Annotated in this window: 98 protein-coding genes, 2 tRNA genes, 3 rRNA genes and 2 other RNA genes (2 of these 105 only partly in view); 71 read left to right on the top strand and 34 right to left on the bottom strand. The window is 70.8% G+C overall.

Going from position 1 to position 115,343, the window contains the following annotated elements:
• The 3 genes in view from ACH54P_RS23585 to ACH54P_RS23575 are tightly spaced (at most 31 nt apart) and all read right to left on the bottom strand, a layout consistent with a single transcriptional unit that may run on beyond the window.
• On the bottom strand, positions 1-1,544 hold the 5' portion of the coding sequence (locus tag ACH54P_RS23585; RefSeq protein ID WP_489916162.1) for an AAA family ATPase. The gene continues 1,237 nt to the left of window position 1, outside the view; 1,544 of the gene's 2,781 nt are visible here — the first part of the coding sequence; the start codon lies at positions 1,542-1,544; the stop codon falls past the left edge of the window.
• Positions 1,545-1,575: 31 nt separating this feature from the next.
• Positions 1,576-2,031, bottom strand: a complete 456-nt coding sequence (locus ACH54P_RS23580; RefSeq protein WP_489916160.1) for a hypothetical protein — start codon at positions 2,029-2,031, stop codon at positions 1,576-1,578.
• A complete protein-coding gene (locus tag ACH54P_RS23575) occupies positions 2,028-2,606 on the bottom strand; it encodes a sigma-70 family RNA polymerase sigma factor (RefSeq protein ID WP_489916158.1) in 579 nt (192 codons plus the stop codon). Before ACH54P_RS23575 ends, ACH54P_RS23580 begins: the two co-directional genes overlap by 4 nt.
• A gap of 247 nt (positions 2,607-2,853) precedes the next feature.
• Between ACH54P_RS23575 and ACH54P_RS23570 the strand changes: the two genes are divergently transcribed.
• From ACH54P_RS23570 to ACH54P_RS23510, 13 genes are all read left to right on the top strand, one after another.
• Positions 2,854-3,522: a DUF4142 domain-containing protein gene (locus tag ACH54P_RS23570; protein ID WP_489916156.1), complete on the top strand. Its 669-nt coding sequence runs from the start codon at positions 2,854-2,856 to the stop codon at positions 3,520-3,522.
• Between the two features lie 8 nt (positions 3,523-3,530).
• A complete protein-coding gene (locus ACH54P_RS23565; RefSeq protein ID WP_489916154.1) occupies positions 3,531-4,343 on the top strand; it encodes a 4Fe-4S domain-containing protein in 813 nt (270 codons plus the stop codon).
• On the top strand, positions 4,340-5,575 hold the full coding sequence (locus tag ACH54P_RS23560) for an NAD(P)/FAD-dependent oxidoreductase (RefSeq protein WP_489916152.1): 1,236 nt from the start codon (positions 4,340-4,342) through the stop codon (positions 5,573-5,575). Before ACH54P_RS23565 ends, ACH54P_RS23560 begins: the two co-directional genes overlap by 4 nt.
• Before the next feature lie 19 nt (positions 5,576-5,594).
• Positions 5,595-5,990: RNase P RNA component class A (rnpB, locus tag ACH54P_RS23555), an RNA gene on the top strand.
• A 157-nt stretch (positions 5,991-6,147) separates the two neighbouring features.
• Positions 6,148-7,002, top strand: coding sequence for an SCO6745 family protein (locus ACH54P_RS23550; RefSeq protein ID WP_489916150.1), 855 nt, complete (start codon positions 6,148-6,150; stop codon positions 7,000-7,002).
• A 183-nt stretch (positions 7,003-7,185) separates the two neighbouring features.
• Positions 7,186-7,350: a hypothetical protein gene (locus ACH54P_RS23545; RefSeq protein ID WP_489916148.1), complete on the top strand. Its 165-nt coding sequence runs from the start codon at positions 7,186-7,188 to the stop codon at positions 7,348-7,350.
• A 512-nt stretch (positions 7,351-7,862) separates the two neighbouring features.
• Positions 7,863-8,129 (top strand): hypothetical protein, encoded by a 267-nt coding sequence (locus tag ACH54P_RS23540; protein ID WP_005166545.1) that lies wholly within the window; start codon positions 7,863-7,865, stop codon positions 8,127-8,129.
• Positions 8,130-8,141: 12 nt separating this feature from the next.
• Positions 8,142-8,675 carry a hypothetical protein gene (locus ACH54P_RS23535; RefSeq protein WP_489916146.1) on the top strand — a complete coding sequence of 178 codons (534 nt, stop codon included), beginning with the start codon at positions 8,142-8,144 and terminating at the stop codon, positions 8,673-8,675.
• 3 nt (positions 8,676-8,678) lie between these two features.
• Positions 8,679-11,645, top strand: a complete 2,967-nt coding sequence (locus ACH54P_RS23530) for an ATP-binding protein (RefSeq protein ID WP_489916144.1) — start codon at positions 8,679-8,681, stop codon at positions 11,643-11,645.
• Positions 11,642-13,729 (top strand): magnesium transporter, encoded by a 2,088-nt coding sequence (locus ACH54P_RS23525; RefSeq protein WP_489916142.1) that lies wholly within the window; start codon positions 11,642-11,644, stop codon positions 13,727-13,729. Before ACH54P_RS23530 ends, ACH54P_RS23525 begins: the two co-directional genes overlap by 4 nt.
• Positions 13,730-13,732: 3 nt before the next feature.
• Complete coding sequence (locus tag ACH54P_RS23520) at positions 13,733-14,332, top strand: hypothetical protein (protein ID WP_489916140.1); 600 nt, start codon at positions 13,733-13,735, stop codon at positions 14,330-14,332.
• 17 nt (positions 14,333-14,349) lie between these two features.
• Positions 14,350-15,336, top strand: a complete 987-nt coding sequence (locus ACH54P_RS23515; protein ID WP_489916596.1) for a C40 family peptidase — start codon at positions 14,350-14,352, stop codon at positions 15,334-15,336.
• Positions 15,337-18,048: 2,712 nt separating this feature from the next.
• Positions 18,049-18,246, top strand: a complete 198-nt coding sequence (locus ACH54P_RS23510; RefSeq protein ID WP_489916138.1) for a hypothetical protein — start codon at positions 18,049-18,051, stop codon at positions 18,244-18,246.
• Here the strand turns inward: ACH54P_RS23510 and ACH54P_RS23505 are convergent.
• Positions 18,243-19,187 carry an ATP-binding protein gene (locus ACH54P_RS23505; RefSeq protein WP_489916137.1) on the bottom strand — a complete coding sequence of 315 codons (945 nt, stop codon included), beginning with the start codon at positions 19,185-19,187 and terminating at the stop codon, positions 18,243-18,245. The two genes, ACH54P_RS23510 and ACH54P_RS23505, sit on opposite strands and share 4 nt — an antisense overlap.
• A 131-nt stretch (positions 19,188-19,318) precedes the next feature.
• Between ACH54P_RS23505 and ACH54P_RS23500 the strand changes: the two genes are divergently transcribed.
• Both ACH54P_RS23500 and ACH54P_RS23495 read left to right on the top strand, forming a co-directional pair.
• Positions 19,319-20,725 carry an RNB domain-containing ribonuclease gene (locus ACH54P_RS23500; protein ID WP_489916594.1) on the top strand — a complete coding sequence of 469 codons (1,407 nt, stop codon included), beginning with the start codon at positions 19,319-19,321 and terminating at the stop codon, positions 20,723-20,725.
• The gene (locus ACH54P_RS23495) at positions 20,722-21,501 is read left to right on the top strand and encodes a helical backbone metal receptor (protein ID WP_489916135.1); all 780 of its coding nucleotides are present in this window, start codon (positions 20,722-20,724) and stop codon (positions 21,499-21,501) included. The genes ACH54P_RS23500 and ACH54P_RS23495 overlap by 4 nt, the downstream gene beginning before the upstream one ends.
• Positions 21,502-21,558: 57 nt before the next feature.
• On the opposite strand, the gene ACH54P_RS23490 is transcribed toward ACH54P_RS23495, so the two are convergent.
• The gene (locus ACH54P_RS23490) at positions 21,559-22,986 is read right to left on the bottom strand and encodes an aldehyde dehydrogenase family protein (protein ID WP_489916133.1); all 1,428 of its coding nucleotides are present in this window, start codon (positions 22,984-22,986) and stop codon (positions 21,559-21,561) included.
• Positions 22,983-24,338 (bottom strand): 4-aminobutyrate--2-oxoglutarate transaminase, encoded by a 1,356-nt coding sequence (gabT, locus tag ACH54P_RS23485; RefSeq protein WP_489916131.1) that lies wholly within the window; start codon positions 24,336-24,338, stop codon positions 22,983-22,985. The genes ACH54P_RS23490 and gabT overlap by 4 nt, the downstream gene beginning before the upstream one ends.
• Positions 24,339-24,444: 106 nt before the next feature.
• Between gabT and ACH54P_RS23480 the strand changes: the two genes are divergently transcribed.
• Positions 24,445-25,899: a PucR family transcriptional regulator gene (locus tag ACH54P_RS23480; RefSeq protein ID WP_489916129.1), complete on the top strand. Its 1,455-nt coding sequence runs from the start codon at positions 24,445-24,447 to the stop codon at positions 25,897-25,899.
• Here ACH54P_RS23480 and ACH54P_RS23475 read toward each other — a convergent pair.
• A complete protein-coding gene (locus ACH54P_RS23475) occupies positions 25,896-26,603 on the bottom strand; it encodes a cache domain-containing protein (RefSeq protein WP_489916127.1) in 708 nt (235 codons plus the stop codon). The two genes, ACH54P_RS23480 and ACH54P_RS23475, sit on opposite strands and share 4 nt — an antisense overlap.
• Positions 26,604-26,637: 34 nt before the next feature.
• Entirely contained in the window at positions 26,638-27,375 is a 738-nt protein-coding gene (locus tag ACH54P_RS23470) for a FadR/GntR family transcriptional regulator (RefSeq protein ID WP_489916125.1), read from the bottom strand.
• 112 nt (positions 27,376-27,487) lie between these two features.
• On the opposite strand from ACH54P_RS23470, the gene ACH54P_RS23465 reads away from it, so the two are divergent.
• The 5 genes from ACH54P_RS23465 to ACH54P_RS23445 are packed head-to-tail and all read left to right on the top strand — an operon-like array spanning position 27,488 to position 32,915.
• Complete coding sequence (locus ACH54P_RS23465) at positions 27,488-28,909, top strand: gamma-aminobutyraldehyde dehydrogenase (protein WP_489916123.1); 1,422 nt, start codon at positions 27,488-27,490, stop codon at positions 28,907-28,909.
• An 8-nt stretch (positions 28,910-28,917) separates the two neighbouring features.
• Positions 28,918-30,045, top strand: coding sequence for an ABC transporter ATP-binding protein (locus ACH54P_RS23460; RefSeq protein ID WP_489916121.1), 1,128 nt, complete (start codon positions 28,918-28,920; stop codon positions 30,043-30,045).
• 17 nt (positions 30,046-30,062) lie between these two features.
• On the top strand, positions 30,063-31,265 hold the full coding sequence (locus ACH54P_RS23455; protein ID WP_489916119.1) for an ABC transporter substrate-binding protein: 1,203 nt from the start codon (positions 30,063-30,065) through the stop codon (positions 31,263-31,265).
• A 1-nt stretch (position 31,266) separates the two neighbouring features.
• The gene (locus ACH54P_RS23450; RefSeq protein ID WP_489916117.1) at positions 31,267-32,106 is read left to right on the top strand and encodes an ABC transporter permease; all 840 of its coding nucleotides are present in this window, start codon (positions 31,267-31,269) and stop codon (positions 32,104-32,106) included.
• An 11-nt stretch (positions 32,107-32,117) separates the two neighbouring features.
• Positions 32,118-32,915 (top strand): ABC transporter permease, encoded by a 798-nt coding sequence (locus ACH54P_RS23445; protein ID WP_489916115.1) that lies wholly within the window; start codon positions 32,118-32,120, stop codon positions 32,913-32,915.
• Here the strand turns inward: ACH54P_RS23445 and ACH54P_RS23440 are convergent.
• Positions 32,912-33,679, bottom strand: coding sequence for an SDR family NAD(P)-dependent oxidoreductase (locus ACH54P_RS23440; protein WP_489916113.1), 768 nt, complete (start codon positions 33,677-33,679; stop codon positions 32,912-32,914). The genes ACH54P_RS23445 and ACH54P_RS23440 overlap by 4 nt on opposite strands.
• A gap of 72 nt (positions 33,680-33,751) precedes the next feature.
• On the opposite strand from ACH54P_RS23440, the gene ACH54P_RS23435 reads away from it, so the two are divergent.
• Positions 33,752-34,306: a TetR/AcrR family transcriptional regulator gene (locus ACH54P_RS23435; RefSeq protein ID WP_489916111.1), complete on the top strand. Its 555-nt coding sequence runs from the start codon at positions 33,752-33,754 to the stop codon at positions 34,304-34,306.
• Here the strand turns inward: ACH54P_RS23435 and pip are convergent.
• Positions 34,292-35,236: a prolyl aminopeptidase gene (gene pip, locus ACH54P_RS23430; RefSeq protein ID WP_489916109.1), complete on the bottom strand. Its 945-nt coding sequence runs from the start codon at positions 35,234-35,236 to the stop codon at positions 34,292-34,294. The two genes, ACH54P_RS23435 and pip, sit on opposite strands and share 15 nt — an antisense overlap.
• 483 nt (positions 35,237-35,719) lie before the next feature.
• Here pip and ACH54P_RS23425 point away from each other — a divergent pair, with 483 nt between their 5' ends.
• Both ACH54P_RS23425 and ACH54P_RS23420 read left to right on the top strand, forming a co-directional pair.
• Positions 35,720-36,646 carry an undecaprenyl-diphosphate phosphatase gene (locus ACH54P_RS23425; protein ID WP_489916107.1) on the top strand — a complete coding sequence of 309 codons (927 nt, stop codon included), beginning with the start codon at positions 35,720-35,722 and terminating at the stop codon, positions 36,644-36,646.
• 1 nt (position 36,647) lies between these two features.
• Positions 36,648-37,505 carry a cytochrome c oxidase assembly protein gene (locus ACH54P_RS23420; protein ID WP_489916105.1) on the top strand — a complete coding sequence of 286 codons (858 nt, stop codon included), beginning with the start codon at positions 36,648-36,650 and terminating at the stop codon, positions 37,503-37,505.
• Positions 37,506-37,510: 5 nt separating this feature from the next.
• Here the strand turns inward: ACH54P_RS23420 and panB are convergent, their stop codons facing one another.
• Complete coding sequence (panB, locus tag ACH54P_RS23415) at positions 37,511-38,386, bottom strand: 3-methyl-2-oxobutanoate hydroxymethyltransferase (protein ID WP_489916103.1); 876 nt, start codon at positions 38,384-38,386, stop codon at positions 37,511-37,513.
• Positions 38,387-38,623: 237 nt separating this feature from the next.
• On the opposite strand from panB, the gene lysX reads away from it, so the two are divergent.
• The 3 genes from lysX to ACH54P_RS23400 all read left to right on the top strand — a co-directional run bounded on the left by lysX (position 38,624) and on the right by ACH54P_RS23400 (position 43,246).
• Complete coding sequence (gene lysX / locus ACH54P_RS23410; protein WP_489916101.1) at positions 38,624-41,947, top strand: bifunctional lysylphosphatidylglycerol synthetase/lysine--tRNA ligase LysX; 3,324 nt, start codon at positions 38,624-38,626, stop codon at positions 41,945-41,947.
• Between the two features lie 64 nt (positions 41,948-42,011).
• Positions 42,012-42,584 carry a hypothetical protein gene (locus ACH54P_RS23405; protein WP_489916099.1) on the top strand — a complete coding sequence of 191 codons (573 nt, stop codon included), beginning with the start codon at positions 42,012-42,014 and terminating at the stop codon, positions 42,582-42,584.
• A gap of 71 nt (positions 42,585-42,655) precedes the next feature.
• On the top strand, positions 42,656-43,246 hold the full coding sequence (locus ACH54P_RS23400; protein WP_489916097.1) for a DinB family protein: 591 nt from the start codon (positions 42,656-42,658) through the stop codon (positions 43,244-43,246).
• Positions 43,247-43,367: 121 nt separating this feature from the next.
• Here the strand turns inward: ACH54P_RS23400 and ACH54P_RS23395 are convergent, their stop codons facing one another.
• Entirely contained in the window at positions 43,368-43,901 is a 534-nt protein-coding gene (locus ACH54P_RS23395; RefSeq protein ID WP_489916095.1) for a methylated-DNA--[protein]-cysteine S-methyltransferase, read from the bottom strand.
• Positions 43,902-44,001: 100 nt separating this feature from the next.
• On the opposite strand from ACH54P_RS23395, the gene ACH54P_RS23390 reads away from it, so the two are divergent.
• On the top strand, positions 44,002-45,333 hold the full coding sequence (locus ACH54P_RS23390) for a S8 family peptidase (protein WP_489916093.1): 1,332 nt from the start codon (positions 44,002-44,004) through the stop codon (positions 45,331-45,333).
• Positions 45,334-45,340: 7 nt separating this feature from the next.
• Positions 45,341-45,955 carry a VOC family protein gene (locus ACH54P_RS23385; protein ID WP_489916091.1) on the top strand — a complete coding sequence of 205 codons (615 nt, stop codon included), beginning with the start codon at positions 45,341-45,343 and terminating at the stop codon, positions 45,953-45,955.
• Here ACH54P_RS23385 and ACH54P_RS23380 read toward each other — a convergent pair.
• From ACH54P_RS23380 to secA2, 3 genes are all read right to left on the bottom strand, one after another.
• Positions 45,952-47,673 (bottom strand): NAD+ synthase, encoded by a 1,722-nt coding sequence (locus ACH54P_RS23380; protein WP_489916089.1) that lies wholly within the window; start codon positions 47,671-47,673, stop codon positions 45,952-45,954. The genes ACH54P_RS23385 and ACH54P_RS23380 overlap by 4 nt on opposite strands.
• Before the next feature lie 59 nt (positions 47,674-47,732).
• The gene (locus ACH54P_RS23375) at positions 47,733-48,284 is read right to left on the bottom strand and encodes an RNA ligase 1 family protein (RefSeq protein WP_489916087.1); all 552 of its coding nucleotides are present in this window, start codon (positions 48,282-48,284) and stop codon (positions 47,733-47,735) included.
• Positions 48,285-48,359: 75 nt separating this feature from the next.
• Positions 48,360-50,699: an accessory Sec system translocase SecA2 gene (gene secA2, locus ACH54P_RS23370; RefSeq protein ID WP_489916085.1), complete on the bottom strand. Its 2,340-nt coding sequence runs from the start codon at positions 50,697-50,699 to the stop codon at positions 48,360-48,362.
• 155 nt (positions 50,700-50,854) lie between these two features.
• On the opposite strand from secA2, the gene ACH54P_RS23365 reads away from it, so the two are divergent.
• On the top strand, positions 50,855-52,417 hold the full coding sequence (locus ACH54P_RS23365; protein ID WP_489916083.1) for an alpha/beta hydrolase: 1,563 nt from the start codon (positions 50,855-50,857) through the stop codon (positions 52,415-52,417).
• Here the strand turns inward: ACH54P_RS23365 and ACH54P_RS23360 are convergent, their stop codons facing one another.
• Positions 52,418-53,044, bottom strand: coding sequence for an LppX_LprAFG lipoprotein (locus tag ACH54P_RS23360; protein WP_489916081.1), 627 nt, complete (start codon positions 53,042-53,044; stop codon positions 52,418-52,420).
• A gap of 87 nt (positions 53,045-53,131) precedes the next feature.
• On the opposite strand from ACH54P_RS23360, the gene ACH54P_RS23355 reads away from it, so the two are divergent.
• From ACH54P_RS23355 to rrf, 6 genes are all read left to right on the top strand, one after another.
• Complete coding sequence (locus ACH54P_RS23355; protein ID WP_489916079.1) at positions 53,132-54,412, top strand: MFS transporter; 1,281 nt, start codon at positions 53,132-53,134, stop codon at positions 54,410-54,412.
• 74 nt (positions 54,413-54,486) lie between these two features.
• Positions 54,487-55,830, top strand: coding sequence for a type I glutamate--ammonia ligase (gene glnA, locus ACH54P_RS23350; RefSeq protein ID WP_489916077.1), 1,344 nt, complete (start codon positions 54,487-54,489; stop codon positions 55,828-55,830).
• Complete coding sequence (locus ACH54P_RS23345) at positions 55,830-57,395, top strand: amidase (protein WP_489916075.1); 1,566 nt, start codon at positions 55,830-55,832, stop codon at positions 57,393-57,395. The genes glnA (ACH54P_RS23350) and ACH54P_RS23345 overlap by 1 nt, the downstream gene beginning before the upstream one ends.
• Before the next feature lie 428 nt (positions 57,396-57,823).
• Positions 57,824-59,344 (top strand): 16S ribosomal RNA (locus ACH54P_RS23340).
• A gap of 307 nt (positions 59,345-59,651) precedes the next feature.
• Positions 59,652-62,775, top strand: a 23S ribosomal RNA gene (locus tag ACH54P_RS23335).
• A 66-nt stretch (positions 62,776-62,841) separates the two neighbouring features.
• Positions 62,842-62,958, top strand: a 5S ribosomal RNA gene (gene rrf, locus ACH54P_RS23330).
• Together the 16S, 23S and 5S rRNA genes form the textbook arrangement of a ribosomal RNA operon.
• Positions 62,959-63,322: 364 nt before the next feature.
• On the opposite strand, the gene ACH54P_RS23325 is transcribed toward rrf, so the two are convergent.
• Positions 63,323-63,775 carry an Lrp/AsnC family transcriptional regulator gene (locus ACH54P_RS23325; protein ID WP_489916073.1) on the bottom strand — a complete coding sequence of 151 codons (453 nt, stop codon included), beginning with the start codon at positions 63,773-63,775 and terminating at the stop codon, positions 63,323-63,325.
• 111 nt (positions 63,776-63,886) lie between these two features.
• On the opposite strand from ACH54P_RS23325, the gene ACH54P_RS23320 reads away from it, so the two are divergent.
• From ACH54P_RS23320 to ACH54P_RS23300, 5 genes are all read left to right on the top strand, one after another.
• Positions 63,887-64,315 (top strand): rhodanese-like domain-containing protein, encoded by a 429-nt coding sequence (locus ACH54P_RS23320; protein WP_489916071.1) that lies wholly within the window; start codon positions 63,887-63,889, stop codon positions 64,313-64,315.
• 19 nt (positions 64,316-64,334) lie between these two features.
• Positions 64,335-65,084 carry a type 1 glutamine amidotransferase gene (locus tag ACH54P_RS23315; protein WP_489916069.1) on the top strand — a complete coding sequence of 250 codons (750 nt, stop codon included), beginning with the start codon at positions 64,335-64,337 and terminating at the stop codon, positions 65,082-65,084.
• A 95-nt stretch (positions 65,085-65,179) separates the two neighbouring features.
• Positions 65,180-66,313: an inorganic phosphate transporter gene (locus ACH54P_RS23310; RefSeq protein WP_489916067.1), complete on the top strand. Its 1,134-nt coding sequence runs from the start codon at positions 65,180-65,182 to the stop codon at positions 66,311-66,313.
• Positions 66,314-66,342: 29 nt separating this feature from the next.
• A complete protein-coding gene (locus ACH54P_RS23305; RefSeq protein ID WP_489916065.1) occupies positions 66,343-69,318 on the top strand; it encodes a bifunctional [glutamine synthetase] adenylyltransferase/[glutamine synthetase]-adenylyl-L-tyrosine phosphorylase in 2,976 nt (991 codons plus the stop codon).
• A gap of 22 nt (positions 69,319-69,340) precedes the next feature.
• Complete coding sequence (locus ACH54P_RS23300) at positions 69,341-69,778, top strand: acyl-CoA thioesterase (RefSeq protein WP_489916063.1); 438 nt, start codon at positions 69,341-69,343, stop codon at positions 69,776-69,778.
• 42 nt (positions 69,779-69,820) lie between these two features.
• Here the strand turns inward: ACH54P_RS23300 and ACH54P_RS23295 are convergent, their stop codons facing one another.
• Positions 69,821-70,300, bottom strand: coding sequence for an ArsI/CadI family heavy metal resistance metalloenzyme (locus ACH54P_RS23295; protein WP_489916061.1), 480 nt, complete (start codon positions 70,298-70,300; stop codon positions 69,821-69,823).
• A 70-nt stretch (positions 70,301-70,370) separates the two neighbouring features.
• Here ACH54P_RS23295 and ACH54P_RS23290 point away from each other — a divergent pair, with 70 nt between their 5' ends.
• From ACH54P_RS23290 to ACH54P_RS23280, 3 genes are read left to right on the top strand one after another with little or no spacing between them, the layout of a single operon-like run.
• Positions 70,371-70,733 carry a metalloregulator ArsR/SmtB family transcription factor gene (locus tag ACH54P_RS23290; protein ID WP_489916059.1) on the top strand — a complete coding sequence of 121 codons (363 nt, stop codon included), beginning with the start codon at positions 70,371-70,373 and terminating at the stop codon, positions 70,731-70,733.
• 55 nt (positions 70,734-70,788) lie between these two features.
• Positions 70,789-71,121 (top strand): ArsR/SmtB family transcription factor, encoded by a 333-nt coding sequence (locus ACH54P_RS23285; protein ID WP_489916058.1) that lies wholly within the window; start codon positions 70,789-70,791, stop codon positions 71,119-71,121.
• Positions 71,118-72,305: a GNAT family N-acetyltransferase gene (locus ACH54P_RS23280; RefSeq protein ID WP_489916056.1), complete on the top strand. Its 1,188-nt coding sequence runs from the start codon at positions 71,118-71,120 to the stop codon at positions 72,303-72,305. Before ACH54P_RS23285 ends, ACH54P_RS23280 begins: the two co-directional genes overlap by 4 nt.
• A gap of 69 nt (positions 72,306-72,374) precedes the next feature.
• On the opposite strand, the gene glnA (ACH54P_RS23275) is transcribed toward ACH54P_RS23280, so the two are convergent.
• The gene (gene glnA, locus ACH54P_RS23275) at positions 72,375-73,799 is read right to left on the bottom strand and encodes a type I glutamate--ammonia ligase (RefSeq protein ID WP_489916054.1); all 1,425 of its coding nucleotides are present in this window, start codon (positions 73,797-73,799) and stop codon (positions 72,375-72,377) included.
• Positions 73,800-74,068: 269 nt separating this feature from the next.
• On the opposite strand from glnA (ACH54P_RS23275), the gene ACH54P_RS23270 reads away from it, so the two are divergent.
• Complete coding sequence (locus ACH54P_RS23270) at positions 74,069-74,458, top strand: RDD family protein (protein WP_489916592.1); 390 nt, start codon at positions 74,069-74,071, stop codon at positions 74,456-74,458.
• Between the two features lie 60 nt (positions 74,459-74,518).
• Here the strand turns inward: ACH54P_RS23270 and ACH54P_RS23265 are convergent, their stop codons facing one another.
• Complete coding sequence (locus ACH54P_RS23265) at positions 74,519-75,247, bottom strand: DUF4191 domain-containing protein (RefSeq protein ID WP_489916052.1); 729 nt, start codon at positions 75,245-75,247, stop codon at positions 74,519-74,521.
• A 65-nt stretch (positions 75,248-75,312) separates the two neighbouring features.
• Here ACH54P_RS23265 and ACH54P_RS23260 point away from each other — a divergent pair, with 65 nt between their 5' ends.
• The 6 genes from ACH54P_RS23260 to ACH54P_RS23235 all read left to right on the top strand — a co-directional run bounded on the left by ACH54P_RS23260 (position 75,313) and on the right by ACH54P_RS23235 (position 80,152).
• A complete protein-coding gene (locus tag ACH54P_RS23260) occupies positions 75,313-77,397 on the top strand; it encodes an ATP-dependent DNA helicase UvrD2 (protein WP_489916050.1) in 2,085 nt (694 codons plus the stop codon).
• A 412-nt stretch (positions 77,398-77,809) separates the two neighbouring features.
• Positions 77,810-78,070: a hypothetical protein gene (locus tag ACH54P_RS23255; RefSeq protein WP_489916048.1), complete on the top strand. Its 261-nt coding sequence runs from the start codon at positions 77,810-77,812 to the stop codon at positions 78,068-78,070.
• 150 nt (positions 78,071-78,220) lie between these two features.
• On the top strand, positions 78,221-78,574 hold the full coding sequence (locus tag ACH54P_RS23250) for a WhiB family transcriptional regulator (protein WP_489916046.1): 354 nt from the start codon (positions 78,221-78,223) through the stop codon (positions 78,572-78,574).
• On the top strand, positions 78,571-78,825 hold the full coding sequence (locus tag ACH54P_RS23245; RefSeq protein WP_489916045.1) for a hypothetical protein: 255 nt from the start codon (positions 78,571-78,573) through the stop codon (positions 78,823-78,825). The genes ACH54P_RS23250 and ACH54P_RS23245 overlap by 4 nt, the downstream gene beginning before the upstream one ends.
• 272 nt (positions 78,826-79,097) lie before the next feature.
• Positions 79,098-79,970 (top strand): class I SAM-dependent methyltransferase, encoded by an 873-nt coding sequence (locus tag ACH54P_RS23240; RefSeq protein WP_489916043.1) that lies wholly within the window; start codon positions 79,098-79,100, stop codon positions 79,968-79,970.
• Entirely contained in the window at positions 79,967-80,152 is a 186-nt protein-coding gene (locus ACH54P_RS23235; protein WP_489916041.1) for a hypothetical protein, read from the top strand. The genes ACH54P_RS23240 and ACH54P_RS23235 overlap by 4 nt, the downstream gene beginning before the upstream one ends.
• Positions 80,153-80,242: 90 nt before the next feature.
• Here ACH54P_RS23235 and ACH54P_RS23230 read toward each other — a convergent pair whose 3' ends face one another.
• The 3 genes from ACH54P_RS23230 to ACH54P_RS23220 form a co-directional block, all read right to left on the bottom strand.
• Positions 80,243-81,130 (bottom strand): hypothetical protein, encoded by an 888-nt coding sequence (locus ACH54P_RS23230; protein WP_489916590.1) that lies wholly within the window; start codon positions 81,128-81,130, stop codon positions 80,243-80,245.
• A 162-nt stretch (positions 81,131-81,292) separates the two neighbouring features.
• Positions 81,293-82,633 (bottom strand): ABC1 kinase family protein, encoded by a 1,341-nt coding sequence (locus tag ACH54P_RS23225; protein ID WP_489916039.1) that lies wholly within the window; start codon positions 82,631-82,633, stop codon positions 81,293-81,295.
• A 60-nt stretch (positions 82,634-82,693) separates the two neighbouring features.
• Positions 82,694-83,740 carry a ThiF family adenylyltransferase gene (locus ACH54P_RS23220; RefSeq protein WP_489916037.1) on the bottom strand — a complete coding sequence of 349 codons (1,047 nt, stop codon included), beginning with the start codon at positions 83,738-83,740 and terminating at the stop codon, positions 82,694-82,696.
• A gap of 230 nt (positions 83,741-83,970) precedes the next feature.
• On the opposite strand from ACH54P_RS23220, the gene ACH54P_RS23215 reads away from it, so the two are divergent.
• Positions 83,971-84,480, top strand: a complete 510-nt coding sequence (locus ACH54P_RS23215) for a M48 metallopeptidase family protein (protein WP_489916035.1) — start codon at positions 83,971-83,973, stop codon at positions 84,478-84,480.
• A gap of 404 nt (positions 84,481-84,884) precedes the next feature.
• Here ACH54P_RS23215 and ACH54P_RS23210 read toward each other — a convergent pair whose 3' ends face one another.
• Positions 84,885-86,261 carry a zinc-dependent metalloprotease gene (locus tag ACH54P_RS23210; RefSeq protein WP_489916033.1) on the bottom strand — a complete coding sequence of 459 codons (1,377 nt, stop codon included), beginning with the start codon at positions 86,259-86,261 and terminating at the stop codon, positions 84,885-84,887.
• A 203-nt stretch (positions 86,262-86,464) separates the two neighbouring features.
• On the opposite strand from ACH54P_RS23210, the gene ACH54P_RS23205 reads away from it, so the two are divergent.
• A complete protein-coding gene (locus ACH54P_RS23205; protein ID WP_489916588.1) occupies positions 86,465-87,469 on the top strand; it encodes a YlbL family protein in 1,005 nt (334 codons plus the stop codon).
• Here the strand turns inward: ACH54P_RS23205 and ACH54P_RS23200 are convergent.
• Positions 87,466-88,008, bottom strand: coding sequence for a PPA1309 family protein (locus tag ACH54P_RS23200; RefSeq protein WP_489916031.1), 543 nt, complete (start codon positions 88,006-88,008; stop codon positions 87,466-87,468). The two genes, ACH54P_RS23205 and ACH54P_RS23200, sit on opposite strands and share 4 nt — an antisense overlap.
• 149 nt (positions 88,009-88,157) lie before the next feature.
• On the opposite strand from ACH54P_RS23200, the gene ACH54P_RS23195 reads away from it, so the two are divergent.
• Both ACH54P_RS23195 and ACH54P_RS23190 read left to right on the top strand, forming a co-directional pair.
• Positions 88,158-91,163 carry a UPF0182 family protein gene (locus ACH54P_RS23195; protein WP_489916029.1) on the top strand — a complete coding sequence of 1,002 codons (3,006 nt, stop codon included), beginning with the start codon at positions 88,158-88,160 and terminating at the stop codon, positions 91,161-91,163.
• Between the two features lie 67 nt (positions 91,164-91,230).
• Positions 91,231-91,304: transfer RNA gene (locus ACH54P_RS23190), tRNA-Met, on the top strand.
• Positions 91,305-91,433: 129 nt separating this feature from the next.
• On the opposite strand, the gene ACH54P_RS23185 is transcribed toward ACH54P_RS23190, so the two are convergent.
• Positions 91,434-92,855 carry an FAD-dependent monooxygenase gene (locus ACH54P_RS23185; protein ID WP_489916027.1) on the bottom strand — a complete coding sequence of 474 codons (1,422 nt, stop codon included), beginning with the start codon at positions 92,853-92,855 and terminating at the stop codon, positions 91,434-91,436.
• A 94-nt stretch (positions 92,856-92,949) separates the two neighbouring features.
• Here ACH54P_RS23185 and ACH54P_RS23180 point away from each other — a divergent pair, with 94 nt between their 5' ends.
• The 8 genes from ACH54P_RS23180 (at position 92,950) to ACH54P_RS23145 (ending at position 98,903) form a co-directional block, all read left to right on the top strand.
• A complete protein-coding gene (locus ACH54P_RS23180; RefSeq protein ID WP_489916025.1) occupies positions 92,950-93,534 on the top strand; it encodes a TetR/AcrR family transcriptional regulator C-terminal domain-containing protein in 585 nt (194 codons plus the stop codon).
• A gap of 78 nt (positions 93,535-93,612) precedes the next feature.
• Positions 93,613-93,689 (top strand) — tRNA-Met (locus ACH54P_RS23175).
• A 380-nt stretch (positions 93,690-94,069) separates the two neighbouring features.
• Positions 94,070-94,570 (top strand): PadR family transcriptional regulator, encoded by a 501-nt coding sequence (locus tag ACH54P_RS23170; protein WP_489916023.1) that lies wholly within the window; start codon positions 94,070-94,072, stop codon positions 94,568-94,570.
• Between the two features lie 63 nt (positions 94,571-94,633).
• The gene (gene prfB, locus ACH54P_RS23165; RefSeq protein ID WP_489916021.1) at positions 94,634-95,734 is read left to right on the top strand and encodes a peptide chain release factor 2; all 1,101 of its coding nucleotides are present in this window, start codon (positions 94,634-94,636) and stop codon (positions 95,732-95,734) included.
• A gap of 114 nt (positions 95,735-95,848) precedes the next feature.
• A complete protein-coding gene (ftsE, locus tag ACH54P_RS23160; protein WP_364277016.1) occupies positions 95,849-96,538 on the top strand; it encodes a cell division ATP-binding protein FtsE in 690 nt (229 codons plus the stop codon).
• A 46-nt stretch (positions 96,539-96,584) separates the two neighbouring features.
• Positions 96,585-97,478 (top strand): permease-like cell division protein FtsX, encoded by an 894-nt coding sequence (gene ftsX, locus ACH54P_RS23155; RefSeq protein WP_489916018.1) that lies wholly within the window; start codon positions 96,585-96,587, stop codon positions 97,476-97,478.
• A gap of 46 nt (positions 97,479-97,524) precedes the next feature.
• On the top strand, positions 97,525-98,007 hold the full coding sequence (smpB, locus tag ACH54P_RS23150; RefSeq protein WP_043776590.1) for an SsrA-binding protein SmpB: 483 nt from the start codon (positions 97,525-97,527) through the stop codon (positions 98,005-98,007).
• Complete coding sequence (locus ACH54P_RS23145) at positions 98,004-98,903, top strand: amidohydrolase family protein (protein ID WP_489916016.1); 900 nt, start codon at positions 98,004-98,006, stop codon at positions 98,901-98,903. Before smpB ends, ACH54P_RS23145 begins: the two co-directional genes overlap by 4 nt.
• On the opposite strand, the gene ACH54P_RS23140 is transcribed toward ACH54P_RS23145, so the two are convergent.
• From ACH54P_RS23140 to ACH54P_RS23120, 5 genes are all read right to left on the bottom strand, one after another.
• Complete coding sequence (locus ACH54P_RS23140; RefSeq protein WP_489916014.1) at positions 98,893-100,227, bottom strand: acyltransferase family protein; 1,335 nt, start codon at positions 100,225-100,227, stop codon at positions 98,893-98,895. The two genes, ACH54P_RS23145 and ACH54P_RS23140, sit on opposite strands and share 11 nt — an antisense overlap.
• A 93-nt stretch (positions 100,228-100,320) precedes the next feature.
• A complete protein-coding gene (locus ACH54P_RS23135) occupies positions 100,321-100,545 on the bottom strand; it encodes a DUF8847 domain-containing protein (RefSeq protein WP_489916012.1) in 225 nt (74 codons plus the stop codon).
• 174 nt (positions 100,546-100,719) lie between these two features.
• Positions 100,720-101,361: a response regulator transcription factor gene (locus ACH54P_RS23130; protein WP_489916010.1), complete on the bottom strand. Its 642-nt coding sequence runs from the start codon at positions 101,359-101,361 to the stop codon at positions 100,720-100,722.
• Positions 101,362-101,400: 39 nt separating this feature from the next.
• Positions 101,401-102,531 (bottom strand): sensor histidine kinase, encoded by a 1,131-nt coding sequence (locus ACH54P_RS23125; protein WP_489916008.1) that lies wholly within the window; start codon positions 102,529-102,531, stop codon positions 101,401-101,403.
• Positions 102,528-103,202, bottom strand: coding sequence for a sensor domain-containing protein (locus tag ACH54P_RS23120; protein WP_489916006.1), 675 nt, complete (start codon positions 103,200-103,202; stop codon positions 102,528-102,530). The genes ACH54P_RS23125 and ACH54P_RS23120 overlap by 4 nt, the downstream gene beginning before the upstream one ends.
• Before the next feature lie 151 nt (positions 103,203-103,353).
• Here ACH54P_RS23120 and ssrA point away from each other — a divergent pair.
• Positions 103,354-103,722, top strand: a transfer-messenger RNA (tmRNA) gene (gene ssrA / locus ACH54P_RS23115).
• Positions 103,723-104,383: 661 nt separating this feature from the next.
• The gene (locus tag ACH54P_RS23110; protein ID WP_489916004.1) at positions 104,384-104,599 is read left to right on the top strand and encodes a hypothetical protein; all 216 of its coding nucleotides are present in this window, start codon (positions 104,384-104,386) and stop codon (positions 104,597-104,599) included.
• A gap of 3 nt (positions 104,600-104,602) precedes the next feature.
• Here ACH54P_RS23110 and ACH54P_RS23105 read toward each other — a convergent pair whose 3' ends face one another.
• From ACH54P_RS23105 to ACH54P_RS23095, 3 genes are all read right to left on the bottom strand, one after another.
• On the bottom strand, positions 104,603-105,841 hold the full coding sequence (locus ACH54P_RS23105) for a GGDEF domain-containing protein (RefSeq protein WP_489916586.1): 1,239 nt from the start codon (positions 105,839-105,841) through the stop codon (positions 104,603-104,605).
• 139 nt (positions 105,842-105,980) lie between these two features.
• The gene (locus tag ACH54P_RS23100) at positions 105,981-107,207 is read right to left on the bottom strand and encodes an MFS transporter (RefSeq protein ID WP_489916002.1); all 1,227 of its coding nucleotides are present in this window, start codon (positions 107,205-107,207) and stop codon (positions 105,981-105,983) included.
• Between the two features lie 128 nt (positions 107,208-107,335).
• Complete coding sequence (locus ACH54P_RS23095) at positions 107,336-108,118, bottom strand: IclR family transcriptional regulator (RefSeq protein ID WP_489916000.1); 783 nt, start codon at positions 108,116-108,118, stop codon at positions 107,336-107,338.
• 82 nt (positions 108,119-108,200) lie between these two features.
• Here ACH54P_RS23095 and hutH point away from each other — a divergent pair, with 82 nt between their 5' ends.
• The 6 genes from hutH to ACH54P_RS23065 all read left to right on the top strand — a co-directional run.
• Complete coding sequence (gene hutH / locus ACH54P_RS23090) at positions 108,201-109,727, top strand: histidine ammonia-lyase (RefSeq protein ID WP_489915998.1); 1,527 nt, start codon at positions 108,201-108,203, stop codon at positions 109,725-109,727.
• On the top strand, positions 109,727-111,379 hold the full coding sequence (gene hutU / locus ACH54P_RS23085) for a urocanate hydratase (RefSeq protein WP_489915996.1): 1,653 nt from the start codon (positions 109,727-109,729) through the stop codon (positions 111,377-111,379). The genes hutH and hutU overlap by 1 nt, the downstream gene beginning before the upstream one ends.
• Complete coding sequence (locus ACH54P_RS23080) at positions 111,376-112,572, top strand: allantoate amidohydrolase (protein WP_489915994.1); 1,197 nt, start codon at positions 111,376-111,378, stop codon at positions 112,570-112,572. The genes hutU and ACH54P_RS23080 overlap by 4 nt, the downstream gene beginning before the upstream one ends.
• Entirely contained in the window at positions 112,569-113,858 is a 1,290-nt protein-coding gene (locus tag ACH54P_RS23075; protein ID WP_489915992.1) for a formimidoylglutamate deiminase, read from the top strand. Before ACH54P_RS23080 ends, ACH54P_RS23075 begins: the two co-directional genes overlap by 4 nt.
• On the top strand, positions 113,846-114,991 hold the full coding sequence (gene hutI / locus ACH54P_RS23070) for an imidazolonepropionase (protein WP_489915990.1): 1,146 nt from the start codon (positions 113,846-113,848) through the stop codon (positions 114,989-114,991). The genes ACH54P_RS23075 and hutI overlap by 13 nt, the downstream gene beginning before the upstream one ends.
• A gap of 115 nt (positions 114,992-115,106) precedes the next feature.
• On the top strand, positions 115,107-115,343 hold the beginning of the coding sequence (locus tag ACH54P_RS23065) for an FAD-dependent oxidoreductase (RefSeq protein WP_489915988.1). Its footprint extends 915 nt past the window's final position; the window shows 237 of its 1,152 coding nt (coding positions 1-237); its start codon is at positions 115,107-115,109; the stop codon falls past the right edge of the window.

Below are 115,343 nucleotides of genomic sequence, written 5' to 3'. Positions count from 1 at the left end.
TGCTCCTCGAAGTCGCGGAACTCCGGGGGCGGCCCGAGCCGGCTGCCGGCCTCGGCGAGGTAGGTGACGCACAGCAGCGGCCACACCGCGTCCGGCCCGCCGGCGTCGAGCCGGGCGGCGATCTGCCCGGCCGCGCTGATCGCGAGCCGGGCGTCCTGGCCACCGCAGAGCGACAGCAGCATCGCGGTGGCGATGAACGCGGCGGTCTCGCGGTTGCCGATCGTGTCGACGGCCTCCCGCACCCGCTTCGCCGCGGCGGGCGGGTCGACCTGGAACTCCGCGTGGGCGAGCTGCAGCAGCACGGCGACCCGGCGCCCGGACGTCAGCCGCTCCTCCAGCGCCCGCCGAAGGTGCCGCGCGGCCAGCTCGGGCCGTCCGGAGAACACGGCGTTGCGCGCGCTCAGCCGCAGCACGTCCACGCCCCAGGGGATCCGGATCGACGTCGCTTCCAGCAGGTGCGCGGCGATGCGCTCGGCCGGCGCGCCCGTCTCCGACAGCAGCTTCGCCGCCCGCGCGTGGTTGACCGCCCGCGTGGTCTGCGGCATGTCCTTCAGCAGCGAGTTGCGGACGAACGAGTACGTCAGCGTCGGCTGGTTGCTGTTGTTGAGCACGTGCAGCCGGACCATGGTGTCGATCGCCTGCAGGGCGTCCAGCTCGTCGACGCCGGAGAGCTGGGCCAGCAGGTCGAAGCCGGCGTCCTCGCCGAGGATCGCGGCCGCGTGCAGGATGGCCGGCGCGTGCGGGAACTCCTGCATCCGCGTGTGGAGCACCTGCCCGATCAGCGACGAGCCGAGCTCGTGCGGGTCCGCGCCGGGCAGCAGCCGCGGCCGCAGCGCCTGCAGCAGGTACGGGTTGCCGCCGGTCGCCTCGCGGCAGGCGGAGGCGAGCTCGCCGGGCGCGAGGCCGAGGATCTCCGCCGCGGCCGCGTCGCCGAGGCCGTTCAGCGTGATCGACGCCGGCGTGCAGCCCGCCATCTCCAGCAGGGCCACCTCGCGGTGCGGGGGGTGCCCGGTCAGCGACGTCAGGACGATCAGCACCGGCAGGTCGAGCACGCGGTTGCGGAGGTAGGCCAGGCACCGCATGGACCAGGCGTCGGCGAGGTGGACGTTGTCGACGCCGACGAACAGCGGGCCCCGCCCGGCCGCGTCGCGGACGATCCGGAAGAAGAGGTCGAGCGCTTCGCTCTCGCCGGCCGGTCCGCACAGCTCGGCGGCAGGCGGCCGCGGCGAGCCGGAGTCGTCCAGCGCGTCGGCCAGCTGGCGGACGAGCCCGCCGGGCAGGTGGCTCTCCAGCCGCGACCCGGTGGCGATCGCGACGGTGAAACCCGCGTCGGCGGCGAGCGCCGCGGTGGTGCGCAGCGTGGCGCTCTTGCCCATGCCGAACTCGCCGACCAGCACCGCGCTGGCGGCCGTGCCACCGAGGGCGAGGGGGAAAAGGCTGGTCAGACGGTTGAGCTCGGGCTCGCGGCCGGGGAGCCGCGGGGCGGGACGCTTCGGTACCGAAGCCCCGCTGACGGGGTGCTCGGGATTTACTTCGGTATCCACCGTAAGGACTTTCATGTTGGGTTGGGGCAGACTACTGGAAACCGGCCCACCAGGGGAGATCCCGCGGAGCGTGGCCGGTACCGGCCACGACCTGAGCAGGGGAGACGATGACCGCAGCCGATGCGAACCGGATCCTCGCGGTGGCCGGCCGGGCCGCGCACAGGGCCGTCACGGCCACTCCGAGCACGAGCAGCAGGAGCGGACCGGTCGCCGACTTCCGGCGGCGCGCCGCGCCGGCGACGGGCGGCGGGTAGCTGGGCCGCGCCGCGCCGGACGACGGCCGGCCGAAGGCTTCGGACGCTGCGGTTTCGCCGACCGCGAGGTGGCCGAGCCGGACCGCCTGCTCGAGCGCTCCGACCACCGGCCGGAACCCCTCGACCAGCTCCCGGCAGCGGACGCAGCCGGGCAGGTGCGCTTCGAACTCTTCCGGATCGTCCAGGACGCCGAGCCCGTAGGCCGCGGCGTCGGTGTGGTGCCGCCCCCTCATCGCACCGCTACTTCCCCGAGCGCCTTCCGCAATTGCCGCATCGCCGTGTACAACCGCGATTTCACGGTTCCCTCGGGAATTCCCAGAATTGTCGCTGCCTGCCGGACGGTGTTTCCGGCGAGGTAGGTCTCGTAGATGACGGACTGATATTTCTCGTCCAGTTCCACCAATGCCTGAGTAATCGTTAGTGCGGCTAACGAACTGTCCGCGCGATCGGCGGACTCGGCGTTTTCGGGGATCTCCAGAGCGACCTCCTGCGGGCGGACCCGGCGATTTCTCCAGCCGTCGATGACGATCCGGCGGGCGACCGTGAGCAGCCAGCCCCGCAGCATTCCGGGCTCGCGTTCGAGCGAGCCGGAGTGCTGCCAGGCGCGGATCATGGTCTCCTGCACCACATCCTCGGTCCACTGCCGGTCGTAATGGGTCAGTGCCAGTACCTGGCTGAACAGGGTGGCGCGGAAGTCCTTGTACAGCAACGGGACGAGGTCGTCCGCCCGGTCGGGGCCGACGTCGACCGCGGTGGCTGACGGGGCGTAGCCGACGGGGCTGTGGCTTGCTCTGCCCGGTGCTTCCATAAAGCTCGCAACCTCACCTGACTGGCGGACCGTGGGGCCATCGGAGCGTAGCGCAAAAGGACTTAATAGGCCATATGCATTAGTTCCCATTACCAATTAGCGGCGCTCGTGCCGGCATCGAGCGAGGGCCGGTTCAAAATGTGTCTTGTGATGCACGTCACAGTCACTAAAAGGTGACGACGAGAACCGGATCACACCTTCCCCGCGTAACTCCCGGTGAGGACTCCTTCGCGAAGGGACAACGGGGATGCCGCTCCGATTCGTGGCGCTGCTGGCCGCCACGACCGCGCTCGTGCTCGGCTGCGTTCTCCCGGCTTCCGCCGGCGAACTGCAGCAGACCGACCGCACCCTGCTGACGCGGCTGAAACAGCACACGCTGTGGGCCGTGCCGTCGAGCAGGCTCGCCGCCGAGCGGGCCACCAACCGGCGCGTCCGAGCGGTCGCCGGCCGGATCGCCGACGACCAGGCCCGCCTCGACGTCGCCCTGCGCGCCGTCGCCGACCGGCTCGCGGTCACCCTCCCGGGGGAGCCCACCGGTCAGGAACGCGACTGGGCGGGCGAAATCGCCGCGGACTCCGGCGACGAGTTCGACCGCGCCTACGTCAACCGGCTCCGCGCCGAGTACGGCACCCTCTTCGGGCTCGCCTCCGACGTCCGCGCGGGCACCCGCGACGACGACGTCCGCGCCTTCGCCCAGACCGCCGTCGACACCTCCCTCGGGCACCTGACGCTCCTCGAGAGCACCGGGCTCGCCGAGACCACGTCCCTGCTCGTCTCCGCCACCGAGGACGACACCCTCGGCGGCGGCGACTACGCACTCGGCGCCGTTTTCGTGGCCCTCGCCGCCGCAGCCACGTTCGGCCTGCTCCGCCTGCTCGGGACCCCCGGCAGGACCTCGCCGCGCACCCGGAGGTAAGCCGCCCCATGTCCCCCTCAGCCGCGCTGGTCCCGCTGTCGCCCCACGACACCGGGATCGCCGAGGTCGCCGCGCTGTCCGGCCGCCTCACCTACCTCTGCATGTGCCTCACCCTGTGCTGGGGCGTCCTCGCCGCCACCGGCTGGGTCCGCCGGTTCAGCGGCCAGGACGCGCTGCGCACCGGGCACGTCCTGCTCGCCGCGTTCACCCTCGCCACCGGGGCCCTGCACGGGCTGACGTTCCTCTTCCTCGAAGACGACCCGTTCGGCGTCACCGACCTGCTCCTCCCGTTCTACGACGGCAACCCGCGCCACGCGCTCGGCATCGCGGGCCTCGAGCTCGTCATCGCCGTCTCCGTCACCGCCGGTCTGCGCCGCGGCGCCCGCGAAGGCCGCTGGCTCCGCTTCCACCAGGTCGGCTACCTGGCCATCGGCCTGCTCGCCGTGCACGCCTGGCTCGGCGCCGTCGCGAGCGGGCACCTGGCCGTGGTCTGGCTCGCCGGGATCACGCTGCTCGTCCCGCCGGTGCTGCTGTCGGTCCTGCGGGTGCTGCCGGCCCCGCTCCTCGCCCGCGCCGGGCTGGTCGCGGCGCCGCCCGACGGCGACGGCCCGGAGCCCGCGGAGCTGCGGGTCGACGTCGACAGCCACCGCTGCCACGCCTACGGCGTCTGCCAGTCCGAGGCGCCCCAGGTGTTCCAGCTCGGCCAGGACGGTCAGCTCGAGTACGAGAAACGCCCCGAAGCCGGGGAAGTCCCGAACGTCCGCGCCGCCGCCCGCGCCTGCCCCATGCGAGCCATCCACCTGTTGGGAGCCACCCGATGAGCGAACGCATCGTCATCGCCGGAGCCGGCCTCGCCGGCCTGCGCGCCGCCGAACGGCTGCGCGAGCTCGGGTTCGACGGCGAAGTCGTCGTCCTCGGCGCCGAACCCGGGATCGCCTACCACCGCCCCGCGCTGTCCAAGCAGCTCCTCACCGGCGCGGTCAGCCGCGCCGACACCCAGCTCGCCGACCCCCTCGAAGTCGACGCCGAATGGCGCTTCGACACCCCGGTGACGGCGGTGTCGCCCAACCGGCAGGTCGTCCACCTCCGCGACGAGGAGCTCCGCTACGACGGCCTGGTGATCGCCACCGGCGTCGAACCCCGCCGCATGCCCGGCGCCCCGCACGGCCACCCGCGGGTCGTCGTCGTCCGCACGCTCTCCGACACGACGGCCCTCCAGCGCGCCCTCGCCACCAGCCCCGGCCCGGTCGCCGTCATCGGCGACGGCTTCATCGGCTGCGAAGTCGCCTCCAGCCTCCGCGAGATGAACCGCGACGTCGTCCTCTTCGGCCGCGCGCGACCCCTGCTGTCCGACGTCCTCGGCGCCGACATCGGCGACTGGCTCACCGCGCTGCACACCGCCCGCGGCGTCCACCTCGAACTCGGCACCACCATCCGCCGCTGGCGCCCCGCGCCCTCGTCCGTCGGCCTCGAGTTCGCCGACGGCCGCGCGATCGACGTCGCCTGCGTCGTCGTCGCCGTCGGGAGCGTCCCGGCCGTCTCCTGGCTGCGCGGGGCCAAGCTGCCCCTCGACGACGGCGTCCTCTGCGGACCCACCTGCCACGTCGTCGGCTCGTCCACGATCGTCGCGGCCGGCGACGTCGCCCGCTGGCCCAACCTCCGCTACGACACCACAGCCCAGCGCGACGAGCACTGGCTCAACGCCGTCGAGATGAGCCGCGCGGCCGCCGAGAACCTCCTCACCGGCCCCCAGGGTTCCCCGGCCTACACGCCGGTGCCGCGGTACTGGTCCGAACAACACGGCGTCCGCATCCAGGTCGCCGGCCGTCCCGGGCTGGCGACCGACACCGTCCTCCTCGAATCACCGGTCCCCGGCACCCGCCCGATCACCGGCTTCGTCCGCCACGGCGGCCTCGTCGGGCTCATCGGCCTCGACAGCCCCGCCGCCGTCCTCCACTGGACCGCCGAACTCGCCCGCCAGCACCCCGCGCCCGCCGAGTCCCCGCCCGAAGTCCCGGCCCGCCACCACAGCGGGGCGGTGGCCGGGTACTGAGCTACCATCCACCCGCGGACGAGCTGGCAGGGCGGTCGCGAGCCGGGGCGACCCGGTCCGAGGAAAGTCCGGACTCCGCAGGGCAGGGTGGTTGCTAACGGCAACCCGGGGCGACCCGCGGGAAAGTGCCACAGAAAGCAGACCGCCCCGGTCTCCGGACCGGGGTAAGGGTGAAACGGTGGTGTAAGAGACCACCAGCATCCCGGGCGACCGGGATGGCTAGGTAAACCCCACCCGGAGCAAGGCCAAGAGGGAGCTCACGAGCTCCTGCGCAGGCGTTCGAGGACGGCCCGTCCGAGTCTGCGGGTAGGCCGCTGGAGCCTGCCGGCAACGGCAGGCCGAGATGGATGACCGCCGCCCCGCGAGCCGCAAGGCGACCGGGGAACAGGATCCGGCTTACATGCCAGCTCGTCCGCCTTCACCCGTGTCCCGCGGGACACCGCGCGTGACTGCAGGGGCATCAGGCGTGGTTGACGGGGCATCAGCGTGATGCCCGCTGGATCACGCGTGAAGCCCGTCGGCTTGCCTCTTCCGTGGTTCCCCAAGGGGTTACTCGGTAGTAGGGTGCCCGCATGGCGGGTGACGAGAAGCGGTTCAAGTCGGCTTTCGATTCCTTGCACGCCCTCGCGTACTTCGCGCCCGAGGTCGACCAGGCCCTCACCGGGATCGGGTTGCGGCCCGGGCGGATGCCGTACTTCGCCGGGCGGTCCGCGGCGATGGGGGCCGTCGGGCCCGAGGTCGTCGCCGCCACCTTCTACAACTTCAACCCCGAGGTCGTCGCCAGGGTCATCCCGCGCGCCTGGACCCTCGCGACCCCCGAGCAGGTCCTCGACGCGCGGCTCGAGGGCGTCGACAAGGCCCTGACCCGCCTGCTCGGCGACCACGTCAAGGGCGACGATGTCGCCGAGGCCGCCGAACTCGCCCGCGAAGCGTCCGCCGGGTGCACCGGCGAAGGGCGGCCGCTCTACGCAGCGCACGCCGGGCTCGACTGGCCGGGCGAACCCCACCTCGTCCTCTGGCACGCCATCACGCTGCTGCGCGAGTACCGCGGCGACGGGCACATCGCCGCCCTCGTGCTCAACGGCCTCAGCGGCATCGAAGCGCTCGTCACCCACCTCGCCACCGGCAACGGCTTCGTGGCCGACGCCGCCAAGCTCACCCGCGGCTGGAGCGACGAGCAGTGGACCGCCGCCCACGCCGGGCTCCGGGACCGCGGTCTCCTCGACGACGGCGACGCGCTCACCGAAGAGGGCGCCGCCGTCCGCGACCGGGTCGAGATCGCCACCGAGCTCGCCGCGCGGGGCCCGTGGGAGCACCTGGGGCCGGAGAAGACGGCCCGGCTCGAAGAGCTGTGCCGCGGGCTCAGCGCCCGCGTCGTCGAAGCCGGCGCGTACCCCGCCGGAGTGTTCGCCCAGGGGCGCCCCTGAGGACCAAGATCACGCTATGTAGTGAAAAGCCGGGCACTCGAGATCAACATACGTCTCGAGCAGCGGTAATGCTGATTCCTGGCGAGGAAGTCACGGGCTTTGGGGCGAGCTCGTCGGCGCACTGAGAAGTTCGGGTGGCCGTAGTTGGCTCCATAGAGTCCTTGTCGTGATGGCTCGTCGGGGGTGTTCATTCACCTGCTGAGCAGTAAGACCCTGTTCCGGCGGGCCATCGTCGCCGTGGGTCTCCCCGGGGCGTTCGAGCTCATCACGGTCGGCCTGTTGCTCTGGCTCGTCGACCTTCACGACCTTGTCGAGCTGCTCGCGATGAGCCCGAGAGTCGGTCGCTGAGGTGACCCCCGTTGGCCCGGCCGTCGCCACGGTCGGCCGGCCCCATCATCTTTGCTCTCGAAAAGTCGATCACGCTATGTAGTGAAAATGTTGTTAAGTTCTGAGCGCTATGTGACGGACAGCGCGGCCCCTCAAGATCGACATGGCCGCCGACCGGCCGGAGAGCGTCACAGAGCGGACTCGCGCGACAGGGCCGATCGTGTCATGTCACACTGTTCCAGGCCGCACAACGGCGCGAGGGCAAGCACACACAGTGAGCAAATCCCGGGCATTGGGGTGAGTTCGTCAGCACACTGAGAAGTATGGGTGGCCGGGCTTTAACCCGAGGACCCTTGCCGCGATGATGGTGGGCGTGGAGTTTTCGTGTGCCTGGTGCACCACACCGGTTGACAAGCCAGCCGGCATTTACGCAGCGCGCTTTGACCACTACCCCTCGTAGCCCCCATGATGTTGTTCGAAGCACCGCCTGAGCCAGAACCGCGCGGCCCCCACCGCGCACCGGGAGTATCGCGATGATGACCTTGACCACCCTCGACACGCTGGCCGCCGGCGAGCTGGGCACGGGAAACGTGCGCACCTGGCTGATCGACAACATCATCCCCCTGGTGCTGCTCGCCGTAGCCCTCCTCCTGCTGTGGCTGGGTGGCGGCAAGGGCGACAACGCCGGTGTCATGCGACGGCTGGCCGGCGTGGTCATCGCCCTCGCCATCATCGGGCTCGCGGTCAGCGGCGCCGGCGTCAACGTGGGCCAGTGGATCGCCGGCCTGTTCACCGGCTGAGGCGGGGGCCGCGTGCGCATCAGGACTGATGACGAGGTCTACCGGGTCGACGCCGTGTGGCTCGGCCCGCCGAAAGCGACTTTTCCCTGGAGGGCCCGGTACGTCGCCTGGCTGATCGGCATCCCGGCGTTCTTCGTCGTCCTCGGCATCGAACGCTGGGCGGGGTGGAGCTTCGGGTTCTTTTCGACGGCGTGGGCGTTCGTCGCCACCATCGCGATCACCCGGCTGCTCACGGCCAAGATCAGCCACGAGCGCCCGCTCGGCACCGTGGTCACGATGGCGGGCCGCGAGCTCAACACCCCGAGAGAGCGGACCACGGGCACCGGCGGCGCGGTCAGCGCCAGCCGCGTCCGGGTGCGGGCGACCCGCCCGTTGCCGAAGCACCGCCGGCGGCGGCAGTACCGGCACCACGGCGCGCCGCCGGGTGCCGGCTCCGCGCACGCCCCCACCACCGCCTCGGCGGAGGCGCTCCGCGCCCCCGCGTTGGTCCAGGGAACACCACGAGCGCGCCGGAGCCGCAGCAGTGCGGCTCGGGCCGGGAGGTAGTCGTTGTTCGGTCGCGGCGGTAGCCGAGGAAAACGGGGTCGGGACGCACGCTCGGGCGCATGGCAGCCGCCCGAGCAGGTCCGCGCGTCGCGCAACGGCTCGGGGAACAAGGCGCGCCTGCCCGGCGAGCAGGCCATCCCCGCCTACACCCCGTCGATCGCGGTGCGAAGCATCGACGGGCACCTGGTCCGCACCGGCGTCGAGGTCTACGCCTGGTACCGGCTCGCGCCGCAGCGCTGGTCGTTCCGCTCGGACTCGCAGCGCCGCGACCTCATCGCGGCCATCGCCGGCCAGTACGCCGAGCTGCAGGGCCGCTGGCTGCACCTGCGCGTGACGAACCGGCCGTACCCGATCCGGATGTGGGCCGAGGCGCACGTCTACAACGCCCACGGCCGTCCCCAGGACGTCCCGGGCGCGCTGTCGTTCGACGACTACCTGATCGGCGAGCAGCAGCAGCTGATGGGCCGCTCGATGGCCGAAAAAGAGGTCTACCTGGGCGTCCAGGTGCAGACCCGGCGGATGGTCGACCGCGCGGTCGAGCGGGCCGCGCCGGTCCTGCGCAAGATCCTCCCCGAAGCCGTCGACGCCGAGCTGACCGCGCTGGACTCCGAGGTCGAGCACCTCGACCAGGTCATCGGCAGCGCCGGGCTGGAAGGCCGTCCGGTGCACGCCGAAGAAATGTCCTGGCTGATGCACCGCTCGTGCTCGCTGGGCCTGCCCGCGCCGCGGAACATGCCCGCCGTGCCGGGCGCGGCCTGGGAGCCGGAAGACCTGGCCAGCTTCACCGACGCCGCCGACTACTACGCCGATCCGTACGCGCCTACCGTGACCGTCCGCGGCCGCACGGGGTCCAACGCCGGCGTCTCGCGGCACCTCGCGATCCTCACCGTCGGCCAGATGCACGGCCTGCAGATCCCAGAGGTCGACGACCCGTGGATCCAGCACGCCGACCGGCTGCCCGCCGCGGTCGAGGTGTCCGCGCGGATCTACGTCCGGCGGCCCGAAGAGGTCGCCAACGAGCTGCAGCGCCAGATGAACAAGGTGCGCTCGCAGGTCAAGCACTACACCGACGAGCACGAGCTGGAACCGCCGCAGTCGCTGTCGCGGCAGGCCGGGCGGGTGCTGGAGATCGACGACGAGATGACGTCGGGCTTCACGGCGCTCGCCACCCGTGTGCGGTCCTGGTGGCGGCTGGCGGTGTCCGGGCCGACCGAGCGCGACGCGCTGCGCCTGGCCCAGCAGCTGCTCGACCTCTACAAGCCGAAGATCGCCATCGAGCACCCCGAAGCCCAGTACGCGATGGCCAGGGAGTTCATCCCCGGCGAACCGCTGGCCTCGGCGGCGTACATGCGCCGCGGTTCGGTGGTCTGGGCCTCCTCGGCGGTGCCGACGGCGACCGCGGAGGTCGGCGACCGCCGCGGCATCCTGCTCGGCGAGACGTGCACGGCGACGCGGCGCCCGGTGGCCTGGGACCCGTGGATGGCCCAGGAGATCCGCGACGGCTCCGGCCTGACGGCCATGGTGGCGGGCCTGGGTGGTGGTAAGTCGTTCCTCGGCGGCGGCATCGTCTACAAGACGCTGCGGGCCGGGGCGAACTGGACGATCCTCGACCCGTCCGGCCCGCTGTCGCGGCTGTGCGACCTGCCGGAGCTGCGGCCGTACGCGCGGCCGATCAACCTGCTCAACGCCCAGCCCGGCATCCTCAACCCGTACCGGGTGGTCGCCGAGCCGCTGATCGAGCACTTCATGGACGAGGACGACCCCGAGCGTTCCTGGCGCCGCGAGAAGGCCCTCGCGGGCGCGACGCGACGACGTCTCGTCCTCGACGTCCTGACCGGTGTCCTGCCGTACGAGGTCTCGCGGATGGCCCAGACGCGGATCGTGCTGCTGCGCGCGGTCCGCGCCGTCGGCGGCCGGTTCGACGCCGACCCCGGCCAGGTGATCGACGCGCTGCGCCGGGATTCGAGCGAGCACCACGAGCACGCCGTCGTCGTCGCGGACTTCCTCGACGAGATGCGCGAGCGGATGGCGCTGCTCATCCCGGAGACCGACGCGGACCCGTACGCGGAGACCCGCGACGACCGGCTGACGGTCCTGACGATGGCGGGGCTGACCCTGCCGAAGGACGGCGTCCCGCGCGAGTACTGGACGGACGCGGAGTCCCTCGGCGTCGAGATGCTGAACCTGGCGGCGTGGCTGACCCAGCGGTCGGTGTACGAGAAGCCGAAGGAGCTGCGCAAGGGCGTCTGGATCGACGAGGCGTTCTTCCTGTCCGAGGTGCCGACCGGGCGCGTCCTGATGAACCGCTTCGCGCGTGACTCGCGGAAGTGGAACGTCCGGGTGCTGCTGTCGTCCCAGATCCCGGCGGACTTCCTGAAGATCCAGGGTTTCGTGGCCCTGCTGGACTCGGTGTTCGTCGGTCGTCTCGACGACGACGACGCCCAGGCCGACGCCCTGCGGCTGTTGAAGGTGCCGGTGGGCGTGGGGTACGAGCAGGTTGTCGCGGCCCTGGGCCGCCGTCCCGGCGCCCAGCGCGGCCTGGAGCGGGACGTGGAGCCCCGCCAGTTCATCTTCGGCGACGGCGCGGGCGGCGTGGAGCGCATCCGCGTCGACTTCTCGGGACCGCACCTGGAGCACCTGCGCGCGGTCATGGACACGACGCCGGGGTCGAAGGACGCCGCGAAGCCGCGTCCGGGCAACGAGCTGGCCCTGCCGAAGACGGACGAGAAGAAGCCGTACGTGGCCGTCCCACCCGAGGACGACATCGAGCTGGAGCAGGACTTCGAGCTGGCGGCGGAACTGGAGGTCGGCCTGGCCGACGAGAACCTCCTGGGAGCCCCGGATCCACTGGCGTCCGAGACGGGCGAAGTCGAGGGCGGCGTCCAGCCGGCCAACGGCCATGGCGGGCAGCAACAGCAGGAACACGCACGAACGGGCGGAAAGGGCGGCACCGGCCGGGACGCCGCATGAACACCGTGCTGACGCTGGCGGTCCTGCTGACGTTGGCCGCGGGGTGGCACTCGCTCAAGCGGCGGATCAAGGAAGGTCCGCGGCCGGGGCGGCGCACGCCGGGGCGCAAGGCGACGATGGTCGCCGTCATGCTCGTGCTCGGTCTGCAGGCGATCGCGACCGCACCGGCGGCGAGCGCCGCGACCTGTGGTGAGGCGCCGAACCCCGAACGCCCGGGTGCGGGCATGGTCGGCGCGATCGACCCCGCCGAAGGCCACGGCGAGGCGGGCAGCGCGTACGTCGACTACAGCTACGCCGGGTTCGTCTGGAACACCTTCGAGACGAACTGCACCGCGCTGAACCTGACCCCGGCGGGCTCGACGCTCGACACCTGGGGCGGCAACCAGCTGTTCAACCTGGGCAAGAACATCGTCGGTGCGACGAACTCGCTGCACTACACCGTGCTCGAGGGCGGGCTGCTCAATCCGTTGTACAGCGCGGTGAAGTCCGGCGCGGAAAAGGTTTACAACAACATCTACGCCCAGCTGTTCGGGCTGGTCGCGCTGGTCATGTCGATCATGCTGTTCCGCAACATCTGGCGCGGTGACCTCGCCGCGGTCAGCAAACGGGCGTTGTATGCGCTGGCGGGCGTCTGGCTCGCCGCGTCGTCGCTGGCGATGCTGCGGTACTTCGACCCGATCGACAAGGCGATCGTCCAGACCACCACGAACATCCAGGCCGGGTTCGTCGACGAGTCCGACAACCGCGTCATCCGGCACGTGCTGCCGACCAGCCTGCACAACGAAATCGTCTACAAGAACTGGCTGCGCGGGGAGTTCGGCTCGCCGACCGCCCCGCAGGCCGACCAGTACGGTCGTCCGCTGCTCGACGCGCAGGCGTTCACGTGGGCCCAGCTGCGCAACGGCGACGACGGCAACCAGTCCGTCATCGACGGCAAGAAGAACTCCTACAAGGACATCTCCACCAAGCTCGGCCCCGCCACCGGCTACTTCACCGGCGAGGCCGGCGGCCGCACCGGGGCCGGGTTCCTCTCGCTCGGCCAAGCCCTCGTCTACTCGCTCTTCCAGCTCCTGGCCAAGGCGTCCGTCCTGCTCGCGCAGGTGCTCATCCGCCTGTTCGCGCTCACCGCGCCGCTGATCGGGCTCATCGCCCTGCTGCACCCGGAGATCCTGCGCCGCGTGCTCAAGGTCGCCGGCGGCGTCGCGTTCAACCTCGTCGTGCTCTCGGTGCTCGCCGGGGTGCACGCGCTGCTGCTGCAGGCCATCTTCGACGCCGGCAACTCGCTGAACATGCTCACGCAGATGGTCCTCGCCGGGCTCATCACCGTGCTGCTGTTCATGGTCGGGCGCCCCGTGCGGCGGCTGTGGCAGATGGTCGAGATGTCGGTCAGCATGGTCGGCGCCGCGGTGCCGTCGCCGGGCGGCGGGATCTTCTCCCGCTTCCGGCGCAACCGCAACGGCCCGACCCCGCAGGACGAGTTCTGGCAGAACGTCCGCGACACCGACGACGTCGTCGACGGCGAGCAGCGCGGGCCGATGGGCGCGACCGTCGGCGGCGGCCGGTTCCGGCCCGAAGCCACGATCTTCGCCAACGCCCAGCGCCTCGACAACGGCTCCAGCGCCTCCCGCCCGGCGGCCGCCTGGTCCGGCGCGTGGCCCGGGGCCGTTGGCGGCGGCGGCTCCGCGGGCGCGCTGCCCGCGGGCGGACGTCCCGGCTCCCCGGTGTTCGGCCAGTACAACCCGGCCAACGGCGACCCCGGCGACTACGTCGTCGTCGGCGCCGGCGGCCGTCCGACGATCCGGGGCGAGGAGAGCCGGCGCGTCGACACCTCCCCGGTGGCCGACCGGCGCTGGAGCGACGAGCCCGAGCCCGTCGTCGTGCCTTCGCACCTGCGCGCGTCCGAAGCGGACTTCAACGGCTACCAGCCGCAGGACGCGCCGCGGGCGCCGGGCGTGCGGGCGCAGCCGCGCCGCGTCGACCCCGAAGTCGTCGCGGGCAAGCCGGTCTTCGTGCTGTACCGGCCGTCGCGGGGCATCGAAGTCCGCGAGGAACCGCGTGACACCGACCAAGTGATGGGGCGGTGACCGATGCCGATCCGCACCAACCGCGGCCGCGCCGCGGTCTACCGCCGCCTGTGGGGCTGGCCGCTGCGCTCGCCCCGGCACCTGATGGGGACGCTGGTGTTCCTGGCGATCCTGGTCACCGCGCTCGGCATCGTGCTGCCCAAGGTGGTCGGCAAGCCGGAAGCCAAGGCGACGCCGCCGACCGGGTCCACCACGTCCGCCCACTCGACCGCGCCCGGCGTCGCCGCGCCGGTGCCGACGTCGAACCTGCCGACGCGCCTCTCCGCGCCGCTGGCGACCCCGACGTCGGCGGCGCCGAACGCCGACGCGGTCCGCGTCGCGAAGGAGTGGGCCGCGGCCTGGGTGAACCACCCCGCGGGCATCACCTCCGAGCAGTGGCTGGCGAAGCTGAAGCCGTACACCACCGAGGAGTACCTGCCGGTGATGTCGTCGGTGGACCCGGCGAACATCCCGGCGACGAAGGTCACCGGTGAGCCGGTGGTCGGCACGTCCTACACCAGCTCGGTGCAGCTGACGATCCCGACCGACGGCCCGAAGCTGAGCATCACGGTGGTGAGCACCAACGCCGGCTGGCGGGTCGCCGACTACGACCAGGCGAGCTGACCGTGCGGCGGCTGGGGTTGTGGCTGGGCCTGATCGTGTTCGTCGCGATCGGCGCGCTGGTCGTGACCGCGGTCGCCGCGAAGGTCGTCATCGACAACCAGCAGGCGCAGGCCAGGAGCGTGTCCCTGACCAGCTGCGACGCCTCGGTCGGGCCGACCCAGCCCGGCCAGGGGGAGCGCGGCACGGTCGACGCGTCCAAGCTGGACGACGAGCAGCGCGGGATCGTCGCGCTGATCATCTCGATCGGCAAGCAGCGGTCGCTCGCGCCGCGCGCCTGGCAGGTCGCGATCCAGGCCGGGATGACCGAGTCCGGGCTGCACAACCTGACCTACGGCGACCGCGACTCCCAGGGCATCTTCCAGATGCGCCCGTCGATGGGCTGGGGCTCGGTGGCCGAGGTCACGAACCCGCAGTACGCGATCAACAAGTTCTTCGACGTGCTGCTCGCGGTGCCGGACTGGGAGAACAAGCGGCCCGGTGACGCCGCGCAGGCCGTCGAGCGCTCCGGCTTCCCGGACCGCTACCACAAGTGGGAGCCGATGGCGGCGACGCTGGTGGAGAACGTCGGCCAGGTCGCCGACGTCGTCGCCTGCGGGACCGGCCTGGGCCAGCTGCTGCCGCCGAGCCAGGCCGCCGCGCAGGCGATCAGTTTCGCTCTGGGCGAGCAGGGGAAACCGTACGTGTGGGGCGCCACAGGCCCGAACTCGTACGACTGTTCGGGGCTGATGCTGCGGGCGTACGAGTCGGCGGGGATCATCCTGCCGCGCGTCTCCCGCGACCAGTACCACGCGGGGGCGATGCTGCCCGTGCGCGAGGCGCAGCCCGGTGACCTGCTGTTCCTCGCCAACAACCCGGCGGATCCGAACACGATCCACCACGTGATGATGTACCTGGGCGACGGCAAGGTCGTCGAGGCGCAGCAGACCGGTGTCCCGGTGCACACACGGGCGTTCTCGTTCGATGAGGCCGAAGTGGTCCCGCAGGCGGTCCGCCCCGGCGTTTAGCATGGGTGTTCGGCCGATTCACCCGACGTCGCGGCGCTTCCCCGAGCAGGTGGCCGCGTACTGGCAGAGGATGAGCACGTGGGACGCAAATTCGGCAGGCGAGGCAAGCCCGGTGCGGGCGAGCCACGGGACCCGGCGGCGCTGTTCGGCGCGCCCCAGCCGCCCCGGCAGTCGGCTCGTCCCGCGTCCAGCACCCCGCTCGCCGACCAGCTGAACCAGGGTTACCCGGGGGTGGACGCGGGGTACGTCGTGCTGCCGCGGTCCCTGGCTGAGGGGATGTCGCTGCCGTGGCAGCAGCAGATGGCGGCGCTGCTGGCCCAGTTCCACGCGCAGAACGCGGCGTTGGCGTGGCCGATCTACCGCGTGGTCCCGTCGCGCTACGAGAAGCTGGCGGACCTCGACGAGGAACAGCTCGCGGAGGCGGGCTACCTGGTTGAGATGGACGTCGACGGCGAGATGGTCTACCGCGAGCGGAGCGGCCGCAAGGTCGAGGATCCCCTGAACACGACGGTGCTGGTGTCCTGCCTGGACCCGATCCCCAAGCCGGCGTCCCGTCCTGCGCCGCCGCCTCCCGGAGCGGCGCCTGGGCAGGCACCGGCACCGATGAACATCGGCCCGGCGCCGGTGTGGCGGACGGTGCCGCATCCGCCTGCTTCCGGTGGGTATGAGGAGCCGAGGTGGGGGCGTCCGGAGGAAGCTGCTCCGCCGGTGAGCCCGCCTCGGGCGCAGGCTGTGCCACCGGAGGAGGCTGTTTCGCCGCCGTGGGCTCGCCCGGACTCGGCTCCGGTCGCGCACGCGGCTGCGGAACCGGTCACCTCACCGGCCGCCGAGCCGACCGGCCCGGAGTGGTCAGTGGCGGCCGAATCAGACTTGCCGGGCCCGGTGAAGACACCGCAGTCCGCGGCACGCCATGCAGCTCCGGAGGCCGAGGTACGTCCGGAGGCGGGGCTTCCTTCTGCGGGTATTGAGCCGGCTGCGTCTGACGAGCACGCCCCGGAGGATCAGCCGATAGCTCCGCCCGCAGCGGAGGTTCCTGAGCCGGAGCCCACGGTTCGGCCGGATCCAGCGCCCCCGGCGGCCGAAGCCGCAGCAGTTCGGCCAGAGGCGCCTGCCGCCGAGGCCGGACCGGAATCGTCGGTCATGGAGCCGTCTCGTTCGGAATCCTTGGCTGCGGAACAGCCACAGTCGCCCGCTCAGTCGGAGAGTTCCGCCACGGAGTTTCGTTCGGCCCGCCCGGAAGCATCGGAGCCCGAGGGCCAGACGGAGACGACGCCCAAACCAGACGGGCCGGGGGCCGAGCCTGAGCGACCGGCCGCGGACCAACAGGAGGCCCCGGCCGAAGCCACGCAGGCAAGGGAACCTGAAGAACCCGACTCCGAGGCGGCCAAGCCAGCCACCCACGCACCGCAAGAGACCGAGGCGGCCCCACCTGCGCCATCGGCTGCGGCCACACCGGCACCAGCCATCCACGCGCCGGAGGAGCCCGAGGCGGCTTCACCTGCGCCTTGGGAAGCACCCCGGCCTGAGGCGGCCGCACCGGCGCCGGCCGAACAGAAGCCGATCCACTCTGTTGCGCCTGATTTCCGGCCTGGGCCGCCCACTGCGCCGCAGCCTTCTGCTGCCGCTCCGCAGCCGGCGGTGGCGCCCGGTGTTGTGCAGCCGCCTGCTGGTTCGCAGGCTGTGCCGGATTCCGGTCCGCAGCATCAGCCATCGGGTGTGCCGCAGCCGGCTTCTCCGCAGATCCAGCCGCCGGCTGCCGGGGCCAATCTGCCCAGGCCTCCGTGGGGGCCCGCAGGTCTCCCGGTTCCTGGCACGGGCCCGACTTCCGGGTTCAGCCCGACTCCGCCGCAGCAGGGAACCGGCTCGGCGCAGGGCCCGGTTCCCGAACCCAGCCCGGCGCACGGCGGCGGGCAGGCTTTCGGTTCCGGCTTCGGGCAGACTCCCGGCGCTGGTCCGGAACAGGGCGCCGGATCAGCACCCGGTACTGGTCCGACTTCCGGCTTCAGCCCAGCCCCCGGCGCGGGTCCCACACCTGGCCCGGTCCCGGGCACCAACCCGGCTCCGGGCTCCGGCGCGTTCCCGGGCACGAGTCAGGCCACAGGCTCCAATTCGGGGCAGAGCCCAGCCCCCCACACCGGACCGCTCCCCCCACCAGCCCGACACCTGCCGCTGGTCCGATCCCAGCATCCGGCCCGGTCCCGGGTCCGAATCCGAGTCAGAGCCCAGCGCCGGGCACCATCCCGGTCCCGGGCGCCAATCCGGCCCTCGGCAGCAGTCCGCTTCCGGGCACCGCCCAGGTCCCCAGCCACAGCCCGCTTCCGGGCACCAACCCAGCCCCCCGAACCACCCCGGCCAAGCCCGTCTTCCCGGGCCCGGAGTCCACCCCCCAGCCCTTCCCCACCCGCCACGCCGCTCCCGCGCGGCCCGTCTTCCCCGGCCCCGGGACCATGCCGCCCGTCCCGTCGGCCCCCAACGCCCGCCCGGTCTTCCCCGGCCCGGACACGCCGCTCCCGCAACCCTCGAACCCGCGCGAAGCCGACACCCCGCCCCGGGGCACCCCTCGCGGCTGGTTCGACGAGTACGCCGACCAGCAGGCCGCTGCTCCTCCTGAGACCGAAGAACCCCAGGACTTCGGCCCCACGGGGCAGCCGACCGAAATCCCCTATCGGTACAAGCGCTGACAGCCGGGCCTGCGGATGCGAACCTAAGACCATGTCCAAAGACCCGAACCCGGACCCGGGGTGGTACTACAACACCCGCACCCACGAGGTCGAGCACCTCGAACGCAGCCGCAGCGTCGACCTGCTCGGGCCGTACCCGGACGAGGCCACCGCACGGCGGGCCCTCGACATCGCCAAGGAACGCACCCGGCAGGCCGACGCCGCCGACGCTGCCTGGAACGACGACTAGACCGTCAGCCGCGGGCTCAGCACGAACTCCGGATCCACCTGCGCCACGAGGTCGGCGCCGGCCCAGGCCCGCGCGTTGCGCAGGTGGAACTCGACGGCTTGACGCTGGTAGCGCGCCCAGTCGCGCTGCTCCGCGTCGACCGTGGCCTGCATCGAGGCCAGCGTCTCGAGGTTGCGCGGCTCGAGCTCGGCGATCGGCCGGGCCGCGCCGCGCTCCGCCGCGCGGACGTGCCGTGACGCCGACAGCCAGCCCAGCAGGGCCTCGCCGACCTGGTCCTGCAGGAACTCGACGTCTTCGGCGTCGGTGACCTTGTTGCCGACGACCACCAGCCGCACGCCGTAGTCGCGGGCGTAGTCCGCGTACTGCCGGTACACGCCCACGCTGCGGACCGTCGGCTCGCACACCAGGAACGTCACGTCGAACCGCGTGAACAACCCCGAAGCGAACGCGTCGGCGCCCGCGGTCATGTCCATCACGACGTATTCGCCGTCGACGTCGACCAGGTGGTTCAGCAGCAGCTCCGCGGCGCCCACCTTCGAGTGGTAGCACTTGACGCCGAGGTCGTCCTCGTCGAACTGCCCGGTGACGCCGAGCCGCACACCGCCGAGCTGCCGGAAGCACGCGTCGAAGACCGGGTTGTCCTCGAACGGCCTGACCAGGCGCGAACCGCGCCCCGGCGGCGTCGTCTTGATCATCGACGCGGCGTCGGGGATCCGCGGGTTGTCGCCGCGCAGGTAGTCCTTGATCAGCGCCATGTTGTCGCCGAGCGTCGGCCACGCGAGCGCTTCCTCCTCGGTCGCGCCGAGCGCCACCGCGAGGTGCTGGTTGATGTCGGCGTCGATGGCCAGCACCGGTTTCCCGGTGTCGGCGAGGTACGCGACGAACAGCGACGACAGCGTGGTCTTGCCGCTGCCGCCCTTGCCGACGAACGCGATCTTCACTCCTGGAGGTCCCTTCTGGCAATGAAGACGGTTTTCATTATTGCGCAGCCCAACGTACACCCGACCGGCCCGCGCCCGATCGGGCGATCATCGGGCCCCGCTGGGGTTAGGGTTGGGGGGTGCCTCCCCTCGTGATCAGGACACACTCGGCGGGCGGGGACTTCGGCCCCCTGCGTGCCGAGTTTTCGCTGCCGGAGTCGTTCGGGCCCGAGGTGCTGGCCGAGGCGGAGGCGGCGGTCCTCGACCCGCTGGCGTCCGCGGGGCCGCGGGAGGACGCGACGGACCTGCCCCTGGTCACCATCGACCCGCCCGGCGCGAAGGACCTCGACCAGGCGATGGTCGTCGAGCGGACCGCGCACGGCTTCCGCGTGCACTACGCGATCGCCGACCTGGCCGCGTTCGTCCCGCCCGGCGGCGCGCTCGACCGCGAGTCGCGCCGGCGCGGGCAGACGCTCTACCTGCCCGACGGGAACGTCCCACTGCACCCGCCGGTGCTGTCCGAAGGGGCGGCGAGCCTGCTGCCCGGCGAAATCCGGCCCGCGGTGCTCTGGACCATCGAGACCGACGAAGCGGGTGAGCCGACCGCGACCCGGGTGCGCCGCGCGCTGGTCCGGTCCACCGAGCAGTTCGACTACGAGACCGTGCAGGCCGCGCTCGACGCCGGCCACCCGCACCCGTCGGTCGCCGCGCTGCCCGAGCTGGGACGCCGGCGTCGCGAACTGGCCGTGCTGCGCGGCGCCGTCGAACTGCAGCTGCCGGAGCAGGAGATCAGCGGCGACCCGGACGGCGGCTGGGTGCTCGCGCGCCGCCCGCGCACCGCCGTCGACGCCTGGAACGCCGAAATCTCGCTGCTCACCGGGATGGCCGCGGCGCGGATCATGATCGACGCGCGCGTCGGCGTCCTGCGCACGCTGCCCGACCCGGAACCCGAGGCCGTCGACTGGCTGCGCCGGTCGGCCGACGCGCTGGGCATCGCCTGGGCGCCGGGCGCGACCGTCTCGGAGTTCCTGTCCCGGCTGGACCCCGGGCAGCCCGCGTCGATGGCGCTCTACGCCGACACGACGCGGCTGCTGCGCGGCGCCGGCTACACCGCGTTCGACGGCGACCTGCCCGCGCTCACCACGCACGCGGGCATCGGCGGCGCGTATGCGCACGTCACGGCGCCGATCCGGCGGCTGGTCGACCGGTTCGCCACGGAGATCTGCCTCGCCGTCTCGGCCGGCCGCGAGGTCCCGGAGTGGGTGCGGGCGGCGCTGGCGGACGTCCCGGAGCGGATGAGCGCGTCGGACACCCTCGCCGCGAAGGTCGAGCGCGCGTGCATCGACCAGGTGGAGGCGTGGGTGCTGGCCGAGCACGTCGGCGGCGAGTTCAGCGCGGTCGTGCTGCGGGCGGACGAGAACAAGGCGGAGATCCTCGTCGAAGACCCGACGGTGATGGCGAAGTGCGCGGGGGAGAAGCTGACCGCGGGGGAGCGGATCGGGGTCCGGCTGACCGCGGTCGACGTCGAGAAGCGGAAGGTGTCGTTCGAACGCGCATGAGGACTGCGGAACTGGTCGACGACCTCGGGGAGACGGTGCCGATCGAGGGACCGGCCTCGCGGGTCGTCTCGCTGGTGCCTTCGCTCACCGAAGCGGTCGAGGTGAGCGCGCCCGGACGGCTCGCGGGCGCCACCGACTACTGCACGCATCCGTCCGCTCTGGACGTTCCGCGCGTGGGCGGGTCGAAGTACCCGAAGCTGGACCGCGTGCTCGACCTGGCGCCCGACCTCGTGCTGGCCAACTCGGAGGAGAACCGCCCGGAGGACGTGGAACGCCTGCGCGCCAACGGGATCCCGGTGTGGGTGATGGCCGCGGCGGCGTCCGTGCCGGCCGCGCTGGGCTCGCTGCGGCGGATCCTCACGCAGGCGTACGAGCTGGAGGAGCCGGGCTGGCTGGTCGAAGCCGAGGAGGTCTGGCGCGAGGTCCGGCCGGTGCGGTTCCACGCGGTGGTCCCGGTGTGGCGCAAGCCGTGGATCGTCCTGGGCCGCGACACGTTCGCGGGCGACGTCCTGCGCCGGGCCGGGGTGGCGAACGTGTACGCCGGTGACCGCGAGCGCTACCCGCGCCCGGATGTGGAGGAGCTGCGGGCGCACCTGAGCGCGGACGCGGACCTGCTGGTGCTGCCGGACGAGCCGTACCTGTTCACCGAGGACGACGGCCCGGACCACTTCCCGGACGCGCGGTACGTGCTGGTGTCGGGACGGCACCTCACCTGGTACGGGCCTTCGCTGGTCGACGCCCACGCCGCGCTGACGGAGGCGTTGGCCGGGCTGTGAAGCCGAAGCCGGCCCGGCCCCGGCAGCACGCCGGGACCGGGCCAGGAGCCAGCGGTTTCAGAGCGTCAAGCCGGTCAGGACCGTTACCCGTTCCTCCGTGAAGTCCGCCATCGCCGACGCCGGACCTTCTCGGCCCACTCCCGAGTCCTTCACCCCGCCGTACGGCATCTGGTCGGCGCGGAAGCTCGGCACGTCTCCCACCAGCACCCCGCCGACCTGCAGTGCCGCCGACACCTCGAACGCCGTCGGGAGGTCGCGGGTGAACACGCCCGCCTGGAGGCCGAAGCGGGACGCGTTGATGCGCGCGACCCCCTCGGCAACCGACGGCACCCGGATCAGCGAGACCACCGGGCCGAAGACCTCCTCGGCCATCACCGACGCGTCCTCCGGCACGTCCGCCAGCACCGTCGGCTCGACCGTGGCCCCCGACTGCCCGCCGCCCGTCAGCAGGCGGGCGCCGGACGAAACCGCCGAGGAGATCCACGACGAGACCCGGGCCGCAGCGTCGGTGTTGATCAGCGGCCCGACGTCCACGCCCTCGGCACGCGGGTCGCCCGTGCGCAGCGCCTTGACCTGCTCGAGGACCTTCTCGGCCAGAGCGTCGTAGACGTCGGTGTGCGCATAGACCCGCTGCACCGAGATGCACGACTGCCCCGCCTGGTACATCGCGAACGTCGCGATCCGCTGCGCCGCGAAGTCGAGGTCCGTCCAATCCGGACAGACGAGCACCGCGCCGTTGCCGCCCAGCTCCAGCGCCACGTGCTTGCGCGGCACGCGGTCGCGGATGGCCCAGCCGACCGGGACCGAGCCGGTGAACGACACCACCGGCAGCCGCGGGTCCTCGACCAGCCGCGACGACGTCTCGTTGTCCACCGGCAGGATCGACCACGAGCCCGCCGGGAGGTCCGTCGAAGCCAGGATCTCGCCGAGCAGCAGCGCCGTCAGCGGCGTCGCGGGCGCGGGCTTGAGCACGATCGGCGCGCCGACCGCGATCGCCGGGGCCACCTTGTGCGCCACCAGGTTCAGCGGGAAGTTGAACGGCGTGATGCCCAGCACCGGCCCGCGCGGGACCCGCCGGACCAGCGCCAACCTGCCGGTGCCGCCCGGGTCGGTGTCGAGCCGCTGCAGTTCGCCGGAGAAGCGGCGGGCCTCCTCGGCGGCCCAGCGGAACGTCGACACCGCGCGGCCGACCTCGCCGCGCGCCCACTTCAGCGGCTTGCCCGACTCCGCCGTGATCAGCGAAGCGATCTCCTCGGACCGCTCACCCAGGGCCCGGGACACGTGGTCCAACGCCCCGGCGCGGACGTGCGCGGGCAGCGTCGCGAACTCCTCGCGGACGTCGTGCGCGGCCTGCACCGCGGCCTCGACGTCGGCAGGAGACGGGACGTAGTGGGATCCCGCGGAAGAGCCGTCGTAGGAGTGACGGACAGTGTTCGTCGCACCGCCGGTCACCGGCTTTCCGGCGACCCAGAAGGGGAAAGTCACGAGCGGGCCTCCGTGCGGACAGCGTGCTCGAGGACCGAGAGGCCCTCGTCGAGCAGGTCGTTGGACAGGGACAGCGGCGGCAGCAGCCGGACGACGTTGCCGTAGGTGCCGCAGGTCAGCACCACCACACCGGCCCGGTGGCAGGCCGCCGCGACGCGCTTGGTGAGGTCGGCGTCGGGCTCCGAAGTACCGGGACGCACGAACTCCGCCGCCAGCATGGCGCCGCGCCCGCGGACGTCACCGATCACGCCGGTCTCGGCAGCCAGCTCCCGCAGCCGCGGCAGGACCACGCCCTCGATGCGTTTCGCCGACGCGGCCAGGTTCTCCGACTTCATCGTCTCGATCGACCCCAAAGCGGCGGCGCACGCGATCGGGTTGCCGCCGTACGTGCCGCCGAGGCCGCCCGGCGGGACGGCGTCGAGCAGCTCCGCCCGGCCGGTGACGGCGGACAGCGGCAGGCCGCCCGCGATGCCCTTGGCCGTCGCGATGAGGTCCGGGACGACGTCCTCGTCGCAGGAGGCGAACCAGGAGCCGGTGCGGCAGAAGCCCGTCTGGACCTCGTCGGCGACGAAGACGACGCCGTTTTCCCGGCACCAGGAAGAAATCGCGGGCAGGAAGCCGCGCGCGGGCTCGATGAAGCCGCCCTCGCCCTGGATCGGCTCCAGCACGACGGCCGCGACCTGGTCACCGCCGATCTGCTTCTCGATCCGGTCGATCGCCAGCGCGGCCGCCTCGGGCCCGGAGAGACCGTCGCGGAACGGGTACGAGCCCGGCACGCGGTAGACCTCGGGCGCGAACGGGCCGAAGCCGTGCTTGTAGGGCACCGACTTCGCGGTCATGCCCATCGTGAGGTTGGTGCGGCCGTGGTAGGCGTGGTCGAACACGACGACGGCCTGGCGCCCGGTCGCCACCCGGGCGATCTTCACGGCGTTCTCGACGGCTTCGGCGCCGGAGTTGAACAGCACCGACTTCTTCGCGTGGTCGCCCGGCGTCAGCTCGGCCAGCGCTTCGCAGACCTCGACGTAACCCTCGTACGGCGTGACCATGAAACAGGTGTGGGTGAACCAGCACGCCTGCTTGCGGACGCGGTCGACGACCGCGGGCGCGGAGTGCCCGACGTTGGTCACCGCGATGCCGGAGCCGAAGTCGATCAGGACGTTGCCGTCGGCGTCGGTGAGCAGGCCGCCGCTGGCGGAGGTGACGTAGACGGGCAGCACCGAGCTGACCCCGGCGGCGACCGCGTCGAGGCGGCGCTGCTGCAGCTCGCGCGAGGCGGGGCCGGGGATCTCGGTGTGCAGCCTGCGCTGCCGGGGCGCCGGGGCCTGCGGCTCGGCGGTGGTGCTTGCGGTCACGGCGTGCTCCTGCGGACGCGGGTGGGCGGACGTCCTCAGGATGAGTCCGCGGGCGGTGGCCGTCAGCTGGCCTTTCCGTACAAGAAGGCGCGTAGAATTGGCCGTTATGGCACTCACGCTGGGCGCACTGGCCGCCGACCGCCCGCTCGGGCTGCGGGTGCTGACCGGTGACGACCTCCTGGACCGGCCCATCGGCTGGGTGCACCCGACCGAACTGACCGACCCGCAGGCGTTCCTCGAAGGCGGCGAGCTGCTGCTCACGACCGGCCTGGCCCTGGACGAAGAGACGTCGCCGGACTACGTGCGCCGGCTGGTCGCCGCCGGCGTCGCGGGCCTCGGTTTCGGCGTCGGGTTGAGCCACGACGACGTCCCGCGCGCTCTGGTGGAAACGGCGGCCGAGGTCGGCCTGCCGGTGCTGGAGGTGCCGCGCGAGACGCCGTTCATCGCGATCACCCGCGCGGTCTCGCGGGCGGTGGCGGCCGACGAGTACGCCACGACGGTCCGGATCGGCCGCGCCCAGCAGGAGCTGACCCGCACGGCGGTCGGCAAGGGCGGGCCGGCCGGTGTACTGCGGAAGCTGGCGAAGCTGGTCGACGGCTGGGTGCTGCTCTTCGAACGCGCCACGGTCACGGAAGCGGCTCCGGCGAGCGCACGCGCGTACGGCGCTTCACTGCGCGAAGAGCTGGAGCGGCTTCGCACCGGCACGCGGGTTCTCGTGCTCGACGGTGAGGAAGTCGTGCTGCAGACCCTCGACACCGGCACCCGCCGGGTGCTCGCGGTGGGGACCGCGGCGCCGCTCGACACCGCGGGACGGCACATCGTCAACACGGCGGTGTCGGTGCTTTCCCTGGCGCTGGAACAGGATCGCGCGCAGGCGGCGGCCCGGCAGGCGTTGCGGGACGGGCTGCTGGAGCTGCTCGCCGGCGGGCAGGCCGAGCTGGCGCTGCGGGTGCTGGCCGAGGCGGGCGGCGAGCCGCCGCGGGCGCCGTGGTCGGTGCTGGTGTTCGCGGGCGCGCCCGCCGCTCGGCGCAAGCTGCTCGGCGTGCTGGAGAGCGAGCCGGTGTTCGCCGCCCGGCGCGGGTCGTCGGTGGTCGTGGTCGGCGGGGACGACGTGACCGGCACGGTGGCCGAGGCGGCGTTGCGCGTCGGCGGCCTGCACGGCGGGGTGGCCGGCCCGGTGTCCCCACCGGACTTCCCGGCCGGCCTGGAGCAGGCGGAGCTGGCGGCCCGGGCCGCGGAGGCGGAGGACAAGATCCTGGTGTCGGCGGCGGAGCACACCGGCCGGGGCCTGCTCGCCCTCATCGAGCCCGCGGTGGCGCAGGCGTTCGCCCGCGGCCTGCTGAACCCGTTGCGCGAGCACGACGAGACGGGCCGCGGCGACCTGGAGACGTCACTGCGCTGCTGGCTGGAACACCACGGCCACTGGGACGTCGCGGCCGCCCGCCTCGGCGTCCACCGCCACACGCTGCGGAACCGGATCAAGAAGGCCGAAGAGCTGCTGGGCCGCGACCTCGGCTCACCCGGGGTGCGCGCGGAACTGTGGGTGGCGCTGCAGGCCTAGCTCACCAGCACGATCGGGGAGTCACCGCAGCGGCGCAGGCCCGGCTCCGGCTCCGCGCCCGACAACCACCAGGCCGGGACGTCGACCTCCCGCACCAGCGATCCCGTCGGCTGGCGGACGCTGTTGGACACGATCACCCGCCCCTGCGCGTTCAGCAACGCGGCCCCGCGGCCCAGCGAACGCAACCGCGGACGCACCGCCCGCTCGAACTCGCGCACGTAGACGTCGGCGCCGACCACGCCCGCGAAGGAACCGCCACGGGACACCGGGATCGTGAACGTCAGCGTGTACTCGTCGGTGCAGAGGTAGTCGACGTACGGGCCGTTGATGTGCCGCCGCCCGGTGTCGCGGGGGACCGTGAACCACGACTGGCGCGTGTAGTCGAGGAAGTTCTCGCTGCCCGGGTCGAGACTGATGAACAGCTGCGACGGCGGCTCGCCCGCGGAGCAGGTCCACCACTCGAAGCCGAACTCCGAGTCCGTGAGCACGCGGGGTGCGCTGACGAAGCCCGCGCCGATGATCAGGCCGCCGAGGGCCTCGGTGACCTGGGGCCGGATCCGGTGCAGCGCCGCCGCGGCCGGGGACTCGGCCAGTACCGATTCGGCGGCCGTCAGCAGCGGCTTGAGCCGCTCGAAAACCCCCTCCACCAACGCCGAAACCTGTTCGACAACCTCGTCGCCGGCCAGCGTGCGGGTGTCGTTCACGGTTCTCACCTCGATGCGCGGAGTGGGGCGAAGCTTACGGGGCGAGCAGGCCGAGGTGCACGTCCGCGAGCCGATCGAGCGCGCCGAGGACGTGCTCCTCGGTGAGTTTGCGGGCCAGTTCGCCGTCGGCCGCGTCGATCGCGGCCGTGATCGCCGCGTGCTCTTCGTGCGGGTGCGTCTCGTGCGGGCCGAGCGGCAGCCACAGCAGCCCGCCGAGCTCGCTCTGCAGGTGGACCTCTTCGTGGGTGAGCCGCGGCGACTGCGCGGCCGCCGCGACCTCCAGGTGGAACTGCCGCTCCGCCCGCGTGAAGTCGATGCCGTGCGCCGTCCGGAGGTCGTCGGTCGCCAGCCGCAGCCGGGCGACGTCCTCGGGGGAGCTGCGTTCGGCGGCGAGCTTCGCGGCGGCTCCGGCGATCGCGAGGTAGTGGTCGCCGACGTCGCGCAGGTCGGACAGCGACACCTCGCTCAGCCGTGCCCGCCACGCGTCCGACGGTGGGTTGGCCGGCGCGCGGACGAAGCTGCCGCCGCTGCGCCCGCGCCGCGTCTCGACGAGGCCCTGCTGCCGCAACGCCACGAGCGCTTCCCGGACCGTCACGGTCGAGACGCCGAACTGCGCGGCCAGGTCGGCTTCGCTGGGCAGCTGCTCCTCGTCCGCGAGCAGGCCGAGCGTGATGGCGTCGACCAGCCGCGCGGCTACCGCTTCCGCCCGCCCGACCTGGCCGAGCGGCGCGAACATGGCTGACCGCGCGCTGTGCGACAGGCCCTTGCGCATCGTCACCCTTCGGCCGTCGGACTACCCGTTCGCACCAATCTTGCCTCATCCCCTTGTCCTATTACATATGGACTTATATGTTTTGGCTCCCGCCAGCACCGAGGGAGTCACCGTGCAGGAGCTGAAGCACTACGTCGGCGGCGCGTACGTCGAATCCAAGTCGGGCCGGACGGCGGAGATCGCCGACCCGGTCACCGGGCGCCCCTACTGCACCGCGCCGATCGCCGGACCCGAAGACGTCGACAACGCTTTGCAGGTCGCCGCGACCGCCTTCGAGACCTGGCGCGCGACGACGCCCGCCCAGCGCCAGCTCGCGCTGCTCAAGCTCGCCGACGCCCTGGAAGCCCGCGCCGACGAGGTCGTCCGCGCCGAGTCCGCGAACACCGGGAAGCCGATCGCGCTCACGATGGCCGAAGAGATCCCGATGGTCCTCGACCAGGTGCGGTTCTTCGCCGGGGCCGCCCGGGTGCTCGAAGGCCGGGCCGCGGGCGAGTACCTCGAAGGCCACACGTCGTTCGTGCGCCGCGAGCCCGTCGGCGTCTGCGCGCAGGTCACGCCGTGGAACTACCCGCTGCTCATGGCCATCTGGAAGATCGCGCCCGCGCTTGCCGCCGGCAACACGGTCGTGCTCAAGCCGTCCGACACGACCCCGGCGTCGACGCTGCTGCTCGCCGAGATCGCCGGCGAGTTCCTGCCGCCGGGGGTGTTCAACGTGATCTGCGGCGACCGCGACACCGGCCGCGCCCTGGTGGAGCACGACATCCCGGCGATGGTGTCGATCACCGGCTCGGTCCGGGCCGGGATCGAGGTGGCTCGCAGTGCGGCGAACGACGTCAAGCGCGTCCACCTCGAGCTCGGCGGCAAGGCCCCGGTCATCGTCTTCGGCGACGCCGACCTCGAAGCCGCCGCCGAAGCCATCGCTGTCGCCGGGTACTTCAACGCGGGCCAGGACTGCACCGCCGCCACCCGGGTGCTGGTCGCCGACGAGGTCCACGACACCTTCGTCGCCGCCCTCACCCGGCAGGCCGAGGCCACCAAGACCGGCCGGCCGGACGACGAAGACGTCGCGTACGGCCCGCTCAACAACGCCTCGCAGCTGGAGAAGGTGGCCGGGTTCGTCGATCGGCTGCCCGGCCACGCGACCGTCCACTGTGGAGGACACCGGGCCGGCGACGAGGGCTACTTCTACGAGGCCACCGTCGTCTCCGGCGTCCGCCAGGACGACGAGATCAGCCAGAACGAGATCTTCGGCCCGGTCATCACCGTGCAGCGGATCTCCGGCGAGGCCGAGGCCCTCGCCGCCGCGAACGCCGTGCAGTACGGCCTCGCCTCGTCGGTCTGGACCCGCGACCACCAGCGCGCGATGCGCGTCGCCGCGAAGCTCGACTTCGGCTGCGTCTGGATCAACACCCACATCCCCCTGGTCGCCGAGATGCCGCACGGCGGGTTCAAGAAGTCCGGCTACGGCAAGGACCTCTCGCTGTACGGCCTCGAGGACTACACCCGCGTCAAGCACGTGATGAGCGCACTGTGAGGCTGGCGATGCCCAACCAAGCACCGGCGACGGCGCCGGAGGACACCGCACCGGCCGAACCGGCGGGGCCCGCGATCCGGCTTTCCGGGCTGCGCAAGCACTTCGGCGACGTCCACGCGGTCGACGGCGTCGACCTCGACATCCCGCCCGGCGAGTTCTTCTCCATGCTCGGCCCGTCCGGCTCCGGCAAGACGACGGTGCTGCGCATGATCGCCGGGTTCGAGCTGCCCACCGGGGGCACGATCGAGCTGGACGGCCGGGACGTGAGTCACCTCCCGCCGTTCGAGCGCGACGTCAACACGGTCTTCCAGGACTACGCGCTGTTCCCGCACATGACCGTGCAGCAGAACGTCGAGTACGGCCTGCGCGTCAAGCGCGTCCCGAAGCGGCAACGCCGGGAGCGCGCCCTCGAGGCGCTGAAGACCGTGCGGCTGGAGGACTACGGCTCGCGCAAGCCCGCCCAGCTCTCCGGCGGCCAGCGCCAGCGCGTCGCGCTCGCCCGCGCGCTGGTCAACCGGCCCAAGGTGCTGCTGCTCGACGAACCCCTGGGCGCGCTCGACCTCAAGCTGCGGCAGGCCATGCAGCTGGAGCTCAAGCAGATCCAGCGCGACGTCGGGATCACGTTCGTCTTCGTCACCCACGACCAGGACGAGGCGCTCACCATGAGCGACCGCATCGCGGTGTTCAACGACGGGAAGATCGAGCAGGTCGGGCCGCCGGAAGAGGTCTACGAACGCCCTGCCAGCGCGTTCGTCGCCGGGTTCGTCGGCACGTCGAACCTCCTGGGCGGGCGCGGCGCCGAGAGCGTCATCGGCCGGCCGGGCCTGTACAGCATCCGGCCGGAAAAGATCCGCATCGACGGCGAGCTGTCCGAGCCCGCCGCGGTCGGGTTCACCAGCGCGACCGGCACGGTCACCGACGTCGTCTACGCCGGCGCGACCGTGCGGTACGCCGTCGCGCTCGACGCCGGCGGCCAGCTTTCGGTCGTCCGGCAGAACACGGACTCCGCCGCCTTCGCGGATGGGCGCGTCCGGCTCAGCTGGCGCGACGAACACAGCTTCCAGGTCAGTGATGTCCGGGGCTTCGCCCCGGGGCCGGGGGCTCCGCCACCCGGAGCCCCCGAAAGGCGCCAGTAGTTCTCAGAAGGGTTGCCATGAAGAACAGGAAGACGCGGCTGGCCGGGCTCCTCGGCGCAAGCCTGCTGTTGGCTGCATGTGGCACGTCGGGTTCGAACTCCGCCGCGCCGCCCGGCGCGCAGGGGTTCACCCCGCCGAAGCTGGAAGCGCTCAAGGCGCTCGGCCAGCCGGAGGGCCGGCTGAACGTGCTCGCCTGGCCGGGGTACGCGGAGAACGGCGCCAACGACCCGAAGGTCAACTGGGTCACGCCGTTCGAGCAGCAGACCGGGTGCAAGGTCAACGTCAAGCCGTTCGGCACGTCCGACGAGGCCGTGACGCTGATGAAGACCGGCCAGTACGACGTCGTGTCGGCGTCGGGGGACGCGTCGCTGCGGCTGGTCGCCTCCGGGGACGCCGAGCCGGTGAACACCGCGCTGGTGCCCAACTACGCCGACGTCCAGCCGTTCCTCAAGGACAAGTCGTGGAACAGCGTCGGCGGCGTCGCCTACGGCATCCCGCACGGCTGGGGCGCGAACCTGCTCACCTGGCGCACCGACAAGGTGACGCCGGCGCCGGGTTCGTGGTCGGTGATGTTCGACGCGAACTCGCCGTACAAGGGCAAGGTGATCGCCTACGACTCGCCGATCTACATTGCCGACGCCGCGCTGTACCTGATGGCGCACCAGCCGGACCTGGGCATCAAGAACCCGTACGCCCTCGACGACAAGCAGTTCACCGCGGCGGTGAACCTGCTCAAGCAGCAGCGGCCGCTGGTCGGCGAGTACTGGTCGGACTACCTCAAGGAGTCGCAGGCGCTGAAGAACGGCGACGCCGTCGTCGGGACCGCCTGGCAGGTCACGGTCAACCTGACGAAGGGCGAGGGCGCGCCGCTCGAGTCCGCCGTGCCGAGCGAGGGCGCGACCGGGTGGTCCGACACGTGGATGGTCGCGGCGAAGTCACCGCACAAGACGTGCGCGTACAAGTGGCTCGACTACATCGTCAGCCCGAAGGTCAACGCCCAGGTCGCCGAGTACTTCGGCGAGGCGCCGGCGAACACGAAGGCGTGCGCGGAGATGACGGACAAGACGCTCTGCGACTCCTACCACGCCAACGACGCGGCGTACGCGGCGAAGATCGCCTACTGGACCACGCCGATCGCGCAGTGCCTCGACGGCCGCACGGACGTCAAGTGCAAGGACTACGGCGAGTGGACCCGCGCCTGGACCGAGATCAAGGGCTGACATGACCGCGGTCTCGGCCTTCTTCTACCGGAAGCCCAAGCTGCGCTTGGGCTTCCTCCTCTCGGCCCCGCTGCTCTGGCTCGGCCTGGCCTACCTGGGCGCGCTCGCCGCGCTGTTCGTCACGGCGTTCTGGCACACCGACGCGTTCACCGGCCAGGTCGTCGTCGAGTGGTCGCTGGACAACTTCAAGACGTTGTTCAGCGACGCGGTCTACCGCACGATCACCTTCCGCACGGTCGGGATCGCGGCGCTGGTGACGGTGATCGACGCCGTCATCGCGTTCCCGATGGCGTTCGCGATGGCCAAGCTGGCTTCCCCGCGGGCCCAGCGGATCCTGGTGATCGCCGTGATGACGCCGCTGTGGGCGAGCTACCTCGTGAAGGCTTACGCGTGGCGGTCGATGCTGTCCGGCAACGGCGCCCTGAACCGGCTTTCCCCCGGTTACGGCGTCACGGCGACGATCATCACGCTGTCCTACTTGTGGCTGCCGTACATGATCCTGCCGATCTACGCGGGCCTCGACCGGCTGCCGGACTCCCTGGTGGACGCTTCGGGCGACCTCGGCGCCCGGTCGTTCCGGACGTTCCGCTCGGTGATCCTGCCGCTGACGTTCCCGGCGATCGTGGCCGGTTCGATCTTCACGTTCTCGCTGTCCCTGGGCGACTACATCGCCGTGAAGATCGTCGGCGGCACGTCGCAGATGCTCGGCAACGTCGTCTACGACAACATCGGCGCCGCCAACAACCTGCCGTTCGCGGCGACGGTGGCGACCGTGCCCGTGGTGATCATGCTGGTCTACCTGGCCGCGGTGCGCCGCACCGGCGCGCTGGACAACCTCTAGGGAGCCTCCTCGTGCGGACGTCTCGGGTGCTGCTGTGGACGGCGCTGGGCCTCGGTCTCGCGGTGATCTACTTCCCGCTGGTGGTGGTGCTGCTCAACTCGTTCAACGCGGACACGACGTTCGGCTGGCCGCCGTCGCGGTTCACCTTGGAGTGGTGGAGCCGTGCGGCGTCGAACGAAGGGGCGTTGAACGCGCTCTGGACGAGCGTGCGGGCGGGCTTGGCGGCGACGGCGATCGCGCTGGTGCTCGGCACGATGGCGGCGTTCGCGTTGCAGCGCTACCGGTTCTTCGGGCGCAACCCGGTGTCGCTGCTGATCATCCTGCCGATCGCGCTGCCCGGGATCGTCACGGGCATCGCGCTGAACAACGCGTTCCGGACGATCCTGGGCATCGACCTCGGCCTCCTGACGGCGATCATCGCGCACGCGACGTTCTGCATCGTGGTGGTGTTCAACAACGTCGTCGCGCGGCTGCGCCGGATGGGCGGAAACCTGGAGGAGGCGTCGATGGACCTCGGCGCGACGGGCTTCACGACGTTCCGGCTGGTGACGTTCCCGATGCTGCGCTCGGCGCTGCTGGCCGGCGGGCTGCTGGCGTTCGCGCTGTCGTTCGACGAGATCATCGTGACGACGTTCACCCTGGGCACGGGCATGGAGACGCTGCCGATCTGGATCTACAACAACCTGTTCCGGCCCAACCAGGCGCCGATCGTCAACGTGGTGGCGGCGGTGCTGATCGTGCTGTCGACGGTCCCGGTGTACCTGGCCCAGCGCCTGTCCGGCGACACGGCTTCGGGCGGCCGCCTCTAGTGCGCCGAGCGGACCGTGCCGCCGTCGACGCGGATCGTCGCGCCGCTCACGTAGTCCGCCGCCGGGCTCACCAGGTACCCCACCGCCGCCGCGATCTCCTCCGGGCGGCCGAAGCGCCCGACGTCGTTGGGCACGAAGTCACGGGCGGCGTTGCGCTCGATGTCCGCCCACTCGGTTCCCCAGCCGTGCTCGGGAGCGATCGAGGTGAGCAGCTCGCGGACGGCGTCGACCAGGATCGCGCCGGGGGCGACCACGTTCGACGTCACGCCCGTGCCGGCGAGGTCGCGGGCCAGCGAGACCGCGAGGTTGTGCCGCGCGGCGAGCGTCGCGGTGTAGTGCGGCAGCTCCGCCGTCGGCTGGATCGCCAGGCCGCCGCCGATCTGGATCACCCGGCCCCAGCCCCGCGCGCGCATCCCCGGTACGAGCCGGTGGATCATCCGGACCGCCGAGACGACGTTCGCCTGGTAGCTCGACGTCCAGGCCTCCGGCGTCGCTTCGCGCCACGACAGGTGGTCGTACGAGCCCGCGTTGTTCACCAGGACGTCGACATCGCCGGCCGCGGCAACCACGGCGTCCGCGCCCGCGTCGGTCGACAAATCGCCGATCGCGACCCCGGCCGCGCCGATCGCCGCCGCCACCTTCTCCGTCCGGGCCGCGTCCCGGCCGTGGACGACCACCGCCGCGCCTTCCGCCGCCAGCAACCGTGCGATCGCCTCGCCGAGGCCGGCGCTGGAGCCGGTGACCAGGGCCCGCTTACCGGTCAATCGAAGATCCATCGAAGACTCTCCCGATGTCTACAGTCGTATACTTACGACCTGAAGTCTACACTCGTAGACATGAGGACCCGCAATGCCGCCGCGACCCGCGAAGCGATCCTGGAGTCCGCGCTCGAGGCGTTCACCCGAGCCGGGTACGACGGCGTCGGCGTGCGCGAGATCGCCCAGGCCGCCGGCGTCACGGCGATGCTCGTGAACCGCTACTTCGGCTCGAAGGAAGGGCTGTTCGCCGAGGTCGTCGACGCGGCGATGGCCGAGCGCACGGTGCTCACGCGCGACTCGGCGACCCTCGCCGCCGACGTCGCCGCGGCGCTGGTGGACCGGACCGCCCCGGGCGCCGAACGGCTCGACCCGTTCCTGCTGGTGCTGCGTTCGGCGGCCAACCCGCGCGCCGCCGAGCTCCTGCGCGCCGGCATCGAGCGGCACGTCGAGAAGCACCTGACCGATGTGCTGCCCGGCCGGGCGGGCACCGAGGGACCGGCGCTGGTCCTGTCGGTGATCGCCGGGTTCTGGCTGATGCGCACGCTCATCGGCAGCACCGAGCTGGCTCGCGCCGACGAAGGAGTGTTGCGGCGCAAGCTCGAGAAGGTGTTCGCGGTCCTACTCGCGGAATGAGTCCGTCGCCGCGCGCAACGCGGCCAGCACGCCCGGATCGGTCACCGCGTGCCCGGCGCCTTCCAGCAGCTTCAGCTCCGACCCCGGCCAGGCCCGGTGCAGCTCGTACGCCGTGACGGGCGGGCAGACCGCGTCGTACCGGCCCTGGACGATCACGCCCGGGATGCCCGCGAGCTTGCCCGCGTCGCGGATCAGCTGGCCGTCGTCGAGCCAGGCGCCGTGGCCGAAGTAGTGGACCGCGAGCCGCGCGAAGGTGAGGGCGAACGCCGGTTCGGCGTACTGGCGGACGAACGACTCCTGTGGCTGCACCGAAACCGTCGCGCCTTCCCACGTGCTCCACGCGACCGCCGCGCGGTTGCGGACCTCTTCGGAAGGGTTGTCGAGCAACGTGGCGTACGCCGCCAGGGGGTCGGCCCGCAGGGAAACCGGGATCGGGGCGAGGAAAGCCTCCCACTCGCGCGGGAACAGGTTGGCCGCGCCACCGCGGTAGATCCAGTCCAGTTCGCTCTGCCGGACGGTGAACACGCCCCGCAGGATGATCTCGCTGACCCGGGACGGGTGCGTCTCGGCGTAGGCGAGGGCCAGCGTCGCGCCCCACGACCCGCCGAAGAGCTGCCAGCGCTCGATGCCGAGCCGCTGGCGCAGGGCCTCCATGTCGGCGACCAGGTGCCACAGCGTGTTGGCCGTGAGGTCCTCGGCGCCCGGCGTCGACTGCCCGGACCCGCGCTGGTCGAACAGGACGATCCGGTACGCCGCGGGGTCGAAGTGCCGCCGCGCCATCGGCGCGATGCCGCTGCCGGGACCGCCGTGCAGCACCACGACCGGCTTCCCCTCGGGGTTGCCGGCCTCCTGGCACCGGATCCGGTGCCCGTCGCCGACGTCGAGGAATCCTTCGGCCCGCGGGGGAATCGGCGGGTAGAGCTCGTCCATGCCCGACACTCTGCCGGATCGGTCCCGGCCGCCGTGGTCCTGGCCGCCGTTCCGGCACCCGCCGCCAGGGCCGGAACGGCGGCCAAGAAAGGTGGGAGCCCGCCCCCGCCGCCGGGCTGAGCGGGCTCCCGGTCCGTGACGCGTCAGCGGCCGCCGGCCGCGTTCGCGCAGTCCTCCGGTGTGAAGGGGAAGGCCCGGATCCGGGTGCCCCGGACGCCGCTGCCGCCGGGGTGGTCACGACAGCAGGCAACCCGCTCACGCATTCCGTCCTCCTCGTCGAGGGTTCGAAGCTTCGTCGTGGCGGCGACGGGCTAAACGCTAAGCCACGATCCGAACACCAGTCAAGAACATGATTGATGTTCATGGATGTGAACGTCCGCTGTGAGGACGCTGAGCGCGCTCGTCCCCCTTGCCCGTGGCTAACGAATGAGCCGGTAGCTTCCGTGTCGGGTATGCGACGGTGTTTTCGAAAAGGGGTACGGAATGTCCACGGTGACCTATTTCGAGGCGATTGTCGTCGGCGCCTTGCAAGGGGTGTCGGAATTGTTTCCGGTGTCCAGTCTCGGCCACAGCATCCTGCTGCCCGCCTGGCTCGGCGGGCAGTGGCAGCAGGACCTGAGCATCGGCAAGGGTTCGCCGTCCCTCGCGGTGCTCGTCGCGATGCACGTCGCCACCGCGCTCGCGCTCGTGCTGTTCTTCCGGAAGGACTGGGCGCGGATCATCGGCGGGCTCTGGACGTCGATCCGCCACCGCGAGGTCCGCACCCCCGACCAGCGGCTCGCCTGGCTGCTGGTGCTCGCCACCATCCCGGTCGGGCTGGCCGGCCTGCTCTTCGAAAGCCTGCTGCGCGACTACCTCGGCAAGCCGGTGCCCGCGGCGATCTTCCTCGCGCTCAACGGCGGAGTCCTTTACGCGGCGGAGAAATTTTCCCGGCGGAAGCCGGACCAGGAACCGGACACTGTGGACTTTTCCGCCGAGGACACGCTGGTCATGCGCGCGGTCACCGTCGAGGAGGCGACCGACGTCCGGCTGGCGAAGCTGCGCGTCGGCGAGGCGGTGCTCATCGGCGCCGCGCAGATCCTCGCGCTGCTGCCGGGCATCAGCCGGTCGGGCATCACGATGGTCGCCGGGCTGCGCCGCGGGCTGGGGCACGAGGACGCCGCGCGGTTCGCGTTCCTGCTCGCCACGCCGGTGATCCTCGCCGCGGGCGTGCTCAAGCTGCCGACGCTGTTCGCCCCGGAAAACCACGCATCGCTCGGCCCGGCGTTGGTCGGGAGCCTGATCGCCGGGGTCGCTTCGTACATTTCCGTCCGATTCCTCACCGGCTACTTCGAAACGCGCACTCTGACCCCGTTCGCCGTTTACTGCGTGGTCGCCGGAATCGGCAGCCTGATCTTCTTCGCGGTCTGACGTGGTGCTGACGGCCGACGTCCCGGCGATCCTGGTCGTGCTCGTCCTCGGCGTGCTCTACGTCCGCGCGGCGCGCGGGCGGGACTGGCCGCCGGGCCGCACGACGGCCTTCCTCGCCGGCCTCGCGACGATCCTGCTCGTCACCTGCTCGCCGCTGGCCGTCTACGACACGACGTTCTTCTGGGTCCGGGCGGTCCAGACGATCACGCTGCTGATGATCACCCCGCTGCTCCTCGCCATGGGCTCGCCCGTCCGGCTGCTGCTCGACACCGTCCCGGCCCGGTGGGCGCGGCGGCACGGCCGCGGCCCGCTGGCCCGCGCGCTGACGTTCCCGCCGGTCGTCACGCTGGCGCTGGTCGTGCCGGTGCTGGTGCTCTACCTGACCCCGCTCTACGACCTCGTGCTGCGGTCGCCGTTCGCCGACGGCCTGGTCCGGGTGGTGCTCGTGCTGGCCGGCTTCACGTACTTCTGGACCCGGCTCGGCCTCGACCCGACCCCGCGGCGCGACCCGCACCTGGTGTCGGTGTGGATCGCGTTCACGGAGGTCGTCTTCGACGGCGCGCTCGGCCTGGTCCTGTGGCTGGGCCCGCTGCTCGCGCCCGCGCACTACGCGGCCGCACACCCGGGCCGGGGACCCGACCCCCGCACCGACCAGATCATCGGCGCCGGCGTGCTGTGGATCGGCGGGGACGTCGCCGGGCTGCCCTTCATCGCCGCCCTGTTCGTCCGCTGGGCCCGCGACGACGAGCGGCGCGCGAAGCAGCTCGACGTCCAACTGGACGCGGAAGCCGCTTCGGCGCCGCCCGGTCTGTGGTGGGAGCAGGACCCGGCGCTCGCGGAGCGGTTCAAGCGCCGGTGAGCCGCCTAGTCGTGGAAAGCGTGTTCCGGCGCCGGGAACTCCCCGCGCCGGACGTCCTCCGCGAACGCCGTCGCCGCGTCCTGCAGGACCGTCGCGACGTCGGCGTAGCGCTTGACGAACCGCGGCGCCTTGCCGCGCCGCAGCCCGGCCATGTCCTGCCAGACGAGCACCTGCGCGTCGCAGTCGGGCCCGGCGCCGATGCCGACCGTCGGGATCTTCAGCTCCGCCGTGACGCGCTTCGCGGCTTCGGCGGGCACCATCTCCATCACCACCGCGAACGCCCCGGCCTCCTGCAGCGCCAGCGCGTCGGCGAGCAGCACGTCCGCCGCTTCGCCGCGCCCCTGCACCCGGTAGCCGCCGAGGTTGTGTTCACTCTGCGGGGTGAACCCGATGTGACCCATCACCGGCACGCCCGCCGACGTCAGCGCCTCGACGTGCGCGGCGAACCGCCGCCCGCCTTCGAGCTTCACAGCGTGCGCGCGGCCCTCCTTCATGAACCGCACCGACGTCTCCAGCGCCTGCTGCGGCGAGAGCTGGTAGGAGCCGAAGGGCAGGTCGGCGACCACCAGGGCCCGCTTGACCGACCGGGTGACCGCCCGGACCAGCGGCAGCAGCTCGTCGACCGTCACCGGCAGCGAGGTGTCGTAGCCGAAGACGTTGTTGGCCGCGGAGTCGCCGACGAGCAGCACGGGGATCCCGGCCTCGTCGAACAGCGCGGCGGTGTACATGTCGTACGCGGTGAGCATGGGCCACGGTTCGCCGCGTTCCTTGAGCTCGCGCAGGTGGTGGACGCGGACCTTCCGGCCCGAAGCCGGCTTGGGCGCGGATCCGGTGCCGTAGGGGGCTGTTTCTTCAGGCCCGTTCGCGGTGGCAGCAGACATCGTCGTCGACCGTCCTTCCCTCGAGGCCTCGGTGAGGTCCCCGGGTCGTGGAGCAGGGGCGTCTCAAAGCGTGACACGCTCCCGGAGGAGCCCCAACCTCGTGCGACCAGCTTCACACCCTCGAGGACGAGGGGTCGTCAGCCTTCAGGTTGATGCCCGGGGACAACCAACCTGTGTTCACTGACGTCAAGAAGAGGCATGACCACCGACCGGCCGCGAAAGGCGACGAGAACAACGATGGGAAACCTCGCGAGCACGCGTGCGCGCGTTCCCGCCTGGAAGGCGAAGGCGGGCGGCATCGTCGCGACCGTCGTCCAGCTGGCCGCCGTGTTCTCGGTGCTCCTGCTGTTCACGAACGGCGCGCACGGGCGCTTCCTCAACGGCATCGACATGGCCTTCTCCAGCCTGAGCGTGCCGACCAGCGCGAGCCTGGTCATGGTGCTGCTCCTGGTGGTGCTGGGCGGCGCGCTGCGCCGCCGCAAGAAGGCGGCGCTGTACACGCTGGTGCTGTTCCAGGTCGGCGGCCTGCTGCTCACCCTGGCCCTCCAGGCGACCCTGCTGTGGTCGCCCGAGCTGCTGTCGCTCGGGTCGAAGCAGGTGCGGCACATCCCCGTCCAGCTGTGGGCCCTCACCGTGGCCGACGTGCTGTCGATCGGGCTGATCGTGTTCCTGCTCGTGCTGCGCCCGGCCTTCCCGGCCCGGCTCGCGCCGAGCGCCTGGCGCGACGGCCTGACCATGCTGTTCGGCGGGTTCGCCCTGGTCATCTTGGTCGGCTGGGGGCTGGCGGAGGCGTTCCCCGGGCACCTCGGCGACACCTGGGAGCGCTTCGCCTGGGTCGTCAACCACGCGACGGGTGAGAACCTGGCGCTGCGCCGGATCGGCGTCGGCGAGGGGCCGGGCTGGCTGGACGTCCTCATCGACCTCAGCGCCACCGCGGTCGTCACGGCGTCGCTGTACATGCTCTTCCGCGGCGTGCGCAGCCGCCGTCTGCGGACGGACGGCGAAGAGCTTCGCGTGCGCGAGCTGCTCGCCCAGTACGGCGAGGACGACTCCCTCGGCTACTTCGCCACCCGGCGCGACAAGAGCGTCGTCTTCTCGCCGAACGGCCGCGCGGCGGTGACCTACCGCGTCCTCGGCGGCACGAGCGTCGCCAGCGCCGACCCGGTCGGCGACCCCGAGGCGTGGCCGGACGCGGTCCGCGCGTGGCTCGACGAGACGCGCACCTACGGCTGGACCCCCGGCGTGCTCGGGGCGAGCGAACGCGGCGCGAAGGCGTACACCGATGCCGGCCTGCGCGCGCTGGAAATCGGGGACGAGGCGGTGCTCGACGTCCGTGAGTTCAGCCTCGCCGGGCCCGAGCGGCGTTCGGTGCGCCAGGCTGTCAAGCGGATCGAGCGCGCCGGCTACACCTCGCGGGTCCGCCGGCACGGCGAGATCCCCGACGACGAGATGACCGAGCTGCTCGCCCGGGCGCAGGCCTGGCGCGGCGCGGAGACCGAACGCGGGTTCTCGATGGCGCTGGGCAGGCTCGGCGACCCGAGCGACGGCCGCAGCGTGATGGTCGAGGCCTACGACGCCCGCGGCGAGCTGCGCGGGCTGCTGTCGTTCGTCCCGTGGGGGCGGCGCGGGCTTTCGCTGGACCTCATGCGCCGCGACCGCGACGCCGAGAACGGCCTCAACGAGTACATGATCGCCGAGGTTGTCGCGGCCGCGCAGCACCTCGGCGCGCAGCGGATCTCGCTCAACTTCGCGATGTTCCGCGCGGTGTTCTCCGAGGGCGAGCGGATCGGGGCGGGCCCGGTGCTGCGGGCCTGGCGCGGGATCCTGAGCGTCGCGTCGAGGTTCTTCCAGCTGGAGTCGCTGTACCGGTCCAACGCCAAGTACGGGCCGGAGTGGGAGCCGCGGTTCCTCTGCTACAAGTCGGCGCGCCGGCTGCCGCGCGTCGGCATCGTCGCGGGGGCGCTCGAAGGGTTCGTCCCGACGGGCCGGTCGCGGTCGCTGCGGCTGGAGACGGTCAGCGAGGGCTTCGTCGCGCGCGTCAAGGAGATCGAAGACACGGCGGCGGTCCCGGCGGCGAAGGCGGTGCGGCGGCCCGAGCAGGTCCGCGTCCGCATCGCGAAGCTCGACAAGCTGCGCGAAGCCGGCATCGACCCGTACCCGGTCGGGTTCCGCCGCGACGACCACATCGGCGACGTCGTCCGGAAGTTCGGCGGCCTCGCCCCGGACACCGCCACCGGGCACCGGGTGCGGATCGCCGGGCGCGTGCTGGCCATGCGCGTCCTCGGCGGGCTCTGCTTCGCGCGCGTCAAGGACTTCAGCGGCGAGATCCAGCTGATGCTCGAAGCCGGCGAGCTGGACCTCACCCGCTGGCGGACCGGCGTCGACCTCGGCGACCACGTCGGGGTCAGCGGCCAGGTCGTGACGTCGAAGCGGGGCGAGCTCTCGGTGCTCGTCGACGAGTGGACGGTCACCGCGAAGTGCCTGCACCCGTTGCCGGACAAGCGGAAGGGCCTCACCGACCCGGAGACGCGGGTGCGGCAGCGCTACCTCGACCTCGCCGTCAACCCGGACTCGGCCAACATGCTCCGGCTGCGGTCCACAGTGGTCCGCGCGGTGCGCGACCGGCTGCACCACGCCGACTACCTCGAAGTCGAGACGCCGATGCTGCAGACGGTGCACGGCGGCGCCAACGCCCGCCCGTTCGTCACGCACATCAACGCCTACGACATGCGGATGTACCTGCGGATCGCGCCCGAGCTGTACCTCAAGCGGCTGTGCGTCGCCGGCGTCGAGCGCGTCTTCGAGCTCAACCGCAACTTCCGCAACGAAGGCGTCGACGCGACCCACAACCCCGAGTTCACGATGCTCGAGGCGTACCAGGCGTACGCGGACTACGACACGATGAGGACGCTGACGCGCGAGCTCGTCCAGCACGCGGCCGAAGCGGCGTACGGCGCCCAGGTCGTCCGAAGGCCGGACGCCGACGGGAAGCTCGTCGAGTACGACATCTCCGGGGACTGGCCGGTGGTCCCGGTGCACGAAGCCGTTTCGGCGGTGTTCGGGGAGCAGGTCGACTCGGGCACCTCGGTGGCCGAGCTTCGCCGGCTTTGCTTCGCCGCGGGCGTGCCGGTGGGGGAGGACCCGAGCCACGGCGACCTCGTCCTCAAGGCGTTCGAGCACCTCGTCGAGGGCGCGACCGTGCTGCCGACGTTCTACACGGACTACCCGACCGACGTCTCGCCGCTGACCCGGCAGCACCGCTCCGACCCGCGGCTCGCCGAGCGCTGGGACCTCATCGCGTTCGGCTCCGAGGTCGGCACGGCCTACACCGAGCTGACCGACCCGATCGAGCAGCGGCGGCGCCTGGAGGCGCAGTCCCTGCGTGCGGCCAGCGGCGACGTCGAGGCGATGGAGCTGGACGAGGACTTCCTGCTCGCCCTGGAGCACGGCATGCCGCCCACCGGCGGGCTCGGCCTGGGCGTCGACCGGCTGCTGATGATGCTCACCGGTGCGTCCATCCGCCAGACGGTCCTTTTCCCCTTCGTCCGTCCGCAGGCATAACGACTCGGTCGACCCGGTCACGGCGACACGGCCGAGGCGCGGGGGGTCGCTTACTGTGAGCCTCGTGCGCACGGCTCGAATCGCCTCGGCTCTCCTGATGGGGGTGGCCGTCCTCGCGTATTCCGGCTGGGTGCTGGAGTTCTTCCTGCCCACGGGCGTTTCGCCGGTGCACGACCCGGTCGACGCGCTGCTGGCCGGCCCGCCGGTGTTCCGGGTCCTGCTCGCCGTGTCGGGGGTCGCGTTCGTGCTGGCCGGGCCGCCGCTGCACCGGCTGGGGCCGGTCCAGTGGTCGGCGCGGCTCAGCTCGATCTCGGTGAGCGCCTTCGGCCTGGTCGTGCTGCTCCAGGCCGCCTACCCCGAGCGCAGCCACCTGATCTCGTCGCTGCTCAGCGTCGTCCTCACGGTCGGGGTGATCAGCCTCGCGCTGTGGTGGCCGCCGGGCTGGCGGGCGCTCGCCGTCGCCGGTCTCGTGCTGGTGATGGCGACCTGGCTGGCCGTCGTGCTCGCCCGGCAGCTGGACACCGCCGAGGGCGTCTTCACGCGGCTCCAGCTGGTGGTGCGCGCGGTGCTGTTCGGCATGGGCGGCGCGTACGCGTTCATCAAGCCGGCCCCCCGTCACGCGCATCGGGGCGGCTGAGCGGATTCGCGCCCGAATTGTCGGTGCCGGATGGGACGATCACGGCAGTGTCCCTGGAGGAGAGGATCGACATGGCGGGAAACGTGCCCCCGGTGGCCGACGAGCGTGACGGGCTGCTGCGGTTCCTGGAGCAGCAGCGGTACGTGCTCAGGCTGGCCGCACACGGGCTGACGGACGAGCAGGCGAGACTCACGCCGACGAACAGCACGCTGTCGGTGGGCGGGCTGATCAAGCACGTCGCCAGCACCGAGGACGGCTGGCTCGACACCGTGCTGCAGCTGCCCCAGAAGCCGTTCGAGCAGAGCATGGCGGAGTACGCGTCGGCGTACCGGCTGGGCCCGGACGAGACCCTGGCGGGCGTCCTGGCCCGCTACGACGAGGTGGCGGCGCGGACGGCCGACGTCATCGCGCGGATCGACGACCTCGGCCGCCCGGTCCCGGTGCCCAAGGGCGTCCCGTGGTTCCCGCCGGACGTCGAGGCCTGGTCGGTCCGCTGGGTGCTGCTGCACCTGATCCAGGAAACGGCCCGCCACGCGGGCCACGCGGACATCATCCGCGAGCACATCGACGGCGGCACGGCCATGCCCCTGATGGCGGCCGCCGAGGGCTGGCCGGAGACCCCGTGGATCAAGCCCTGGACCCCGGAGTCCCAACCAGCCTGACCCGGCTTCGGTTCGCGGCCGCCCGCCGCGAGTCGACCCGCCAATCACGCGTGATGCCCTTCCAAGCACACGGGATGCCTCGCCAATCACGCGTGATGCCTGTCCAAGCACACCTCGGGGCTCAGAACAGCGTCTGCTCGTCGGCCAGCGCGCCCTCGATCACCAGCATCCGGCGCTTCGTCCCGACGCCACCCCGTGCCGAGAATCCGCCGTCCTTGCCGCCGGCCGCGAGGACCCGGTGGCACGGCACGATGATCGGGAACGGGTTGTGCCCCATGGCCTGCCCGACGGCCTGCGCCGAACCCGGCTGCCCGAGGCGGTGGGCGATGTCGCCGTAGGTCAGGGTCCGGCCGGGCGGGATCGTCCGCGCGATCTCGTACGCGCGGCGGTGGAACTCGGGCACCCCCGAAAGGTCCAGCTCGACCGAGGCCAGATCGGGACGCGCGCCGGCCAGCAGCGCGACGATCCCGTCGACGGCGGCGCGCACCGGCGGTGGCGGCGTCCCTTCGACGGCGTCCGGGAACCGCCGGACCAGCCAGGCGCGGGTGCGCGCGGCGCTGCCCTCGGGCAGCGACGTCCCGACGACGACGTCCCCGCGCCACGCGAGCCCGCACACGCCGATCGCCGTGTCGAACACCGTGAAGCCCGTTGTCATCCCGCCAGCCTACGACCGAAGAGGGGTACCGCCGCCGAGAATGATCGCTAAGTTCGGTTTGGGCGGATTCGGAGGAGGACGCGTGCGGCGGTTGATCCTGGTGACCACACTCTTGCTCGGCTTGATCGCCACCCCCGCGGCCGCGGATCCGCTGGTGCTGCCGCACGTCGTCGTCACGCACGCCGGCCCGGCGCACACGTGGTGGGCCGAGCGGGCGGTCGAACGGGCCGGCGGCACCGTCGTCGCGAGTTACCCGCAGATCGGCGTAGTCGTCGCGTACACGGCGAAGGACGACTTCGCTGCGAAGGTGCGACGCACACCCGGAATCGACGCCGTCGGCGCAACGCGCACCGCGAAGATCCCGAAGGAGTTCTTCGCGCCCCGCAAGGACGTCCGCTACACCGGTCCCGGCTCACCGAACTCCGGGCTGGTCCCGCCGGAGGGGACGGCTTGGGACGTCTCGGCCCTGCACCTCCCCGAAGCGCACGAAGTCACCGAAGGCAGCAAACGCACGGTCGTCGGCGTGCTCGACGTCGGCGTCGACGACACCCACCCCGAACTCACCGGCGCCTTCGACGCCAAGGACTCGGTCTCCTGCCTGTCGGGCTGGGCGGACCGGAGCCCCGGCGCCTGGCGGCCGACGCTCGACGGCCACGGCACGCACGTCGCGGGCACGATCGCCGCGGCCCGCAACGGAACCGGCGCCGTCGGGGTCGCGCCCGGCACGAGGATCGCCGCCGTGAAGCTGGCCGAGCTCGACGACACCGAGACCGCCGAAAGCATGGTCTGCGGATTCGTCTGGGCCGCCGAGCACGGCTTCGCCGTCACCAACAACAGCTACCGCTCGATCCCGTGGCGCTACAACTGCGACGACCAGCCCGACCAGGCCGCGGCGAAGCTCGCCGTCGGCCGGGCGGTCGCGTACGCCCAGCGCCGGAACGTCCTCGTGGTCGCGTCCGCCGGCAACGCCGGGATCAACCTCGACACGCGTTCGGTCGACCGCGAGAGCCCGGCGGACAGCACCCCGGTGGAGCGCCGGATCGACCCGACCTGCACCCGGCTGCCGCACGAGCTGCCCGGCGTCGTCGGCACCGGCGCGCTCGACGAGAAGCTGCTCAAGGCGAGCTTCTCCAACTACTCGGCGTCCCGGATCAGCGTCGCCGCGCCCGGCGCGCGCGTCTGGTCGACCTGGCCGAACGGCGAATACCGGTCGGCGAGCGGGACGTCGATGGCCGCGCCGCACGCGAGCGGCGTCGCCGCGTTGATCGCGAGCGAGCACCCGAACTGGGGTGCCGAGCGGATCAAGCGTGCCCTCTACGAGACGGCGACGCCGTTGCCGTGCCCCGACACCACTTGCCAGCCGACAACCGCAGGCACGACCTACTACGGCCACGGAATGGTCGATGCGGCGACCGCGGTCGGCGCGGGATGATGACGCGGTGCTCGATCACCTCGTCTACGCCGGACCGGACCTCGCCGACGCCGTCGCCCGCGTCACCGCCCTCACCGGGGTGACGCCCGCGCCCGGCGGCCGCCACGTCGGCCTCGGCACCGCCAACCACCTCGCCGACCTCGGCGCGGGCATGTACCTGGAGGTGATCGGCCCGGACCCGGACCAGCCCGAACCGGAAGGGCCGCGGCCGTTCGGCATCGACGAGCTGACCGAGCCCGCGCTGGTGGCGTGGGCGGTCCGCACGACCGACCTCGACGCGACGGTCGCGGCGGCCCGCGCCCACGGCTTCGACCCGGGCGACCCGATCGAGATGTCCCGCGAAACCGGCGACGGCGAAACCCTGCGCTGGCGGCTGACCCCGCCGAGCGCGCCCGGGGCGCTGACGCCGTTCCTCATCGACTGGGGCACCACCCCGCACCCCACGACGCGCGGCCTGCCGTCCCTGCCGCTGCTGATGGTGACCGGCACCCACCCGGACCCGGACTCGGTCCTCGCGGTGACGGACGCGCTGGGCCTGGAACTGCTGGTCCGCCGCGCCGACCGGGCCGGCCTGACCGCCGCCCTGCGGACGCCGGAAGGCCGTCAGGTCGCGTTGAGCTAGGCCTTGCCCTCGCGCCACAGGTTGGTCATCGGGAGCCGCCGGTCGCGGCCGAACGCCTTGAACGTGATCTTCGTGCCCGGCGGGTACTGGCGCCGCTTGTACTCGGCCTTGTCGACCATCCGCACCACGCGGTCGATGGTCTCCGGTTCGAACCCCGCCTCGACCAGGTCGGCGTAGCCGCGGTCGCCCTCGACGTAGTCGTCGAGGATGTCGTCGAGCAGCGCGTAGTCCGGGAGCGAGTCGGAGTCCATCTGGCCCGGCCGCAGCTCCGCCGACGGCGGCTTCGAAATCGAGTTCTCCGGGATCGGCGGGGTCTCGCCGCGCTGGGCCGCGATGTCGTTGCGCCAGCGGGCCAGCTGCCACACGTGCGTCTTGAAGACGTCCTTGATCGGGGCGAAGGCACCGACCGCGTCGCCGTAGATCGTGGAGTACCCGACGGCGAGCTCGGTCTTGTTGCCCGTGGCCAGTACCAGGTGACCGTCCAGGTTGGACAGTGCCATGAGGAGCATGCCGCGCGTCCGCGCCTGGATGTTCTCCTCCGCCAGGCCCGTCAGCGAAAGCTGCTCGACGTACACGCGGACCATGTCTTCGACCGGCTCGACCCGGTAGTGCGCCCCGATCCGCCGCGCCAGGTCGGCGGCGTCGTCCTTCGAGTGGCCGGACGAGTACTGCGACGGCATCGAGACGCCGTAGACGTTGTCGCCGCCCAGCGCGTCCGCGGCCAAAGCCGCGCACACCGCCGAGTCGATGCCGCCGGAGAACCCGAAGGTCACCGACGTGAAGCCGTTCTTGTGCACGTAGTCCCGCAGCCCGATCACGAGTGCCGACCACACCTCGGCCTCGTCCGACAGCGGTTCGCTGATGACCGGCTCGGCCGTCGGCTCGTACGCGGGCAGCGGCTCCTCGCTGAGCACGCGGCGCCGGACGTGCAGGCCCTCGAGCTCGCCGTCGCCGGCGTGCCCGCCCGCGGCGAGGTCCATGTCCAGCACGAGCAGGTGCTCGACGAACTGCGGCGCCCGCGCGACCACCGTGCCGTCCGCGGTGACGACCAGCGAGTCGCCGTCGAAGACGAGGTCGTCCTGGCCGCCGATCTGGTTGGTGTAGACGAGCGGCGCGCCCGCCTCGGCGGCGCGCCGGGCGATGAGCGGCAGCCGCTGCTCGTCCTTGGACCGCTCGTACGGCGACGCGTTCGGCGCCACGACGAGGTCGACCCCGGCCCGGCCGAGCGCCGAGATCGGGCCGCCGTCCTGCCAGATGTCCTCGCAGATGACCATGCCGATGTCGAGCCCGTGGAACCGGACGACGTCGAGCGTGGTGCCCGGCTTGAACCAGCGGTGCTCGTCGAACACGCCGTAGTTGGGCAGGTGGTGCTTGAACTGCCGCGCGACAACCTCGCCGCGGTAGAGCGCCGCCGCCGCGTCGCGCGGGCCGGCCTCGTCGAGGTCGAGGTAGCCGATGTAGGTCAGCACGTCGCCGCAGCCGGCTTCGTCCAGGCGGCGCGCCAGCGACTCGACGCCCTGCCGGGAGGCGGCGGCGAACGTCTTGCGCAGCGAAAGGTCCTCGACGGGGTAGCCGGTCAGGGACATCTCGGGGAAGACGACCACGTGAGCGCCGGCCTCGGCGGCCCGGCGGGTCCAGGAGACGTGCAGGTCGGCGTTGCCGTCGAGGTCGCCGACGGTGGGGTTGACCTGGGCGAGCGCGATGCGCAGTTGCGGCATGCCGCCATTCTGGCGCACGGCCACCCGCCCGGCCGAGCGAATGTGGGCGAAATGCCACGCTAGGTCGACGCGACCGCGTCCCGGTGCTTGAGCTTCGCCATCCGCCCGTCCCGGTGGTGCCAGACGATGCCCTCGAACTCCGGGTGCGCGAGCAGCCACGCCATCAGCCCGTCGAAGTCGCGCGGGACGCCGGCGAACTCCTGCGCCGTCGCGTGCGGGACCAGCCGGTGCGCGCCGAGCTGCTCCGGATCGCCGTTGACCTTCGGCCCGCACAGTTCGTAGGTGCCGGGCGCCGCGCCGAAAAGCCGCTCCTGCGCCTCTTCGAAGAACTTCGCGAACGCCGACTGCCCGACCGGCTCCCAGCCCACGGTCTTCCCGGTTTCGGGGTCGGTCTGCACGGCTTCGAACCCGTCCGGCGCGGTCTTGCCCGCCTTGACCTCGCGCCGCGCCCACCAGGTCCCGGACTCGTCGAGCCGGACGCACGTGCCGTCGTACTTGCGGGTGGGCACGCCCTCGCCGTCGAGCACCCACTGGCACGCGGGGTGCACTTCGCGCGTGACACGCCGAAGGTCTTCGGGGTCGCGCCGGAACAGCGTCGGGATCTTCCGCATGTCCCCATCCTCCCGGGCGCCACAACCGAAAAACCCCCGCCCGGCGAACCGGACGGGGGCTCCTCGCGAAGAAGGCTACTTCCGCTTGATCATGCTCCGGACCTTCTTGATGGTCTGCTCGAAGTCGGAGTCGAACGGGTTGTCGTGCACCAGGTAGGTCCACGTCGTGTTCGCCCGCCGCACGCCGGCGTCGCCGAGGTCGATGCCCTCGTCGGTCAGCTCCGCCTCTTCGAGGGTCTTCGCCGCCCGCGAGTTCGCCTCGCCGATGATCTTGTGGAACTCCGGGATCGCCGCGCGGTGGAACTCGTCGAGCGGCGTCTCCCGCGCCAGCGCCCGCAGGTGGATGCTCTCGCGGACGTCGGTCAGGTACGCCAGGTGGTCGGACCAGAGCTGGTCGATGTGGAACAGCAGCACCTCGCGGCACATCTGCTCCAGCTTCTCCTGGTCGTCGAGCTTCTCCTTCAGCTCGGCGAACTTCTCCGGGTGCGCCTTCTCCAGCTGCTCCGCCGCGTACCCGGTGCGAAGCACCTTGTCGCGGTGGGCCAGCAGGTCGCCGCGCTGCCGCTCGATCAGCCGCGTGTAGCGCCAGGTGTTGCGGTGGATCTCCAGGTCGACGCCCTCGGCGACGCGCTGGGCGTGGTTGAGCTGCCGCAGCGCCGCCGGGTCGGTGATCTCGCCGGTCTCTTCGTCGTCGGTGATGCCCTCGGGCACGTCCGGCGCGTTCGACAGCACGAGCTCGTCGTTGAGGCTGGCGAAGAAGATCGCGCTGCCCGGGTCGCCCTGGCGGCCGGAGCGGCCGCGCAGCTGCCCGTCGAGCCGGCTCGACGGGTACCGCGCGGTGCCGATGACGTGCAGGCCGCCGAGCTCGACGACCTCGTCGCGGTCGGCGCCGTCGGTGCCGCCCAGCCGGATGTCGGTACCGCGGCCCGCCATCTGCGTGGACACGGTGACCGCGCCCTTCTTGCCGGCCTCGGCGATGATCGCGGCCTCTTCGGCGTCGTTGCGCGCGTTGAGCACGACGCACTCGAGGTCGACCTTCGCGAGCTTCTCGGCCAGCTCTTCGGACTCGGCGACGTCCTGGGTGCCGACGAGGATCGGCCGCCCGGTCTCGTGCACCGTGCGGATCTCCTCCTCGATCGCCCGCAGCTTCTGCGACGGCGACGCGAAGATCCGGTCCTCGAGGTCCTCACGGATGTTCGGGGTGTTCGGCGGGATGACCGCGACCTCGAGCTCGTAGAACTCCCGCAGCTGCTCGGCGACGGCGACCGCGGTGCCGGTCATGCCCGCGACCTCGGGGTAGCGCGCGAGCAGCGCCTGGACGGTGATCGAGTCCAGGATCTCGCCGCGGTCGGTCGCGGTGACCTGCTCCTTGGCTTCGACGGCCGCCTGGAGGCCGTCCGGCCAGCGCTGCAGCTCGGCGACGCGGCCGCGGGCGGCGTTGATGAGCTGCACCTTGCCGTCGCGGACCAGGTAGTCGACGTCGCGGGTGAGCAGCGCGTGCGCGTGCAGCGCGACGTTCACCGCGGGCAGCCGGTCCGAGGCCGTCTCGCCGTAGAGGTCGTCGACCTCCAGGCCGAGCGACTTCGCGACGACGGACGCACCGGCGTCGGTCAGCCAGGCGTTGCGGCCTTCGCTGTCGGTCTCGTAGTGCAGACCCAGCCGCAGCCGCCGGACGACCTTCGCGACCTCTTCGTCGGCGTCGGTGTGGTCGATCGAGCCGGCCATCACCAGCGGGACGCGGGCCTCGTCGACCAGCACCGAGTCCGCCTCGTCGACGATCGCGACCTCGGGGGCGGGCTGGACCAGGTCGTCCACGTGGGTGACCAGCCGGTCGCGCAGGACGTCGAAGCCGATCTCGGCGACGGCGCCGTACGTGACGTCCTTGGCGTAGGCCTCGCGGCGCTCTTCGCGGGAGTGCGACGGCTCGACCCAGCCGACCGACACGCCGAGCAGGGCGTAGACCGGCCCCATCCACTCGGCGTCGCGTCGTGCCAGGTAGTCGTTGACCGTGACGACGTGAACGCGCTTTCCGCGCAGCGCGTACCCGGCCGCGGCCAGGGCGCCCGCGAGCGTCTTGCCCTCACCGGTCTCCATCTGCACGACGTGCTTGGTGAGCAGGCCCATCGTGCCCAGCACCTGCACGTCGAACGCGCGCTCGCCCAGTGCCCGCCGGGCGGCCTCGCGGCCCAGCGCGCACACCTCGATCAGCTGGTCGTCGCCGAACGCGGTGTCCTTCAGCGTCTCGCGAAGCTTGCCCGCCCGCTCGGTCAGCTCCTCGTCGGAGAGCTTCTCGAGCTCGGGTTCGAGCTTCTCGACCGCGGGCAGCAGTGCTTCGTAGCGGGTCAGCTCGACGCTGCCCGGCCGCTGGATGATCCGGCGGAGCCTCTTGCCCACCCGGCTGATCAGTGCTGCCACCCCTGGTCTCCCGTTCTCTCTCGCTCGACCGGCCTCCACCACCCAACGCGACGGTGGTGCGTTCGAGTTCCGCGGCCGGATGGGACGATCCAACCGTGTTCCCTCATCCCAGCGCCAGGTCCCGCGCCCGCCGGATCACCGCAATTGCGACATCCGTGCTGTTCGCGGCCTCGCTGACCGCGTGCACGTCCACCGGCAAGACCGCGCCGCCCGCGCCGACGACCGAATCGCACCCGCCGTCCGGGCCGGTGCCCGCCGGGCTGGAGCGGTTCTACGGCCAGAGCCTGAGCTGGGCCGACTGCGCACCTTACGCGACGTCGGAGGACGCGAGGTCGGCCTTCCAGGCGAAAGACGTCCAGTGCGCCCGGCTGACCGTGCCGCTGGACTACGCCAAGCCGGCGGGGGACACGGTCACGCTGGGCCTGCTCCGGCACAAGGCGTCGGACGAGGGCTCCCGCATCGGGTCGCTCGTGGTCAACCCGGGCGGCCCCGGCGCCTCCGGCATGGTCGCGGCGGCCGGGCTGGTCAAGCCCGTCACGAGCACCGGCCTGGGCAAACGCTTCGACCTGGTCGGGTTCGACCCGCGGGGGATCGGCGCGAGCCAGCCGGCCATCCACTGCCTCACCGACTCCGAGCGGGACGCCGACCGCGCCGACGACAGCGAGACCGACGGCTCGCCGCAGGGCGTGCTCAAGCAGGAAACGCAGGAGAAGGACTTCGCCGCGAAGTGCGCCCAGCGCACCGAGGACGGCACCGGGATGCTCGCCAACGTCGGCACGCGGGACGTCGTGAAGGACCTGGACGTCCTCCGCTCGGTGCTCGGCGACGAAAAGCTCACCTATCTGGGCTACTCCTACGGCACCCGGATCGGGTCGGCCTACGCCGAGGCGTTCCCGAAGAACGTGCGCGCGATGGTGCTCGACGGCGCCGTCGACCCGGAGCAGGACGCGGTCGAGTCCCTGGTCGCGCAGGGCCAGGGCTTCGGGACGGCGTTCACGAAGTTCGCCGAATCGTGTGCCACCCAGCAGGATTGCGCGCTCGGCTCGAACCCCGCCGGCGCGGTCAAGGCGTTCCAGGACCTGGTCCGGCCGCTGATCGACTTCCCGGTGGCGGTCGGCGACGGCCGCAAGCTCTCGTACGAGGACGCGACCACCGGCGTCATCCAGGCGCTCTACCAGGAGAGCCTCTGGGACACCCTGAACTCGGGCCTCAACGAGCTGAAGCAGCAGCGCGGCGCGACGCTGGAGAAGCTCGCCGACATCTACAACGAGCGCGACTCCGACGGCCGCTACGGCACCACGCAGGACGCCTTCACGGCGATCCGCTGCGTCGACGACCCGCGCGTCACCGACCCGAACGTCATCCTCAAGGCGCAGGAGGAGTACGTGAAGGTGGCGCCGTTCCTCGACGACGGCCGGCCGGCTTCGGCGGCCCGCGACGCCTGCGCGTTCTGGCCGGTGCCGAACACGTCCGAGCCGCACGTGCCGAACGTCGAAGGCCTGGCGAAGACGCTGGTCATCTCGACAACCAACGACCCGGCGACGCCGTACCAGGCCGGGGTCAACCTCGCGAGGGGCCTGAAGGGCGCCCTGCTCACCTTCGAGGGCACCCAGCACACGGTGTTCCTGCAGGGCGTGAAGTGCGTGGACCAGGCGGGCACGGACTACCTGCTCGACGGCACGGTCCCGCCGGACGGGACGCGGTGCTCGGGGCAGTAGCTAGGCCTGCTCGGTCAGCGACAGCTCGATCATCACCGGGCTGAGGTGGTCGTCGGCCGGCGGGATCTGCACCCACAGCCGCAGGAACCGCCGCGGCTCGGCGTCGGAGACCCACACCTTGACGTTGAGGTCGGCGTCGATCTGCGCGAGCACGCCGTGCGCCACCGCGGCCGGCACCCGGCCGCCGACGCGCAACGCGGCCGCGCCGTCGACGTTCTCGCGGCCTTCGGTCTCGGCGTCGGTCACCCCGTCGAGCAGCCGCTTCAGCCCGCCGGCCGGACCGAGGAACGCGCCGACCCGGTACGCCTCGGGCAGCGCGTCCTGGCCGTCGTGCACGGTGAACGGGAACTTGGTGTGCCCGCCGGTGGTGCTGTCGTCCTGGACGTCGGCCGTGCCGGTCGCGGAACCGCCGTCGCCGAGGGTCGCGTCGCCTTCGATCTGGCGGAGCGGGAAACCCGGCAGCACGCCGTTGACGCCGGCCGCGAAGTGCACGCTCCGCACCGAGGCGAAGGACGTCGCGGCCTCGCGGACCAGGTCGGCGCCCGCCGGGAAGGGACCTCGCGTATCGGGCGAGCCCGTGCAACCGGCCGTCAGGAGGAGCGCGAGCAGCAACGCGAGGCGGGGCATGGCGAAAGCCTACTGTTGGCCCAATCCTTTCGGCTGATGTCCTTCCGGCCACTTTCGACCGCACGCGCGGGCGATGAGACTGCTTGAGTGACCATTGAGACCCGTCCTGCCCCGAAGCTGCACCGCGCGTGGCTGATCGCCGGTGCCGCCTTCGTCGCGCTGCTCGCCTCCGCCGGCTTCCGCGCCGCTCCCGGCGTCCTCATCGACCCGCTGCACGAGGAGTTCGGCTGGTCCCGGGCCACGATCAGCTCCGCCGTCTCGGTGAACCTCGTGCTCTTCGGCCTCTTCGCGCCCTTCGCGGCCGCGTTGATGGAACGCTTCGGCATCCGCCGCGTCTCGGCGACGGCCCTGTTCGTCATCGCCCTCGGCGCGGGCGGGACCGTGTTCATGACCGCGAGCTGGCAGCTCGTGCTGTGCTGGGGCGTCCTGGTCGGCCTGGGCACGGGCTCGATGGCCATGGGCTTCGCCGCGATGGTCGCGGCCCGGTGGTTCGTCCGCAGCCGCGGCGTCGTCACCGGCGTCCTGACGGCGGCGGGGGCCACCGGTCAGCTGATCTTTCTCCCGGTCATCGCGAACCTCGCGGTCGGCTCCGGCTGGCGCACGGCGTCGCTGGTGATCGCGATCGCCGCGCTCGCCGTCGTCCCGGTGGTCCTGCTGGTGATCCGCGATCACCCCGCCGACGTCGGCACCACGGCCTACGGCGCACCCGCGGACGCCGAGATCGCCCGCCCGGTCGCGAAGACCGGCTCGGTCCGCCGCGCCCTCTCCGTGCTGGGCCAGGCCGCCCGGACGCGAACCTTCTGGCTGCTGGCCGTCGGCTTCGCGATCTGCGGCGCGACGACGAACGGCCTGGTCGGCACCCACTTCGTCCCGGCCGCGCACGACCACGGCATGCCGCAGACGACCGCGGCGAGCCTGCTGGCCCTGGTCGGCGTCTTCGACGTCGTCGGCACGATCTTCTCGGGCTGGCTCACCGACCGCGTCGACCCGCGGATCCTGCTCGGCGTCTACTACGCCCTGCGCGGGGTCTCGCTGGCGCTGCTGCCGCAGCTGTTCACCGACTCCGTCCAGCCGAGCATGTGGGCGTTCATCCTGTTCTACGGCCTCGACTGGGTGGCGACGGTCCCGCCGACGGTCGCGCTCTGCGTCCGGGCGTTCGGGGACGCCGGCCCGATCGTGTTCGGCTGGGTCTTCGCCTCCCACCAGCTGGGGGCCGCGTTCGCCGCCTCCGCCGCCGGCCTCGTCCGCGACCAGCTCGGGAACTACTCCCTGGCCTGGTACTCCGCCGCCGTCCTGGCCGTGATCGCGTCGGTCGCGTCACTGGCCATCACGCGGGCGAAGAAGCCCGTTCCGGTGCTCGCGACGTGACTCGCCCGATTGACTGGGTCACCCTCGGCGCGTCGTGAAACATCCCGTTAACACGCTGTCGTTAGGGTGCGGCCATGGATCGCCAGCAGGAATTCGTGCTCCGCACGCTCGAGGAGCGCGACATCCGTTTCGTTCGTCTCTGGTTCACCGATGTGCTGGGGTTCCTCAAGTCCGTCGCGGTCGCGCCGGCGGAGCTCGAAGGCGCGTTCAACGACGGGATCGGCTTCGACGGTTCGGCCATCGAGGGCTTCGCGCGGGTCTACGAGTCCGACATGGTCGCCAAGCCCGATCCGGCGACCTTCCAGGTGCTCCCGTGGGAAACGCCCGAGGGCGGGCCGTACTCGGCGCGCATGTTCTGCGACATCGCGATGCCGGACGGCTCGCCGTCGTGGGCCGACCCGCGGCACGTGCTGCGCCGCCAGCTGTCGAAAGCGGCCGAAGCGGGCTTCACCTGCTACGTCCACCCCGAAATCGAGTTCTTCCTGCTCTCGAGCGTCCCCGAGGACGGCAGCGAGCCGGAACCCGCGGACAACGGCGGCTACTTCGACCAGGCCAGCCACGCCACGGCGACGCACTTCCGCCGGCACGCCATCGAGACCCTCGAGGCGATGGGCATCTCGGTCGAGTTCAGCCACCACGAAGGGGCACCGGGCCAGCAGGAGATCGACCTCCGTTACGCCGATGCGCTGACGATGGCCGACAACGTGATGACGTTCCGTTACGTCGTCAAGGAGGTCGCGCTGACCCAGGGCGTGCGCGCGACTTTCATGCCCAAGCCGTTCACGGACCAGCCCGGTTCGGGGATGCACACGCACGTCAGCCTGTTCGAAGGCGACCGCAACGCGTTCTACGACGCCGAGGACCCGCACGAGCTGTCGGAGACCGGCAAGGCCTTCGTCGCCGGGGTGCTCCACCACGCGAAGGAGATCTCGGCGGTCACCAACCAGTGGGTGAACTCCTACAAACGCCTGATCAGCGGCAGTGAAGCGCCGACAACCGTCTCCTGGGGCCGGGCGAACCGCTCCGCGCTCGTCCGGGTGCCGATGTATTCACCCGGAAAGGCGTCATCCCGACGGGTGGAGATCCGTACCCTGGACTCGGCGTGCAACCCGTATCTCGCGTACTCGGTCATCCTCGCCGCCGGGCTCAAGGGGATCGAGAAGGGTTACGAGCTGCCGCCACCCGCCGAGGACAACATCTGGCAGCTGAGCGACTCGGAACGGCGTGCCGCCGGGTACGCGCAGCTGCCGCAGAACCTGGGAGAGGCGCTGGCCGAGATGGAGAAGTCGGAGCTCCTGCCGGAGGCACTCGGCGAGCACGTCTACGACTTCTTCCTCCGGAACAAACGCGTGGAGTGGGACAACTACCGCAGCGCGGTCACCCCGTACGAACTCCGCACCCTGCTGCCGGTGCTCTGATGGGGCGGCGGCCGGTGTTCCTCGCGACCCTGGCCGCCGCGCTCGTGCTCGTCACCGCGGCACCCGCGTCCTCCGCGTCTCCCGCCCCGGGGAAGTTCGACCTGGACTCGGCCGACATCCCGGCGCTGCAGGCGCGGATGGCGTCCGGCCGGCTCAGCGCCGTGGGCCTGACCAGCGCTTACCTCGACCGGATTCACCGGGTCGACGGAAAGGTGAACGCCGTCCTGGCGCTCAACCCGAGTGCCCTGAGCCAGGCGGCTTCGAGCGACGCCCGGCGCCGCGCGCATCGCCTGCGCGGACCGCTCGACGGCATCCCGGTGCTGGTCAAGGACAACGTCGACACCCGCGACCAGTGGACGACGGCCGGTTCGCGGGCCCTGCGCAGCTACCCCGCGAAGGACGCCACGCTGATCACCCGGCTGCGGGCCGCGGGCGCGGTGATCCTCGGCAAGGCCAACCTCTCCGAATGGGCGAACTTCCGCGCCGCGAAGCCGACGTCCGGCTGGTCGGGCGTCGGTGGGCAGACGAACAACCCGTACGTGCTGGACCGCAACCCGTGCGGGTCGTCCGCCGGGTCCGCGGCCGGCGTCGCCGCGTCGCTGGCGCAGGTCGCGATCGGCAGCGAGACCGACGGCTCGATCGTCTGCCCCGCCGGGATGACCGCCACGGTCGGGCACAAACCGAGCCTCGGCCTGGTCAGCCGCACCGGCGTGGTGCCCATCTCCGCCGAGCAGGACACGGCGGGCCCGATCGCCCGCAACGTCGTCGACGTCGCGCTGACCCTGTCGGTCCTGCAGGGCCGTGACCCCGCCGACCCGGCCACCGCCGAGTACCCGCGCACCCAGCCGACGGACTACGCGAAGCTGCTCCGGCCGGGTGTCCTGCGCGGCGCGCGGATCGGCCTGTGGCGGCTGCCCGTGCTCGGTCCCGACACCGACGCGATCATGACTGCCGCCCGGAACTCCCTGGTCAAGGCGGGGGCGACGGTCGTCGAAGTGACGCTGCCGTACCAGGCGCGGCTCGGCGAGCTGGAGTTCCCGGCGCTGCTCACGGAGTTCCACCGGGACATCGACGCCTACCTGGCGACCCGGCCGTCCGGGCCGCGGAACCTGGCCGAGCTCATCGCCTACAACCGAGCGGACCCGCTGGAGCAGACGTGCTTCGCCGGGCAGGAGCTGTTCGAGCAGGCACTGGCCGCGCCGGGTCCGTCGGACCCGGGGTACCTGGCCATGCGCGCCGAGCTCACGGACCTTTCGCGCCGGTCTCTGGACGAGACGCTGGCCGCGTACCGCCTGGACGCGATCGCGTCGCCGACCAACCCGCCGGCGTGGAAGACCGACTGCGCGGTGGGCGACGACGACGTGATCCCGTCGTCGACCCCGGCCGCCGTCGCGGGGTACCCGGACGTGACGGTGCCGGCCGGGTTCGCCGGACCGCTCCCCGTCGGGATCTCGTTCATGGGGGCGCGGTGGTCCGACGCCCGGATGCTGGCCCTCGCGGCGGACTTCGAACGGGTCGCTCCGGCGCGGGTGCCGCCCCGGTACCTGCCGACCTTGCCGTCGTAGCCGTCTGTAAGCGCTCTGACCTGCGGCAATGGCGTTAAGTGACCCCCCTGTTCCGGGGTGGTTCCCGGGCATGTAATCTTCTCTTCGTCGCCAGGAACACCGGGTCACACCGGGGCCGCAAGCCCCGGAGGCCAGGCCGGGACGAGCGGGTTGACACCGCGGATCGGACCGGGTAATGTTCAGCGTCGGCCCACGAGCGGCCGCCGAATCCCTACGACTAACACCGTAGGCTGAGGCATGCTCGACCAAAAGCTTGTGAATATCGCTTGGAACAACTGCCGAGGATATAGCCGCTGATAAGGCGGTGAGTCCGGGTGTGTTGCTTGAGAACTCAACAGTGTGCTAGTGAACTAAGCCAGTAGAGCTTATTTTTGAACCTCGTGTGAGGTTCCTTTGAGAGCATTAATTTGCCTCGATTAAACTGTTCATTGTTGGAGAGTTTGATCCTGGCTCAGGACGAACGCTGGCGGCGTGCTTAACACATGCAAGTCGAACGCTGAACCGGTTTCGGCCGGGGATGAGTGGCGAACGGGTGAGTAACACGTGGGTAATCTGCCCTGCACTCTGGGATAAGCCTTGGAAACGGGGTCTAATACCGGATATCACAACTTCTCGCATGGGGGGTTGTTGAAAGTTCTGGCGGTGCAGGATGAACCCGCGGCCTATCAGCTTGTTGGTGGGGTAGTGGCCTACCAAGGCGACGACGGGTAGCCGGCCTGAGAGGGTGACCGGCCACACTGGGACTGAGACACGGCCCAGACTCCTACGGGAGGCAGCAGTGGGGAATATTGCACAATGGGCGAAAGCCTGATGCAGCGACGCCGCGTGAGGGATGACGGCCTTCGGGTTGTAAACCTCTTTCGCCAGGGACGAAGCGCAAGTGACGGTACCTGGATAAGAAGCACCGGCTAACTACGTGCCAGCAGCCGCGGTAATACGTAGGGTGCGAGCGTTGTCCGGATTTATTGGGCGTAAAGAGCTCGTAGGCGGTTTGTCGCGTCGGCCGTGAAATCTCCACGCTTAACGTGGAGCGTGCGGTCGATACGGGCAGACTTGAGTTCGGTAGGGGAGACTGGAATTCCTGGTGTAGCGGTGAAATGCGCAGATATCAGGAGGAACACCGGTGGCGAAGGCGGGTCTCTGGGCCGATACTGACGCTGAGGAGCGAAAGCGTGGGGAGCGAACAGGATTAGATACCCTGGTAGTCCACGCTGTAAACGTTGGGCGCTAGGTGTGGGCGACATCCACGTTGTCCGTGCCGTAGCTAACGCATTAAGCGCCCCGCCTGGGGAGTACGGCCGCAAGGCTAAAACTCAAAGGAATTGACGGGGGCCCGCACAAGCGGCGGAGCATGTGGATTAATTCGATGCAACGCGAAGAACCTTACCTGGGCTTGACATGCGCCAGACATCCCCAGAGATGGGGCTTCCCTTGTGGTTGGTGTACAGGTGGTGCATGGCTGTCGTCAGCTCGTGTCGTGAGATGTTGGGTTAAGTCCCGCAACGAGCGCAACCCTTATCCTACGTTGCCAGCGCGTTATGGCGGGGACTCGTGGGAGACTGCCGGGGTCAACTCGGAGGAAGGTGGGGATGACGTCAAGTCATCATGCCCCTTATGTCCAGGGCTTCACACATGCTACAATGGCTGGTACAGAGGGCTGCGATACCGCGAGGTGGAGCGAATCCCTTAAAGCCGGTCTCAGTTCGGATCGCAGTCTGCAACTCGACTGCGTGAAGTCGGAGTCGCTAGTAATCGCAGATCAGCAACGCTGCGGTGAATACGTTCCCGGGCCTTGTACACACCGCCCGTCACGTCATGAAAGTCGGTAACACCCGAAGCCCATGGCCCAACCCCGTAAGGGGAGGGAGTGGTCGAAGGTGGGACTGGCGATTGGGACGAAGTCGTAACAAGGTAGCCGTACCGGAAGGTGCGGCTGGATCACCTCCTTTCTAAGGAGCACAACACATCCCGGCTTCGGTCGGGAGTGGCTGGAGTTTAAAACTCGAATGTGGTTTTGCTCTGGTTGCTCAAGGAATCGTGGAACTACTGGTTATGGTCGCTTCTGGTTGGCAATGTCTTGGCTAGTACTGCGGTTTACCGCGTGGAACGTTGAGCCGGCGCCTTGGGGAGTGGTTGTTCATGAAGCACACTGTTGGGTCCTGAGGCAACACGCCTCGGGGCTGGACACAGTCCTGGAACGTTGTTTGTTTCTGGTGTGGTGTTTGAGAACTGTAGAGTGGATGCGAGCATCTTTGTGGTCAAGTTGTTAAGGGCACATGGTGGATGTCTTGGCTTCAGGAGCCGATGAAGGACGTAGGAGGCTGCGATAAGCCTCGGGGAGCTGTCAACCGAGCTGTGATCCGAGGATTTCCGAATGGGGAAACCCAGCACCAGTGATGTGGTGTTACCCGCACCTGAATATATAGGGTGTGTGGAGGGAACGCGGGGAAGTGAAACATCTCAGTACCCGTAGGAAGAGAAAACAAAAGTGATTCCGTGAGTAGTGGCGAGCGAAAGCGGAAGAGGCTAAACCATGCACATGTCAAGCTGTCAGGCGTTGTGTGTGTGGTGTTGTGGGACCCAGCGTCGAGGATCTGACAGTCCTCGGAATGATTACTCGTGTTAGTGGAACGCCTTGGGATGGGCGGCCGGAGTGGGTGAGAGCCCCGTACGCGAAAACACGGTGTGGATTGTTTGTTTGGTGTTCCCGAGTAGCAGCGAGCTCGTGGAATTTGCTGTGAATCTGCCGGGACCACCCGGTAAGCCTAAATACTTCCTGAAGACCGATAGCGGACGAGTACCGTGAGGGAAAGATGAAAAGTACCCCGGGAGGGGAGTGAAAGAGTACCTGAAACCGTGTGCCTACAAGCCGTCAGAGCCTGCTTTGTTGGGTGATGGCGTGCCTTTTGAAGAATGAGCCTGCGAGTTAGTGCTGCGTGGCGAGGTTAACCCGTGTGGGGTAGCCGTAGCGAAAGCGAGTCTGAATAGGGCGAATGAGTCGCGTGGTCTAGACCCGAAGCGGAGTGATCTACCCATGGCCAGGGTGAAGCGACGGTAAGACGTCGTGGAGGCCCGAACCCACTTAGGTTGAAAACTGAGGGGATGAGCTGTGGGTAGGGGTGAAAGGCCAATCAAACTCCGTGATAGCTGGTTCTCCCCGAAATGCATTTAGGTGCAGCGTCACGTGTTTCTTGTTGGGGGTAGAGCTACTGGATGGTCTAGGGGCCTTACCGGGTTACCGAAATCAACCAAACTCCGAATACCAATAAGTGAGAGCGTGGCAGTGAGACGGCGGGGGATAAGCTTCGTCGTCGAGAGGGAAACAGCCCAGAACACCAGCTAAGGCCCCTAAGTGTGTGCTCAGTGGGAAAGGATGTGGGATTGCCCAGACAACCAGGAGGTTGGCTTAGAAGCAGCCACCCTTGAAAGAGTGCGTAATAGCTCACTGGTCAAGTGGTCCTGCGCCGACAATGTAGCGGGGCTTAAGCACACCGCCGAAGCTGTGTCATTGACACATGAGATCCGCTTCGCTCCTTGAGAGTGTTGTGTAGTCGTGTTGATGGGTAGGGGAGCGTCCTGCATCCAGGGAAGCCACGGTGGAAACCAGTGGTGGAGGGTGTGGGAGTGAGAATGCAGGCATGAGTAGCGAATGCAGAGTGAGAAACTCTGCCGCCGGATGACCAAGGGTTCCTGGGCCAGGCTAATCCGCCCAGGGTAAGTCGGGACCTAAGGCGAGGCCGACAGGCGTAGTCGATGGACAACGGGTTGATATTCCCGTACCCGAGCATGTGCGCCCATGACGAGGCGTTTGATACTAACCACCCAAAGCCGCGTCCCAATGTCTTCGGACGGAGGGGTGTGTGTGGAGCGTGGGACCTGATTTCGTAGTAGTCAAGCGATGGGGTGACGCAGGAAGGTAGCTCCGCCAGGCGATGGTTGTCCTGGTGTAAGCGTGTAGGAGAAAGCATAGGCAAATCCGTGCTTTATATACTCTGAGACGTGATGCGTAGCCGTTTGAGGCGAAGTAGAGTGATCCTATGCTGCCGAGAAAAGCCTCTAGTGAGTGCATGCACGGCCCGTACCCCAAACCAACACAGGTGGTCAGGTAGAGAATACCAAGGCGATCGGGTGAACTGTGGTTAAGGAACTCGGCAAAATGCCCCCGTAACTTCGGGAGAAGGGGGGCCAAACACCTTGAAGCCTTTTTCGGGCTAGGGGTGGGTGGCCGCAGAGACCAGCGGAAAGCGACTGTTTACTAAAAACACAGGTCCATGCGAAGTCGCAAGACGATGTATATGGACTGACGCCTGCCCGGTGCTGGAACGTTAAGAGGACCGGTTAGCCTTTCGGGGCGAAGCTGAGAATTTAAGCGCCAGTAAACGGCGGTGGTAACTATAACCATCCTAAGGTAGCGAAATTCCTTGTCGGGTAAGTTCCGACCTGCACGAATGGCGTAACGACTTTCCGGCTGTCTCAACCACAGGCCCGGCGAAATTGCACTACGAGTAAAGATGCTCGTTACGCGCGGCAGGACGGAAAGACCCCGGGACCTTTACTATAGTTTGGTATTGGTTTTCGGTTCGGCTTGTGTAGGATAGGTGGGAGACTGTGAAGTGGTCACGCTAGTGGCTGTGGAGTCGTTGTTGAAATACCACTCTGGTCGAATTGGGAATCTGAACCTCGGGCCATGATCTGGTTCAGGGACAGTGCCTGATGGGTAGTTTAACTGGGGCGGTTGCCTCCTAAAGAGTAACGGAGGCGCCCAAAGGTTCCCTCAGCCTGGTTGGCAATCAGGTGTTGAGTGCAAGTGCACAAGGGAGCTTGACTGTGAGACAGACATGTCGAGCAGGGACGAAAGTCGGGACTAGTGATCCGGCACCACCTGGTGGAAGGGGTGTCGCTCAACGGATAAAAGGTACCCCGGGGATAACAGGCTGATCTTGCCCAAGAGTCCATATCGACGGCATGGTTTGGCACCTCGATGTCGGCTCGTCGCATCCTGGGGCCGGAGTAGGTCCCAAGGGTTGGGCTGTTCGCCCATTAAAGCGGCACGCGAGCTGGGTTTAGAACGTCGTGAGACAGTTCGGTCCCTATCCGCCGCGCGCGTAGGATACTTGAGGAAGGCTGTCCCTAGTACGAGAGGACCGGGACGGACGAACCTCTGGTGTGCCAGTTGTCCCGCCAGGGGCATGGCTGGTTGGCCACGTTCGGAAGGGATAACCGCTGAAGGCATCTAAGCGGGAAGCCTGTTCCAAGATGAGGTATCCCACCCTTTGTGGGTTAAGGCCCCCAACAGACCATTGGGTTGATAGGCCAGAAATGGAAGCACAGTAATGTGTTGTCGAGTTGACTGGTACTAATAGGCCGAGGACTTGCCCACGAAGATGTTACGCATCCACTCTACAGCTCTGAAACACCACACGTTGTGTGTGTTGTTTCGTAGTGTTTCGGTGGTTATAGCGTCAGGGAAACGCCCGGTCCCATTCCGAACCCGGAAGCTAAGCCTGACAGCGCCGATGGTACTGCAACCGAAGGGTTGTGGGAGAGTAGGACACCGCCGAACTTACTTCGGAAGAGGGGCCTGGGCCCGGTCGAGACGCAAGTCTCCCGGCCCAGGCCCCCTTTTCTATCCCCAAACACCGACGGACCACACCGACCGACCCTCCCGACACACAACCTGGCCGCCTGGGTACGCGAGTCGTCTATCCGGGTACGCGAGTCGGCCACCCGGGTACGCGAGTCGTCTATCCGGGTACGCGAGCCGGCCGCCCGGGTACGCGAGTTCCGCTCCCAGTCACACAAGATCCGGCCCCAGCCATACGAGATCCGGGTCCACTCACGTGAGTCCCGCCCCGGATCACTCGACCGACGGCCCGAATCACACCGCCGCCGACCCGGCCAATGCCTCCCGGATCACACCCGAAGCCTCAAACCGAACCCGGCCGAGCCAACGGACGCCGGCGCAGCGGCGATGACAACACCAGTGACGTCGTCGTCTCCCCGTACCGCTGCACCTTCTCCACGAGCGACTCCAGCTCCGCCGTATCCCGGCACAGCACTCGCAGGATCCAGCACTCCTCACCCGTGACGTGGTCCGCCGCGATCACCTGCGGCAGCGGCAACACCGTGGTCCTGAACCGCGGGGTGTCCAAGCTGCGCACCCGGGCCCGTACCAGCGCCTCGATCGGCAAGCCCAGCTTCGTCGTGTCGACGTGGGCCGTGTAGCCCGTGATCACTCCGCGTTCCTCGAGACGGCGGACGCGCTCCGTCACGGCCGAGCCGGACAGCGACACCCGGCGGCCCAGCTCTGTGAAGCTCAGGCGGCCGTCCGCCTGGAGGAGCTCGATCAGGTGCCAGTCGACGTCGTCGAGGTGGTCCACCGCAACTCTCCCGGGATCGCACGGCCAGAACAGGGAAATCCCCGGCAGACCCGGGCCCCCGCCCCGATTCTGCCCTGTGTCCGCAGCCCGGCGACCAGCAGGATTGTCCCCATGACCACCGCACGCACGCTCACCGTCCCCGCCCCGGCCCCCGCGGACGCCCGGACCTACTTCGCCGCCGAGCTCGCCTTCGAGGTCGATCCCGACGACCTCGTCCGGGACCTCGAAGCCGGCCACACGGACGGCTACCTCGTCGTCGAGACGCGAGCGGAAGAGGCCTTCCGGAACGCCCGCATCCCCGGCGCCATCAACCTCCCGTACGCGACCATGACCGCCGAGACCACGGCTCACCTCGACAAGAACCTCGTCTACGTCTGCTACTGCGAGAGCTCCAACTGCAACGCCGCCACGAAGGGCGCGCTCAAGCTCGCCGAACTCGGCTTCCGGGTGAAACGGCTCTCCGGCGGCATCTCCAGCTGGATCGCGGCCGGCTATCCCACCGAAGGGAAGCTCGAAGCCGGGATCCGCTGCGCCTGCTGAGGCACCTACCCTGGAAAGCGTGACACGACTGCTGATCATCCAGCCGGACGCGTCGGACCCGCTCGGCCCCCTCGGCGACTGGCTCACCGACGCCGGCGCGGAGCTCGACGTCCGCCTGCCGCCGAACGACGACCTGCCCGCGGACCTCGACGGCTACCAAGGTGTTGTCTGCCTCGGCGGCGGCATGGGCGCGGAGGACGACGCGAAGCACCCGTGGCTCGCCGACGTCCGGCGCCTGCTGTCGAAAGCCGCGACGAAGAGGATCCCGACCCTGGGGATCTGCCTCGGCGCCCAGCTGCTGGCCGTCGCGACCGGCGGCCGCGTCGAGGTCGGCAAGGACGGGCCGGAGGTCGGCCCGCACCTCGTCTCCAAGAAGGACGCGGCCTGGACCGACCCGCTGTTCGCCGACCTGCCGCTCATGCAGGACGTCCTCCAGTTCCACACCGACGCGATCACGCGGCTCCCGCCCGGCGCCGAGCTGCTCGCGTCCGCACCGCGCTACGCGAACCAGGCCTTCCGGCTCGGCCGTTGTGTCTACGGTGTCCAGTTCCACATCGAGACGACGCCCGCCGTCGTCGAGAGCTGGGCCGCGGACAGCCCCGCGGAAGCCGAGTTCGCTCGCCCGGGTTCCCTCGAGCACGACGCCTTGGTCACCGTCCACGCCGACATCGAGGAAACCTGGCGGCCGTTCGCGGGGCGGTTCGTCCGGTTGGCCGCCGGTGAGCTCGAGCCCGCCGTCGACAGTCAACGGTCTTTGCCGCTCGCTTAACGGAAAGCGTCACAATCGGAAACGGCCTGTTAACTGCCCCGTTCACCCGTCAGGTACCTTGCGGGAGGAGTCCCCACAAGGGTGCGGAGGTCGGGGTGGAACCCTCGTTGCTGGTCGTGATCGTTGTCGTCACGGCCCTGATATTCGATTTCACGAACGGGTTCCACGACACCGCGAACTCGATGGCGACGTCGATCGCGACGGGGGCCCTGAAACCCCGCGTCGCCGTCGCGATCTCCGCGGTGCTGAACCTGGTCGGCGCGTTCCTGTCGGTGGAGGTCGCCAAGACGATCTCGAGCGGGCTGGTCGACGACACGAAGATCGGCCCGTCGATCGTCTTCGGCGGGCTGATCGGCGCGATCGTCTGGAACCTCGTGACGTGGTTCGTCGGCCTGCCGTCGAGCTCGTCGCACGCGCTGTTCGGCGGCCTGATCGGCGCCACCTGGATCTCCGCGGGGACCGACTCGGTCCACTTCGGAAAGATCGTCGAGAAGGTCCTGGTGCCGGCCGCGGCCAGCCCGGTCATCGCCGGCGTCGTCGCGATGGTCGCGACCTACCTCGTCTACCGCTTCCTGGTCCGGGGCCGCCCGGCGACGCGCGGGTTCAAGGTCGGCCAGATCGTCTCGGCGTCGCTCGTCTCCCTCGCCCACGGCACCAACGACGCGCAGAAGACGATGGGCGTCATCACGCTCACGCTGGTCACCGCCGGCAGCCTGCCGGCGGGGGCCGCCCCGCCCGCGTGGGTGATCGTCAGCGCCGCGTGCGCGCTGGCTGCCGGCACCTACCTCGGCGGCTGGCGCATCACCCACACCCTCGGCAAGGGCCTCACGGACATCGAAGGCCCGCAGGGCTTCGCCGCCCAGACGAGCTCGGCGCTGGTCATCCTGGTTTCGTCGCGGCTGGGTTTCCCGCTGTCGACGACGCACGTGTGCTCCGGCGGGATCATCGGCTCCGGCGTCGGACGGCGGGACGCGCCGGTCCGCTGGCGAATGGCGGGCCGGATGGTTGTCGCCTGGCTGTTCACGCTGCCCGCGGCCGCGATCGTCGGCGCGGTCTCCGGCAAGATCGCCTCGCTCGGCACCGCGGGCACCATCGCCGTCGGCGTCGTCGGGATCGGCGTCGGTCTCGGCATCTACCTCCTGTCGCGGCGCCACCCCGTCACCGCGCACAGCTTCCAGGTGCCCGAGCCGACGCCGGCCGAGACCGAGCCGGGCCGGCTCGCCGCCTGAGCGGATCCGCCGGGTTACGGTGGTCCGTGATGGCAGACCGCGCGCGAACGACCGCTTCGGCGGCGAGGTACGGCTTCACCGATGCCCGTGCCGAAGGGCAGTTGCGCGCGGCCGGCTGGTGGGACGACGCCGGCCCGGTCGCGTCGGCCGCCGACGTGCTCGCGGCGCTGTCCCGCACCGCCGACCCCGATCTCGCGCTGCGCGGGCTCGACCGGATCCGTGAGGCCAACCGCGCCGAGTGGGTCCTTCTCGCGGAGCAGCTGTGCGCGAACCGGACCTTCCGCGGCCGCTTCCTCAGCGTGCTGGGGATGTCGAGCGCGCTTGCCGACTTCCTCGCCGCGAACCCCGCCCAGTGGCACTCGCTCACGGGCGACAAGTGCACCGACGCCGCCTGCTACCGGGCGAACCTGCACGAGGCTCTCGTGCGGGACGACGGTTCCGTGCTCACCGGGCTCGAAGCGGAGCAGGCCCTCAAGGTCGCCTACCGCGCCCAGCTGCTCGGCATCGCCGCCGCGGACCTGGGGCACGTCGTGGAGGCCGGGCTCGAGCACCCGAACTACGCCGAAGTCGCCGCGCAGCTGACCGAGCTGGCCGAGGCCGCGCTGGCCGCCGGGCTGGTGGTCGCCGAGGCCGAGGTCGGCAAGTCCGCCGAAGGCACGCTCGCGATCATCGCCATGGGCAAGTGCGGGGGCCGCGAGCTCAACTACGTCAGCGACGTCGACGTCATCTTCGCCGGGGCCGGCGACCTCGGCGTCGCCACGCGGCTGGCGAGCACGATGATGCGGGTGACCGGCAAGGCGTGCTTCGAGGTCGACGCGGCGCTGCGCCCCGAGGGCAAGGCCGGCGCGCTGGTCCGCACGGTGGACAGCCACCACGGCTACTACCAGAAGTGGGCCAAGACCTGGGAGTTCCAGGCGCTGCTCAAGGCGCGCCCGGTCGCGGGAGACGCCGAGCTCGGCCGGCAGTACGCCGAGATGGTGGCGCCGCTGGTGTGGGCGGCGGCCGACCGGGAGAACTTCGTCGCCGAGGTGCAGCAGATGCGGCGCCGCGTCGAGGGCCACGTGCCGTCCGAGCACGCCGAGCGCGAGCTCAAGCTGGGCCGCGGCGGCCTGCGTGACGTCGAGTTCGCCGTGCAGCTCCTGCAGCTCGTGCACGGCCGGGTCGACGCGGACCTGCGCTCACCGTCCACGATGGACGCGCTCGCGGCGCTCGGCGAAGGTGGGTACGTCGGTCGCCAGGACGCCGCCGAGCTGGGCGCGTCGTACGAGTTCCTGCGGATGCTCGAGCACCGGCTGCAGCTGCGGCGGCTGCGCCGGACCCACCTGTTCCCGGCGACGTCGGAGACCGACGAGCTGCGGATCCTCGCGCGGGCCAGCGGGGTGAAGGCGAGCGGTGGCAAGAGCCAGGGCGAGGCGCTGCTGGCGGAGTTCCGCAAGCACGGCAAGGGCATCCGGCGGCTGCACGAAAAGATCTTCTACCGCCCGCTGCTGCAGTCCGTCGCGAACGTGCCGACCGAGGCGCTGCGCCTGACGACCAAGCAGGCCGCCAGCCGGCTGGCCGCGCTCGGCTACACCGCGCCCGACGGTGCCCTCCAGCACATCAAGGCCCTCACCGCCGGCGTCTCGCGGCGCGCCGCGATCCAGCAGGCGCTGTTGCCGGTGCTGCTCGACCTCCTGGCCGACACCCCCGACCCCGACGGTGGCCTGCTGTCGTACCGGAAGGTTTCGGAGGCGCTCGAAGACACCCCGTGGTACCTGCGGGTGCTGCGGGACGAGGGCACGGTCGTGGAGCGGCTGGCGGTCCTGCTCGGCACGTCCCGGCTGGTGCCCGACCTGCTGGTCCGCGCGCCCGAGGTGCTGCAGCTGCTCGGCGACCCGGCCCGGCTGCTCGGCCGCTCGCCCGCCGAGGTGGCGACGTCGCTGCGGGCCGCCGTCCGGCGTCAGCCCGGGTTGAACGCCGCCGTCGCCGCCGCGCGTTCGCTGCGCCGGCACGAGCTGCTGCGGATCGCGTGCGCCGATCTGCTCGGCCTCCTCGACGTGCCCGGCGTGTGCGAGGCACTGTCCAGCGTCTGGGTGGCCGTCCTCCAGGGCGCGCTGGCCGCGGCGTTCCGCCAACGCCAGGCCGAACTCGGCCGGACGCCGGCGCGGCTGGCCGTCATCGGGATGGGCCGGCTCGGCGGCGCCGAACTGGGCTACGGCTCCGACGCCGACGTGCTGTTCGTGTGCGAGCCTGCCGAAGGGGTCTCGGACGCCGAAGCGGTCCGGTTCGCGTCGACGGTCGCGGAGACCGTCCGGAAGATGCTCGGCGCGCCGAGCCCGGACCCGGCCCTGCTGGTCGACGCCGACCTGCGGCCGGAGGGCCGGAGCGGGCCGCTGGTGCGGACGCTGGAGTCCTACCGCGCGTACTACGCGCGCTGGGGCGAGGTGTGGGAGGCGCAGGCGCTGCTGCGGGCCCGGTTCATCGCGGGTGACGACGAGCTCGGCGCGCGGTTCATCGCGATGATCGACCCGATCCGCTACCCCGAGGGCGGCCTGGACGGGACGAAGGCGCGCGAGATCCGCCGCATCAAGGCGCGCGTCGAGACGGAGCGGATGCCGAAGGGCGCCGACCCGACGCGCCACACGAAGCTGGGCCGCGGCGGTCTCGCCGACGTCGAATGGACGGTGCAGCTGCTGCAGCTGCAGCACGCGCACTCGGTTCCGGGCTTGCGGACGACGTCCACGCTCGACGCGCTGGCCGTGCTGCCCGGCGCGGGCCTGGCCGAGCAGGCCGAAGCGGATTCGCTGACGGAGGCGTGGCTGCTGGCGACCCGGGTGCGCAACGCGGGGATGCTGGTGCGCGGCAAGGCCGTCGACGAGGTCCCCGGCTCGGGCCGCGATCTCGCCGCGGTGGCCAGGGTGCTGGGCCAGTCCGCGGGGGACGACCCCGGCGAGTTCCTCGACACCTACCGCCGGATCACGCGGCGGGCGCACGCGGTCGTCGAGCACCTGTTCTACGAGAGCTGAGCGGTCGCTTACAGTGGGGTCCGTGACCGATCGAGAACCGTTCCGGACCCGGATCAAGGTCCGGCACTACGAGCTGGACACCCTGGGCCACCTCAACCACGCCGTCTACCACTCCTACGGCGAGGTCGCGCGGCTGGAGCTGTTCGAAGCGGCCGGCGGGCTCGAAGGCTTCCAGAAGGCGAAGCTCGCTTCGGTCCTGCTGGAGACGCACGTGGTGTTCCGCCGCGAGCTGCGCGCGGGCGACGTCGTCGACGTGAGCTGCGACGTGAAGTTCGGCAGCGGCAAGACGTTCAAGATGGATTCGGACATCCACAAGCTCGACGGCACCCTCGCCGCGGAGATCACCTGCACGCTCGGCCTGATGGACCTGGAACGCCGCAAGCTGGTCGAGGACCCGCGCGGCCGCTTCGCCGAGGCGGGCGCGGACCTCAAGCTGCTGTCCACCGCGGAACGCGACTGACCCGACGGCGGCGAGGGAGGCTCCTCGCCGCCGACCGGACGATCAGGCGCAGCAGCCTTCGGGCTGGGTGGCTTTGTCGACCTCGCCGGTTTCGGCGTTGGGCGTGCAGCACTCGGCCGGGGTGACGGCGGCCGAGCTGTCGGTGCCGAAGGTCTGCGAGTCGGCCTTGACCGTGTAGACCTCCCACGGCTCCTGGCCCGGGCCGTGCACCCACACCTTGTCCTGGACGGCGTAGCAACAGGTGGTGTCGTCCTCGGTCAACGTCGCGAGGCCTTCACCGGTGAGCCGCTCGCTCGCCGCGCTGACCTGCTCGGTCGACTCGACCTCGACGCCGAGGTGGTCCATGACCGTGGCCTGGCCGGGCTCGCCCTCCAGCAACACGAGCTTGAGCGCCGGTTCGGCGATGGCGAAGTTGGCGTAGCCGGGCCGGAGCTTGGCGGGCTCGGCGCCGAACAGCTTCGAGTAGAAGTCGATCGAACCTTCGAGGTCGCCGACCCGCAGAGCGAGCTGTACTCGGGACATCGTGTCCTCCTTGAATAGACGTTTGTCTAAGCAGATTGCTCGCTGAGTAGATAGATGTCAAGATAGACGTATGTCGAAACAGCTGCCGATCGTCGCGATGGACGCCTGCTGTGCCCCGCTGGCCCGCGAGCCGCTGACGGACGCCCAGGCCGTCGAGCTGTCGAAGCTGTTCAAGGCGATCGCCGACCCGGTGCGGCTGCGGCTGTTGTCGATGATCGCGTCCCACGGCGGCGGCGAGGCGTGCGTGTGCGACCTGACCGACGCGTTCGACCTGACCGGGCCGACCATCTCGCACCACCTGAAGGTGCTGCGCGAGTCCGGCCTGATCACCGGCGAGCGGCGCGGGACGTGGGTGTACTACCGCGTCCACCCCGAGGTGCTGGCGCGGCTGTCCGCGGTGCTCGTCCCCGGCGACGCGGTCGTCCCGGCTTGAGCTTCCCCTGACGACGTTCATCGTCTATCGTCGATGGACGATGAAAGGGGTCGCCATGCTGGACCGTGCCACCGCCGAGACCTACGCCGGGTGGTTCCGCGCGCTCGCGGACCCGACTCGCGTGCAGATCCTGAACCTGCTGGCCTCGGCCGGCGGCCCGATGACGGTCGGGGAGGTCGTCGAGCGGGTCAGCGTGAGCCAGTCGACGGTGTCCGCGCACCTCAAGGTCCTCGTCGAGGCCCGGTTCGTGCTGGTCGAGCCGCGCGGCACCGCCCGGCTGTACCGGGTGAACCAGCGCTGCCTGTCCTGCTTCCCGACCGCCGCCGACGTCGTCATGGGCCGGGACGCCGTCGCGTTCGCGGACGTCTCGTGCGAGGTCGCGTCGTGAACGCCATCGGCGACCGCTACGCCACCGCGGCCCGGCGAGCCCTGGCCGGGGAGGAAACCGGCCTGGTCGCCGACGCGGACCGGATCGGTGCGGTCCACTACGCCGGCGAAGACCTCCCGGCGGAGATCGTGGCGACCAGCATCGGCTGCGGCAACCCCCTCGCCGTCGCCGACCTGCACCCCGGCGAAACCGTGCTCGACCTCGGCTCCGGAGGCGGCGTCGACGTCCTGCTCTCCGCCCGCCGCGTCGGCCCGGCCGGGCGCGCCATCGGCCTCGACATGACCGACGAGATGCTCACCCTCGCCCGGCAGCACGCCGAACGGGCCGGCGTGACCAACGCGGAGTTCGTCAAGGGCACGATCGAGCGGATCCCGTTGCCGGCCGCGTCGGTCGACGTCGTCATCTCCAACTGCGTGATCGCCCTGTCGTCCGACAAGCCGGCGGTGTTCGCGGAGATCGCCCGCGTCCTGCGCCCCGGCGGCCGCCTCGGGATCACGGACATCCTGGCCGCCGACACCCTCACCGACGCCGAACGCGCGACCCTCACGGGTGCTGTCGAATGCGTCGGTGGCGCGCTCACCCTCGGCCGCTACCAGGCGCTGCTGCACGCGGCGGGCCTTGTGGGCGTGGAGGTCCGGCTCACCCACGAGGTCGGCGACCAGCTGCATTCGGCGATCATCCGCGCCGCCACACCGGCGCTCGCACCGATGGTGCCGGAGCACGCGGACGAGGTCCTGGCGATCTACCAGGCGGGGCTGGACACGGGGGAGGCCAGCTTCGAGACCACGGCGCCCGACTGGGCGACGTGGGACGCGGCCCACCTGCCGGCACACCGCCTGGTGGCCATCGACCCGGCGGGTCAGGTCCTCGGCTGGACGGCCGTCACGGCGGTGTCCTCCCGGTGTGTGTACGCGGGAGTAGTCGAGCACAGCGTCTACGTCCACCCGGATTCGCGGGGCCACGGCATCGGCCGGCTGCTGCTGAGCGGACTGATCGCGTCGACCGAGAAGGCGGGCATCTGGACGATCCAGAGCGGGATCTTCCCGTCGAACACCGCGAGCCGGGCGCTGCATCGGCGGGCGGGTTTCCGCGAGGTGGGGATCCGCCACCACCTCGGCCGGCACCACGGCCACTGGCGGGACGTCGTGATGATCGAACGCCGCAGTGAGGTAGCGGGCGCATAAAAGAACGGGACGGCGGGCGGGGTATTCCCCTCGACCGCCGTCCCGTGTCAGGTGGGGCTCAGAGCCCGATCACACGTCGTAGTACAGGGCGAACTCGTACGGGTGCGGGCGCAGCCGCAGGGGGTCGATCTCGTTTTCGCGCTTGTACGAGATCCACGTGTCGATCACGTCCGGCGTGAAGACGCCGCCCTCGAGGAGGTAGTCGTGGTCGGCTTCCAGCGTGTCGAGGACCGTGCCCAGGTCGCCCGGGACCAGCTTGACGTCCTTGGCCTCCTCGGGCGGGAGCTCGTAGAGGTCCTTGTCGATGGGGTCCGGCGGCTCGATCTTGTTCCGGATACCGTCGAGGCCGGCCATCATCATCGCCGAGAACGCCAGGTACGGGTTGCCCGAAGAGTCCGGGCAGCGGAACTCGGCGCGCTTCGCCTTCGGGTTGTTGCCCGTGATCGGGATCCGGACGCAGGCCGAGCGGTTGCGCTGCGAGTAGACCAGCGAAACCGGCGCCTCGAAGCCCGGCACCAGGCGGTGGTAGGAGTTCACCGTCGGGTTCGTGAAGGCCAGCAGGCTCGGGGCGTGCTTGAGCAGGCCGCCGATGTAGTGGCGCGCGGTGTCCGACAGGCCGGCGTAGCCCGACTCGTCGTGGAAGAGCGGCTGACCGTCCTTCCACAGCGACTGGTGGCAGTGCATGCCCGAGCCGTTGTCGCCGGCGAGCGGCTTCGGCATGAACGTCGCGGTCTTGCCCGCGGCGAACACCGTGTTCTTCACGATGTACTTGAACAGCTGCAGGTCGTCCGCGGCGTGCAGCAGCGTGTTGAACTTGTAGTTGATCTCGGTCTGGCCGGCGGTGCCCACCTCGTGGTGCGCGCGCTCGATCTCGAAACCGGTGTTCGTCAGGTTGCGGACGATGTCGTCGCGCAGGTCGGCGAAGTGGTCGACCGGCGGGACGGGGAAGTAGCCGCCCTTGAACTTCGTCTTGTAGCCCTGGTTGCCGCCGACCTCGTCGGTACCGGTGTTCCACCAGCCCTCGACCGAGTCGATCTCGTGGAACGAGGCGTGCTCGGCGGAGTCGAAGCGGACCGAGTCGAAGATGTAGAACTCGGCTTCCGGCCCGAAGTACACGTTGTCCGCGACGCCGTACTCGGAGATGTACTGCTCGGCCTTGCGCGCGATGTTGCGCGGGTCGCGGCTGTACGCCTCACGGGTGAACGGGTCGTGCACGAAGAAGTTGAGCGCGAGCGTCTTCGCCTTGCGGAACGGGTCGATCCGCGCGGTCGCCGCGTCCGGCAGCAGCAGCATGTCGGACTCGTGGATGGACTGGAAGCCGCGCACCGAGGAGCCGTCGAACGCGAGACCCTCTTCGAATGCCTCTTCGGTGAAGGCCTTCGCGGGGACCGTGAAGTGCTGCATCACGCCCGGCAGGTCGCAGAACTGGACGTCGATGACCTCGACGTCCTCATCGGCGATGAGGCGCTGGATGTCGTCTGGAGTAGTGGGCACCCTCGGTGACTCCTTCTCGTTCGAGCTCGTTCGGCAGTGCTCTCTTCGGCTCACGCTAAAAGTGCGGTGTTGCCCGACCGTCACCCGTATGTTTCGCCGGTGTTAACGGGTGGTCGATATCGGGTATCCGACCAGGTCGGATGTGCTCTACGCCACCGGCATACCCTAGACGGGTGGCGAGGTGGACCGGTGAATGGCTCCCCGGCACCGGTGACGGTGGCCAGGGCACTGATCAGCACGGCTCGCGCTGGCCGGGCGAGAAGTTCGGTTTGCCCGAGTCGGGCGTCGGCTCGGCGGCGAGCGGGGGCGCGCGGCTGCTCGGGCTGATCGTGGACCTGGTGGTCGCGGCGCTGGTCACGGCGATCTTCCTGCACCCCAGCCTGCAGGACCCGGCCGCGATGCAGGAGTTCAACCTCTGGTCCGGCGGCGTCTGGGCGATCATCTCGGTCATCTCGGCCGGCTTCTTCGGCTTCACCCCCGGCATGGGCGTGGTCGGCATCCGCGTCGCCCGCCTCGACGGCGCCGCGCTGGTCGGACCGGTGCGCGCGCTGGTCCGGGCGGCGCTGACGTTCGTCCTCATCCCGGCGGCGGTCCGCAACGCCGACGGCCGCAGCTGGCTGGACCGCCTGACCGGCACCGTCGTCATCCGGATGCGCTGACGCGCTCAAGAGAAAGGCCCCCGTCCGGATCCCGGACGGGGGCCTTTCTGCACGCGGGGGTCAGCGGCGGCGGATCGTGCGCTGGACGTTGCGCATCTTCGCGCCGGCCGGCATCGGGCCCTTCGGCAGCGCCGCGCCGCGGTTGCCAAGGGCGGCCAGCTTCGCCTCCAGGGCGTCGACCTGGGCCGGCTTGAGGTTGCGCGGCAGCTTCATCAGGTAACCCTGGAGCTTCTTCAGCGGGAGCTGGCCGTCTTCGTGGCCGATCGTCACGTCGTAGATCGGCGTGTCACCGATCAGGCGGGAGACGCGCTTCTTCTCCTGGGCGAGCAGGGTCTTCACCCGGTGCGGCGCGCCCTCGGCGACGAGCACCACACCCGGGCCGCCCAGGACCCGGTGCACCGCGTCGAGCTGGGTCGTCGCCGCGACGGTCGGCGTCACCTTCCAGCGGCCCCGCAGGTTCTCCAGCGCCCACGCCGCGGCGCCGGGCTGGCCGTCGGCCTTCGAGTAGACGGTCTTCTGGACCCGCCGGCCGAAGATGATCATGGCGAGCAGGGCGCCGAGCACCAGGCCCAGCGGCAGCAGCACCCACTGCGCGTCGAAGAAGAACCCGATCCCGAACAAGACGCCGGCGACGACGACGATCGAGCCCACCATCCACGGGATGAGCCACGGGTCTTCCTTGCGCTGCATCTTGAAAGCCTCGAAGAGCTGGCCACGGCGTGCCTTGCTCGCCGCGCGCTTCTCCTTCTTGGCCTGCTTGGCCGCTTCCTTGTCCTGCTGTCCCGCCATATGACCAGGATACGGCCGCGTGCCCCTGCCCCGATTCCCCGTCCCCCTCTGCGAGGATGCCGGACGTGACCGGCGTACTTTCCACCAAGAGCATCAACCGTCTGCTCGATGGCCTCGACCCCGAGCAGCGCGCCGCCGCCAGTGCCCCACGGGGGCCGGTCTGCGTGCTCGCCGGAGCCGGCACGGGCAAGACCCGCACGATCACCCACCGGATCGCCCACCTCGTCCGATCCGGGCACGTTTCCGCCGGTCAGGTGCTCGCCGTCACGTTCACGACGCGCGCCGCGGGCGAGATGCGGACGCGGCTGCGCGGCCTCGGCGTCGAAGCGGCGCAGGCGCTGACCTTCCACGCCGCCGCCCGCCGCCAGCTGCGGTACTTCTGGCCGCGCGTGGTCGGCGACCGGCCGTGGGACCTGCTGGAGAACAAGCTGCGGTACGTCGGCCAGGCCGCGAACCGGGCCAAGCTCGGCACCGAGGTCGAAGTCCTGCGCGACCTGGCGAGCGAGATCGAGTGGGCGAAGGCGTCGCTGATCAGCCCGGACGACTACCCGGCCGTCACCGCGCGCGCCCAGCGGGACATCCCGGCGCCGGCCGCGCAGGTCGCCCAGGTTTACCGCACGTACGAAGAACTGAAGAACGCCGCGCAGGTGCTCGACTTCGACAACCTCCTGCTGCACACGACAGCGGTGCTCGAGGAGCACGGCGTCGTCGCCGAGGAGTTCCGCGACCGCTACCGCTGCTTCGTCGTCGACGAGTACCAGGACGTCACGCCGCTGCAGCAGCGACTGCTCGACGCGTGGCTCGGCGGCCGTGACGACCTGACCGTCGTCGGCGACGCCAACCAGACCATCTATTCCTTCGGCGGCGCGTCGCCGCGGCCGCTGCTCGAGTTCACCCGGCGCTACCCGGACGCCACCGTCGTCCGGCTCGAACGCGACTACCGGTCCACCCCCGAGGTCGTCGCGCTGGCGAACCGGGTGATCGGCGCCGCGCGCGGCCGGCCGGCGGGTTCGCGGCTGAAGCTGATCGGCCAGCGGCCGTCCGGCCCGGAACCGCGCTTCGCCGAGTTCGACGACGAGGCGGTCGAGGCCGAGGCCGTCGCCCGGCGGGTGCGCGAGCTGCTGGACGGCGGCGTCCCCGCGAGCGAGATCGCGATCCTGTACCGGGTGAACGCCCAGTCCGAGGCGTACGAGTCGGCGCTGACCGAGGCCGGCGTCCCGTACCTGGTCCGCGGCGGCGAGCGGTTCTTCAACCGGACGGAGGTCCGGCAGGCGATGTCGGCGCTGCGGGCCGCGAGCGGCGACGTCAGTTCCGACCTGGTCACGACGGTCCGTTCGGTGCTCGCCCGGGTCGGCCTCACCGAGTCGCCGCCCGCCGGTGGCGCGGCCAAGGAACGCTGGGACGCGCTGCTGGCGATCGTCGAACTGGCCGAAGAGCTCGCCTCGACGGTCGCGGACGCGGACCTGCCGCGCTTCTGCGCCGAGCTCGACCAGCGCGCCGCGGCCCAGCACCCGCCGACGGTCGAGGGCGTGACACTGGCGTCCTTGCACGCGGCGAAGGGCCTGGAGTGGGACGCGGTGTTCCTCGTCGGCCTCGCCGAGGGGACGGTCCCGATCCTGCACGCCGGCGACGACGAAGCGGCGATCGAAGAGGAGCGGCGGCTGTTCTACGTCGGCGTCACCCGGGCCCGCGAGCACCTGTGGCTGTCGTGGGCGCTGGCCCGCACGCCGGGCGCGCGGCGCAACCGGCGGCGCAGCCGGTTCCTCTACGGCCTGATCCCGGAGGACCACCCGGCCGCCCGGGTGGCGCGGTCCCAGCAGAAGCCGTCGACGCCGGTCAAGACGCGCTGCCGGGTTTGCGGCGGGCCGCTGCTCGAGACCATCGACGTCAAGCTGGGCCGCTGCGGCCGCTGCCCGTCCACAGTGGATGAGGGCCTGCTGGAACGCCTGAAGTCGTGGCGCGGCGAACGGGCTCGCGAGCTGAAGGTGCCGCCGTTCGTCGTGTTCACCGACGCGACCCTGATGGCGATCGCCGAGCAACGCCCGGCCGACGAGGCGGCGCTGGTGTCGATCTCGGGCATCGGCGCGACGAAGCTCGAGCGCTTCGGCGCGGAGATTCTGGCCGTGGTCCGGGCTTCGTCGGCCTCCTGACGGTGGGTGCGCGCCGGTGCTGGCAATCCGGCGCGCTGAGTGCTGCCTCTCGGCGACGGTCGCGCCCGCATCGCCTCCGGTCACGCCTGGCCGGGTCCTGCCCGATGGAGCGGCCCCTTCGGGCGGCCTTCCGGGCGACCGCTCGCGCGTGGCTGCTGTCGCGTCCGAGCCGGTGGTGCGGCTTGCTCGCGCCGATGTGGCCTTGACCGCGTCCGAGCCATGATCGACGCGGCGAACCCGCTGCTCAGGGGCGATCTTCGTAACTTCGAGGATTTTCCCGTTAATTGAGTTGCCTCGGTGTGGTGGGGAGCAATAACCTGCCAGTACCGAGCCCGAAGGGCTCGGCTGGGGATCCACGTGATGCGCCGCCAAGCGGCCGTGTGTGCAGAGTACAGAAGGAGGTGCCGGTGAAATGACCATCAACATGACGCTCACGAACCCGGGCACCCGTCTGTCCTGCGCCGCGGAAGTCGCGGCCGCTCAGCGCCCGGGCACTGGTGTGTCCGTGAGCGCGCACGGGGTCCGTGGCATGCGTCGCCTCGAGCGGCGCTGGACCACCGGTGATGTCGTCGTCTTCGGGATCGATGGCGTTGTCGCCGCGTACCCGCAGGCTGACCTGCCGACCATCAAGCAGTTCCGTGTTCCGTTGTCGATACGGGAGCGAAGTTCCTGACCTAGTCAGGACACGAGGCTCACGAAGGCCGCGGAACCGGAAAACCCGGATCCGCGGCCTTCGTGTTTTTGGCTGCACAACCCAAGAGGAACAGCGTTGCCCAGCTCCATCTCCCAACCGAAAACCCGTACGACACAAGGAGGAACTGCCATGTCTTCGGCCATCGCCTACACCTCGGGTGAGGCAATATTCGCCGACCTGCTCGACCCCGTCGCCGTCCCCGACGTGGCGCTGCCCTGCCGTTCGGGCGACGCGGACCTGTGGTTCGCGGAGTCCCCGGCCGAGCTCGAGCGCGCCAAGGCGCAGTGCGCCGACTGCCCGGTGCGCGAGGCCTGCCTGGCCGGCGCGCTGGCACGGCGTGAGCCGTGGGGCGTCTGGGGTGGCGAGATCTTCGAGCGCGGTGCCGTGATCGCGCGCAAGCGGCCCCGTGGCCGTCCGCGCAAGAACGCCGCCGTCGAGCCCGCCGCCAAGGCCGGCGGCGATCACCGGAGCGCCGCCGCATGAGCGTCGAACCGGTCACGACCAGGGATTACGAAGCACACACCAGCAGCACGCAGCTGCAGTTGACCAAGACCGAGATCGAGGAGATCAGCGAGATGTTGCTTTACGAAGAACTGTCCAGGGCCCGAATACGGGATCTCGAGGAGGGGGTCCGCGCCCAGCGGGCCCGAGGTAGCGCGCGTGCCGCACGCCGCTGGACGCGAGTAGCCCGATGGGCGACCCGCCGGGCGGAGCGGTACCAGGACCAGAACTGAGCGCGAACCCCCGTCGCCACCCGGCGGCGGGGGCCTTCGTGCGTGGTTGGTGGCGCAAGTGCCGCGGCTGATGCGCGGTGGAGCTGTGCCGTGGCACGGCGCCGCAGAGCGCGGCGGCGCCGTGCCGTCGTGCCGCACTGGTTGCGGAGGGCTGTGGGGTGGGCGCCTTGCTGCGACCCCGCGGCCTTGTCGCCGTGGCCGTGTTGTTGTGGCGGGCGGGGGCCTCCTTCGGGTGAGCTGTTTCCGTGCGGTCGCTGGTGTTGAATGGGGTGATGTCCGGACACACCCACGACGACATCGACTGGGCGGACCGCCTGGCCCAGCTGCGCATGGCCGACACCCTCGACGCCGAAGCGCTCACGCCCGTCGCGCGGCGGCTCGTCGACGGGCTGTCGGAGCGACCTACCGTGGTCGATGTCGGGTGCGGGGCCGGTGGGATGAGCGTGCACTTCGCGCGTGAGCTCGCCCGGGGTTCCGGGGGCACCGTCGTGCTCGTCGACGCCACGCCGAAACTGCTCGCCGAGGCGCGGCGGGTTGTCTCCGCGGCCGCCGTCGAGGGCGTTGAAGTCGTGAGCCAGGCGGGTGACCTCGCCGATCCTGCTCTGGCCGGGCGGGTGCCCGCCGCCGACCTTGTGTGGGCGTCCGGGGTGGTGCACCACGTCGGCGATCAGCAGGCCGCGCTGCGCACGCTCGCCGGGCTCCTGCGGCCCGGCGGGGTGCTCGCCATCGCCGAGGGTGGGCTCGAGATGCGATGCCTCCCTTGGGAACTCGGGGTGGGCCGGCCCGGCTTGGAACAACGGCTGCTCGCCGCGCGGGGCGCCTGGTTCGCCCGGATGCGCGCCGGGATCCCGGGCAGCGTCGCCATGCCGTACGGCTGGCCGCGCGCGCTTCGAGAAGCCGGCTTCGAGGACGTCGAGTCGTTCGGCGCGCTCATCGACCACCCGATGCCGGGCTCGGACCTCCTGCGCGAGTACGTGGTGCACCGCGTCGGGTGGCTGGCCGAGTCGGTCGGGGAGTGGCTCGACGACGACGATCGCGCCGCGATCGCCGCGCTGACCGACCCGGACGGTCCGGACTTCCTCGGCCACCGGGACGACCTGTACCTGTTCGGCGCCAAGGCATTCCACTGTGGACGGTTGCGGTGAGCGCCCCGGAGCCGGTCGTGTGCACGCGCTGCGGTCGCGGCCGCAGCTCGGATGAAGACCCGGCTACGGCGCTCGCCTGGGTGTCCACCCGCGAGAGGGGTGCGGTGCGGTGGCTGTGCCCGGACTGCGCGCGGCAGCACGTGCGGGACATCGAGGGCAAGCTGCCGGACGAGTACTGGTGATCACTGCGGGCTCCTGAGAGGGAATCGTCGGGTTCTGCTCCCGATGGATCATTTCGTTGGACGGTGGAGGCTGGGTGCTGGTCGGGAGGCTCATGCGGCGTCGCCAATCGGTGTCATCGGGATCGCTCGGACCCGCGGTCTTGGGGTGCGGGACGCGTCGCCGAATGCCTTCGCCAGCTCCTGGGCGACCTCGTGGGGCACCTGGCGTAGCTGCCGAACTGTGCAGCGGACCAGGACGATCCCCGTTGCCGCCAGTGCCAGGTGGCTGAAGCCGCCCGTGGGGCCTGGGCCGCAGCGGTACTGCCAGGCCAGGCCGATCTCGTCCCACCACGCGTCGGCCTGGCCGATGCGGCGGCCCCGGCGGTCGCAGATCGTCACGTCCCAGTTCGGCGGCGGGAGCCGGGCCGCGTCCAGGACGCGGGTTGCCAGGCCGTGGGCTCGGATCGGCCCGTCGTCGAGTTCGCGGAGCACCTTCCGGACCGCCGCTGTGCCGCGTTGGGGCCCCGCGTCGAGCTCTGTCAGCAGCTCCTGGCGCTCGCACAGACCCCAGTAGAGCGGCAGTGTCAGCAGATTCCGGATGCGCGCCGGGTCGGGTTCGGCCCTTGCCAGGTCGAGCGTCGCGCGGGCCGGTGGGGCGAACGGCAGCCCGTCGACCACGACCGGGTCGGGCATCCGGGCCGTGCGTGCCGCGCGGACCCCTTCGCAGGCCGCCACCCGGCAGTACGCGGGGACCAGCAGCTGGATCTCGCCGGCCGCCGGGCACTTCAGGCCGTGGGCCTGCAGCGCGTCGGCGCCGGTGATCGCCACCTTCGGCCCGTAGCGCACGAGCGCCGCTTGCAGCAGCTGCCGCCGCGTCGGCGCGGTGTTGCGCAGCAGGACGACACCGGGGTGCAGGCGGCGCCACGGCCCGCCGGGGCCGCAGAGCCGCCGGGTTCTTCGATCGGACACCCCGGCCCTGCGTAGCTGTTCGAGGTTCATCACCTCGCCGGCGTCGGAATTACTGAGGGACAGCGGGTCAGTGCGTTGCGTAGCGGTCATGCATCGAGCATGGCGGCTCGGCCAACCGGGTGGAACCCCGTTCCCCGCAGCTGTGGACAACTCGCCCGGATCCGCCCGTTCGAGGCCCAGCCTGTGGACAACTCAGGCGGCGAACCCGGGCTGCCAGCGCTCCACGATGCCCCTCGCCGGGATCTCCGCGTCGAGCTGGCAGAGGATGCCCGTCGACCCCGCCGTCACCCGGTGGATCATCAGGTACTCGGGCGGCAGGTTGAGCGAACGCCCGACGCGGAAGTCGTTGCCGCGGCTGTCGCCCACCCGTCCCGCCTGCTTCTGCATCCACCGGCGCGTGAAGTGGAACGTCGGTTCGGCCAGCGGCTCGGTGAACGGCGCCAGGTAGGCGAGCACCTCGTCCGCGGTCAGGTCGCTGTCCGGCCGGATGAACCGGTTCTCCCGCAGCAGGCGCATCAACCCGGCGGACTCGCCGTCGAGGGCCAGCCGCGTCATCTCGCCCAGGTGGCGGGGGATGCCGTCGGGCAGCCGCGCGACGCCGCCGAAGTCGATGACGCACAGCCGTTCGTCGGCCGTGATCATGAAGTTGCCCGGGTGCGGGTCCGAGTGCAGCAGGTGGACGCGCTCGGGGGAGGAGTAGTGGAACTCCGCCAGCAGCCGGCCCGCGAGGTTCCGCGTCTCGCGGTCGCCGTCCGCGATCACCTTCGACAAGGGCGTGCCGTTCGCCCACTCGGTCACGACAACCTTCGGCGCGCTGGCCACGACCCGCGGCACGAGGATGCCCGGGTCGCCGTCGAATGCCTTCGCGAACGCGCGCTGGTGCTGGGCTTCGGCCTGGTAGTCGAGCTCCTCGTTCATGCGCTCGGCGAGCTCCGCCAGCAGCGGCTTGACCTCGGTGCCGGGCACGAACGCCTGGAACAGCCTGCTGAACCGCTGCAGCTGCCGCAGGTCGCTGCGCAACGCCTCGTCGGCGCCGGGGTACTGCACCTTGACCGCGACTTCGCGGCCGTCGTGCCAGACCGCGCGGTGCACCTGGCCGATGCTCGCGGCCGCCGCCGGCTCGTCGGTGAACGAGGCGAACCGGCTGGTCCAGGTGCGGCCCAGCTGCTCGGCGAGCACCCGGTGGGTCTGCCGGACCGACATCGGCGGCGCGGCGGCCTGCAACTTCGTCAAGGCTTCGCGATACGGCTTCGCCATGTCGTCCGGGACCGCCGCCTCGAACACGCTCAGGGCCTGGCCGAACTTCATCGCGCCGCCCTTGAGCGTGCCGAGCACCTCGAACAGCTGCTCGGCGGCCTTGGCCGACAGCGTCGCGTTCACCTGCTCCGCGCTCTGGCCCGCGAGCCTCTTGCCCCAGCCGCCGACCGCCCGCCCGGCGATGCCGAGGGGCAGGCTGGCGAGCTTGGCGGTACGGGCGGCACCCTTGCGCGGCATCGCGGGGTCACGATCGCCTGGGTCGCGGAAGTCGGTCACACCGGCGATTCTGCCTTGCGGCGTCGGGCGCGCGCAGCCTGCTCGCGACGTCTTAGTGGCCTACGTCTCCTGGAGTACCGCCCGCGCGCCGCAGCCGCACCGCGGGTGCGGTGGCCAGCCGCGGTGGCGGATGCGGCCGTCGAAGGCGTCGATTTCGAGGGTCGCGTTCCACGCCGGTGGCGCCGCCTCGGCGGGCGAGAGCAGCCGCATGGCCTGCGCGACCGCCAGTGACGCGCACGCCTGGACCGCGCCGAGGTCCGGCCGCTGGTGCCGGCCGGCCAGCTGACCGGCGACGCGGGGCCAGCACGGGTCGAGGTCGGTCCGGTGCAGGTCGGCGCAGCGCAGGCACGAGCTGCGGCCCGGCACGACCAGGGGCCCGACGATGCCCGTTCCGTCGCGGACGCGCACGAGCAGGTGCGGGACGCCGTCGTCCATCAGCTCGGCGACGACCTCCGGAGCGGGGACGACGGCGTCGGTGAGCAGCACCAGATCGGGGTACCGGTCCTGCAGGCGGGTGACGCGGACCTCGGGGTCGACCCGGCGGAGCAGATCGGCGAGCACCTGCCGCCGGAGCCGGCCCAGGTGCGCGTCGGTGAAGCCCGAGCCGAGGTCGTGCTCGCTCACGGCGCCGGGCACCCGCAGGTCGACGTGCCCGACGCCGGCGTTGGCCAGCAGCACGGCGGCCGCGACCGCCACCCGGCCGTCACCGTGCACGGCGACCGCGGCCGCGCGGCGCCGGTCCGTCAGGGCTCTCTGGTGGTGGCGGGCGCGCAGGGACCAGAGGCCGGTTTCGCGGCGGAGAGCCGCGCCTTCGGGGCGGCCGGCGTCGGTGACCAGGCCGAGCGCGGTCAGCTGCCGCAGCAGTGTCCGCAGCTGGTCGCGGTGTTCGCTCTCCGCGAGCAGGATTCGCTCGACGGGCTTGCTGCCGTCGAGCGAGCGCAGGTGCGTGACCAGGTCCGGAGGCAGGTTTTCGACGACCACGCCGTGGCGCGGGTCGAGCCCGATCTGGATTTCGCGCGAGCCGCGTTCGAGCACGGTGAGGCCCGGGAGCAGGGCGGGGTGGGTCGGGAGCAGGACGGGGGGCATGTCCGCGGTGGAGAGGATCATGTCCGCAGGATGGCAGCCGGCGGCGACCGCAAAGCCCGCGAAGACGCCGGGACGGCCGAGTTGTCCACAGTTGGAAGCAGTTGTGGACAACTCGGGTCTGTGACCTTAAGGCGCTCGGAGTTGTCGGTGCCTGGCCTTACCGTTGTCGGGTGGTCGAAGCACGGATGCCCTCACTGAGAGGCCGGGGGGAGACGAACCCCCCGTCGGACACACCCGGACACAGGGTCGAAGTGCGGCGCAGCCAGCGCCGGCACCGGACGGTCACCGCGTACTGGAACGACGACACGCTCGTCGTGCTCATCCCGGCGCGGATGACCAGGGCGGAGGAGAAACACTGGGTCGCCGAGATGGAGCGCAAACTGCAGCGCTCGGAACCACGTCGGCCGGCGTCCCCGAAGACGTCGGACGAAGCCCTGCTGGCGCGCTGCGCGCTGCTCTCGGGCAAGTACCTGGCCGGTACCGCGGTGCCGGCGAGCGTCCGCTGGGTGCCGCCGATGCGCACGCGGTGGGCGTCGTGCACGCCGGTCGACGCGACCATCCGGGTCAGCGAACGGTTGCGCAAGGTGCCGCCGTGGGTGCTCGACTACGTGCTGGTGCACGAGCTGGCGCACCTGCGCGAGCCCGGCCACGACGCGGCGTTCTGGGCGCTGGTGCGGCGGTACCCGAAGACGGAACGGGCGATCGGCTACCTCGAGGGGCTGTCGGCCGCTGCCGGGTGGGGGATCTCCGCCGAGGACTGACCGGGTGACGGTGGCCGGGGTGATCCGTGGTTGCGGGTCACCCCGGTTTCGTCCGGGTGCGGGCGTGGCAGGGCAGTGGCGGGTTGGCGGGCGGCGCGGGTGGTTAGGCGGTCGGCTGGCGTGCCTAGGTGGACGACTCGCGGACCTGGGTGGACGACTCGCGTGCCTGGGTGGACGACTCGCGTATCTGGGTGGACGACTCGCGTGCCTGGGTGGACGACTCGCGTATCTGGGTGGACGACTCGCGTGCCTAGGTGGACGACTCGCGGACCTGGGTGGACGACTCGCGGACCTGGGTGGACGACTCGCGGGCCTGGAGGGTTCGGTCTGGCGGGTGGGGCGCCGGGGGTGGAAATGGAAGCGGGCGCCTCGCGGTGCGAGGCGCCCGGCTCCGGGGTTACTGCTCAGCTCTTGCCCTCTTCGGGTTCGTCGCCGGAAGGGTTCGGGGGGTTCTCCTTCTCCCGCTCCTCGCGCTCCGAACGTTCCGTGCGCTCCAGCTCGGCGATCGGGTCCAGGTCGTCGATCGAGCCCGCCGTTCCCACTCGGTCGGCGAAGTCGAGGGGCTCGTCCAGGTCCTCCGCCGTCGGCATCAGGTCCGGGTGGGACCAGAGGCCGTCGCGCTTTTCGAGGCCGTGGCGGTCGCCCACCAGCTTCCACAGGGACGAGGCCGCTCGCATCCGGCGGGGGCGCAGCTCCAGGCCGACCAGGGTGGCGAACGTCTGCTCGGCCGGGCCGCCCGTCGCGCGGCGGCGGCGCAGCGTCTCGCGCAGCGCGTCCGCTCCCGGGAGGCGATCGCCGACCGCTTCGGCCACCACCACGTCGACCCAGCCTTCGACCAGGGCCAGGAGCGTCTCCAGGCGGTTCAGGGCGCCCTTCTGCTCCTCCGTCGTCTGCGGCTCCAGGAGCCCGGACGACATCGCTTCCTCGATGCTCGCCGGGTTCGACGGGTCGATCCGGCCGGCCAGCGACTCGAGCGCGGACGTGTCCACCGTGATGCCGTGCGCGAACTCCTCGACCGTCGCCAGCAGCCGCTGGCGCAGCCACGGCACGTGCGTGAAGAGGCGCTGGTGCGCGGCCTCGCGCGCGGCCAGGAAGACGAGGATCTCGCTGTTCGGCAGCTCCAGGCCCTCGGCGAACTTCTCGATGTTCGCCGGCAGCAGCGCCGACGTCCCGGCCGGGGCCAGCGGGAGGCCGATCTCGCTCGAGGTCAGCATCTCCGACGCGAGCTGCGCCAGCGCGCTGCCGAGCTGGGAGCCGAAGGCCATCCCGCCCATCTGCCCCATCATCTGCAGCAGCGGGCCGGCGGCCTGCTTGGCCTCCTCCGGCAACGCCTCCATCCAGGCGCCCGAGACCTGGCGGGCGACCGGGTCGCACAGCCGCTGCCAGGTCGGCAACGTCTTCTCCACCCAGGTCCGCGGCGACCAGGCGACCGTCGACGTCGCGCCGGCCGGCAGGATCGTCGCCGCGTCGAGCCACAGCTCGGCGAGGTGGGCGGCGTCGCGGACGGCCGCGTTGGAGTCGTCTCCGCCGGAGAAGCCGAGCTTGCTCTCGCCGGTGTTGCCGGCGCTGCCCAGGTTCTGGAGGGCGATCTGCTTGGCGAGGTCGTAGTTCACCGGCCCGCTGGAGGTACCGGCCTGGCTGAGCATCTGGCCCAGCTGGCTCAGCATCTGCCCGAGCTGGTTGAAGGCCTCGGCGCCGGACTGCTGCCCGCCTTCCGAGGGGTCGTTCTCACCTCGTTTGTCGGGATCGGAAGGTCCGAAGCCGAACGGGGGTTTGCTCATGTGTCCACCGTACGCGGGTCGAGGGCCCCGGAGCGCGTCAACCGGACCCATGTGCGTGGCCTTCACCGAGAAGCGAACGCGGTCACCGTACGCTGTCGGTCGTGACCAAGTCCTCCGAGGAGACCGCCCCCGCGAAGAGCGCCCCGGAACCGGCGGCGGAGCCGGCCGGCGAGGCCCGGCGGATGACCCGCCGCGGCTGGACTCTGGTGGTCAGCGGCTCGCTGTTCCTGATCTTCGTGGTGCTCGGCTCGGTCGTGCCGGTGCCGTTCGTGGCGATCAGCCCGGGCCCGACCTACGACACGCTGGGTCGCGACGCCGCGGGCAACCCGGTCATCCAGGTCACCGGTCACGAGACCTTCCAGACGACCGGCGAGCTCCGGATGACGACCGTCTCCCTGCACGACGGCGTCACGCTGTTCCAGGGCCTCGGCTTCTGGGCGAGCGGCCGGTACGCGCTCGCGCCGCGCGAGGAGTACTTCAAGCCGGGCGAGACCAACGAGCAGGTCAAGCAGGAGAACATCCAGCAGCTGCAGGACTCGCAGACGAACGCCCAGGTCGCCGCCCTGCGCAAGCTCGGCTACCCGATCAAGGTGCTGGCGAAGCAGATCGTCTCCGGCAGCCCGGCCGACCACGTGCTCTCCCCGGGCGACCGGCTGATCACCGTCAACGGCAAGAAGATCGTCGAAGCCGCCGACGTGCGGGCCGCGCTGGCCGGCACCCTGCCCGGCCAGACCGTCCAGATCACCTTCCAGTCCGACGGCCAGCCCGAGCGGACCGTGCCGCTCACGCTCGCCTCGCGCCCGGACCGCACGGAGGGCTTCATCGGCCTCACCGCGGTCGACCGCGCCGACGCGCCGTTCACCGTGAACATCTCCCTGCAGGACGTCGGCGGCCCGTCGGCCGGGCTGATGTTCACCCTCGCCATCATCGACCGCCTCAAGCCCGGCGACCTGGCGGGCGGGCGGCACATCGCCGGCACCGGCGAGATCACCGAGACGGGCGAGGTCGACCCGATCGGGGGGATCTCGTTCAAGGTCGTCGGCGCCCGCGAGGCCGGCGCCACCGACTTCCTGGTGCCCGAGCACAACTGCGCCGAAGCCAAGACGAACGCGCCCGCCGGGCTCAACCTCATCAAGGTGTCCACACTGGACGACGCGCTCGCCCAGCTCGACAACCTGAAGGCGGGCCGGCCGACGGCGTCCTGCTAGGGCAGCAGCGTGGCCTTCAGCGCCTCGAGCAGATTCGGGGCCAGTTCGGGGCTTTCCACGATCTCGTCGACCGATTCGTCGGTGCCCTCGGCCGTGCCGATGCCGCGCAGCCGCATCACGCACGCGCCTTCGCCGTCGCGCAGGACCGCGGCCACCAGCCGGGCTTCGGTCCGCTGCGGGTGGTCGGCGGCCGCGCGGCGCAGGCTCTCCGAGTCCGCCTCGGCGACGTCCGGCAGCTCCGACTCCGACCCCGGCGGCAGCACGATGATCTCCTGCGCCAGCGCGCACCCGATGACCAGGTCGGGCCAGGCGATCCGGCCCAGCGCCTCGGCGAGGTCGCCTTCGGGCAGCGCCTCCTGGGCCACCGGCGTCAGCGGGTTCGTGCGGTCCAGCTGCCCGGCCAGCTCCGGCTGCTCGTCGAGCAGCGCCGCGGTCGGCACCAGGGCGAACAGCTGCGGCGGCTGGTCCCAGCCAGCCGCGGCCATGAACTCCTCGATCTCGCGGGCGAGAGCGGCCACGCCGGCCTGCTGCGGTTCCATGCGCACATCGTGTCAGGCCGGTCCCCGCGACACTGCCGCGAGTCCGGTTTGGGCGGGTCCCGGGAACTTCACGAGGCATCCGTAGAGTTAGGGAATCAGGGGGCGCACGCGCCCCTGCTCAAGTGCTGACGAAGACAGGAGCGTGTGCCGTGGCGACTCGGCCCCCGGTGAGCCTGCCGAAGCTGTCCCGGCGGAGCCGGATCCTCCTCATCATCGCCGCGGTGATCGTGCTGGCGCTGCTGCTCGGGGCCCGCCTGCTGGACACGTACGTCGACTGGCTGTGGTTCGGCGAGGTCGGCGCGCGATCGGTGTTCACCACCCAGCTGGTCACTCGCATCGTGCTGTTCTTCGCGGTCGGGCTGCTCGTCGGCGGGGCCCTCGCGATCAGCCTGATGATCGCCTACCGCACCCGCCCGGTGTTCGTGCCGATCTCCGGCGCCGACGACCCGCTGGCGCGCTACCGCTCCGCGATCGTCGCCCGGATCCGCCTCTTCGGCGTCGGCATCCCGGTGCTCACCGGCCTCATCGCCGGCCTGTCCGCCCAGAGCGACTGGCAGGTCGTGCAGCTGTTCCTGAACGGCACCTCGTTCGGCCAGACCGATCCCGAGTTCGGCAACGACGTCGGCTTCTACGCCTTCGACCTGCCGTTCTACAACTGGCTCCTCGGCTGGCTGTTCATCACGGTCGTCATCTCCTTCTTCGGCGCGCTGATCTCGCACTACGTCTTCGGCGGCATCCGGCTGGCCGGCAAGGGCGGCCAGCTCGCCGGTCCGACCCGCGCGCAGCTCGCCATCACCGTCGGCCTCTTCGTGCTCCTCAAGGCCGCCGAGTACTTCTTCGACCGGTACAACCTGCTGCTGTCCGACCGCGGCGCCCCGCTGTTCATCGGCGCGACCTACACCGACCTGAACGCGGTCCTGCCGGCGAAGCTGATCCTGCTGTGCATCTCGGTGATCTGCGCGATCGCGTTCTTCGCCGGCGCGTTCCTGCGCAACCTGCAGCTCCCGGCCATCGCCCTCGTGCTGCTGATCCTGTCCAGCATCCTCGTCGGCGTCGCCTGGCCCGCCATCCTCGACCAGTTCTCGGTGAAGCCCAACGCGAACGAGAAGGAAGCGACGTCCATCCAGCGCAACATGGACGCCACCCGCCGCGCCTTCGGTCTCACCGACGTCCAGTACCAGCCGTACACCGGCAGGTCCGACGCCACCCCGGACCAGATCAAGGCCGACACCGGGACCATGTCGAACGTCCGGCTGCTCGACCCGAACATCCTCTCCGACACCTTCACCCAGCGCGTCGGCCGCGAGAACTTCTACGGCTTCCCGGCCAAGCTCGACATCGACCGCTACACCGTCGGCGGCGTCACCCAGGACTACATCGTCGCCGCCAAGGAGATCAAGACCGAGGGCCTGACCGGCAACCAGACCAGCTGGATCAACAAGCACCTCGTCTACACCCACGGCAACGGCTTCGTCGCCGCGCCCGCGAACACCATCGACCGCGCGGTCAAGGACGCCAACTCCGACGGCGGCTACCCGATCGCCACCACCAGCGACACGCAGAACCCGGCCGGCGCCGGCGCACCCGCCGTCGGCCAGCCCGGCATCGTGGTCAAGGAACCCCGCATCTACTACGGCGAACTGTCCGCCGCGGAATCCGACTACGCCATCGTCGGCGGCACCTCCGGCAACGCGCCGGGCGAGTACGACACCGCCACCGCCCGCTACACCTACACGGGCACCGGCGGCGTCTCGATCGACAACTGGTTCAACCGCCTCGCCTTCGCGGCCGAGTACGGCGAACGGAACATCCTGTTCTCCGACGCCATCGCCGACAACTCGAAGATCATGTACAACCGCGACCCGCGCGAGCGCGTCAGCAAGGTCGCGCCCTGGCTGACCCTCGACGGCGACCCGTACCCCGCGGTCGTCGACGGCAAGATCCAGTGGATCATCGACGGCTACACCACGCTCAACAACTTCCCGTACGCCCAGCAGACCCAGCTCGGCGCGGCCACCAACGACTCCCTCAACGGCGTCGCCCGGCAGGCCAACAGCTCCATCAACTACATCCGCAACTCGGTCAAGGCCACCGTCGACGCCTTCAACGGCACGGTGAACCTGTACTCGATCGACGACAAGGAACCGGTCCTCAACGCCTGGGAGAAGGTCTTCCCCGGCCTCGTGAAGCCGAGCTCCGAGATCTCCCCGGACCTGCGGGCCCACTTCCGCTACCCCGAGGACCTCTTCAAGATCCAGCGCGAGCTCCTGTCCCGCTACCACGTGAAGAACCCGCAGGAGTTCTACTCCCAGCAGGCCTTCTGGAGCGTCCCGCAGGACCCGACCGCCGAAGGCGGCTCCAACCCGGCCGCCGCCGGCGCCGCCAACCAGCCCGGCTACTACGTCCTCGCGGACACCCCGGGCCAGACCAAACCGACCTTCCAGCTGACCAGCTCCCTCACCGGGCTCCAGCGCCAATACCTCGCGTCCTGGATGTCGGTGTCCTCCGACCCGGCCGACTACGGCAAGATCCGCGTCCTCCAGCTACCCAGCGCGGCCACCGGAGCCACCCAGGTCGACGGCCCGGTCCAAGTCCAGAACCGCTTCCAGAGCGACCCACGCGTCGCCCAGGACCGCACCCTCTTCAACAACCCCAACGTCATCCCCATCTACGGCAACCTGATCACGCTCCCGGTCGCCGAGGGCTTCCTCTACGTCGAGCCCGTCTACATCCGGCAGCGCAACCAGAACAGCTACCCACAGCTGGCCCGCGTCCTCGTCTCCTACGGACCCAAGGTCGGCTACGGCGCCACCCTCCAGGAAGCCCTCGACCAGATCTTCGGACCCGGCACCGGCGAAGCCACCACCACGCCACCCCAAGCCGGCCAGCCGACGAACACACCCACGACCACACCCACCGCCCCGACCACGACACCACCCAACACCGGCGGCGGCGGCAACGCGGCCCTCGACAAGGCCGTCGCCGACATCCAGTCGGCCATCGCCAAACTCAAGGCCGCCCAGCAATCCGGCAACTTCACCGACCAAGGCAACGCACTCGCGGCCCTCGACGCCGCCGCCAAGGCCTACGAAGCCGCCAAAACCGCCGCCCCCGGCACCAGCACCCCACCCCCCAGCACCCAGCCAGGAGGGTGACCCTGCTTACCTCCGAGGCACCTGCTTTGCACCCTCGCGAAACCAGGGCGTAAGGTAGGTGTCACGACGCGGGGTGGAGCAGCTCGGTAGCTCGCTGGGCTCATAACCCAGAGGTCGCAGGTTCAAATCCTGTCCCCGCTACAGCGGTAGGAGGCGTGTGCTCGCGGAAATCGCGAGCCGCGCCTCTTTCGCATTCTGTTCTGGGGGTCGAACCCCCAGACCCCCGCCAGGGGGGCTTCGCCGCCCCTGGACCCCCCTTCGGGTGGTTGCCTACCTGGTTAGCCAGCCTTCGGTTGATCCTGTTGTTGAGGCTACGTAGCCGTCTGGGCGGACCAGGATGGTTGTCAGGTCTGGCCAGGGGAGGTTCTTCACCTTTTTTACGGTTAGGGCTGGGTGCGGGTTGGTTGGTGGGGTTTTTGTCAGTAGGACGAACTTTCCTTTGTGGAATGCGTTGCTTGCTGGGCCCTCCTCTGTCGGGAAGTCGGGGAGGCGTTGGCCTGCTGCTGGGTGGGTTTCTGTTGTGGGGTAAGCGATGCTCAGGCCGGAAACCAGGCCTGACAGGTGGTGTTGGACTTCCGGGAGGGCTGTTAGGTCTCGGAAGAGGGCTCGGAGGGCCAGCTGGTCTGGGGTCAGGGGGATCAGGGCGTTCTGGGCCGCTACGTTTTGGAGGACCTGGGCGGCTACCGTGCGGCGCTCGGTTTCGTAGGTGGCCAGGAGGGTTGCCGGGGCTCGGTTTTGGAGCTCCGCTGCCAGCTTCCAGCCCAGGTTCATCGCGTCCTGGATACCCAGGTTCAGGCCCTGGCCGCCTGCCGGGAAGTGGGTGTGGGCCGCGTCGCCTGCCAGGAGGACTCGGTTCACTTGGTACTTTGCGGCCAGGCGGGAGTCGTCCGAAAAGCGGGAGGCCCAGCGGATTTCGGCGATCTCCACCTCGCTGCCGAAACGCTCGCGGACCGCTGCGCGGACCTCTTCGTCCGTCACCTCGGCGCGGAGGTTCGGCGGGCGGTGCAAGCGGTCGCCGTAACTCAGGCGGTACAGGTTCGGCTCGCCCAGCGGGATCAGGCCGATGAACTTGCCCGGGCTCTGCGACGTCACCATGTTGGCCATCGAGCGCCACTCCGTCGGCGCGCCCGGAGGCGTCGACTTGAACCGGACGTCCGCCGAGACACCGTGGCCGCGGCCCTCGATGCCCTCGAACGGCAGGTTCAGCGCCTTCCGGACGGCACTGCGGCCGCCGTCGCAGCCCACCAGGTAGGCCGCCCGGATCCGGAGGCTGCTGGTGGTGACCGTGACGCCGTCGGCGTCCTGCGCGAAGCCGGTCAGCTCCTGGCCGCGGAGAACCTTCACGCCCTGCTCGGCCAGGCGCTCCTCCAGCGCCTCCTCGACCTTCGCCTGCGGGATCCCCAGCTGGTACGGGTGCCGCGTGTCCCAGCCGGCGTAGCTCACCGGGATCACCGCGAAGTGTCCGTCCGCGACGGTCGCGAACGACCGTTCCTCCGCGCGGCCCAGCAAACCGCGCAGGTCCAACACCTCCGCGGTGCGCGGCTGCAGGTTCAGCGCCTTCGACAACCCCGTCCGCTCGTGCATCCGCTCGAGCACCTGAACGTCCACTCCGGCCAGTGCCAGCTCGTTCGCCAGCATCAGCCCGGTCGGCCCCGCCCCGGCGACGACCACCTCCGCCGTCAGCTCGTTCATCCCCAGCTCCTTAACAACGTTAAATTGACCTGTTCCGAGGATGCCCTTAACATCGTTAAATTGTCAAGCCGGTACCGCGAGGAGAATCCAGAAAATGGCCCTGACCAGGCAGGACATCGCTCGATCCGGGCTGAAGCTGCTCAACGAAGCCGGGCTCAACGGCCTGACGCTCCGGCTGATCGCCGCCGACCTCGGGGTCAAGGCGCCGGCGCTCTACTGGCACATGAAGAACAAGCAGGAGCTGCTCGACGAAATGGCGACGCAGATGTACGCCGATTCGGCCGAGGACCGGCGGCCGCCGGAGTCGCTGGGGGAGTGGGACGCCGTCGCGTACGGCGCGCGGGCCCTCCGGCGGATGATGCTGGCCTACCGCGACGGCGGGAAGGTTTTCGCTGGTACGTACCTCGCCGACACGAGCCTGGTCGGCGAACACCCCCTGCGCCGCAGCATCGAAGCCGGGCTGGACGAAGCGCGGGCGAGCCGGGCGACGTTCACCGTCTACTGCTTCGTCGTCGGCTACGTCATCGAGGAGCAGGCTGTCCGGCCCATGCCGGGCGAGTTCGACGAGCGCTACCGCGAGTCGGCGGGTGAGGCGGTCCTGGGTGACGCCGACGCCCGGTTCGAGGACGGCCTGTCCATGGTCCTCAGTGGAGCCCGTCAGTGGCTCGGAGCGGGGTAACGCCTGGTCAGCGGGTTTCGGGACCCCCCTGTAAACGCCTTGAACGCACCGTGTAATCTTTCTCAAGTACCACAACGGCGCGGGGTGGAGCAGCTCGGTAGCTCGCTGGGCTCATAACCCAGAGGTCGCAGGTTCAAATCCTGTCCCCGCTACCACGAAGAGGCGCGTTCTCGGAAATCCGGGAACGCGCCTCTTTTGTCATGTTCGCGCAAGTTTCGCAGCCGACTTTTCCGCGAAACCGTCGAATGGCTGCGGATCCCACGATGTGAACCCCGTTGTCGGGTGGTTGCGGTGCGTGTCCGGGGTCCGCCAAGCCGGGGAGCGCCGCCCGCCGAACTCACCTGGGTGGTGGTTGCTTGGGCGGCTCGCGTGCGGCTGGTTGGACCAAAGCGTGGCCAGGGTGGTTGCACAGCGTGTCCGCGGTCCACAGTGGACCTGGTCGCATTGGGCCGAACGAGGGGATCTCACTAGCCACAATGGACAGATCTGCTGACCACTGTGGACACAGACGCCGATAAGTGGGAATGTAGGGGACGTGTCCGAATTGAATGCAACAGCCGCCGCCCTGCTCGGTCTGCTCCACGACGGTCCCGCCACCGGCGGGCAGCTCGTCGCGGGAGCCGGTGAGCGTTTCGGCGCCTTCTTCAGCGTCACCCGCAGCCAGGTGTACCGGGAGCTCCCGGCGCTGTCCAAGGAAGGCCTCGTCCGGCTCGGCAAGCAGGGCCCGCGCTCCAGCCAGCAGTACCTGATCACCGCCGCCGGCAAGAAGGCCTTCAAGGCCTGGCTGACGTCCGAGGCCGGCCCCGACCACCTGCGCAGCCCGCTCATCCTGCGGCTCGTGCACGCGGGGTCGCTGACCGCGAAGCAGCGCCAGTCGCTGCTCGAGTCGGCCCGGGCCAGCTACAGCCAGCAGCTCGACGACGCGAAGGCGGCCACCAAGGCGGCCGACGGGCCGTACGAGAAGGCCGTCGCCGAGTTCGCCCAGGCTCAGGCCAAGGCCGCGCTCAAGCTGCTCGACGCCATCCCCGCGGCCTGAGGTTCGCGCGCCCACGACCGGTCCTCGCAACCGGTCGTGGGTTTTGCCGTAACCTTGACAAACGTGAGTGATGAGTTCGACGCGGCACTGAAGGACCTGACCGGCAAGCTGACGCAGATCGAGTCGGTGATGGACCTCGACGCGTTGCGCGCCCAGGTGGCCGACCTGGAGCAGCAGGCTTCGAGCCCCAACCTCTGGGACGACCCGGAGGCGGCGCAGAAGGTCACCAGCCAGCTGTCCCACCGCCAGAGCGAGCTGCGCCGGGTCTCCGACCTGCGCCAGCGGCTCGACAACCTGGCCGTGCTCTACGAGCTCGCCGAGGCCGAGGGCGACGCCGCCAGCATGGGCGAGGCCGAAGCCGAGCTCACCGCGCTCGGCAAGGACGTCGACGGCCTCGAGGTCCGCACCCTGCTCTCGGGCGAGTACGACGACCGCAACGCCGTCGTCACGATCCGTTCCGAGGCCGGTGGCGTCGACGCGGCCGACTTCGCCGAGATGCTGCTCCGCATGTACCTGCGCTGGGCGGAGCGCCACGGCTACCCGACCGACGTCTACGACATCTCCTACGCCGAAGAGGCGGGCATCAAGTCGGCGACGTTCAAGGTCACCGCGCCCTACGTCTACGGCACCCTCTCGGTCGAGCAGGGCACCCACCGGCTCGTCCGGATCTCGCCGTTCGACAACCAGAGCCGCCGCCAGACGTCGTTCGCGCACGTCGAGGTGCTGCCCGAGGTCGAAGAGGTCGACCACGTCGACATCGCGGAGAAGGACATCCGCGTCGACGTCTACCGCTCGTCCGGCCCCGGCGGCCAGAGCGTCAACACGACCGACTCCGCGGTGCGCATCACCCACCTGCCGACCGGCATCGTCGTCTCCTGCCAGAACGAGAAGTCGCAGCTGCAGAACAAGGCGGCGGCGCTGAAGGTCCTCCAGGCCCGGCTGATGCTGCGCAAGAAGGAGGAGGAGCGCGCCGAGATGGACGCGCTCAAGGACGGCGGCTCGAGCTGGGGCAACCAGATGCGCTCCTACGTGCTGCACCCGTACCAGATGGTCAAGGACCTCCGCACCGAGTTCGAGGTCGGCAATCCGTCGGCGGTGCTCGACGGCGAGATCGACGGTTTCCTCGACGCCGGCATCCGCTGGCGGAAGCAGACCGGGGCGTAATCCCGACGCGGCGGGTGTTCGCACGACCGCTCACCGTGCGCGAATGCCCGCTGCTCCACCCGGGTGGCCCGGGCAACCGGGGCTTCACGAGACCGGTGGGTAGTATGCCGAATCGTGATCCGGCTCGAAGAGGTTTCCAAGGTCTACAAGACCTCGACGCGGCCCGCGCTCGAGCGGGTGTCCGTCGACATCGAAAAGGGTGAGTTCGTCTTCCTCATCGGTCCCTCGGGATCGGGGAAGTCGACCTTCCTCCGGCTCTTGCTGCGCGAAGAGGTGCCGAGCAAGGGCCGCGTGATGGTGTCCAACTTCGACGTCGCCAAGCTGGCCCGCCGCCGGGTCCCCCGCCTGCGGCAGACCATCGGCTGCGTCTTCCAGGACTTCCGTCTGCTGGCCAACAAGACCGTCGCGGAGAACGTCGCGTTCGCCCTCGAGGTCATCGGCAAGCCCGGCCCGACCATCAAGAAGGTCGTCCCCGAGGTGCTGGAGCTCGTCGGCCTCGACGGCAAGGCGGACCGGCTGCCCAACGAGCTCTCCGGTGGTGAGCAGCAGCGCGTCGCGATCGCGCGCGCGTTCGTGAACCGGCCGCTGGTGCTGCTCGCCGACGAGCCGACCGGGAACCTGGACCCCGACACCAGCCAGGACATCATGCTGCTGCTGGAGCGGATCAACCGCACCGGCACGACCGTCCTGATGGCGACCCACGATCACTCCATCGTGGACTCCATGCGGCGCCGAGTCGTCGAGCTGCAGCTCGGCCGGGTGATCCGCGACGACGCCCGCGGCGTCTACGGCATCGGTCGCTGACCTCCCCGCCCTTCAACGACCCCGACCCCAAGGACCTGCACCCGACATGCGCGCCAGTTTCGTCTTCAGTGAGGTAATCACCGGCCTGCGCCGGAACGTCACGATGACCATCGCGATGATGCTGACCACGGCCGTGTCGCTCGCCATGCTCGGCGGCGGCCTCCTCGCCGTGCGGACGATCGACAAGATGAAGGCCAACTTCCTCGCCGACGTCGAGGTTTCGGTCTACCTCACCGACGACATCAGCGCGACGGACAAGAACTGCACGCAGTCGCTGTGCAAGTCCCTGTGGACGTCGCTGCAGAGCAACGACGGCGTCGAGTCGGTCGTCTTCGAGAACCGCGACCAGGCGTTCGACCGCTTCAAGAAGATCTTCGAGAGCCAGCCGGAGCTGATCGCGCTCACCGGTCCCGAGTCGCTGCCCGCGTCGCTGCACGTGAAGCTGAAGGACCCGGACCGCAGTGACGCGATCGTCCAGGAGTACGGCGCCAAGCCGGGCGTGCGGAAGGTCGACGACCAGAAGAAGTTCCTCGACCGCGTGTTCAACGCCTTCAACGGCGTCCGGAACATGGCCTTCGGCGCCGCGCTCATCATGGCCATCGCCGCGCTGCTCCTGATCGCCAACACGATCCAGGTGTCCGCGTTCACCCGCCGCACCGAGGTCGGCATCATGCGGCTGGTCGGCGCGACACGGTGGTACACGCAGCTGCCGTTCCTCCTGGAGGCGGTGGTCGCCGGCGCGGTCGGTGCGGTGCTGGGGATCATCATGCTGATCATCACCAAGGCCGGCTTCCTCGACTCGGTGTTCACCGGGGACGTGTTCCCGAAGATCACCATGCTGGAGCTGCTGTTCCCGGTGGCGCCGATCCTGCTCGGGGTGTCCGTGGTGATCTCCGCCATCACCGGTTACGTCACGCTGCGGCTGTACGTCCGGCACTAGGTTTAACCGGCTGCTTGCGGCCCTGGATATCACGTAGAGTGGTCGTATGCCCAAGGAACGTGGCCAGAAGGTGATCGTGTCGAACCGCAAGGCGCGGCACGATTACTCCATCCTCGACACCTACGAGTGCGGTCTCGTGCTCGTCGGCACCGAGGTCAAGAGCCTGCGCGAGGGCAAGGCGTCCCTGGCGGACGCGTTCGCGACCGTCGACGACGGTGAGGTCTGGCTGCGCAACGTGCACATCCCGGAGTACACGCAGGGCACGTGGACCAACCACATGCCCCGGCGGACCCGGAAGCTGCTGCTGCACCGGCGGGAGATCGAGAAGCTCATCGGCAAGACCAAGGAGAGCGGGCTCTCGCTGGTGCCGCTGTCGATGTACTTCAAGGACGGCAAGGTCAAGGTCGAGATCGCCCTGGCCCAGGGCAAGAAGGCCTACGACAAGCGGCAGACGCTGGCCAAGCGCGACGCGGAGCGGGACATCAGGAAGGCCATGGGCCGCGCGCTGAAGGGCCGGTTCACGGAGTGACGGCGGGCCCGGCGGATGACGGTGACGTTGCTCGGTGGACGGCGTCGCTGGGCCTGCCGGGCCTGGTCGACCTGCACGTCCACTTCCTGCCGAAGCCGGTGATGGACAAGGTCTGGGCGTACTTCGACCAGGCCTCGACGCACTACGGCACCGCCTGGCCGGTCCACTACCGCACGTCCGAAGAGGAACGGCTGGACACGCTGCGCTCGCTCGGCGTCCTCAAGTTCGCGCCGCTGGTCTACCCGCACAAGCCGGGGATGGCGCAGTGGCTGACGGACTGGGCGCTGGAGTTCGCCGGGCGCGTCCCGGACGCGGTGCCGACGGGGACGTTCTACCCCGAGGCCGGCGCCGGGTCCGCTGTGGACGGTGCGCTGCGCGCCGGTGCCCGGGTGTTCAAGGCGCACGTGCAGGTGGGCGCGTACGACCCGCGCGACGAGCACCTGACCCCGGTGTGGGGTGCGCTGGCCGACGCGGGCGTCCCGGTCGTCGTCCACTGTGGACACGGTCCGTTGCGGGGCGACTTCACCGGGTTGTCGGTCTTCGGCGAGGTGCTGGCGCGCCACCCGAAGCTGACGGCGGTGCTCGCGCACGCCGCGATGCCGGAGTTCGGGGCCGCGTTCGACCTCATGGCGAAGTACCCGCGGGTGCACCTGGACACGACGATGGTGGGGGTGCCGTTCGCCGAGGCGATGTCGCCGCTGCCGCCGGACTGGACCGCGCGGCTGGCCGGCTTCGCCGACCGCGTCGTGCTCGGCACGGACTTCCCGAACATCCCGTATTCGTACGCGACGCAGCTGCAGGCGATCGCCGGCTGGGCGGCAGCCGACGATCGCCTGGGGGAGCCGTTCCTGCGGGCGGTCCTGCACGACACCCCGCTGCGCCTGCTCAACGCTTGAGCGCGGCCTGTTCCGAAACCGCCACCGCGCGGCCCAGCAGCCGGGTGCCGAGGTCGGTCACCGGGATGTGCTTGCCCGCCAGGAGGAACCCGGCCGTCGCGAGGACCACCCACGGCACCGGGCCGTGCGCGATGCCGTCCGACAGCGGGGCGAAGCCGTGCGCGGCCAGGCCGAGCAGGCCGCCGGAGACGAGCAGCCCGGCCACGACCAGCTGCGGCACCTTCGCCGTCGCCTCGACGCTGTCGCGCTGCATCTCGAAGTGCGCGAACAGCCGCAGCAGGCCCAGCAGCACCAGCCCGCACACGGCGAACCACGCGGGCGCCATGACCAGCCAGAACAGCGTGCCCGGCGCCGGGGTCTCGTAGCCGAGGCCGTAGACCGTCACGCCCGCCACCACGATCAGCGCCGGCATGTGCCAGAGGTAGACGCTCATGAACCGGGCGCCCAGCCAGGTCAGGGCGTGGCCGATGCCGGGGCGTTCGGCGAGCGCGTTGAGCTGGGGGCGGAAGGCGAGCAGCAGGCCGATCTGGCCGACGGCGAGGAACGCGAGGAGCACGGTCGGCGGGCTCATGTTCGACACCGGCGCGCCCGGCATGCCGATCATGCCGGCCGGGTACGGGCCGAACGCGACCATCAGCGCGGTGGTGCCGAACCCGGCCGCCGACAGCGTCAGCGCGGCGCGGCGGGTCAGCGCTCCCAGGCGGCCTTCGACGTAGTGGAAGCCGAGCTGGTGCACCGCGACCCAGACGAACACGGCGTTGGCGTACCCGACGTAGCCGATGTCGTTGAAGCGGGCGACGTCGACGAGGACGCCGGCCACCGCCAGCACCAGCGGCACCTTCAGCCCCCAGCGCCGGTGCGCCGCGACCATCAGCGGCGTGAGCAGCACGACCAGCACGTACACGGCGAGGAACCACAGCAGCTGAGCGGCGATCGCGCTCGCGACCTGGAGCGGTTGCGGGGGCACGCCCAGCCCGCGCAGGAAGTCCGGCATGACCAGCCAGACGGCCATCAGCGGCAGGACCGGCACCATCAGGCGCCGGATCCGCGCGGCGAGCCACTGGCGGGGTGACCCGGCGCGGCTCAGCGAGATCAGGTTGGCCGCGCCCCCGGCGAAGAACACCAGCGGCATCACCTGCGACAGCCAGGTGACGACCCACCAGCCCGGCGTCGCGAGGGCGTTGCCGGTGGCGAGGTGCCCGTCGGAGTAGGACAGCACCGGCATGACCCAGTGCTGGGCGATGACGGCGAGGATGGCCCCCGCCCGGACGACGTCGAGAAACCTGTCCCGGCCGCCGCGCGCGACCCCCTGGCTTGTCAGCATGCGTCGAGCTTGGTCGCTTCGACCTGCGAAAACAGCGGTGCTGACCGCCCTTTTCCGCCTCCGGCAAACCCCCACCCCGACCGGGGGTTGTCCCTACCTGAGCCCGTCCGGCTCAGGTTCGTGCTGCGTCGCGGCGACGCGGTACTCCCACCCGCTCTCGGTGAGACCGAGCTCGTACCGCGTCTCGATCTTCGGGCCGCCGTGCAGGTGGATGTGCCGGATGACGGCCCCCGGCACCGGCTCGGTGTCGCCGAGCTCCTGCACCCGGCCGTCGAGCGGGCCGCCGAAGAAGCGAACGCAGCGCGTCTCGTCGGTCATCTGCGCGCTCCTCTCCGGGGGGTCCGCTCATCGTAGGTGAGCGGTGTGGGGGGTGCCGCCCGCGGAACGGGTGACCGTATGTCCACTTTACGGGACTTTTGGTCACCGTCTGTTCGCTCGGCGTCGGAGCAGGTGGCGGCTGGGCCGGCCGGATCGCCGTGGGACGGTGGTGGCTCAGCGGCCGAGGTAGGTGAGGACGGCTCGGACGCGGCGGTGTTCCTCCGCGCTCGCCTCCAGCCCGAGCTTCGAGAAGATGTTGCCGATGTGCTTCTCGACCGCGCCGTGCGAGACGACGAGCGAATTCGCGATCGCGGTGTTCGACAGGCCCTGCGCCATCAGGCCGAGGACCTCGGACTCGCGGGCCGTCAGCGCGTCGAGCGGGTTGCGGCGGCCGCGGGCCATCAGCTGGGCGATGACGTCCGGGTCGATCGCCGTGCCGCCGTTCGCCACCCGGCGGACCGCGTCCAGGAAGTCCGCGACGTCCGCCACGCGCTCCTTCAGCAGGTAGCCGACCCCGCCGGCACCCCCGGAAAGCAGCTCCACCGCGTACGACTCCTCGACGTACTGCGAGAGCACCAGCACCGGCAGCCCCGGCACCTCCTTGCGCGCCGCCAGTGCCGCGCGCAGGCCCTCGTCGGTGAACGTCGGCGGCATCCGGACGTCGACGATCGCCAGGTCAGGACGGTGTTCGGTGATCGCGCCGAGCAGATCGTCCCCGTTGTCGACGGCCGCGACCGTCTCGATGCCCTCGTCGGCGAGCAGGCGGGTCACCCCGGCCCGCAGCAGCACGGCGTCCTCGGCGATGACTACCCGCATCCGGCCCCCAGGTTCTCAGACGAACGGGGTCCAGCCTATTCACCACTGGCAGGGGAGGTCAGCCCGGATGACCGTCGGCCCGCCCACCGGGCTGACCACCGTGATGACGCCGTCGATCGTCGCCGCGCGGTCCGCCAGGCCGGCCAGTCCGCCGCCGGGCCGCACCTCGGCGCCGCCGTGACCGTTGTCGGTGATCTCGACGACGACGTGCTCGTCGGTCCGCCACACCTTCACGCCCGCTTCGGTCGCTCCGGAGTGCTTCGCGATGTTCGTCAGCGTCTCGCCGACGATGAAGTACGCCGTCGTCTCCACCGCCGCCGGCGGCCGCGGGTCGACGTCCACCTGCACGTCGACCGGGATCGGCGACTTCGCCGCCTGCGCCGACAGCGCCGCGTCCAGCCCCCGGTCCCCGAGCACCGCCGGGTAGATGCCACGCGCCAGGTCCCGCAGCTCCGACACGGCGAGCTTGGCGTCCGAGTGCGCTTCGTCGATCAGCTCCCGCACGGCCGCCGGGTCCTGGTCGAACTTCGCCTTCGCCCGTCCGAGGCTCATCGCGACCGCCACCAGCCGCTGCTGCGCGCCGTCGTGCAGGTCACGCTCGATGCGCCGCCGTTCGGCCTCCGCCGCGTCCACCCCCCGTGCCCGCGAGGCCTGCAACCGCTCGGCCTTCTGCTCCAGCCGCTTCGTCCGGTTCGGACCCAGCAGCGCGACCCCCAGCTCGCCGTGCAACCAGCCCAGCCACGGCGTCACCCAGACCGCCATCGGCAGCAGCACGATCGACGCCAGCGCGACCGCCAGCTCCACGCACGCCAGCGGGAACGCCGCCATCAGGTAGGCCAGGTCCCGCCACGTCGTCGGGTCGCTCAGCCGCACCAGCCACCGCCGCAGCAGGGGCAGGCCCTCCTGCGAGCGCCGCTCCACCGGCGGCAGCGGCACGCGGAGCATCATGCCCAGCCAAGCCCGCTCGCGGTCGCCCGACCAGCGGACGAAACTCGTCGTCGCCAGCAGGATCGGGAACCCGACCCACACCGCCGCCGTCGCGACCCCCACCGCGATGCCCGTCACGATCAGCACGAACTGCAGGATCCGGAACACGAAGCTCACGATCATGTACACGATCGTGCGAGCCGGGTGCGGCCGCGGGTGCTCCAGCTGCTGCCCCTCGGTCATCCCGCCACCAGGTTCTTCTCTTCCGCGTCTTCCCACCAGCGCTCCATCCGACGGCGCTGGGCCACGGTCGTGCCCAGCAACGCGCCCGCCACCCGGGCGTGCAGCCCCGCCAGCGCCTTCGTCAGCGCCACCGACAACGCGATGAACAACACCCCCAGCGCCGCCCACGGTAGCGCTTCGACGGTCGAGTCCACGGTCAGCCACCGCACGTCCTCCGCCGGGAAGTAGTACGCGCTGTCCGGCAGCCACCGGAAGTAGATCGGCAGCCCGGCCAGCGCGAGACTCGTCGACCAGAACGCCGTCACCAGCACGAACTCGACCAGGCCCAGCGGGAAGAGGAGGAAGAAGTACGCCAGGTCCCGCCACGTCGACGGGTCCTTCAGCCGCGCCTTCCACCGGTCCTTCTGCCCACCGGCCGGCAGCGGCAGGTACGGCAGATCGATGTACCGGTCCAGCAGCGCGTAGACCCGCGCCCGTTCCATCCGTGCCCCGCCGCGCACGGCCAGCACGAGGAGCCCGAGCAGACCCACGCCCACCCAGACCACCGCGGTCCCCAGCCCAGCCGCCGTGAACGACGTCAGGAACCCGAACGCCAGCACCCCCAGCGGCAGGTTCATCAGCAGGAACACCACCGAACCACCGAACGGCGGATCCCGCCTCTCGCTCACCATGACCGGCTCCCTTCTGCCTCCTCAAGGATCGCCTCCCGGCAGGGCGGCCGACATGGTGCGCGCGGGCATCCCCGCGGTAGGGCTGGCCCTACCCGCCTGGAGCAAAGCAGTGGCGGGACGCGTTATGATGGACAGGTTGTGTTCCCACCAAGGGGGTGAACGGTTTCGACTTTGGACGTTGATTCAGGAGAAGCGTGCCGGTGCAGGCGAGAGACCACCGTTAAGCGTCATCGCAACCAAATAAGCGCCGACTCCAGTCAGCGCGAGTACGCCCTCGCCGCCTGAGCGAGTGCGTCTCTGTCGGCCCGGGTTCGCCTCCGGCCCGGGTACCGGCATCAGCTAGGAGGCTCAGCGACTGTCCCGGCCACGGGGAACAGTCGTGAAGCAAACAGTGGCTGGGCTCGTCACCTCGGCTTGTTCGCGTGACCGAGGGGGCCAAGCAGAGACGTAGCGGACTGCGCACGGAGAAGCCCTGTTGATACGCCAGAGGACCCGGGTTCAATTCCCGGCACCTCCACTTCGAGAAGGCCCACGCCCCTTCGGGGCTGGGCCTTCTCTTCGTTCTCGGGTGTTTTTCTGGGGGTCGAACCCCCAGACCCCCGCCAGGCGGGCTTCGCCCCCTGGACCCCCTCCCGGGGGCTTCGCCCCCGGACCCTGTTTTTGCCCTCAGGGGCTTCGCCCCGTCGGGCCTTCTACTGTCGGGGCTCCGCCCCGGACCCCGTTTGGGCTTCGCCCCCCCCGGCGGCTTCGCTCCGGAACCCGCCTTGGGGTTTGCCGCGGAGCCCGCGCCGGGATTCGCCCGGCGGGATTCGCCAGAAACCTGCCCGGGAGCTCCGCCGCCCTGGACCTCAGCCCGGCGGGCGTTGCCGCGGAGCCCGGCCTGTGGGCCTTGGCCCGGAACCGCCGGGAGCTTCCGGCCGGAAGGCTGCCGTGGGCGGGTTCCGGACCTCGTCCAGCGGCTTCACCTCCACCCCCAGCCGGGTTTTGCCTCTGCTCTTCTTCCCCCGACGTCCTCGTCGGGCGTCGAGATGGGTTACCGGAATGGGGGGTGTACTGGGGGTTGTTTTTTTGGGGTTCTTGTGGGTGGTGGGGGGCACTTTTGGGTGAGGGGGTGGGGGGTGTCATGCTGGGTGTCTTCGATGGTCCCTGGCACCGGCTGGGGCCCGGAAGTAGGTGGCCAGATGACTTGGGCCCGGCAAAGTGGCAGCTCTCTCGCCAATGATGAAGACAGCCGGATGGGGGTTATCCGGGCTGAGGAGGCCGTGCGGCTCGCCGAGCAGAATGATCGGGCCGTGATCACCGTGGCTGGGCACTCTTCGGATGTGACCGAGTGCACCGAACTGCTGGCCATGCTCGGGCTGGATGCCGGGCGGCGGCAGCGGGCCCGGGCTGTCTGAGCCTCACACCAGATCCGCCACGTGGACGACCTTGTTCCGGCCCGTGGCTTTCGCGTGGTAGAGCGCGGTGTCCGCCGCGTCCAGCAGGCGCTGGAGCGAGGCGCCTGCTGTCGGGTAGACCGCGATGCCGATCGAGACCGACAGACCGGTTATCTGCAGCTGACCCGCCGGCACCGTCAGGGCGCTGATCGCGTGACGGATGCGCTCCGCCACCGCGCCGATGTCCGGCTGGGCGATCCCCGGTAGCAGCACGACGAACTCCTCGCCGCCGAAGCGGCCGACCGCGTCGCCGCGGCCTCGGACCGCCGCGATGATCGCCTGCGCCACCGCGCGCAACACCGCGTCGCCCGCCAGGTGGCCGTACGTGTCGTTCACCTGCTTGAAGTGGTCCAGATCCAGCATCAACAGGCCGAACGTCGTCCGCTGGCGAGCCGCGGCCGCCAGCGTTCGCTCCGCCAGGGCGTGCCAGCCGCTCGTGTTGTACAACCCCGTCTTCTCGTCGCGGTGCGCCGCCACCTCCAGCTGCTTCACCAGCACCGTCCGGTGCAGGAGCAGCAGCGGCGGGAGAACCAGCACGGCCAGACCGGGCAACGTCGCCAGGGCCAGGGCGTTCAACGCCCCCAGGCAGAGCGTCGCCAGCTCGAGGCCGTTGTCCGACCACGTCCCGAACAGCGCCGCCGGGGTGTGGCCGACTTCGCGGCGGGCCGGGAGCACCAGGACGGCGTTGACCACGAAGAACGTCAGGCCCGCGGCGGCCACCGTGAACGTTCCGGCCCAGCTGTGGGCCGCCGCCGAGCGGATGTCGGCCAGCCCCGCCAGGCGGAGGACCGATTGGGCGGCGTAGCAGGAGAGCAGGATGATCGCCGCGTTGCTGGCCGTCCGGGACGCGGGGACACGCTGCAAGCGGTACCAGCTGCGGACCGCCAGGTGCACGTACAGGCCGATGACCAGCACCGCCAGCAGGAGCGGGGGCAGGAGCAGGACGCCGGCGAACGTCCAGACCGACGTCATGTTGATGTGCGGTGTGCCCGACACCCGGCGGCGGATGCGCTCCACCCGGCGGCCCGTTTCCGACTGGACCACGCCCAGGACCAGCAGCGCCGCCAGGATCAGCAGCGTGCGGCGGTCCACCGCGACCGGCGACGGGCGCAGGGTCAGCACCACCGCCACGGCCTCGCTCACCAGGCAGTAGACGATCACCCGCGGGCCCTGCCGCCACAGCGCCCAGCGCCGCGGTGCCACGAGGACGTCACGAAACCGGGGTACAGAGCGCGGGATGCCGCCGCCGGTCCGCATACTCATGGTGTCCGGCCGGTGACGGAGCCGGTTCGGCTCGAGGTCGTGAAGGGAGGCGCGCCATGTGCGGACGCGACAACTGAGGTCATCGTTCCTCCAGCCCGACCCGGCTGACCCGGCGCCACGCCCTCGCGATCGGCACGGCCACCGCGGCACCCGCCGCCCCGGCCACCGCGATGGTGTGGGCCGGGCTCAGCACGTCGGCCAGCACGCCCGCCGCGGCGGCGCCGACCCCCTGGACAGTGATCAGGCCCGCCGAATTCACCCCGGCGCACTGCGCGCGGTGCTCGTCCGGCACCCGCCGCATGAACGACACCGTGCCCTGGATGTTGTAGCCGGTCGCCAGCAGCCCCGACGCCGCCAGCAGCACCACCGCCGGCACCAGCCCCGGCCGGACCACGAACACCACCAGCGGCAGCCCGGCCGCGATCCCGAGCCACCCCAGCCCGCGGACCTGCGCGTGTTCCGGGATCCACTTGCCGAACACGACGCCGCCGAGCACGCTGCCCGCCGGGTCCGCGGCCATGAGCAGCCCCACCAGCGTCGCGCCCGCTCCGATCCCGGCCGCGTACGGCGCGGCCAGGGCCTCCGGCACGACGTAGAACCCGGCCAGCCAGTTGAGCGCCACCAGCGTCCGCAGCGCCGGGTCCCGCCAGATCAGCCGCAGCCCCGCGGTCGTCGACGACAGCCAGGCGGCCCGGACCGCCTGCGCGACCGCTGCCCGTCGCCGGACGCCCGAGACCAGCAGCAACGCCGAGAGCAGGAACGTGACCGCGTCCAGGGCCAGTGCCGCGGACGGCGCGAGCGCGGCGATCAGCAGGCCGCCACCGGCGAACCCGGCCAGCTGCGCGGCCTGGATCGTCACGTTCCGCAGGGCCATCCCGACCAGGTACCGCTCGCCTTCGAGGACCGACGGCAGCAGCGCCTGCTGCGCCGCCTTGAACGGCCCGCCCAGCGCCGTCAGCACCGCGACCAGCACGCACAGCGCCCACAGCGGGACACCGGGGATCGCGATGACCGCGACCAGCGCGGCCCGCGCCAGGTCGGCCGCGATCATCACGTCCCGCCGCGGCCACCGGTCACCCGCGCCGGCCAGCAGCACGCCGCCGAACAGCGACGGCACGTACGTCAGGGCGTAGGTGAGTCCGGTCAGGGCGGCGGAGGACGTCCGTTGGTAGACGAGGACGGCGAGCGCGACCCTGGCGAGCTGGTCACCGCAGATGGACAGCAGCTCGGCGGCCCACATGGCCCGGAATTCGGCGACGGCGAGCACCGCGCCGAAGCCCACCTTCGTCACCCGTGCGTCGTCCATCCGCCGGCGCCTTCCCCTCGCGCCCCCACATCGCCGGTGCCCCTCGAAACCGCTGTTCAGTCACGGTAATCACCCACCGAAGTGGAATCGAGCCGTTCGGTGACAGTTGCCCCGATCGCACCAGCGCATCAGCCCGGGTGGCCGCCGATCCGGCTGGTCAGCTCGGCGGCCGTCGCTGCGACCTCCGCCGCCAGTTCCGGCCAGGTCTCCTCGCACGGCTCCGCGGCGCAGTGGTGGCGCAGCGTCACGCTGATGGCCGCCATCGGGCGGGCGCCGTGGTCGAAGACCGGGCAGGCCACCGACGCGAAGCCGTCCGTGACGTGGCCGTCTTCGACCGACCAGCCGAGCCGGCGTTCGGCGGTGAGCGTGCGGCGCAGTTCGGCCAGCGTGCCCGGGCCGCGCCCGGTGCGGAGGACGAACGCCGACGCCGACGGGAACAACGCGCGGACGTGCGGCGCCGGCAGGTGGCGCAGGATGGCCCGGCCGGACGCGGTGAGCTGGGCGGGCAGCCGGACGCCGACCTCCGTCACCAGGGTCTCCGGGCGCGCCGGGCGTTCCTTGATCAGGTACAGGGATTCGTTGCCGTGCAGGACGCCCAGGTGCGCGGTGTGCCCGGCGCGGTCGACGAGCTTGCGCAGCAGCGGCCCGGCCAGCCGTTCGAGGGGGTCGTGGCGCAGGTAGGCCGAGCCCAGCTCGAAGGCGGCGATGCCCAGGCCGTAGCGGCGTTCCGCGGGCAGGTGGACGACGAAACCGGCTGCTTCCAGCTCGTTGAGCAGGTGGTAGGTCGTCGAGCGGGGGAGACCCGCCTCGCGGGCGATCGCGGCCGCCGTCACCGGGCCCGGGCGCGTCGCCAGCAGCCGCAGCACCGCGAGGCCGCGGCGCAGCGCCGGGACTTCGCTGCTCTCGCCCATGTCCCGAGCCTAGTCTGGGATACCAGACACAACCACTCGTTGAGGCATCCCACCAGCGGTTCCGAAGGGGTGCAATGGGCCCATGCCGGAAAAAGTGCTCCTGGGCCCCGAACCACTGACCGCCGCCCAGGTCGTCGACGTCGTCCGCGGCCACGCGCCGGTCGGGCTGGGCGACGCGGCCGAGAAGAACCTCGCCGCGACCCGCCAGCACATCGAGAACCTCGCCCACGCCGTCACGCCGACCTACGGCGTCTCGACCGGCTTCGGGGCGCTCGCGACCCGCCACATCCCGGTGGAGAGCCGGACCGCGCTGCAGCGCAGCCTGATCCGCTCGCACGCCGCCGGCGCCGGCCCCGCCGTCGAGGCCGAGGTCGTCCGCGCGCTGATGCTGCTGCGGCTGCGGACCCTCGCCAGCGGCTACACCGGCGTCCGGCCGGGCACCGCGCAAACGCTTGCGGCCCTGCTCAACGCCGACATCACGCCGATCGTCCACGAGTACGGCTCGCTCGGCTGCTCCGGCGACCTCGCGCCGCTGGCCGCCGTCGCGCTCGCGCTCATGGGTGAAGGCGAAGTGCTCCACGCCGGTGAAGTCAAGCCCGCCGCGGAGGCGTTGAAATACGCCGGCATCGAGCCGGTCGTCCTGGCCGAGAAGGAGGGCCTCGCCCTCACCAACGGCACCGACGGCATGCTCGGCATGCTCCTGCTCGCCGCCGCCGACCTGCACCGGCTCTTCGACATCGCGGACCTCACGGCCGCGATGAGCGTCGAGGCCCTGCTCGGCACGGACCGCGCGTTCGCCGCCGACCTCCAGGCCCTGCGCCCGCACCCCGGCCAGGCGACGTCCGCCGCGCGGATGTGGCAGGCGCTGCAGGGCTCGAAGATCGTCGAGAGCCACCGCGGCCCGGACTGCAACCGCGTCCAGGACGCCTATTCGCTGCGTTGCGCGCCGCAGGTCCACGGCGCCGCGCGCGACAGCCTCGCGCACGCCGAGCTCGTCGGCGAGCGCGAGCTGATGTCCGCTGTGGACAATCCGGTCGTCCTCGCCGACGGCCGCGTCGAGTCCAACGGCAACTTCCACGGCGCGCCCGTCGCCTACGTGCTGGACTTCCTGGCCATCCCGGTCGCCGACGTCGCCAGCATCGCCGAGCGCCGCACCGACCGGATGCTCGACAAGGCGCGCTCGCACGGCCTGCCGCCGTTCCTCGCCGACGACCCCGGCGTCGACTCCGGCCACATGATCGCCCAGTACACGCAGGCCGCCGTGGTCAGCGAGCTCAAGCGGCTCGCCGTGCCCGCGTCCGTCGACTCCATCCCGAGCAGCGCCATGCAGGAGGACCACGTCTCCATGGGCTGGTCGGCCGCGCGCAAGCTGCGCAAGGCCGTCGACGGCCTGACCACCGTCCTGGCGATCGAGCTGCTGACGGCGGCCCGCGCGCTGGACTTCCGCGCGCCGCTCGAGCCGTCGCCGGTCACCGGCCGCGTCCGGGGCCTGCTCCGCGCGAAGGTCGCGGGCCCCGGCCCCGACCGGCACCTGGCGCCCGAAATCGCCGCTGCCGAAGAACTCGTCCGCTCCGGCGCCGTCCTCGACGCCGCCCGTCTGGAGGTCTGATGTCCCGCGTCGTCCGTGCCGCCCGCGGCACCCAGCTCACCGCCAAGTCGTGGCAGACCGAAGCCGCGCTGCGGATGTTCCACAACAACCTCGACCCCGACGTCGCCGAGCGCCCGGAGGACCTGGTCGTCTACGGCGGCACCGGCAAGGCCGCCCGCAACTGGGCCAGCTTCGACGCGATCACCCGCGAACTGACCACTTTGGACGTCGACGAGACGCTGCTCGTCCAGTCCGGCAAGCCGGTCGGCGTGTTCCGCACGCACGAGTGGGCGCCGCGCGTGCTCATCGCGAACTCGAACCTGGTCGGCGACTGGGCGACCTGGCCGGAGTTCCGCCGCCTGGAGCAGCAGGGCCTGACCATGTACGGGCAGATGACCGCGGGCTCGTGGATCTACATCGGCACCCAGGGCATCCTGCAGGGCACGTACGAGACGTTCGCCGCGGTGGCGAAGAAGAAGTTCGGCGGCTCCCTGAAGGGGACGCTCACCGTGACCGCCGGCCTCGGTGGCATGGGCGGCGCGCAGCCGCTCGCTGTGACCATGAACGACGGCGTCGCGCTGGTCATCGAGTGCGACCCGCAGCGCGCGCACCGCCGCGTCGAGACCCGCTACCTCGACGAGGTGGCCGACGACCTCGACGACGCGATCGCCCGCGTGACGAAGGCCAAGCAGGAGAAGCGCCCGCTGTCGGTCGGCGTCGTCGGCAACGCCGCCGAGGTGCTGCCGGAGCTGCTGCGCCGCGGCGTCGAGGTCGACATCGTCACCGACCAGACGTCGGCGCACGACCCGCTTTCGTACCTGCCCAAGGGGGTCGACGTCGCCGACTGGCACGACTACGCGGCGAAGAAGCCCGACGAGTTCACCGACCGCTCGCGCGAGTCGATGGCCGACCACGTCGAGGCCATGCTCGGCTTCCTCGATCGCGGTGCCGAAGTCTTCGACTACGGCAACTCGCTGCGCGGCGAAGCCAAGCTCGGCGGCTGTGAGCGCGCGTTCGACTTCCCCGGCTTCGTGCCCGCCTACATCCGGCCGCTGTTCTGCGAGGGCAACGGCCCGTTCCGCTGGGCCGCGCTGTCGGGCGACCCCGAGGACATCGCGGCCACCGACCGCGCGATGCTGGAGCTGTTCCCGGAGAACGAATCCCTCGCCCGCTGGATCAAGCTGGCCGGGGAGCGCGTGGCGTTCCAGGGCCTGCCCGCCCGGATCTGCTGGCTCGGCTACGGCGAGCGCCACCTGGCCGGCCTGCGGTTCAACGAGATGGTCGCCAGCGGCGAGCTGAAGGCGCCGGTCGTCATCGGCCGCGACCACCTCGACTCCGGCAGCGTCGCCTCGCCGTACCGCGAGACCGAGGGCATGGCCGACGGCTCCGACGCGATCGCCGACTGGCCGCTGCTCAACGCGCTGGTCAACACGTCCTCCGGGGCGAGCTGGGTGTCGATCCACCACGGCGGCGGCGTCGGCATGGGCCGGTCCATCCACGCCGGCCAGGTCAGTGTCGCGGACGGGACGCCGCTGGCGGCGCAGAAGCTGGAGCGGGTGCTCACCAACGACCCGGGCATGGGCGTCATCCGGCACGTCGACGCCGGGTACGACCGCGCCGCCGACGTCGCCGACGAGCGGGGCGTGCGCGTGCCGATGCGGGAGGGCGAGTGAGCGCATCCGGGCTGCTGGACGAGATCGGCGACGTCGGGCGCGACCCGAAACGCGGCGGCTATTCGCGGCACGCGTTCGACGTGCCCGAGCAGGAGCTGCGCGCGTGGTTCGGCGAGCGCGCGCTCGGCCTCGGGCTGGACATCGACACCGACCCCAACGGCAACATCTGGGCCTGGTGGGGGCCGCCGGGCCCGGACGCCGTCGTCACCGGCAGCCACCTCGACTCGGTACCCGGCGGCGGCGCCTTCGACGGCCCGCTCGGCGTCGCGAGCGCCCTGGCCGCGGTGGAGACCCTGCGGGAGCGGGGTTTCCGGCCGGCCAAGCCGTTCGCCGTCGTCGTGTTCGCCGAGGAGGAGGGCGGCCGGTTCGGCGTCCCGTGCCTCGGCTCGCGGCTGCTCACCGGCACGATCGACGCGGACAAGGCGCGCGGGCTGCGTGACGCCGACGGCGTGACGTTCGCCGAGGCGGCCGCGAAGGCGGGCTTCGACCCGGCGCTGGTGGGACCCGACCCCGGCCGGCTCGGGCGGATCGGGCGGTTCCTCGAACTGCACGTCGAACAGGGACGTGGGTTGATCGACCTCGGCTCGCCGGTGGCCGTCGGCAGCACGGTGATCGCGCACGGGCGGTGGCGGTTCTCCTTCACCGGCCAGGGCAACCACGCCGGCGCGACGCTCATCGAGGACCGCGCCGACCCGATGCTCCCCGCCGCGCGGACGGTGACCGCGGCCCGCCGGATCGCGAAGGCGCGGCGGGACGCGAGGGCGACGGTCGGCCGGCTCGTGCCGACGCCGGGCGGCACCAACGTCATCGCGTCCACTGTGGACCTGTGGCTCGACGCGCGGGTGCCGGGGGACGGGACGCGGGCGCTGGTCGACGACATCGCCGACGCCGCGCGCAAGGCCGCAAAGGAGGAGGGCTGCCGGGTCGAGATCACCCGCGAGTCCTACTCCGGCGACGTGGTGTTCGACGACGCCCTGCGCCGCGACCTCGGCGGCTGGCTCGGCGGGGTGCCGGAGCTGCCGACCGGCGCCGGCCACGACGCGGCGATCCTCGCCGGGTTCGTCCCGGCCGGGATGCTCTACGTGCGCAACCCGACCGGGATCAGCCACTCGCCGGAGGAGTTCGCCGAGGCCTCGGACGTCGAGGCCGGGGCCGGCGCCCTGGCCACCGTGCTGGAGCAGCTGGCGCGATGACCTTCTGGTGCGAGCGAGCGTGGCTGCCCGGCGGAATCGCGTCCGGGGTGCGGATCGACGTGGCGGACGGCCGGCTCACCGCGGTCACGCCCGGCTCGCCGCGCGCGGGGACGGTTCTCGAGGGCCTCACGCTGCCCGGGTTCGCGAACGGGCATTCGCACGCCTTCCACCGGGCGCTGCGGGGCCGGACGCACCACGAGCGCGGCACCTTCTGGACGTGGCGCGAGCGGATGTACGCGCTCGCGTCCCGGCTCGACCCCGACGCGTACTACCGGCTGGCGCGGGGCGTCTACGCCGAGATGGTGCTGGGCGGCTACACGAGCGTGGGGGAGTTCCACTACCTGCACCACGCTCCCGGCGGAAAGCCGTACGCCGATCCGAACGCGATGGGGGAGGCGCTGCGGCAGGCCGCGGCCGACGCCGGGATCCGGCTGACGCTGCTGGACACGTGCTACCTCGCGGGCGGGATCGGCGTCGAGCCGGACGAGGTGCAGCGGCGGTTCTCCGACGGTTCGGCCTCGGCGTGGGCTTCACGGGTGGCCTCGCTGCGGGAAGGCGAGCTGTTCCGGACCGGCGCGGCGATCCACTCGGTCCGGGCGGTCCCGGCCGCCGAGTTGTCGCTTGTGGACAGTGCGCGGGTCGTGCACGTTCACCTCTCCGAGCAGCGCGCCGAGAACGAGCAGTGCCTGGCCGCGTACGGCTGCACGCCGACGGAGCTGCTGTACGAGCGCGGCGTGCTGACCGACCGGCTCGTCGCCGTGCACGCCACCCACCTGACCCGGCTCGACATCGAACGGCTCGGCGCCGCCCGCGCCCGCGCGTGCTTCTGCCCGACCACCGAACGCGACCTCGGCGACGGCATCGGCCCGGCCCGCGCGCTGCGCGACGCCGGCGTGCGGCTGAGCGTCGGCAGCGACAGCAACGCCGTCGTCGACGCCTTCGAGGAGACCCGCGCCGTGGAGCTCGACGACCGGCTGGCTTCGCAGGAACGCGGCCGGTTCAGTGCCGAAGAACTCCTCGAGGCGGGCACCGATCACGCGGCCGTCGGGTGGCCGGAAGTCGGTTCGCTGGCCGAGGGCGCGGGCGCCGACTTCGTCACCGTCTCGCTGGATTCGGTGCGGACGGCCGGGATCGAGCCGTCGGGCGTCCTGTTCGCGGCCGGCGCGGCCGACGTCCGGCACGTCGTCGTCGCGGGCCGCGAAGTCGTGCGGGACGGCACGCACCTGCTCGTCGAACGACCGGAAACCCTGCTGGCGAAGGAGATCGAGGCACTGTGGCAGTCCTGATCACGGGCATCGGCGAGCTCACCACGAACGACCCTTCGCTGGGGCGGCTGACCGACGCGGCGCTGGTTGTCGACGGGACCGAAATCGCCTGGGCCGGACCCGCGTCGAAGGCGCCGGACGCCGACGAGCGCGTCGACGTCGAGGGCCGCGCGGTGCTGCCCGGCTGGGTCGACAGCCACACGCACCTCGTCTTCGCCGGCGACCGCACCGCCGAGTTCGAGGCGCGGATGGCCGGGAAGCCGTACACCGCGGGCGGGATCGCGACCACCGTCGGCGCGACGCGGGAGGCGTCCGACGAGCAGCTGGCGGCGAACCTGCGTCGCCATGTCGGCGAGGCGGCCCGGCAGGGGACGACGTGCCTGGAGACGAAGACGGGCTACGGGCTGACTGTCGCGGACGAGGCGCGGTCGGCCCGGATCGCCGGCGAGGTGGCCGACGAGGTCACGTTCCTCGGCGCCCACCTGGTGCCACCGGGCGCCGACGCGGAGTCCTATGTGGACCTCGTGTGCGGGGAAATGCTCGACGCCGTCGCGGGAAGCGTGCGCTGGGCGGACGTCTTCTGCGAGACCGGCGCGTTCGACGAGGCGCAGTCGGCGCGCGTGCTGAAGGCCGCCGCCGAGCGCGGCCTCGGCCTGCGGGTGCACGGCAACCAGCTCGGCGAGGGCCCCGGCGTACGGCTGGCGGTGGACCTCGGCGCGGCGAGCGTCGACCACTGCACGTACCTCTCGGAGCCCGACGTCGAGGCGCTCGCCGCGTCGGACACGGTGGCGACGCTGCTGCCCGCGTGCGACCTGTCGACCCGGCAACCACTGGCCCCGGCGCGGCGGCTGCTCGACGCGGGCGCGACCGTCGCGCTGGCCAGCAACGCCAACCCCGGCAGCTCGTACACGACGTCGATGGCCTTCTGCGTCGCGACGGCGGTGCTGCAGATGCGGATGACGATCGAGGAGGCCGTCTGGTCGGCCACGGCGGGCGGCGCGAAGGCGTTGCGCCGCGAGGACGTGGGTGTCCTGCGCCCGGGAGCCCGGGCGGACGTCCACGTCCTCGACGCGCCTTCGGTGACGCACCTGGCCTACCGCCCGGGGGTGCCGCTGACCCGCTCGGTGTGGCGGGCCGGGGTCCGGGTGCGCTAACTTGGTCCGCGAAGGACGCGCGAAGACACAGTCCGGTATGGGTTAGTCCGGGCAGCGCAGTGCGGGCTTACCTGTGCGTCCCTTCCTCATTCGTGACGAAGGGACAGCTGTGTCGGTGATCATCGTGGGTGCCGGACTGGGTGGCTTGAGCTTGGCGCAGGGGCTGCGGCGAGCGGGGATTCCTTGCCAGGTCTACGAACGTGACGCTTCTCCGGGAGCCCGGAAGCAGGGCTACCGGCTCCACATCGGCGGCGACGGCGACACCGCGCTGCGCGAAGTGCTGCGCCCTGAGCTGCACGAGCTCTTCCGCGCCACCGCGGGCCGGGCGCTGCCCCACACCAACGTCTACGAC

It is taken from the genome of Amycolatopsis sp. N2S4-7 (assembly GCF_058119595.1).
The sequence above is the reverse complement of the archived record's forward strand: the minus strand, read 5'-3'. Positions and strand labels throughout refer to the sequence as shown.

Coding starts and splice junctions, on each gene's coding strand:
- ACH54P_RS23580 (WP_489916160.1), bottom strand. CDS start 2,031: ATGAGGGGGCGGCACCACACCGACGCCGCGGCCTACGGGCTCGGCGTC.
- ACH54P_RS23575 (WP_489916158.1), bottom strand. CDS start 2,606: ATGGAAGCACCGGGCAGAGCAAGCCACAGCCCCGTCGGCTACGCCCCG.
- ACH54P_RS23570 (WP_489916156.1), top strand. CDS start 2,854: ATGCCGCTCCGATTCGTGGCGCTGCTGGCCGCCACGACCGCGCTCGTG.
- ACH54P_RS23565 (WP_489916154.1), top strand. CDS start 3,531: ATGTCCCCCTCAGCCGCGCTGGTCCCGCTGTCGCCCCACGACACCGGG.
- ACH54P_RS23560 (WP_489916152.1), top strand. CDS start 4,340: ATGAGCGAACGCATCGTCATCGCCGGAGCCGGCCTCGCCGGCCTGCGC.
- ACH54P_RS23550 (WP_489916150.1), top strand. CDS start 6,148: ATGGCGGGTGACGAGAAGCGGTTCAAGTCGGCTTTCGATTCCTTGCAC.
- ACH54P_RS23540 (WP_005166545.1), top strand. CDS start 7,863: ATGATGACCTTGACCACCCTCGACACGCTGGCCGCCGGCGAGCTGGGC.
- ACH54P_RS23525 (WP_489916142.1), top strand. CDS start 11,642: ATGAACACCGTGCTGACGCTGGCGGTCCTGCTGACGTTGGCCGCGGGG.
- ACH54P_RS23520 (WP_489916140.1), top strand. CDS start 13,733: ATGCCGATCCGCACCAACCGCGGCCGCGCCGCGGTCTACCGCCGCCTG.
- ACH54P_RS23510 (WP_489916138.1), top strand. CDS start 18,049: ATGTCCAAAGACCCGAACCCGGACCCGGGGTGGTACTACAACACCCGC.
- ACH54P_RS23495 (WP_489916135.1), top strand. CDS start 20,722: ATGAGGACTGCGGAACTGGTCGACGACCTCGGGGAGACGGTGCCGATC.
- ACH54P_RS23480 (WP_489916129.1), top strand. CDS start 24,445: ATGGCACTCACGCTGGGCGCACTGGCCGCCGACCGCCCGCTCGGGCTG.
- ACH54P_RS23470 (WP_489916125.1), bottom strand. CDS start 27,375: ATGCGCAAGGGCCTGTCGCACAGCGCGCGGTCAGCCATGTTCGCGCCG.
- ACH54P_RS23460 (WP_489916121.1), top strand. CDS start 28,918: ATGCCCAACCAAGCACCGGCGACGGCGCCGGAGGACACCGCACCGGCC.
- ACH54P_RS23455 (WP_489916119.1), top strand. CDS start 30,063: ATGAAGAACAGGAAGACGCGGCTGGCCGGGCTCCTCGGCGCAAGCCTG.
- ACH54P_RS23450 (WP_489916117.1), top strand. CDS start 31,267: ATGACCGCGGTCTCGGCCTTCTTCTACCGGAAGCCCAAGCTGCGCTTG.
- ACH54P_RS23435 (WP_489916111.1), top strand. CDS start 33,752: ATGAGGACCCGCAATGCCGCCGCGACCCGCGAAGCGATCCTGGAGTCC.
- pip (WP_489916109.1), bottom strand. CDS start 35,236: ATGGACGAGCTCTACCCGCCGATTCCCCCGCGGGCCGAAGGATTCCTC.
- ACH54P_RS23425 (WP_489916107.1), top strand. CDS start 35,720: ATGTCCACGGTGACCTATTTCGAGGCGATTGTCGTCGGCGCCTTGCAA.
- panB (WP_489916103.1), bottom strand. CDS start 38,386: ATGTCTGCTGCCACCGCGAACGGGCCTGAAGAAACAGCCCCCTACGGC.
- lysX (WP_489916101.1), top strand. CDS start 38,624: ATGGGAAACCTCGCGAGCACGCGTGCGCGCGTTCCCGCCTGGAAGGCG.
- ACH54P_RS23400 (WP_489916097.1), top strand. CDS start 42,656: ATGGCGGGAAACGTGCCCCCGGTGGCCGACGAGCGTGACGGGCTGCTG.
- ACH54P_RS23395 (WP_489916095.1), bottom strand. CDS start 43,901: ATGACAACGGGCTTCACGGTGTTCGACACGGCGATCGGCGTGTGCGGG.
- ACH54P_RS23380 (WP_489916089.1), bottom strand. CDS start 47,673: ATGCCGCAACTGCGCATCGCGCTCGCCCAGGTCAACCCCACCGTCGGC.
- ACH54P_RS23375 (WP_489916087.1), bottom strand. CDS start 48,284: ATGCGGAAGATCCCGACGCTGTTCCGGCGCGACCCCGAAGACCTTCGG.
- ACH54P_RS23360 (WP_489916081.1), bottom strand. CDS start 53,044: ATGCCCCGCCTCGCGTTGCTGCTCGCGCTCCTCCTGACGGCCGGTTGC.
- glnA (WP_489916077.1), top strand. CDS start 54,487: ATGGATCGCCAGCAGGAATTCGTGCTCCGCACGCTCGAGGAGCGCGAC.
- ACH54P_RS23345 (WP_489916075.1), top strand. CDS start 55,830: ATGGGGCGGCGGCCGGTGTTCCTCGCGACCCTGGCCGCCGCGCTCGTG.
- ACH54P_RS23320 (WP_489916071.1), top strand. CDS start 63,887: ATGACCACCGCACGCACGCTCACCGTCCCCGCCCCGGCCCCCGCGGAC.
- ACH54P_RS23305 (WP_489916065.1), top strand. CDS start 66,343: ATGGCAGACCGCGCGCGAACGACCGCTTCGGCGGCGAGGTACGGCTTC.
- ACH54P_RS23295 (WP_489916061.1), bottom strand. CDS start 70,300: ATGTCCCGAGTACAGCTCGCTCTGCGGGTCGGCGACCTCGAAGGTTCG.
- ACH54P_RS23290 (WP_489916059.1), top strand. CDS start 70,371: ATGTCGAAACAGCTGCCGATCGTCGCGATGGACGCCTGCTGTGCCCCG.
- ACH54P_RS23285 (WP_489916058.1), top strand. CDS start 70,789: ATGCTGGACCGTGCCACCGCCGAGACCTACGCCGGGTGGTTCCGCGCG.
- ACH54P_RS23265 (WP_489916052.1), bottom strand. CDS start 75,247: ATGGCGGGACAGCAGGACAAGGAAGCGGCCAAGCAGGCCAAGAAGGAG.
- ACH54P_RS23255 (WP_489916048.1), top strand. CDS start 77,810: ATGACCATCAACATGACGCTCACGAACCCGGGCACCCGTCTGTCCTGC.
- ACH54P_RS23250 (WP_489916046.1), top strand. CDS start 78,221: ATGTCTTCGGCCATCGCCTACACCTCGGGTGAGGCAATATTCGCCGAC.
- ACH54P_RS23245 (WP_489916045.1), top strand. CDS start 78,571: ATGAGCGTCGAACCGGTCACGACCAGGGATTACGAAGCACACACCAGC.
- ACH54P_RS23240 (WP_489916043.1), top strand. CDS start 79,098: ATGTCCGGACACACCCACGACGACATCGACTGGGCGGACCGCCTGGCC.
- ACH54P_RS23230 (WP_489916590.1), bottom strand. CDS start 81,130: ATGAACCTCGAACAGCTACGCAGGGCCGGGGTGTCCGATCGAAGAACC.
- ACH54P_RS23220 (WP_489916037.1), bottom strand. CDS start 83,740: ATGATCCTCTCCACCGCGGACATGCCCCCCGTCCTGCTCCCGACCCAC.
- ACH54P_RS23210 (WP_489916033.1), bottom strand. CDS start 86,261: ATGAGCAAACCCCCGTTCGGCTTCGGACCTTCCGATCCCGACAAACGA.
- ACH54P_RS23200 (WP_489916031.1), bottom strand. CDS start 88,008: ATGGAACCGCAGCAGGCCGGCGTGGCCGCTCTCGCCCGCGAGATCGAG.
- ACH54P_RS23185 (WP_489916027.1), bottom strand. CDS start 92,855: ATGAACGAGCTGACGGCGGAGGTGGTCGTCGCCGGGGCGGGGCCGACC.
- ACH54P_RS23180 (WP_489916025.1), top strand. CDS start 92,950: ATGGCCCTGACCAGGCAGGACATCGCTCGATCCGGGCTGAAGCTGCTC.
- ftsX (WP_489916018.1), top strand. CDS start 96,585: ATGCGCGCCAGTTTCGTCTTCAGTGAGGTAATCACCGGCCTGCGCCGG.
- smpB (WP_043776590.1), top strand. CDS start 97,525: ATGCCCAAGGAACGTGGCCAGAAGGTGATCGTGTCGAACCGCAAGGCG.
- ACH54P_RS23140 (WP_489916014.1), bottom strand. CDS start 100,227: ATGCTGACAAGCCAGGGGGTCGCGCGCGGCGGCCGGGACAGGTTTCTC.
- ACH54P_RS23135 (WP_489916012.1), bottom strand. CDS start 100,545: ATGACCGACGAGACGCGCTGCGTTCGCTTCTTCGGCGGCCCGCTCGAC.
- ACH54P_RS23130 (WP_489916010.1), bottom strand. CDS start 101,361: ATGCGGGTAGTCATCGCCGAGGACGCCGTGCTGCTGCGGGCCGGGGTG.
- ACH54P_RS23125 (WP_489916008.1), bottom strand. CDS start 102,531: ATGACCGAGGGGCAGCAGCTGGAGCACCCGCGGCCGCACCCGGCTCGC.
- ACH54P_RS23120 (WP_489916006.1), bottom strand. CDS start 103,202: ATGGTGAGCGAGAGGCGGGATCCGCCGTTCGGTGGTTCGGTGGTGTTC.
- ACH54P_RS23110 (WP_489916004.1), top strand. CDS start 104,384: ATGACTTGGGCCCGGCAAAGTGGCAGCTCTCTCGCCAATGATGAAGAC.
- ACH54P_RS23100 (WP_489916002.1), bottom strand. CDS start 107,207: ATGGACGACGCACGGGTGACGAAGGTGGGCTTCGGCGCGGTGCTCGCC.
- ACH54P_RS23095 (WP_489916000.1), bottom strand. CDS start 108,118: ATGGGCGAGAGCAGCGAAGTCCCGGCGCTGCGCCGCGGCCTCGCGGTG.
- hutH (WP_489915998.1), top strand. CDS start 108,201: ATGCCGGAAAAAGTGCTCCTGGGCCCCGAACCACTGACCGCCGCCCAG.
- hutU (WP_489915996.1), top strand. CDS start 109,727: ATGTCCCGCGTCGTCCGTGCCGCCCGCGGCACCCAGCTCACCGCCAAG.
- ACH54P_RS23075 (WP_489915992.1), top strand. CDS start 112,569: ATGACCTTCTGGTGCGAGCGAGCGTGGCTGCCCGGCGGAATCGCGTCC.